This is a genomic window from Paraburkholderia sp. BR10936 (genome assembly GCF_040965735.1).
Taxonomy (GTDB): Bacteria; Pseudomonadota; Gammaproteobacteria; order Burkholderiales; family Burkholderiaceae; genus Paraburkholderia; species Paraburkholderia nodosa_A.
The window spans coordinates 1-113,333 of sequence record NZ_JBFRCM010000002.1 but is presented as its reverse complement, the minus strand read 5'-3'; the positions used below and the strand labels follow the sequence as shown (position 1 = coordinate 113,333).

The following is a 113,333-nucleotide window of genomic DNA, read 5'->3' as shown; positions in this document are numbered from 1 at the left end:
TTCGTGTAGTCGATGTCGCCGGCCTTCGGCACACCGAAGAGGTCCTGCGCCTTGAAGTAGTTCGCGAACGCCTCGATTTCGGCTTGCGTGCGGCCCGTGCCCTTGAAGTAGTCGATCGTCTTTTCGTCGACGGGGAAGAAGCCCATCGTCGCGCCGTATTCCGGCGCCATGTTGCCGATCGTCGCGCGGTCGGGCACGCCGATCGACGCCGTGCCTTCGCCGAAGAACTCGACGAACTTGCCGACGACCTTCTCCTTGCGCAGCATTTCGGTGATGGTCAGCACGAGGTCGGTGGCCGTGCAGCCTTCACGCAGCTTGCCCTTGAGCTCGACGCCCACCACGTCAGGCGTGAGGAAGTACACCGGCTGGCCGAGCATGCCGGCTTCCGCTTCGATGCCGCCCACGCCCCAGCCCACCACGCCGATGCCGTTGATCATCGTGGTGTGGCTGTCGGTGCCGACGAGCGTGTCCGGGTAGTAGACGGTATCGCCGCCCTCGGCCTTCTTGTGCACGCCGCGCGCGAGGTATTCCAGGTTCACCTGGTGGACGATGCCGATGCCCGGCGGCACGACCTTGAACGTGTCGAACGCCTGCATGCCCCACTTCATGAACTGGTAACGCTCGTTGTTGCGCTGGAATTCCAGTTTCATGTTCAGGTCGAGCGCGTCTTTCTGGCGGAAGTAGTCGATCTGGACCGAGTGGTCGACGACGAGATCCACCGGCACGAGCGGCTCGATGACCTTCGGGTCCTTTCCGACCTGCTTGGCCACGCCGCGCATGGCGGCGATGTCGGCGAGCAGCGGCACGCCGGTGAAGTCCTGCAACACGACGCGGGCGACCACGAACGGGATCTCGTCGACGCGCGTGGCGTTCGGCTTCCAGTTCGCGAGTTGCTCGATGTGCTCTTCCGCGATCTTCTTGCCGTCGTAGTTACGCAGCACAGACTCGAGCACCAGACGAATCGAGACCGGCAGACGATTGATCTTCACGCCAAGCTGCTTGCCGAGTTGCGGCAGCGAGTAGAACTTGCCTTTGCCGGAACCGCTGTCGAATTCTTTTAGCGTTTTGTGGAGATTGTGGGCCATAGTGTTTTCCTTCGTTTAATCGCGGAAATAACGCTTACTGCTCGTTTGCTGCTATCACTGATACCTGCCTGATTGCTCAGATCACATACATGTCGACGTACTCGTTGACGGGCAGGGCGCAAAGCCGCGCCTCGTCGAGCGAGACATCGAGAATCGCCTGCTGCTGCTTCGCGGGGAAGCGGCGCGCGAGGTTGATTCGAAACTTCTCGATCAGCAGCGGAATGCCTTCTTCGCGGCGCCGCTTGTGGCCGATCGGGTACTCGACTACGACCTCGTCGAGCGTCGTGCCGTCGATGAGCTCTATGGTGAGCGCATTCGCGATCGAGCGCTTGTCCGGATCGTGATAATCCTTCGTAAATTGCGGGTCTTCCACGCATACCGTCTTCGCGCGCAGTGCGTCGATGCGCGGGTCGCTCGCGACGTCGTCTTCGTAGTCGGAGGCGGTGAGGCGGCCGAAGATCAGCGGCACGGCGACCATGTACTGGATACAGTGGTCGCGATCGGCCGGGTTGGCAAGCGGGCCGCTCTTGTCGATGATGCGGATGGCCGCTTCATGCGTGCGGATGGTGATGCGTTTGATGTCCCCAGCCGTCTTGCCGCGTTGCGCCAGCATGCCGTGCAGCGTCATCGCGGCTTCGGCAGCGGTCTGCGCGTGGAATTCGGCGGGGAACGAAATCTTGAACAGCACGTTTTCCATGACATACGTGCCGTAGGGGCGTTGAAACCTGAACGGCTGTCCCTTGAACGAGACGTCGTAGAAGCCCCACGTTTTTGCCGTGAGCGCCGAGGGATAGCCCATCTCGCCCGTTTTCGCCATGAGCGCTAGGCGCACGGCGCGCGAGGTGGCGTCGCCTGCGGCCCACGACTTGCGCGAGCCCGTATTGGGCGCGTGGCGGTAGGTGCGCAGCGACTGGCCGTCGACCATCGCGAGCGAAACGGCGTTGATCAGCTCGTCGCGCGTGAGCCCGAGCATTTGTCCGACCACGGCGGTGGAGGCGAGCTTCACCAGTAGCACATGGTCGAGCCCGACCTGGTTGAACGAGTTTTCCAGCGCAATGCAGCCCTGGATCTCGTGCGCCTTCACCATGCCTTCGAGCACATGCTGCATGGTGAGCGGCGGCTTGCCCTGGGCGACGGCGGTGCGCGAGAGCCAGTCGGCGGTCGCGAGGATGCCGCCCAGGTTGTCCGACGGATGGCCCCATTCGGCGGCGAGCCAGGTGTCGTTGAAGTCGAGCCAGCGGATCATCGCGCCGATGTTGAACGCGGCCTGAACCGGATCGAGCTGGAATGGCGTGCCCGGCACTTTCGCACCGTGCGGGACGATCGTGCCCGGCACGATCGGTCCCAGCAACTTGGTGCAGGCGGGGTAGGAGAGCGCCTCGAGTCCGCAGCCGAGGGTATCGATCAGGCAATGCCGGGCCGTCGTCAGCGCGAGCGCGCTGTCAACCCCGTCTTTGGCAAACCCGCCCAGCACGTAGTCGACGATATCGACCAGTACCTGGTCCGGCTGCGGCCTGACGTTGGAGATCAGGGCGGACATCGAGGCGATCCTGCGGTCCTTACTGGCCCGCGGCGCCGCTGGCGGCTGCCGGAGCGCGGTTAGCCGGGTTCAGCGCTTGAGCCTGGGTCGGCGCCATTGCGCCTTGCTGCATTGCAACAGTCTTGCACTCGTCGGCCAGACGCGAGCTGTCCTTGTCCGAGAACAGCATGGCCTTCGTCGGGATCACGACGAGATCGAGGCCGGTAGCGGCGTCGTGGAAGCGGTCGGCGCCCGTGGTCGTGACCTGACGCGGCAGGTTGTAGTTCTTGTTCGCCCAGTGAACGGTGACGATCTGGTCACGCGCCATGTCGCCCTTCAGGTCGAATTGTGCGCCTTCAGCGCAGCTCCAGTGCTCCGAGCCTTCCGGGACCGGATCCATCTTCGCTTCCTTGGCCGGGTTGGCCTTGCGCTTGATGATGCGATGCTTCGGAGCCGGCTTCTTGGCGGTCGTGGTCGACGTGCCTTGTGCGGCGGCGTCGGTGGCAGCCAGCATCAGCGTCGAGGACAGCGTGCCGATGACAGCGGCGATCAGCAGTTTCTTCATGAGTGTCAAACCTTTATCTATCTAAAAGCGGTTGATCAGTGCGCGGTTGAACAGGCAACCGCCGTTTGCACTGCGCGCGCCCCGAAAGCGCGCAGCGGACGCTATTTTCACCTATTTATCGCCATGAACTTCAATTTCTCCGGCCCGGTGTTGTTTGCGCCGTGGTTCGCAAGTAACTGCCTGTAACTGTCCGTGACTGCCGTCGCTGCGCCAGGTGGCGCGCGATGCGCCTGTTTGCCTTGGCGCAGTAGGTTGAAAACGTTTTCTGCGCCTTCCCGGCGCGCATTCATGCCGACTCCCGCGTCGGCTCCCCGCTCGCGAACAGCGGCGCCGCTTCGGTCGGCACGGCGCGGCCCGTGGCGCGCGCGCGGCGCAGCACGGACCAGTAATAGCGATAGCTCGCACGGTCGTGCAGCGTGTCGCCGTGGCGTGTCGGACCCCATTGTGCGTGCTGCGCGGCCAGCAGGATTTCGGCGGCCAGCGCGATTTCTTCGTCGCGCGGCGCGAAAGCGGCCACGATTGCGGGAATCTGCGCCGGGTGAATGCTCCACATGCGCGTGTAGCCGAACTCGTTGCGTGCGCGGTGCGCGTCGTTCGCCACCACGTCCATGTCGCGCACTTCCGTACTGACGTTGTGCGAGGGCACGCGGCCGAACGCGTGGCACGCGGCTGCGATTTCGAGCTTCGCGCGGCGCACGAGCGGGTGGTCGAACTGGCCGGGCGAGCGCATCGCCGTGTCGGGAATCGCGCCGTCGTGCGCGGAGACGAAGTCCATCAGCCCGAAGCTCAGCGACTCGACGCCGCGCAGCGCGGCGAGGTCGAACACGCGCGCGAGTGCGCCATGCGTTTCGACGAGCAATTGAACGGGAATGGGCTTGTCGATCCCCATCTCGACGCGCGTGGCCTCGATGAACGCCGTCATTTCGGCGGCGTCGCCCACGGCGCGGATCTTCGGCAGGGTGATGAAGGCCGGCGCGCGCTTCGCGGCGCGCAGGATCATGCGCACGTCGTCGCGCCAGTGCGGGTGATGGAAATCGTGGATGCGCACGCCGATGCGGCCGAAGCGGTCGTGTTCGCCGCCGATGAACGACGCCACGAGTTCGGCGTGTTCGGCTTCACGGCCGACCTGCGCGCCGTCTTCGCAATCGAGCGTGATGTCGAATACCGGGCCCAACTGTTGCTGCAGCGCGAGCGATTTGAGCATCAGCTTCTCACTGCCCGCGTAGTGGTCGCATGCGGGCAGGATGGCGGGCGGCGCTTCGCCGTCAAACAGCACTTCGGCTGGCAGAATGGCGCGCATCTTCGGCGTCGGGAGTCGAGTTTTGTAGGAGATACCGGATCCGCATGCGCCCTGCCGGCAAGGCGCATGCGGATCCGGTAGAGGCGGGCCGCGGAGGCTGCCCCGCGTGCCATAAAGCAGAACGGAACGGGCGTCAAACGCGCGTTCCGTTCGTCCAGCTGGCTTACTTGCCGAGCAGGTGAGCGACGCCTTCGCGCTCTTCGAGCAGCTCAGCCAGCGTGCCGTCCATCTTCTCGCGCGAGAACGCGTCGATTTCGAGGCCTTCCACGCGCTTGTATTCGCCGTTTTCGCAGGTCACCGGTACGCCGTAGATGATGTCTTCGGGGATGCCGTACGAGCCGTCCGACGGGATACCCATCGTGACCCACTTGCCGTTCGTGCCGAGGACCCAGTCACGCACGTGGTCGATTGCAGCGTTGGCGGCCGAAGCTGCCGACGAGAGGCCGCGCGCTTCGATGATCGCCGCGCCGCGCTTGCCGACCGTCGGGATGAACGTGTTGCGGTTCCATTCGTCGTCGTTGATCAGCTTGGTCAGCGACTGGCCTTCCGCCGTTGCGACACGGAAGTCGGGGTACATCGTCGGCGAGTGGTTGCCCCACACGGCGAGCTTCTCGATCGAAGCGACCGGCTTGCCCGACTTGGCGGCCAGTTGCGAGAGCGCGCGGTTGTGGTCCAGACGCAGCATGGCGGTGAAGTTCTTCTTCGGCAGGTCCGGAGCCGACTTCATGGCGATGTAGGCGTTCGTGTTGGCCGGGTTGCCGACGACCAGCACCTTCACGTCGCGGCTGGCGACGTCGTTCAGCGCCTTGCCCTGAACCGTGAAGATTTCGGCGTTGGCCGAGAGCAGGTCCTTACGCTCCATGCCCTTCGAGCGCGGACGTGCGCCAACCAGCAGGGCGACGTCGGCGTCCTTGAACGCGACCTTCGGGTCGTCGGTGATGACCACGCCCGCGAGCAGCGGGAATGCGCAGTCGTCCAGTTCCATCACGACGCCCTTGACGGCGGCTTGCGCTTGCGGCAGGTCGAGCAGTTGCAGGATGACGGGCTGATCCTTGCCGAGCAGGTCGCCATTCGCAATGCGGAACAGCAGGGAGTAAGCGATCTGACCTGCGGCGCCGGTGACGGCAACGCGCTTTGCGGGCTTAGCCATTGAAAATCTCCAGGAAGATGCGTTAGACGCCAGGGTAAAACGCCATTCTATATGCGCGATACACGAAGCGTAGGTGAAACAGGCGGTCTTTACCGCCGGCGTGCGCGCTTCACTGGAACGACCATGACTGACAAGCCGTGAAGCGTGCGCCGCCGGCACGGACCGCCGTGCCGGTAACCTGTGCAACATGGCAAGAGGTGAACGGGGCGCCCTTCGAGGGACACCAGACGCTGGCCGCTTCGCGTGTGCCGACTCCTGCAACAGCTCGCTCGGGCTCTACCACAGACGCGCGGCGCGCAACGACTCACGCGTGCCGGCTGGGCGGATCGAAACCTTTACTGCGTTTACTGCGTGAGGGAACAGCATCGTGCAAGGCGGCTCGCGGCGCATTCGCCACGAGGTGGATGCAGCCGGCGGCGCCTCTTCGTCATGCCGTTTTCATGTCCTGAAATTAGCATGCAGGCCGCCCGCAAACCCTTGCTCGATCGGGAGTGTAGGAGTCGTCAGGGTCAAAGTCAACAGTATCTTATGTCTTATATAAGACATAACTATTGCAGGCAAAATGCTTGATGCGTAGGGGGCTTTATGTTGAAATGCGCGCCATGAGTGCAAACCCGGCCAGCAACGCGAATTCCACCGCTCCCGAGAGCGGGGCTCAAGCGTCTGCGCCCGCGGTTCCGCCGTCCCCGACCTTCAGTCCGCTGTACCAGCAGATCAAGGGGCTCATTACCCAGAGCCTCGAGTCCGGCGAATGGAAGCCCGGCGAAATCATCCCCAGCGAAGTCGAACTGGCCGCCCGTTACAAGGTGAGCCAGGGGACCGTGCGCAAGGCGATCGACGAGCTGGCTGCCGACAATCTGCTGGTGCGCCGCCAGGGCAAGGGCACGTTTGTTGCAACGCACAACGAAGAGCGCGCCCAGTTTCGCTTTCTTAGATTACTCGCCGATGACGGCGCGGAGCACCCGCACGTGAGCAAGCTGCTCGAGTGCCGGCGCCTGCGCGCTTCGGCCGAGATCGCGCGGCAGCTCGACCTCAAGCCCTCGGACCCGGTGGTGCTGATCCGGCGTCTCTTGCAGTTCGACGGCGAGAGCACCGTGCTCGACGAAATCTGGCTGCCCGGCGGGGTGTTCCGCGGGCTCACGAGCGAGCGCCTCGCCGAGTACAAAGGCCCGCTCTACGCCATGTTCGAAGCGGAATTCGGCACGCGCATGATTCGTGCGACCGAGAAGATCCGCGCCGTGGCCGCGGAGCCCTCAGTGGCCGATCTTCTCAAGGTGCCCGCAGGTTTTCCTTTGCTGTCGGTCGAGCGCGTGTCCTATACCTATGGAGACCGGCCGGTCGAGGTCCGCCGCGGATGGTATGTCACAACCGGGTACTACTATCAGAACGATTTGAGTTGACGGGCGACCGCGCAAGAGGCGCGGAGCCTTCCCCAGAGTGCCTTTGCTTGCGCGCACCACCAGCCGTACCCGACGTGGATTTCGCTGCAGCGCGATATGAAAAGGCGCTAAAATTGCGAATTAGTGTTAACACATAGTAGGGGTCTAGCATGGCAGAAGCCGCAAAAAAACCGAGGCCGGAATACCGGAACATCGGGCTTGGGCAGATATTGTTCGCATACCGCCTGCCTCTGGCCGGTCGTGTGTCGATCGGCCACCGCGTCAGCGGTGCGTTGTTGTTCCTGTTCCTGCCTTTCATCTTGTTCCTGTTGGACCAGAGCCTCACTTCGGAGCTTAGCTTCGAGGTATTCAAGGGCTTCCTCTCCAACATCATCGTCAAGCTCATCGTGCTGGTCCTCGGGTGGGCGTTCCTGTTTCACTTCTGCGCTGGCGTGCGTCACCTGTGCATGGACTTCAACCATGGCCTCGTGAGCAAGGAAAAAGGCAAGTCGACCTCCCTCGTCGTCGTGATCATCTCCACGGTCCTCACGATCGCCTTTGCGGCAAAACTCTTCGGAGCGTTCTAAAAAATGTCGGCTAATAACGGTATCGGTCCGAAGCGCCTTGTCGTCGGCGCTCACTACGGCATTCGCGACTGGATCGCGCAACGCGCCACCGCCGTGATCATGGCGATCTACACGATCGTGCTGCTCGTGCTGTTCTTCGGCGCGCACGACTTCTCGTATGACGGCTGGGCCTCGATCTTCGCCGCGCAGTGGATGAAGCTCGCGACGTTCGTCACCCTGATCGCGCTGTTCCTGCACGCGTGGGTCGGTGTGCGTGACATCTGGATGGACTACATCAAGCCGGTCGGCCTGCGCATCACGCTGGACGTCCTCACGATCGCATGGCTGCTGGGCAGCCTCGGCTACGCCGCTCAGATTCTCTGGAGAGTGTAAAAGAATGGCTGCAATCAAGAATTCATTGCCGCGTCGCAAGTTCGACGTGGTCATCGTCGGTGCTGGCGGCTCGGGGATGCGCGCTTCGCTGCAACTCGCGCGCGCTGGCCTGTCGGTTTGTGTGCTCTCGAAGGTATTCCCCACGCGTTCGCACACGGTGGCGGCCCAGGGCGGCATCGGCGCCTCGCTCGGCAACATGAGCGAAGACAACTGGCACTACCACTTCTACGACACGATCAAGGGCTCCGACTGGCTCGGCGATCAGGACGCGATCGAGTTCATGTGCCGTGAAGCGCCGAACGCCGTGTACGAGCTCGAACACATGGGCATGCCGTTCGACCGTAACGCCGACGGCACGATCTACCAGCGCCCGTTCGGCGGCCACACGGCCAACTACGGCGAGAAGCCGGTCCAGCGCGCCTGTGCTGCTGCTGACCGTACCGGCCACGCGCTGCTGCACACGCTGTACCAGCAGAACGTCGCGGCGAAGACCACGTTCTTCGTCGAATGGATGGCGCTCGACCTGATCCGCGACGCCGACGGCGACGTGCTCGGCGTGACCGCGCTCGAAATGGAAACGGGCGACGTCTACATCCTCGAAGGCAAGACCACGCTGTTCGCCACGGGCGGCGCGGGCCGGATCTTCGCGGCATCGACCAACGCGTTCATCAATACCGGTGACGGCCTCGGCATGGCGGCCCGTTCGGGCATCGCGCTGCAGGACATGGAGTTCTGGCAGTTCCACCCGACCGGCGTGGCCGGCGCGGGCGTGTTGATCACGGAAGGCGTGCGCGGCGAAGGCGGCATTCTGCGTAACTCGAACGGCGAGCGCTTCATGGAGCGTTACGCGCCGACCCTGAAGGACCTGGCGCCGCGCGACTTCGTTTCGCGTTCGATGGACCAGGAAATCAAGGAAGGCCGCGGCGTGGGTCCGCACAAGGACCACGTGCTGCTCGACCTTTCGCACATCGGCGCCGAGACGATCATGAAGCGTCTGCCGTCGATCCGCGAAATCGCGCTCAAGTTCGCGAACGTGGACTGTATCAAGGAGCCGATCCCGGTCGTGCCGACCATCCACTACCAGATGGGCGGCATCCCGACGAACATCAACGGCCAGGTCGTTGGCACGCCCAAGGGTCACGAAGAAGTCGTCAACGGCTTCTACGCCGTGGGCGAATGCTCGTGCGTCTCGGTGCACGGCGCAAACCGTCTCGGCACGAACTCGCTGCTCGACCTCGTGGTGTTCGGCCGTGCGGCTGGCAACCACATCGTCAAGCACGTCAAGGAGCTCAAGGACCACAAGCCGCTGCCGGCCGACGCCGCCGACTTCGCGCTCTCGCGCCTTGCCGAGCTCGACAAGTCGACCTCGGGCGAGTACGCGCAAAGCGTCGCGAACGACATCCGCGGCTCGATGCAGAAGCACGCAGGCGTGTTCCGCACGTCGAAGCTGCTGGCAGACGGCGTGAAGGACATCGCGGAGATCGCTGAGCGCGCGAAGCACATTCACCTGAAGGACAAGTCGAAGGTGTTCAACACGGCGCGCGTGGAAGCGCTCGAAGTGGCGAACCTTATCGAAGTTGCACGCGCAACGATGGTTTCGGCTGAAGCCCGTAAGGAAAGCCGTGGTGCACACGCACAGAGCGACTTCGAACACCGCGACGACGAAAACTGGCTGCGCCATACGCTCTGGTTCAGCGAAGGCGACCGACTCGATTACAAGCCGGTCCACATGCAACCGCTGACCGTCGAGTCCGTGCCGCCGAAGGCGCGTACGTTCTAAGGCACACGCCAGTCAAAAGGAATTGGAAATGGCCAAACGCATTTTTGAAGTCTATCGCTACGACCCGGACAAGGACGCGGCGCCGCGCATGCAAACGTACGAGCTGGAACTCACGCACGAGCGCATGCTGCTCGACGCGCTGGTCAAGCTCAAGGAACTGGACGAGACGCTGTCGTTCCGCCGTTCGTGCCGTGAAGGCGTGTGCGGTTCGGACGCCATGAACATCAACGGCAAGAACGGTCTCGCGTGCCTCACGAACCTGAACGACCTGCCGGCGAAGATCGTGCTGCGTCCGCTGCCGGGCCTGCCCGTCGTGCGCGACCTGATCTGCGACTTCACGCAGTTCTTCAACCAGTACCACTCGATCAAGCCGTACCTGATCAACGACACGCCGCCGCCCGAGAAGGAGCGTCTGCAGTCGCCTGAGCAGCGTGACGAACTCGATGGCCTGTACGAGTGTATTCTGTGCGCAAGCTGCTCGACTTCGTGCCCGAGCTTCTGGTGGAACCCGGACAAGTTCGTCGGCCCGGCAGGTCTGCTGCAGGCTTACCGCTTCATCGCGGACAGCCGCGACGAGGCGACCGGCGAGCGCCTCGACAACCTCGAGGACCCGTACCGTCTGTTCCGCTGCCATACGATCATGAACTGCGTCGACGTTTGCCCGAAGGGCCTGAACCCGACGAAGGCGATCGGCAAGATCAAGGAACTGATGTTCCGCCGCGCGGTTTGATGTTGTTGTTCTGAAATGGAATCGCACCAGTCTGACCCCCATCGTCGCGCGCGCCTTCGCTGGCGCGCGCGGCGCGGCCTGCTCGAAAACGATCTGATTTTTGAGCGGTTTTTCGAGCGCTATGAGCATGAACTCAGCGACGCCGACGTGGGCGCTCTCACGCGCCTGCTCGAGCTGAGCGATAACGACCTGATGGACTTGCTGCTCGCGCGCAAGGAACCAGAAGGCGACCTTGCCGACCCGGACGTGAAGCGGGTGCTGGAGCTGCTTCGGAACGTCTGAGCGCGGCGGCAATATGGAGGCGCCGCGCCCGACGTACAAAACTATCGAATCCCGTGTTTATCTTCGATTGAGGATGTGCTATGACCCCGTCTGATGTAAAAGCCACGCTATCGTTCAGCGACAATTCGCCGAGCGTCGAACTGCCGATCTACAAGGGCACGATGGGCCCGGATGTGATCGACATCCGCAAACTGTACGGTCAGACCGGCAAGTTCACGTATGACCCGGGCTTCATGTCGACGGCGTCGTGCAACTCGGCGATCACGTACATCGACGGGGACAAGGGCGAGCTGCTCTACCGCGGCTACCCGATCGACAACCTCGCGCAAAACGCCGACTTCCTCGAAACCTGCTACCTGCTGTACCGCGGCGAACTGCCGAACGCGGCGCAGAAGGAAGAGTTCGTGAGGACCGTCACGCAGCACACGATGGTTCACGAGCAAATGCAGTTCTTCTTCCGCGGCTTCCGTCGCGACGCGCACCCGATGGCGATTCTGGTCGCCGCAGTCGGCGCGCTGTCGGCGTTCTATCACGACTCGCTCGACATCAATAACCCGAAGCATCGTGAAGTTTCGGCGATCCGTATGATCGCGAAGCTGCCGACGCTCGTCGCCATGGCGTACAAGTACTCGATCGGCCAGCCGTTCGTGTATCCGCAGAACAATCTGTCGTACAGCGCGAACTTCATGCGCATGATGTTCTCGAACCCGTGCGAAGAGTACAAGGTCAACGACGTGCTCGTGCGCGCCCTCGACCGTATCCTCATCCTGCACGCCGACCACGAGCAGAACGCTTCGACGTCTACCGTACGTCTGGCCGGTTCGTCGGGTGCGAATCCGTTCGCGTGTATCGCTGCGGGTATCGCCTGTCTGTGGGGCCCGGCGCACGGTGGTGCGAACGAAGCCGCACTGAACATGCTGGAAGAAATCGGCTCGCCGGACAAGATTCCTGAGTTCATCAAGCAGGTGAAGGACAAGAACTCGGGCGTGAAGCTGATGGGCTTCGGCCACCGCGTGTACAAGAACTACGATCCGCGTGCGAAGCTCATGCGCGAAACGTGCTACGAAGTGCTCAACGAACTGGGCCTGCACGACGATCCGCTCTTCAAGCTCGCCATGCAGCTCGAAAAGATCGCGCTGGAAGACGAATACTTCGTGTCGCGCAAGCTGTACCCGAACGTCGACTTCTACTCGGGCATCGTGCAGCGCGCACTGGGCATCCCGACCTCGATGTTCACCTGCATCTTCGCGATGGCACGTACGGTGGGCTGGATTGCGCAGTGGAACGAAATGATCGCCGACCCCGAGCAGAAGATCGGCCGTCCGCGTCAGCTGTTCATCGGCGAAACGCCGCGCGAAGCGAAGCCGATCTCGCAACGCTAAGCAGTTTCGCTTTGCCACGCCGCGCGCTCGATGGCGCGCCGCGTGCGAGCTCTCATGCAAACGCCCCGACGGGTTATCGCCCGTCGGGGCGTTTTCTATTTGAGGCCGCGGCCGCGCTCAAATCCAGCCGTCGATCTTCAGCCCGCTCGCCGCTTCCGCCTCCTCGCGCGTGACCTCGCGCACCGTCTCGCCGAAGCTCCATACGTGGCCTTCGGGGTCGCACGCCACATAGACGCGGTCGCCGTAGAACTGGTCCGCCGGCTCGCGGATGATCTTTGCCCCGGCGGCGCGGGCGCGTTCGCAATGCGCGTCGAGGCCGCTTTTCAGCTGCACGTGGACCGACTGCGTGTTCCTGCCTTCCAGTTCGGCGGGGCTCGTGTAGGGCATGCCGGCCCAGCCGCCGCAAATCATCACGTAGCCGTCGCCAAAGCGCATTTCCGAGTGACCGAGCTTCCCGTCCGGCGACGTGACGACGAACTGGCGCGTAAAGCCGAACGCCTTTTCGAGCCAGTCGAGCGCGGCGAACGGATCGCGATAGTAGATGGCAGACCCGAAGGCCGGACGCGGCGAGATATTGCTCATGCTTGTCTCCCAGGCAGTACGTGTGACGAATCTAGCACCAGCGTGGTGCGATTGCGCGCAGCGCGCCCACGCCCGGCCTTTACCTCCCACGTAATCGTCAGCCCGCACGGCATCGACGACGATGTCGCTCATCGGCACACCCCACCCGCAAGGAGCGACGACCATGGCAACTTTCAACGCCCGCCAACCCGGCTACATCCGCATCGACGACGATACCGCGCTGCACTATCGCGACTGGGGCGATGGCGCACCGCTCGTGTTCCTCTCGGGCTGGACGCTCAACGCCGACATGTGGAACTACCAGTGCGCGCCGCTCGCGGCCGCGGGGTTTCGCTGCGTGGCCTACGACCGCCGCGGGCATGGCCGCTCGAGCGACCCGGGCCGCGGCTACGACTACGACACGCTCGCCGACGATCTCGAAGCCGTCCTTGCCGCCCGAGGTCTGGAACGCGCCACGCTGGTCGGCCATTCGTTCGCGAGCGGCGAGATCGTGCGCTATTTGAGCCGCTACGGCTCGCGCCGCGTGGCAGGCATTGTGCTGCTTTCGCCGGCGTCGACGCCGTGCTTGCTCAAGACTGCTGACAATCCTGGCGGCCTCGATGCGAGCCTTTTCGAAGCGTCCATCGAAGAGATGCTCACGTCGTTTCCCGACTGGATCTCGCGGCGCGCCGAGGCTTACTTCAGCCCCGGTACATCGCACGCGGTCATTCAGTGGACGGCCGACATGATGCTGAACGCGTCGCTGTACGGCGCGGCGCAGCTGTCGCGCGTGCAGATGGTCACCGACTTTCGCCGCGAACTGGCCGCGATCGACGTGCCGGCGCTCGTGCTGCACGGCGACTGCGATGCCTCTGCGCCGCTCGAGATAACCGGACGTCCCACGGCGGCCGCGCTCGAACACGCGACGCTGAAGGTCTATGAGGGCGGCACGCACGGCATGTACTTCAACCACGCCGCCCGTGTGAACGACGATATCCGGGAGTTCGTCAAGCGGTGGCAGGCATGAAACGCGACACGGCCAGTTAGCGGAACCACGCCGCGGATACAAGTCGTAATCAGGGCACGGCCGCTCGCGCCGGGCGCAAAGGAATAGTGCCCCCGCGCCCCTCGTTTTGCAGATGACACGCGGCCGGCACGAGCCCGCTCACGCGCTGCGTGCCAGGCGTACCGATGGAGTCTTCACGGCCAAGGCGCACAGCCCGTGCGCTGCGAGGCCGGTCCGTCGAGAGGGGCGACATCATGCGCAAACTTCTCGTCTTCACGGCGCTGGCCTGTCTGGGCGCCTGCACGACGTCGGCCACGTCGCAGCAGCCCGCGGACGCGTCGTCTTACCCGCCGCCCGACTGCCGCACCGTCACCGGCACTGCCGAGATCGACGGCGCGCCGCAGGTGATCAGCGGTCTCGCCTGCCTGCAGCCCGACGGCACCTGGCAGATCGTGCAGGGTAACGACGGCACGCTGGTCTACCCGGTGGCATGGACCGACGCGACGACCTGGTACGCCGGTCCATGGTACGGCTGGTGGCCGCCGGTGTTCGTGGGCGGCTCGTTCGTGTTCGTCGATCACTTCCATCACTTTCATCACATGGATCACGTCTTTCCGGGCGGGCCGCATATGCATCCGGGGCCAGGCATGCACGGCGGATTTCATGGCGGTTTCCACGGTGGTCACGGCGGCGTCTGGAGCGGGGCGGGTGGCATGCATGGCGGCTCGCATCGCTGAAACATACCGCACGGCCTGATTTGCGCTACGGCGAATCCTTTATGATGGAGCGCGCCTTCCCACCCGAGACGCTCCATGTTTTTTGCCGCGCATTCCCTGCATCGCCGCCTGAGCATTGCGATCGGCACGCTCGCGATCCTCGTCGGCGTGCTGGGTGCGCTCGGCACCTTCCTCGTCGTGCGCAGTCTCGCCGCCGAGTTCAACACGACGCTGCGCGATGCTGCCGCGCACGTGCAGACCGGCGTGCCGCATCGCGCGATCGAGCCGCGCGGCGACAGCGACGCCGCCGACAATTTCGTCGTGCAGATCTGGTCCGCCGACGACGGCGAAGTCCCGAGCCGTACGAGCAACGCGCGTGTCGCGCTGCCGCGCGCGCCAAGCGGCTTCTCGTCGGTCGAATACGACGGCGAGTCATGGGACGTGTTCGCACTCGCCGCCGGCGACGAATACATTCAGGTGGCCGAATCGCGCAGCATGCGCAATCGCAACGCCTTGCGCGTGGCGTTCTGGAGCCTGTTGCCGGTACTCGCGCTGCTGCCACTGCTCGCGCTCACGATCGCGGTGACGGTGCGCGTTTCACTGCGGCCGCTGGAGCGCGTCGGTCGGCGTGCGGCGAAGGTCGATCTGCACGACCTCAAGCCGCTCGAAGTGCGGCAGGCACCCGTCGAGCTGCGACCCTTCGTCGAGTCGATCAATCGTATGATCGAGCGCCTTTCCGTGCTCGTGAATGCCGAGCGCATGTTCATCGCCGATGCCGCGCACGAACTGCGCTCGCCGATCTCCGCCATGCAGTTGCAGATCGACAACCTGCACAACGCGCCGCCCGAACAGTACCCGGAGCGCTTCGAGGAACTGCGCCGCGGCATCGTGCGCACCGGGGCGCTCGTTTCGCAGCTGCTCGGTCTCGCGCGTGCCGAAATCGGCAGCACGCAACGCGTGCTGGCGGAGGTGCCGCTCGCGCAAGTCGTCACTGACGTGCTGGCCGACCTGCTGCCGCTCGCCGACGCGCGCGGCGTCGATCTGGGCGTGACGCGCCTCGACGACGTGACGGTGCGCGCAACCGAAACAGACATGCGCGTGCTCGTGCGCAACCTCGTGGACAACGCGATTCGCTATAGCCACGCAGGCGCGAACGTGGACGTGGCGGTGCGTCGCGAGGACAAAAGTGTCGTCATCGACGTGATCGACAACGGACCCGGCATCGCCGAGGCCGATTTGCCGCGCGTGTTCGACCGGTTTTTTCGCGCGGGTGGTCATCGGGGTGACCCGCGTGGTAAGCACGACTCGCACGGCAGCGGCCTTGGTCTCGCCATCGCGCAGGCGGTAGCGCGCAGCTATCGCGGGTGCGTGACGCTCGCGAACCGGCGCGATGGGCAAAGCGGAATCGTCGCGCGTATCGAATTACCGCGCGAGCTGCCGCGCGCGTGAGCACCGCGTCGATCTAGCGAGCACAGGTCAGGCAAAATCCGGGGAAGCATGCGAAACAAGGGACGGACACGATGCGCATTCTGCTGATCGAAGACGATCTGCTGATCGGCCCAGCGCTGCTGCGCGCGTTGAAGGACGCGTCATACAGCGTCGACTGGGTGCGCACGGGCGAGAGCGGTCGCGACGCCATTCGCGACGGCTCGTATACGGCGGTGCTGCTCGACCTCGGTCTCGGCGATATGAGCGGGCTCGACGTGCTGCGCACGCTGCGCGAGTCGCAGGACGCCACGCCCGTGCTCATCATCACCGCGCGCGACGACGTGGACACGCGCGTGGAAGGCCTCGATCTCGGCGCCGACGACTATCTCGTGAAGCCATTCGAGAGCAAGGAGCTGCTCGCGCGCATCCGCGCCGTGGTGCGACGCAAGTCGGGCTTTGCCTCGCCGACCATGGGCAGCGGCCGCGTCACACTCGACATGAACGCGCGCCGCCTCACGTTCGACGGTCAGTCCGACGATCTCTCCGCGCGCGAATACGCGCTCATGCTCGCGTTGCTCGAGCGGCCGGGCGCGATCCTGTCGCGACAGCAAATCGAGGAGCGGCTCTATGGCTGGGGTGAGGAAGTGGAAAGCAACGCGGTCGACGCCGTAATCTACAGCGTGCGCCGCAAGTTCGGTCACGCGGTGATCCGCAATGTGCGCGGGCTCGGCTGGGCCGTGTGCGTGTGAGCGTCGGCGCAATCGAAGAAAAAAGCGCGCAAAAAGCTGCGCGCTGTAAAAACCGCGGCGGGCGCGGGGCTCGCCGCGTGGCGCGATGCGCGGGGGAAGGTCACGCATCGCGCTCGAACTTACGCCAGCAGGCGCTGCCAGGGTTCCTTCTGCCACGCACGGCTAAGCGAGGCGAGCAGCGCGACTTCGCTTTCGGCCACGTGCCGGTCCGAATACACGGCCACATGGCACAGATTCAGCACTTCGGCACGCAGCGCGGGATCGTCGAGCTCGCGCATCACCTGCTGCATCACGTCGGAGTCGAGCTTGCACGCATCGCTCCAGTTCAGGTGCGAAGTGGTCTGCAAGTCTTCGCAGAGGCCCTTGAGGATGTCGCCGAATTCGCCGGGCGCAAGGCCGAGCCGGTCGGCCAGGCGCGCGCGATGGACGGCTGCAAGCTCCTCGCTGCTCAGGTGGCCGTCTGCGAGCAGCGCGACGGCGACGATGCGGCCCGCGGCTTGCGGGCTGTTGCAGGTATAGGTACGCATGGTCAGGAATCCTCTTCAAACGTGATGTCGATAAAACGGCAGGCGCAGCAGCGGCTCAGTCGAAGATGTCCTGCAGCCACGACTTGCGACGGTGGCTGTTGCCGCGGTAGCTTTCGTGAGCGCGGCGCGGGGCATAGTCGCCGTGTTGCGCGCTGTGCTTCGAGCCGTGCTGGCGGAATGCCTGTGCATCGCCTTCGTTGCGATAGTGCCGGTTGCCGCTGCGTTCGATCAGCTTGTCGAGTTCGCCGCGATCGAGCCAGACGCCGCGACACTGCGGGCAGTAGTCGAGTTCGACGCCCTGACGCTCAGTGAGCGAGAGGGTGACGTCAGGGCAGTTGGGGCATTTCATGATGCGCTCCGTGATGAGTGACAGGTCATCGAGGCCCGTGCCGTCTTGCCTGAAGGGCAACGCGGCCTCGATGGAAACCATCCTGACAGAGCAAAATGAGCGAAGAATGAGGAGCGCGCCGGCCTGACGCCGGTCAGGCGGCCGGCCACACTAGAACTGGTAATTGATCGAGACGTCGCAAACGCCGCCCGTCTTCGACTGGATGATCGGGCTGTGCGAGGCGCTGCCGAGCAGGCGCTTGATGGCGCCGTCCGCGCTCACGAACCAATGTTTGTTGACGAAGTAGACCATCGTGATGCCGAAGCCGGCCGACTTGAGGCCCGCGCTCGCGTCGTACTGACGGTAACCCGACGCGGCCGCCTGCTGCGGCGTCACGCCAAACCAGCTCTGCATGTAGTTCGAGTCGGCGAATGTGACCGAGGGGCCGGCGAACCAGTAGAAGTTCTGGTTGCTGCCGGGCAGCGGCATATAGGCGCCGAGATCCGCGGTCCAGCCGTTCGAACCGCCGAAACTGCGCGTGAAGGCGGTGCGGAACACGAGCGGAAAGTCCTTCGAAATCACGTACTCGCCGGCGATCTTCAATTCGGGCGCCGGGTTGATGTTGCCCATGCCGTGCAGCCGCGTCGGGTCGTCCTGGCCGCGCCGTCCGAGGTCGTAGGCCCCGGCGACGCTCACGCGCCAGTTCGGGCCCTGCAGAACGTTGACGCCGAAGCCTTCGCCCGTCGAACCGAACAGGATGTCCTTGTAGCGCAGATCGATGCTCGGCCCGACCAGCGTGTGATAGCGGTCCGAGCCGTCGTAGCGCGGTTCGAAGGTGGCGCCCACGCCGAGCCGCGCCTCGAAGTCGGGACGGTTCGGCTGAAACATCTTTTCCAGCGGAATGCCCGCGGAATATTGCCATTCGCCGAGCGGCGAGGGGGTCTGCGCCTCGGCACGCGGGGCGAGCGCGGCGAGAGCGCATGCCGCAGCGGCGAGAGACACACGCTGCGTGGCCCGCGAGCGGCGCGGCGCCGATGGTTTTATTCTGTTTTTTCGTTGTTGCGCAGTGCGGATTGCGAGTGGCATGAAGCCTCCGGGTTTGCCTGGTGAGCCGCGGCGTCGTTCGTTGAGTGCGACGCACTCACAATGGAACTCCGCGCGGCCGGGCTCGTCGAGCAAACCTCGTGCCTGGCTTGTCCATGACCGGGCGGCGTCCGCCCCGGCGACTCGCCGCGCCCCCCGGTGGCGATGGCCGTCGAAAGCGTGAAACGAGTCTTGATGATCAGGAAACCTAATTGAATTGCGGAGGCTCCGCGCACCGTTCTGGAGCGCCGCAATCACCCGATTAAACCTTGGCGCCGATTTGCCGTTAGACAGCTATGGACCTCGGCGATGCGGCCCCCCTGTGTCGCGGAACCCGAAGCCCATGTTGCACCGTTCTCACAGCGGTCACCAACTTGCGCCGGTCGTGGTCGGGCCGGCGCATCCCCTTTTTTGTATCCCCGAACCCTTTTGACGCACGGCCGAGCGGCGCCCGCTACGGCGTGGCGCCCCTGCGCGCCGACGACGCGCGCGCCGGGTAACGCTGATACAGGTATCGCGACTACCTCCCAACTCCCTGTTTTTTATCGCTTTTTTCGGAAGGGGTCCTGTGGTGAGCGGGTTTCGCGTGGCATAATCGATTCACACTGTATTGCCCCGCAGTCAAACATTTCCCCGCACATCATGGCAAAGACGCTCTACGACAAATTGTGGGACACCCATGTGGTCCACACGGAAGACGATGGCACGACGATTCTCTACATCGACCGTCATCTGTTGCACGAAGTCACCAGTCCGCAGGCTTTCGAAGGCCTGAAACTGCACGAGCGCCCGGTGTGGCGCATCAGCGCGAATCTGGCCGTTTCCGACCACAACGTGCCGACCACGGACCGCAGCCACGGCATTGCCGATCCGGTCTCGAAGCTGCAGGTGGACACGCTCGATTCGAACTGCGACGCCTTCGGCATCACGCAGTTCAAGATGGCCGACCAGCGTCAGGGCATCGTGCACATCGTCGGTCCGGAACAGGGCGCGACGCTGCCCGGCATGACCATCGTCTGCGGCGACTCGCACACGTCCACGCACGGCGCGTTCGGTGCGCTCGCGCACGGCATTGGCACGTCTGAAGTCGAGCACGTGCTGGCCACGCAAACGCTCCTGCAAAAGAAGAGCAAGAACATGCTCGTGAAGGTCGAGGGCCAGCTGCCGCGCGGTTGCACCGCGAAGGACATCGTGCTCGCCATCATCGGCAAGATCGGCACGGCGGGCGGCACGGGCTACGCCATGGAGTTCGGCGGCTCGATGATCCGCAGCCTCACGATGGAGGGCCGCATGACCGTGTGCAACATGGCGATCGAAGGCGGCGCGCGCGCCGGCATGGTCGCCGTGGACGACACCACGATCGAATACCTCAAGGGCCGTCCGTACTCGCCGCAAGGCGCGGAGTGGGATCAGGCCGTCGAGTACTGGAAGAACTTCCGCACCGACGAAGGCGCGCACTTCGACCGCGTGGTCGAACTGAGCGCGGCCGACATCGTGCCGCAGGTCACGTGGGGCACGTCGCCGGAAATGGTCACGGCAGTCGACAGCCGTGTGCCGGACCCCGAGCGCGAGAAGGACCCGGTCAAGCGCGACGCGATGGAACGCGCGCTGCAGTACATGGCGCTCGAACCGAATACGCCGATCGAGTCGATCAAGCCGGACAAGATTTTCATCGGCTCGTGCACGAACGCACGCATCGAAGACCTGCGCTCCGCCGCTTACGTCGTGAAGAAGCTCGGCCGCCGCGTGGCGCCGAACATCCGCCTCGCGATGGTCGTGCCGGGTTCGGGTCTCGTGAAGGCGCAAGCCGAGCGCGAAGGCCTCGACAAGGTGTTCACCGAAGCCGGTTTCGAATGGCGCGAACCGGGCTGCTCGATGTGTCTCGCGATGAACGCCGACCGGCTGGAGCCGGGCGAGCGCTGCGCGTCCACGTCGAACCGCAACTTCGAAGGCCGTCAGGGCGCGGGCGGTCGCACGCACCTCGTGAGCCCGGCCATGGCAGCCGCTGCGGCAATCGAAGGCCATTTCGTCGACATTCGCAAGCTGGGCTGAGCAGAGGCTATACGGATCATGGAAAAATTCATCGTACACACCGGCGTCGTGGCGCCGCTCGATCGCGAGAATGTCGATACCGACGCGATCATTCCCAAGCAGTTCCTCAAGTCGATCAAGCGCACCGGCTTCGGCCCGAATGCCTTCGACGAATGGCGTTACCTCGATCACGGCGAGCCTGGCCAGGACAACTCGAAGCGCCCGCTCAACCCGGACTTCGTGCTGAACCAGCCGCGTTATCAGGGCGCCTCGGTGCTGCTCACGCGCAAGAACTTCGGCTGCGGCAGCTCGCGCGAACACGCGCCGTGGGCGCTCGACCAGTACGGCTTCCGCGCGATCATCGCGCCGAGCTTCGCGGACATCTTCTATAACAACTGCTTCAAGAACGGCCTGCTGCCGATCGTGCTTTCCGAAGCGGATGTGGATCACCTGTTCAACGAGACGTACGCGTTCAACGGTTTCCAGCTCACGGTCGATCTGGACAAGCAGGTCGTGCGCACGACGGACGGCTCGAAGGAATATCCGTTCGAAGTGGCCGCGTTCCGCCGCTACTGTCTGCTGAACGGCTTCGACGACATCGGCCTCACGCTGCGTCACGCCGACAAGATCCGCCAGTACGAAGCCGAGCGCCTCGCGCGCCAGCCGTGGCTGAACAACCGCGTGCTCTGATAACTGCACATACGCACACTGAACAAACAGCGAGGAATCACAGGATGAAGATTGCAGTGCTGCCGGGCGACGGCATCGGTCCCGAGATCGTCAAGGAAGCCGTCAAGGTGCTCAATGCACTCGGCGAAAAGTTCGAGCTGGAAGAGGCGCCGGTTGGCGGCGCGGGCTACGAGGCTAGCGGCCATCCGCTGCCCGAGGCAACGCTCGCGCTGGCGAAGTCGGCCGACGCGATCCTGTTCGGCGCCGTGGGCGACTGGAAGTACGACAAGCTCGAGCGCGCGCTGCGTCCCGAGCAGGCCATTCTCGGCCTGCGCAAGCATCTGGAACTGTTCGCGAACTTCCGCCCGGCGATCTGCTATCCGCAGCTCACGGGAGCGTCGTCGCTGAAGCCGGAAATCGTTTCGGGCCTCGACATCCTCATCGTGCGCGAACTGAACGGCGACATCTATTTCGGCCAGCCGCGCGGTACGCGCGAAGCGCCGGACGGCAACTTCAAGGGCGCGCGCGAAGGCTTCGACACGATGCGCTATGCAGAGCCCGAAGTGCGCCGCATCGCTCACGTGGCGTTCCAGGCCGCGCAAAAGCGCCAGAAGAAGCTCACTTCTGTCGACAAGGCCAACGTGCTCGAAACGTCGCAGTTCTGGAAGGACATCATGATCGATGTCTCGAAGGAATATCCGGACGTCGAACTGTCGCACATGTACGTCGACAACGCGGCCATGCAGCTCGTGAAGGCGCCGAAGGCGTTCGACGTGGTGGTGACCGGCAACATGTTCGGCGACATTCTCTCGGACGAAGCCGCGATGCTCACGGGCTCGATCGGCATGCTGCCCTCGGCCTCGCTCGACAAGAACAACAAGGGTCTGTACGAGCCGTCGCACGGTTCGGCACCGGATATCGCGGGCAAGGGCATCGCCAACCCGCTCGCCACGATCCTTTCGGCTGCCATGATGCTGCGTTACTCGCTGGGCCGCCCGGAACAGGCGGACCGCATCGAGAGCGCGGTGAAGAAGGTGCTGGAACAAGGCTATCGCACCGCCGACATCGTCACGCCGGACTGTAAGCAGGTCGGCACGGTGGCAATGGGCGATGCGGTGATCGCAGCGCTGTAAAGTCGCACGAAGGGCATGCCGTTTCAGGCGTGCCCTTTTTTGTTTCGCGCGCCTGAACGGGCGTCCAAATAGCGGAAAGCATGGTTTTTCCGCGCAAATTAACTGTTTCGTGTATATTGCTTCGATGGCGAAGATCTCCCAGATCACGACTGTTACGAACATCCACGGCATGAAAGCCCGTGCGATTTCGCTCGCCATCACCACGAAAACGACGATTATCAAAACGATCACCATTCGTTGATCGCTCGTCGTGCCCGCTCATCTTCCCCGCGCGGCCACGCCGGGCGAGCGAAGCGGGGAAGTGTCCATCTCAAGGGTTAGTCATGAACGTAGGTCTCGTAGGTTGGCGCGGCATGGTCGGCAGCGTGCTGATGCAGCGCATGCAGGAAGAACGCGATTTCGACCTGATCGAACCGGTGTTTTTCAGCACCAGCAACGCAGGCGGCGCGGCTCCGTCGTTCGCCAAAAACGAGACGAAGCTCAAGGACGCGAACAGCGTCGACGAGCTCAAGAAGTGCGACATCATCATCACTGCCCAAGGCGGCGACTACACCAACGAGGTGTATCCGAAGCTGCGCGCGGCAGGCTGGAACGGCTACTGGATCGACGCCGCCTCGGCGCTGCGCATGAAGGACGACGCCGTCATCATCCTCGACCCGGTCAACCTCGACGTCATCAAGGATGCGCTGGTCAAGGGTCAGAAGGACTTCGTCGGCGGCAACTGCACGGTCAGCCTCATGCTGATGGCGCTGGGCGGCCTGTTCCGCGAGAACCTCGTCGACTGGATGACGGCCATGACCTACCAGGCCGCTTCGGGCGCGGGCGCGCAGAACATGCGCGAACTGCTCTCGCAGATGGGCGCGCTCAACGCATCGGTTGCGGGCGATCTGGCGAATCCGTCGTCGGCGATCCTCGACATCGACCGCAAGGTGCTGGCCACCATGAACAGCGACGCCATGCCGACCGAACACTTCGGCGTGCCGCTCGCGGGCTCGCTGATTCCGTGGATCGACAAGGATCTCGGCAATGGCATGTCGAAGGAAGAGTGGAAGGGCGGCGCGGAAACCAACAAGATTCTCGGCAAGCCGGCCATGGGCCAGCCGGGCTCGATTCCGGTCGACGGCCTGTGCGTGCGTATCGGCGCGATGCGCTGCCACTCGCAGGCGCTCACGATCAAGCTGAAGAAGGACGTGCCGCTCGACGAGATCGACGGCATCCTCGCTTCGGCCAACGACTGGGTCAAGGTCGTGCCGAATCAGCGCGAGGCGTCGATGCGCGATCTGTCGCCGGCCGTGGTGACGGGCACGCTGTCGGTGCCGGTTGGCCGTCTGCGCAAGCTGGCCATGGGCGGCGAGTATCTGTCGGCCTTCACGGTGGGCGACCAGCTGCTGTGGGGCGCGGCTGAACCGCTGCGCCGCATGCTGCGCATTCTGCTCGACAAGTGAATGAATTAAACTACGCGGCTAATGACGCGTAGACAGGGTGAAAAGCGCCGCGCCAGTCGCGGCGCTTTTTTATTGCATGCTTTTTATTGCATGCATCGATGCAATCGCCCCGAAGCACACACCTATTTGATCGACAGCCGCAAGAGCGGTATGCCAGGGCAACTGATGATCGTTCGATTTGATTCTGTTTCCGCCGCGCCTCGCGCGAAGCGCGCCCAAGGGCGGCGCGCCATCCGCGCCACCGTGGCGGCGGCGAGCTTCCTGTTCTGCGGCCTCGCCGCTGCGCAGGGCGGCGCGAGTGCGGCGCAAGGCGCGGCAGGTGCCAGTGCCCCCAGTGCTGCATCGTCCGCCGCGGCGGCGGTGAGCATCGCGGGGCAATACACCGTTCGTCCCGGCCAGTCGTTGCATGACGTGGCCGTCGACCTCACGCAGTCGCACGACAAGGGCACGCTCGCACGCATGAGCCACGCCCTCTTCGATGCGAACCCCAGTGCGTTCATCAAGCAGGATCCCAGCCGCATGCGCGTGGGTGCGACGCTGAACGTGCCGGCCACGCCGGACGTTTCGAGTGAGGCGCAGGGCATGACGGCGGCATCGGGTGGGGCTGCAGCTTCGGCTGCTAGCGCTGCCGCCACGGCGGCGACCGCACCTGCTGCGCCTGCCAGCACACCGGCCGCTGCTTCGAGCGGCGCTGCCGAGGCGGTAGCGCCTGCATCGTCGGCGGCTGCTGCCGCAATGGGCGGCGCGAGTTCGGCAAGTGCTGCCGCGACGACTGCGGGGGCTGCCTCGGCAGTCGCAGCGAGCGGCCCCGAAGCGCCGGCGCAAGGCGCTTCTGGTGCCGCTGCCGCGGGCGCCAGCGCCGCGGCGCCGGCGTCGGCGGCCAGCGACTCGCACGTATGGAGCGGTGCGGTTCAGCAGGCCCCGGCCAGCGGCGCATCGGCACAAGGCGCGAAGGCGTCCGTGACCGTCTCCAGCCTGCAGCAGCTCCTCGCACTGAAGAACCGCGTGCTGATGGCGTTGCAGCAGCACGGCATCGGCAAGCCGGCGCAAACGGCGGGCGGCGCGTCCGCGGGTGCGCCTGCTACCCAAGGCGGCGCGCCTGAGCAGAACGGTGCGGCGAACGCCGGCCCGGCTGGCGGTCAACCGGAAGTCTCGCCGATCGCCATGGGTGCCGTGGCGGCGATCGTCGTCGCGCTGCTGGCGTTGTTCGTGCGCCTGCTTACGCGCAAACGCAAGAAACCGGCTAAGCAGGCGCCTGCGGTTTCGCCCGAAGCGCACGAGCCGACACCGTCTGGGTCGGCTGCTGCCGCCGTTGCCGCCGCGCCTGTGGCCGACGAGCCGCCGGTGTTGCACGAGCCGATTTCGCGCGCCGGGGATGAGCCGGGCGCGAACGAAGTCGCGCCTCTCGAGGAAGCGGAGTTTGTGCCGCCGGTTGCGCCGGCTGAACCCGCTGCGAACGAAGTCGCGATCACGCCGGTGCCCACCCCAGCCGTGACTGCCGCGCCGCTCGAACACGACGAAGCGCTGCCGCCGACGCTCACCGACACACTGCACCCGGCCCCTGCGCAAGCGCCTTCGGCAGCGCAGGAAGCTCACGCGGCCCCCGAACTGCCGCACGACGTCGAACCGGCGGAGCCGCAGACGCTTGCCGACGCGACCAACGCGGCCAGCCTCGCCGCAGCGGCGGAGTTGGGCGCGGATGCGCTGCCGCCCGAAAGTCTCGGCGCGCCGCGCACAGCCGAAGACGCCGAAGCGCTGGCGCGCACGCTGGAGGAACCGGCGCACGCCCAAAAGCCTGCTACGCCCGATCTCGCGCTCGACTTCGGCGACGGCGCACCGCAAGCCGCGCAACCGCAGCAAGCCGCGCAGGCGCCGCAGGCCGAATCGCCCGTCGCGACACCGCCCATCACCGAAGCCTTCGAGCGCCCGCCGGCGCCGCTTACCGCACCTGAAATCCCGTCAGCACCCGCAGTCACCGCAGAGGACACGAGCTACGCCGAAGTCCCGATCGCGTTCCCGCAAGATGCAGTAGACGCGCTGGGTGGCCTCGACCTGCCCCTGCCGCCGCGTATCGGGGAGCCGGTCATGCCCACGGCGCCGCTCTCGACCGAGCCGGCCGCCACACCCGAGGCGTCGGCGCGTCTTTCTTCGCCGTTTTTCGACCCGCCTCCGCCGCTGGCGGGCCAGGCCATCGAAGCGGGTACGGCGGGCGCAGGCGCGCTCGCGGGCCTCGGCGCGCCGCGCTTTGGCGCGCTCACGCTCGACTTCGACCTGAACCTGCCGCCCGATTCGGCCGAGCCGCTGCCGGTCTTCACACCCGAGCAGCTCGCGCGCATCGCGCGCAACAAGCTCGACCTCGCGCACGAGTACATCGCGCTTGGCGACGTGTCCGGCGCCCGCTCGCTCATCAACGAAGTGATCGAGTCGAACGACCCCGCCACGCGCAGCGACGCGCAGGCGCTGCTGTCGACGCTCGCTCCGCTTTCGTGACGCTGCTGTAAGCCGTATGCGTATCGCGCTAGGAATCCAGTACGACGGCGCCGCGTTCTGCGGCTGGCAGTCGCAGCCGCACGGCAAGACGGTGCAGGACGCGCTCGAACGCGCACTGCGCGAGTTCGCCACCGTGCCGCTGTCCACCATCGTCGCGGGCCGCACCGACACCGGCGTGCACGGCCTCGGCCAGGTGGTGCACTTCGACACCGACCTCGACCGCACCCCGTTCTCGTGGGTGCGCGGCACCAACGCGTTCCTGCCCTCCACGGTGGCGGTGCAGTGGGCCAAGCCGATGCCCGACGCATTCCACGCGCGCTTCGCGGCGTTCGAGCGCACCTACTACTACGTGCTCTACGTGAACCCGGTGCGATCGCCGATGCTGGCGGCCCGCGCGGGCTGGATCCATGCGTCGCTCGACGTCGATGCCATGCGGGAGGCGGCGGCATGCCTCATCGGCGAGCACGATTTTTCGTCGTTCCGCTCGTCGGAATGCCAGGCGAAGACGCCGGTCAAGCATCTGTACCAGATCGACATCCGGCCGCAGGGCGACTTCATCCACTTCCGCTTTCGCGCCAACGCGTTCCTGCACCATATGGTGCGCAACCTCATGGGTTGCCTCGTGGCCGTGGGGCGAGGGCGCTATCCGGCCGCGTGGATGGCCGAGGTGCTGGCGGGCCGCGACCGCACCGCCGCCGCGCCGACCTTCATGCCCGATGGCCTCTATCTCGCCCAGGTAGGCTATCCTGATGAGTTCGCGGTACCCGCGCCGCATACTGCGAGCGTGCCGTGGAGCGCGATCTGGAGCGACGCGCCCGAAGGCCGTGCCTGAAGCGGCCCGCACCGCGAATCGCCCCAGTCAATCACGTTGCGATTGAAGCATCGAGACCAACACCGCATCCAGAACCATGACGTCAGCCGAGCAACTCCCCCCCGCGCACCGCACCCGCATCAAGCTGTGCGGACTTTCGACGCCCGAGGCGGTTGCGCACGCCATCGACCTGGGCGCCGACGCCGTCGGTTTCGTGTTCTATCCGCCCAGCCCGCGTTCGGTGAGCGTGGCGCAGGCGGTCGAGCTCACGCGCGACCTGCCGCCGTTCGTCTCGGTCGTGGGCCTCTTCGTGAACGCCACGCCGCAGTGGATGAGCGAAGTGGCCAGCAATGTCTCGCTCACCATGCTGCAGTTCCACGGCGACGAAACGCCCGAGCAGTGCGAGTCGCTGGCTTCCGTTGCCGGTTTGCCCTGGTTGCGCGCGCTGCGAGTCGCGGCCGATACTCGGCAGGCCGATTTGATAGAATCGGCTAATCGTTATTCATCAGCCAGCGGCCTGTTGTTCGACACCCATGTCGAAGGTTACGGCGGCGGCGGAAAGGTCTTCGATTGGTCACTTATTCCCGCAGGGCTCGCGCGTCGGGCCGTTTTGAGTGGTGGCTTGAACGCGCAAAACGTCAGTGATGCGATACGCCAGGTGCGTCCGTTCGCTGTCGATGTCTCCAGTGGCATCGAAGTGCCGGGCGCAAAGGGCGTGAAGGATCACGCCCGCATGGCGGCGTTCGTACGCGCGGTGCGCGAAGCGGACGCGGGATGAAATCCGGGGCGCATGCCCCTTTGGCCGGGACGGCCCGCGCAACGCGGGTCCTTCCAAGCCCGGCCGAGCGAGTGACTTATGTACAATTTGCCAGATGAACGCGGCCACTTCGGCCCTTATGGTGGCGTATTCGCTGCCGAAACCCTCATGCAGGCGATCGACGAACTGCGCGACGCCTACGCGAAATTCAAGGACGATCCCGGCTTCCGCGCCGAATATGAGCGCGAGTTGAAGCATTTTGTCGGCCGTCCGTCGCCGATTTATCACGCACAGCGGTGGAGCGAACTCCTGGGCGGCGCGCAGATCTATCTCAAGCGCGAAGACCTGAATCACACCGGCGCGCACAAGGTGAACAACGTGATCGGCCAGGCGCTGCTCGCCAGGCGCATGGGCAAGCCGCGCGTGATCGCCGAAACCGGTGCAGGCCAGCACGGCGTGGCAACGGCAACGATCGCGGCGCGCTTCGGCATGGAGTGCGTGGTCTATATGGGCGCCGAGGACGTGCGCCGTCAGGCCGCCAACGTCTATCGCATGAAGCTGCTGGGCGCCACTGTGGTGCCGGTCGAGTCGGGCTCGCGTACGCTCAAGGACGCGCTCAACGAAGCCATGCGCGACTGGGTCACCAACGTCGAAAACACCTTCTACATCATCGGCACCGTGGCGGGCCCGCACCCGTACCCGATGATGGTGCGCGACTTCCAGCGCGTGATCGGGGACGAATGCCGCGTGCAGATGCCCGAAATGACGGGGCGCCAGCCCGACTCCGTGATCGCCTGCGTGGGCGGCGGATCGAACGCGATGGGGATCTTTTACCCGTATATCGACGACACTTCGGTGCAGTTGATCGGCGTCGAGCCTGCCGGCGACGGCATGGACACGGGCCGTCACGCCGCCTCGCTCGCGGCGGGCACCGTGGGCGTGCTGCACGGCAACCGCACGTACCTGCTGCAAGACGAGAACGGGCAGATCATCGAGACGCATTCGGTTTCGGCGGGCCTCGACTACCCGGGCGTCGGTCCCGAGCACGCGTGGCTCAAGGACAGCGGCCGCGCGCGGTACGTCACGATCGACGACGAGGAAGCGCTCAAGGGCTTCCACGACTGCTGCCGCATCGAAGGCATCATTCCCGCGCTCGAATCGAGCCACGCGCTCGCGTACGCGGCGAAGCTCGCACCGACGTTGCCGAAGGAGAAAATCCTGCTGGTGAACCTGTCGGGCCGCGGCGACAAGGACATGCACACGGTCGCTGAGCGATCGGGCATCCAGTTCTGAGCGCCCGGAGCGACACAAGCGATGCGTGACGAGTTCGACGAGCCGCAGATGCCGGCGCCCGTGGGCGAGGTGAACGCCGAAGCGGCTGCTCTGGAGGCCGCAGAGGCGGTCGCCAACGCGGCCGCCGAGTTACCCATACTCGCCACGGTGCCGGAGACCATCCGGCTCCTGAACCGCGATTTTCTGACCGATGCAGCCAACCTGCCCGACGCCTCGATCGATCTGATCGTCGCCGACCCGCCCTATGGGCTTGGCAAGGACTACGGCAACGACTCCGACATGCGCTCGGGCGAGAACTTCCTCGCCTGGACGTATGAATGGCTCGACCTGGCGATTCCGAAGCTCAAGCCCACGGGCTCGCTCTACGTGTTCTGCACGTGGCAGTACGCGCCCGAGATCTTCGTCTATCTCAAGTCGAAACTCACGATGATCAACGAGATCGTCTGGGATCGTCGCGTACCCAGCATGGGTGGCACGACGCGCCGCTTTACCTCGGTGCACGACAACATCGGTTTCTTCGCGGTGTCGAAGAATTACTACTTCGATCTCGATCCTGTCCGCATCCCGTATGATGCCGCCACGAAGAAGGCGCGTTCGCGGAAAATATTCGAAGGTAGCAGGTGGCTGGAGCTCGGCTATAACCCCAAGGACGTCTGGTCCGTCTCGCGGCTGCATCGCCAGCACGCGGAGCGCGTGGATCATCCCACCCAGAAGCCCCTGGAAATCGTCGAGCGCATGGTGCTCGCGAGCTGCCCGCCGGGCGGCCGCGTGCTCGATCCGTTCATGGGCAGCGGCACCACGGCAGTCGCTTGCGCACGTCAGCAGCGCGAATTCGTCGGCTATGAAATTAACGAAAGTTACTGCGCGATCGCGCGCGAACGCGTCAGCGCGGCCGCCGCAAGCGCCGTTGCGGCCGGCGCCTGATGCGCCGCCGCCGGACCCACGCGCAGTAACGCCTAAAAGCTGAGGACCCTGAAATGTCCCGTATCAAGACCACGTTCGAGGCGCTTGCCGCCCATGGCCGCAAAGGCCTGATCCCGTTCATGACGGCCGGCGACCCCGACCCCGCGCGCACCGTCGAGTTCATGCATGCGCTGGCCGCAGGCGGCGCCGACGTCATCGAGCTTGGCGTGCCGTTTTCCGACCCGATGGCCGACGGCCCCGTGATCCAGCAATCTTCCGAGCGCGCGCTCGAGAAGGGCGTGACGCTCAAGAGCGTATTCGCCGACGTAAAGCGCTTCCGCGAAACCGACGACAAGACGCCCGTCGTGCTGATGGGCTACGCGAACCCCATCGAGCGCATGGGCGCCGATGCGTTCGCGCAGGCCGCGAAGGAAGCGGGGGTGGACGGCGTGCTCGTGGTGGACTACCCGCCCGAGGAGTCGGTCGAGTTCGCGGCGAAGATGAAGGCCGCCGACATCGATCCGATCTTCCTGCTCGCGCCGACTTCGACCGATGAGCGCATCGCCGAAGTAGGGCGCGCCGCGAGCGGCTATGTTTACTACGTCTCGCTCAAGGGCGTGACGGGCGCCGCGAATCTGGACGTTTCGAGCATCGCGGGTAAAATCCCGGCGATCAAGAAGCATGTCTCGCTGCCCGTGGGCGTGGGCTTCGGCATTCGCGACGCGCAAACGGCCGCTGCCGTCGCGCAGGTTTCGGACGCCGTGGTGATCGGCAGCCGAATCGTTCAACTGCTCGAACAGGCCGCGCCGGAGACGGCCGCCGATACCCTCACGGAGTTCATCACGGGCATTCGGTCGGCGCTGGACGAAGTCTCCGCCGGGTAGAGCTGGCAGGCTAGCGTAGTTGGCTAGATTCGAGACTGCTGTAAAATCCACTTTTCGCCATGCGCGGTCGGGGTCGGAACCCGGTCGGTTTTACCGATCGGGCGATGAAACGGTCCGCCGCGCCCGCGCATCACGAAGGTCAAGGAAGGAACATCAATGAGCTGGCTCGATAAACTGCTGCCGCCCAAGATCAAGCAAACCGATCCGAAGAGCCGCAAGAGCATTCCGGAAGGGTTGTGGATCAAGTGCCCGTCGTGCGAAGCGGTTCTGTACCGCAACGATGTCGAGGCAAATCTCCACGTTTGCCCGAAATGCGATCACCACATGCGCATCAATGCGCGCGAGCGTCTTGACGGCCTGCTCGATCCGGAAGGCCGCTACGAGATTGGCCAGGAGATCCTGCCGGTCGACGCGCTCAAGTTCAAGGACAGCCGCAAGTACCCGGACCGCCTGAAAGAGGCGATGGACGAAACCGGCGAAACCGACGCCATGGTGGTGATGGGCGGCGCGATCCGCACGCTGCCCGTGGTGGTGGCCTGCTTCGAGTTCTCGTTCATGGGCGGCTCGATGGGTTCGGTGGTGGGCGAGCGCTTCGCGCGCGGCGCGCAAAACGCGCTCGAGCAGCAAGTGCCGTTCATCTGCTTCACGGCTTCGGGCGGCGCGCGCATGCAGGAAAGCCTGCTTTCGCTCATGCAAATGGCCAAGACCACGGCCATGCTGACCAGGCTGGCCGAAGCCAAACTGCCGTTCATCTCCGTGCTGACCGACCCGACGATGGGCGGCGTTTCGGCGAGCTTCGCGTTCCTTGGCGACGTGGTCATCGCCGAGCCGAAGGCGCTGATCGGCTTTGCCGGCCCGCGCGTGATCGAGCAGACCGTGCGAGAAAAGCTGCCGGAAGGCTTCCAGCGCGCGGAATTCCTGCTGCAGAAGGGCGCGATCGACATGATCCTGGACCGCCGCAAGCTGCGCGACGAAATCGCGCAAATGCTGGCGCTGCTGCAGCGTCAGCCTGCCGACGCGGTGGCTTGAACCCGGCTTTGAGCGATCTGCGGCGCTGCGTGCGCCGCAAGCCGCAACGCTTTACCCGACGCGCCGCGAGCGAAAGCAAGCGGCGCGTTGTCATTTCCGCGATAATGCCGTTCTTTCGAAGCGGATCATTCGCGTGAACCCTCCGCCGTTGGCGGCGTCTCACGCGCAGCACCTGGCAATTTCTATCCTGATGAGTACCTTTCCCACCCTCGACGCGTGGCTCACGCACCTCGAAACTGCGCATCCGGTCGGCATCGACATGGGGCTGGACCGCATCCGTCAGGTGAAGGACGCGCTGGACCTCAAGTTCGACTGCCCGATCATCACGGTGGGCGGCACGAACGGGAAAGGCTCGACCTGCGCGATTCTCGAAACGATCCTGCTCAAGGCGGGCTATCACGTGGGCTGCCACACCTCGCCGCATCTGCTCGAGTTCAACGAGCGAGCGCGCGTGGACGGCCAGCAGGCCAGCGACGCCGAGCTGCTGCCGCACTTCGAGGCCGTGGAAGCCGCGCGCAATTCGCTCGCCACGCCCGTTACGCTCACGTACTTCGAGTTCACGACGCTCGCGATCATGCATCTGTTCGCCTCGCGCGGGCTCGATGCCGTGATCTTCGAGGTGGGTCTGGGCGGGCGTCTGGACGCCGTCAACGTGCTCGACACCGACTGCGCGATCATCACGAGCATCGACCTCGATCACACGGAATATCTCGGCGACACGCGCGAGAAGATCGCGTTCGAGAAGGCCGGCATCTTCCGTGCGGGCAAGCCTGCGATCTGCGCCGATCCGATGGCGCCGCAGTCGCTCATCGACCATGCCGAGGCGATCGGTGCCGAACTTTGGCTCTTCGGCCGCGATTTCCGCTACGAAGGGCAGCCCGGCAACGAGCGCCAGCAGTGGAGCTACGTGGGCCCGACGATGCGGCGCTCGGCGCTCGCCTATCCGGCGCTGCGCGGCGCGAACCAGCTGATCAACACCTCGGCCGCGCTCGCGGGCCTCGAGTCGCTGCGCGACCGCCTGCCGGTTTCCGCGCAAGACATCCGCCTCGGCCTCGCCAACGTCGAACTGCCAGGGCGCTTCCAGGTGCTGCCAGGCAAGCCTTCGATCATCCTCGACGTCGGCCACAACCCGCACGCGGCGGCCGTGCTCGCGCAAAACCTCGGCAGCATGGGCTATTTCCCGTACACCTACGCGGTGTTCGGCGCGATGCGCGACAAGGACATTGCAGGCGTGATCGAGCACCTGAAGGGCGAGATCGACCACTGGTGTGTGACCGACCTGCCGCTGCCGCGGGCGGCCACGGCCGAACAGCTCGAAGAAGTGCTGCGCGATGCGGGCGTGACGGACGGCGCCGACAGCAGCGTCACACGCTATGAAAATCCCGCTGCCGCGTTCCAAGATGCGCTAAAACGTGCAACCGAAAATGATAGAATTATTGTTTTCGGAAGTTTTCTGACGGTTGCCGGGGTGATGGCCTGGCGAAAGTCGCAGCAGCACTGACCGCCCGGCACCGTACGCCGCCCACGTAAGACAGGCCAGGTAGGCCAACAGCAAGCCATACATGGGAATTTTCTCGTTCGGCAAGAAAGATGACGCTGACGCGCCCCGCCGGCGCGGCACCGAGTCCGGCTCCAGCCGGCGCAGCAACCAAAGCACGCGCGTGGAGCGGCGCAGCCGCCGGCCGGACCGGTCGGGCGACGCCGAGGCGATGCTGCTCGACCCCACACTCCCTGAAAAGCAACGCGCGCGCCGGCGTCTCGTCGGCGCGATCGCGCTCGTGCTCGCGGCCATCGTGATCCTGCCGATGGTGCTCGATTCGCACCCGAAGCCCGTCACCGACGACATCGCCATCGACATTCCAAGCCGCCCGGTCGACAAGGCCGCCGCGCGCCAGCACGACGCCGAAGACACGCAGGCCGGCGTCGCGCCCGACAATCCCGCAGCCGCTGAAGCGACGCCAGGTGCGTCGGGCCTCGCGGCCGCTTCGGGCGCCGCGGCCACGCAGAGCGCCCAAAGCACGGTCAACACGCCGGCACCGGCTGCCAAAAGGCCCGCACAGGCGGCAGCCGCTCCCGCCCAGTCGACGCAAACCGCCCAAACGCAAAAGCCCGCTGCCAAGCCGGCCGCGTCGGCCAGCGCGACCGTCGCCGCGAACAGCAAGCCGACGACTGCCGCAAACGACGCCGCCGACACCGGCGGCGCAAATGGCGCGAAGGCCGAGTCCAGCGCCCCGGCGACGCCCCCGGGCGCGCGTTTCGCGGTGCAGCTCGGCGCGTTCTCGAACGGCACGACGGCGAACAATTGGGTAACGAAGTTGAAAGCGGCGGGAGTACCCGCATATACCGAACAGCGTAAGGAAGCAGACGGCACGACGCGCACGCTGCTGCGCGCGGGCCCGGTCCCGGACCGCGCCTCGGCCACGGCGGCGATCGCCAAGGTGCGTGGCGCCGGCCTGATGGCGGGCTCGAACGCCAACGCGGAATAAGCCGTCGATGTTCACCGCATTCGACTACGCTGTAATGGCGGTGATGGGCCTGTCGGCGCTGCGCGGCGCATGGCGGGGCTTGATCGGCGAGATTTTTGGATTGATTGGCTGGATCGCGGCGTTGCTCGTGGCCTGCCGCTACGTAGATCACGTAGTGCCCTGGATTCCGGCGAACTGGCCGGGCGGGGCGCTGACCCAGTGGCTGATCGCCTTCGCGCTGATCGTCATTGCCGTGGTGCTCGTGGCCGGCGTGGGCAACGCATTGATCGGCCGTCTGGTGCAGGTGAGCGGATTGTCCGGCGTGGACCGTTCGCTCGGGATGATGTTCGGCCTCGTGCGAGGCGTCGTGCTGGTGCTGATCCTCGTCGTCCTCGGCGGGCTGACCGAGCTGCCCCAGCAGGACTTCTGGCGCCACGCGCTGCTTCGGCCTTATGCCGTGCAGGGCGTGCTCGAACTGAAACCGTTGTTGCCCGAGGCGCTCGCGGCCTACGTTCACGTCTGATCAGAAACTGATCGGACGCGATGCGAGGCGCAGCTTCCCGGCAACACTGCCCATTTGCGGCGCTCGACCGGTGTGAATGAAGCCGGGTGACCCGCGACCGATTTCGCTTTTTTGAAGGACCTGCCATGTGCGGCATCGTAGGCGTAGTTTCCCGCTCTCCCGTCAACCAGCTCCTCTATGACGCGCTGCTGCTGCTGCAGCACCGCGGTCAGGACGCGGCCGGCATTGCCACCGCGAACGGCAGCACGTTCCACATGCACAAGGCCAACGGCATGGTGCGCGACGTGTTCCGCACGCGCAACATGCGCAGCCTCCCCGGCACCAGCGGCATCGGCCAGGTGCGCTACCCGACGGCCGGCTCGGCGTCGAGCGAAGAAGAAGCCCAGCCGTTCTACGTGAACGCGCCGTTCGGCATCGTCCTCGCTCACAACGGCAATCTCACGAACTGGCAACAGTTGAAGGAAGAGATGTTCCGTGTGGATCGCCGCCACATCAACACGCATTCCGACACCGAAGTGCTGCTCAACGTGCTCGCGCACGAAGTGCAGCTCGCGACCTCGGGCCTCGAGCTCGACCCGGCCGCGCTCTTCAAGGCGGTTGCGGGTGTGCACCGCCGCCTGCGTGGCTCGTACGCGATCGTCTCGCTGATCTCCGGCTACGGCCTGCTCGCGTTCCGCGACCCGTTCGGCATTCGCCCGCTGTGCATCGGCAAGATGGAAACGCCGGAAGGCACCGAATGGATGCTCGCATCGGAATCGGTGGCGCTCGAAGGCATCGGTTTCGAGTTCGTGCGCGACGTTCGCCCGGGCGAAGCGGTGTTCATCGACTTCGACGGCAACCTCTACTCGCAGCAATGCGCCACGGCGCCGACGCTCAACCCCTGCATCTTCGAACTCGTGTATCTCGCGCGTCCGGACTCGGTCCTCGACGGCGTGCCCGTGTACAACGCGCGTCTGCGCATGGGCGACTATCTCGCCGAGAAGATCAAGCGCGAGCTGCCCGACGTGAAGATCGACGTGGTGATGCCGATTCCCGATTCGTCGCGCCCTGCGGCCATGCAGGTCGCGAACAAGCTCGGCGTGGAATATCGCGAAGGCTTCTTCAAGAACCGCTACGTGGGCCGCACCTTCATCATGCCGGGCCAGGCCATGCGCAAGAAGTCGGTGCGCCAGAAGCTCAACGCCATGGGCATCGAGTTCAAGGGCAAGAACGTGCTGATCATCGACGACTCGATCGTGCGCGGCACCACCTCTCAGGAAATCGTGCAGATGGCGCGTGACGCCGGCGCGACCAAGGTGATCTTCGCTTCGGCGGCGCCGCCCGTGAAGTACCCGAACGTCTACGGCATCGACATGCCCACGCGCGGCGAGCTCGTAGCGCACGGCCGCACCGATGACGAAGTGGCGCGCATCATCGGCGCCGATTACCTCGTGTATCAGGACGTGGACTCGCTCAAGCAGGCAGTGCGCGACATCAATCCGGAGTTGAAGCAGTTCGAGGCTTCGTGCTTCGACGGCGACTACATCACCGGCGACATCACCAGCACTTACCTCGACAACATCGAGACCGCGCGCCTCGCGCCCCAGGCGCAATCGGACCGCGACGCCGCGAGCGACGCGATGGACGGCGGCTCCCGCTCGCAATTGCACCTGCAGCTCTCGGTGGAGTGATCCCTTCGGCAAACGCGAGCGTGAGGCTCGCGTTTGCGCCGATTCCGAAAGCCCGCTTTCTGCCGACGCAAAAGCGGGCTTTTTTGCGCCTGCGCGTGCAGGATCGAAGCCTGATTGTTCAGCACACGGAGAACACGAACATCGACGACACCTTAGCTCGCGGACGATCTCGCACGCGGGCTCGATGCGGCGCAGTAAGTAGTTTTAAGCAGGGGTTGTATCATCGTGGGTCGGGCGCTGCCCGGCCCATTTCCTTTTTCTTTCCCGTGAGTTCGCCATGCCCATCGTTCGTGCGTTGTTCGTCTATCCCGTGAAGTCATGCGGCGCGATCGCGCTCGACGATGCGCAGCTCGGCCTGAAGGGCATCGAGTGGGACCGCCATTGGATGGTCGCCGACGAGAACGGCCGGTTCGTCACGCAGCGCCAGTACGCCGCCATGGCGCGCATCGTGCCCGCGTTCGTCGAAGACGGCGTGCGCCTCACCATGGAAGGCATGAGCGAAGCGCTCCATCTGCCGTTCGCGCAGCGCGGCGGCGAGGCGCGCGTGCCGGCGACGGTCTGGGACGACGATTTCGAGGCGCTCGACGAAGGCGATCACGCGGCGCAGTGGTTCACGCAGGCGATAGGCGTGCCGGTGCGGCTGCTGCGCTTCGCGCATGACGTGACGCGTCTCGCGAGCAAGAAGTGGACGAACGGCGAAGACGCGCCCACGCAATTTGCCGACGGCTTTCCGATTCTCGTGACGAGCGAGGCGTCGCTCGCGCAACTCAACGAGCGCCTCGCGGCGAAGGGCGCGCCGCCAGTGCCGATGGCGCGCTTTCGTCCGAACATCGTCGTCGGTGACATTGGCGACGCATTCGAGGAAGACTTCATCGACACGCTCACCATCGAATCGGCTACAGGCGGCGAAGAGGTCGTGCTGCGTTTCGTGAAGCCCTGCGCGCGCTGCCCGATCACGACGATCGATCAGCTATCGGGCGAGCGCGACGCGCAATGGCCCACCGAACCGCTCGACACGCTGGCCGTGTTCCGCGCCGATCCGCGCGTGGACGGCGGCCTCACATTCGGCCAGAACGCGATGGTCGTGACGGGCGCGGGCAAGCACGTGACGGTGGGCGCACGCGCCGAGTGGGAATACCGCTTCGACGATTGAGGGGCGCTTGCGCGCTCAGTGTGACGGCAGCGCGCGCCACTGGCCGGGCGCGAGCCCAAAGCGGCGCGTGAATGCGTGCGTGAACGCGCTTTGGTCGCCGAAGCCGACTTCGAGCGCGATGTCGGTGAGCGAGGCGCGCGGGTCGGCGAGCAGCGTGAGCGCCGTGTCGAGCCGCAGCCGCTGTAAATAGCGATGCGGCGTCTCCCCGAACGCTTCGATAAAAAGCTGATGAAAGCGCCGCATGCCGAAGCCGCAATGCGCGGCGAGATCGGCAATACGCAGCGGCTGGGCGAGATGCGCGCGCAGCCACCGGTCGATGCGCGCGAAGTCCAGCCCGGCAGCCGCGCTGAACTGGGCGCTGGCCGCCACGCCGGTTTGTGCAATGAAAGCCGCGCACAGACGCGCCGAGGCGTCCCAGTGAAAGCGGCGCGCGCGCAGGTCGGCACTGTCGCGCGGCGGCGTGGCTGCGGCGGCGCGCTGCGCGATCTGATTCACGAGCTGCGTGAGCGCGGGGTCGAGGCGCACGGCGCGCGCGGTGTCGAACAGCCGTTCGGGCACCGCGAGCGTTGCCGCGGGCAGGTCGAGCACGAGCTGGCGGTTATCGCCAATACCCATGTAGTCATGCCGAGCGCCCGCCGGAATGAGCCACGCGGAACAACTGTCGATGCGCTCGCCCCGGCCGTTCACGGTCATCTCCATTTCGCCGTCGAGACCGAGCACGATCTGGTGAAAATCGTGCAGATCGGTTTCCTCGATCGCGCCGTAGCGGCGCAGTTCGACGCCGGGCGCGGTGACGGGAGCGTGGTGATGCGGATTCATGATGACCGGTTGCGATTGCAAATAAGGCGAGCGCCGTGAAGCGTCAAGCGGGCATCAGACGTCGAGCAGTTCGACTTCGAACACGAGCGTCGCGTTCGGCGGAATCACGCCGCCCGCGCCGCGCACGCCGTAGCCCAGTTGCGGCGGAATCGTCAGCTTGCGCACGCCGCCCACCTTCATGCCCTGCACGCCTTCGTCCCAGCCCTTGATGACCATGCCGCCGCCCAGCACGAACGCGAACGGGTCGTTGCGGTCCTTGCTCGAATCGAACTTCTGGCCGTCCGTCAGCCAGCCGGTGTAGTGCACGCTGACGGTCTGGCCGGCCTTGGCTTCGGCGCCGGTGCCTTCGGTCAGGTCCTCGTACTTGAGGCCGGATTCGGTGGTCACGATAGACATGGAAAAACTCCTGATTCGGATAGGTTGGACCCGTTATTGTAGGCGCTTTGCAGGGCCGGGCGGGCGGCGGCTCGTCGGGCACGCCGGTTGCTCACTACGCGCTGCCTATAATGGGGACCGCTCGCCCGGCTTGTGGCGAAACACGAGGAATCAGATGTCGACTTCGCAAAACCGTACCGAGCGCACGGCGCGCCTGTGCGCCGAAGCAGCGCTGTTCATGCGCGACCACGTGCTCTCGCGCGTCTCGCATGATCTGCGCAGTCCGCTCAATGCAATTCATAGCTGGGCTTACGTGCTCGAACGCAAGATCGACAACGCCGACGCCTCCGCGCAACGTGCGCTCGGCGGCATTCGCACGGGCGTGGAGCAGCAGGTCCGGCTGCTCGAAACGCTCGTCGATACCACGCGCGCGCAGACGCGCAAGCTGCGTATCGAGCGCGCGCCGTTCGCCGTCGCGGCGCTGCTCGGCGAAGCCGTGGATGACGCCCGCGCCGCGCTCGGCGATGCGCGCGGCGTGACATTCGCCGTGCAGGACGCGACAGGCGCGGCGACGCTCGACGGCGACCGGGAGCGCATTGCGCAGGCGCTGTGGCTGATGCTGGTGTTCGCGGCGGAAACGAGTGCTCAGGGAGCCAGCGTGACGCTCGCGGCGAGCGCGAGCGCCACTGCCGCCCAACTCGAAGTGCAATGGCGCGCCACGCGTGCGGCGCTCACCGACGGCGCGCTGGCGCACGTGCTGGAACCGTTCGCGCGCGCTCAGGCGAGCGAGCAGCAGGAAGCGGGTCGCTACGCCTGGGTGCTGGCGCTGTGCCATCGCGTGGCCGAGGCGCATGGCGGACGCTTCGAGGCGCCGGCTCTCGTGGGCGAGGGCGAGGAGATGGTGCTCGTACTGAATGTGCCGCTGAGCGGCGCGTGAGCAGGGTCGAGCCGGATCGCCTCTGACCGACTGCCGCGTGAGCGGCGGGCCGGCTTGAGCCCGCCGCATCTTTCATCCACCTTGCAGCCTTATACTGAGCGCTTCGTCCCTCGGAGCCTTGTGTCTTGAGCCAGCTTCTCGCCCTCATCGGGGCGTTCCTGCTCGTTGCCCTCAACGGTTTCTTCGTCGCGGCCGAGTTCGGCCTCGTCAAGCTGCGCGCCACGCGCGTGCAGGCCCTCGCTCAGCAGCACGGCTTGCGCGGCCGACTGCTCGCCAAGGTCCACGGCCAGCTCGATGCCTATCTTTCCGCGTGCCAGCTCGGCATCACGCTCGCTTCGCTCGGCCTCGGCTGGATCGGCGAGCCGGCGTTCGCGCAGTTGCTCGCGCCGGTGTTCGAACTGCTCGGCGTGCAATCGGCGGAACTCGTGCACGCCATCTCGCTGGTGTTCGCGTTCACGGTCATTTCGTTCCTGCACATCGTGGTGGGCGAGCTTGCGCCGAAATCGCTCGCCATCCGCCAGGCCGAGAAGATTTCGCTGTGGACGGCCATGCCGCTCTACGGCTTCTACTGGACCATGTATCCCGCGATCTGGGTGCTCAATACGAGCGCGAACGCGGTGCTGCGTCTCGCGGGCCTGTCGTCGGAGCACGGCCACGACACGCACTATTCGACCGACGAACTCAAGCTGATCCTGCGCAGCCGCCGCGCCGCCGCCCAGGCCGAGGCCGAGGCGCATGACGCGACGCACGAGCCGCGCGGCGCAAAGAGTGCAAACGGCGCGGTGCCGCTGCTGCCCGCACCCGCCGCGAACGCCTATAGCGCCGACGAATGGAACACGCTTGCCCATTCGCTCGACTTCTCGCGCCTCACCATTTCCGACCTCATGCGGCCGACGCACGAGATGGTGGGCCTGCGCCGCGACCTGTCGCTGCGCGAGAACATGCAGATCGTGGCGCGCCATCGTTTCAGCCGCTACCCGCTGTTCGAAGACGCCGCGGGCGAGCGCGTGGCAGGCCTCATCCACCTGAAGGACCTGCTGCTCGCCCGAGAGGCGGGTAACGCCCTCAGCGATCTCGGCAAGTTCGTGCGCCCCGTGCAATACGTGCGGCCCGAGACGCCCGCACTGGCATTGTTTCGCCGCTTTCGCAAGGGCGCGCCGCATTTCGCGCTGGTGGGGCACAAGAACGCGCGCCCCGTCGGCTTTCTCACGCTCGACAACCTGCTCGGCGCGCTCGTGGGCCAGATTCACGACGAGTTTCACCAGGCCGACACCGACTGGACCCGCATGGACGACGGCACGCTGATGGGCCGCGGCAGCCTGCCGGTGGTGTCGCTGGAGCAGGCGCTCGGCATCGATATCGACGAAGGGCGCGCGGAGTCGGTGGGCGGCCTCGTGATTCATGCGCTCAACGACCTGCCCACCGAAGGGCAGCGCGTCGGGTTCGACCGCTTCGATATCGTCGTGAAGAAAATGAAGGGGCCGCGCATCGTGCTCGTGCGCGTGTATCCGAAAGATCTCGAGGACGAGGGCGGCTAAGCGCGCCTCGCGTGCGGCCTAGCTGCGCGCGAGTGTGGCGAGCACCGCGACGGGCATTGCACCCAGGATGTCGCGCAGTGCGAGCGTCCCGCCTTCGCGCACCGTGTGCGTGGCGTCGCTGAGCCAGTCGTGCAGCGTGGCTGGCGCGCATCCTTTGGGCAACTCGACGGTCGTATCTTCCCAGCGTTCGGGCGCGACGAGCGGGGTGTCGCCATCCAGCAAGCCCGCCGCGAAGCGTGTGCCGATCACGATGGCCCACGCGTCGCCGTGATGGCGCGCGAAAGCGATCACATGCGAGGCCTGCGCGCCGCTCACCGTAAGCGGCAGATAGTCGCCTTCGCGCAGCAGTTCGGGTGCGCGCGCTCGCAGCGCGAGCAGGCGGTGCACGGTGGCCAGCTTCACCTGGGCGTTGCGCCAGTCCTTCAGCTTCGCGGCGGGCGCCTGCTCATCGAGCGCGGCCGCGCGGGCGGCGTAATCGACGGGCCGCCGGTTATCCGGATCGACGAGGCTAAAGTCCCAGAGTTCGGTGCCCTGATAGAGGTCGGGCACGCCCGGCGAGGTGAGCCGCAGCACCGTTTGCAGCAGCGTATTGAGTGCGCCAGCGGGCGCCACACGCGCGACGAATTCGGCCAGCGCCTGCAGAAAGCCGTCGCGCCGTTGCGGTGCGAGGATATCGAAGAGAAATGCCTGGCACTCCGCCTCATAGGTTTCGTCGGGCGAGAGCCAGTTCGTGCGCAGCTTCGCTTCGCGCAACGCCTTGAGCAGCCACGTCGAGACGCGCTCCGCCAGCGCATGCACGCCCGCTTCGTCGCCCGGGTCCAGTTCGGGCGGCCAGCAGCCCACCAGCGTTTGATACAGCATCGCCTCGGCGGCCGGTCCCGGCGACCATGCCGCGCCGGCCGTCCCTTCGTTGCGGCGATGCGTCTGGTTCAGCGTCGACCAGGCGCGCAGCGTGGCACTCCAGTCGAGCGCCATCTCGCTCAATACGGCGAGCCGCGCCCGCACGTCCTCGCCGCGCTTGTGGTCGTGCGTGGCCGTGGCGAGCAGCCCATAAGGACGACGCTGGCGCAGCCGGTTCGTCGCGTGAAAGTCATGCAGCGTGCGCGCGAAATCGTCGGGGTCCGCGCCCACTTCGTTACGCGAGAGCAGGCGGCCGTAGCGATAGAGCGCCGTGTCCTCCGTGGCCTTCGCCGCGAGCGGCGCGGTGAGCTGGGAGAACAGCGCGAGCGCTGTGCGCTGCGCGATGAGCGCGTGGCTGAGCGGCGTATTCCCCTGGTTGCCGCCCGCACCCGCGTTCGCCCCGGCTGGCGCGGCGCGTGGCGTCCTGGCGGCGCTGCCTCCACTGTTGCCGCCGCCGCCGCTGGCGTTGTTCGCGGCAGGTTCGGGGGCGCGACCGCCGAGCCAGCCGTCGACGAGGTCGAGCGCCGCGAGGCTCGCGCGCGGCAGTGCACGGCGCGCGGCGTCGAGCGCAACGTCGAAATAACGGTTGTCGAGCGCGCTGCGCAAACCGTTCGCCGGATAGATCCGGTAGATCGGGAAGTACATGGCCAGATGGGCAGCCACGCGATGCACCGACGCATAGGTGGTGTCGCGCGTGCCCGGGAGTTCGCGCGCGATGCGGTGCAGCGCACGCGTCACGTGGTCGAGTTCCGCGGGCAGATAGGCGGCCAGCATCTCGCGGCGCGCGTCGAGCGCGTAGGCCGCGAACGGCCGGTCGTCGCCGGAGATGGCGGCCCACGCCTCGGCGAGCGGCGCTGCGCCTGCAGGATCGTGCAGCAAGGCGCCCACGTCGTTCATGAAGTCGTAGCCGGTCGTGCCTTGCACGGGCCAGTCGTCGCGCAGCGTTTCGCCTTGCGCGAGGATCTTCTCGACCACGATGTAGGGCGGCGTGGCGCGCAGCGAGGCGAGCCGCTGCCGCAGGCGTTCGCAGTACTCGCGCGGGTCCGCGAGCCCGTCGATATGGTCGATGCGCAGGCCGTCGATCACGCCGTCGGCGTAAAGGCGAAACACGAGCTTGTGCACGGCCTCGAACACGTCGTGACGTTCCACGCGCACGCCGGCGAGCGCGGTGATGTCGAAGAAGCGCCGCCAGTTGATCTCGTCGGTGGCCGTGCGCCACCACGCGAGCCGGAAGTGCTGGCGCTCCAGCAGGCGGTGCAGCCGCTCGCGCGGCACCGGGTCGCCGCTTGCATAGGATTCCAGAACGAAGTCGACGGGGTCCGTGCCGACCCGCTCGACGAACGCGCGCAGCGCGTCGCGACCGGCGCTGGCGCGCGCCTGGTCGTCGGGCTGGGTCGTGAGGCCCTGGAATGGTCCGGCGAGCGTGTTGAGATCGGCGCGGTTCGCGGACTGCAGGAGCGTCGCGTAATCGGTCGGGCAGATCGGGCACACGTGCGGCCCGTACTGCACATAAAAGCGCGCGGCGGCGGGATCGAACTTCAGCTCGATGCGGCCTGCGGCGAGTTCTTCGCCGTACTGGGCGCCGAGAAACGGCATCAGCACCTTGCCGCGCAGGGCGGGGTCGGGCGAGTGCCAGTCCACGTCGAAGTGGCGCGCGTACGCGCTGTGACGTCCCCATTCGAGGATGTCGAGCCACCAGGCGTTGTGGCCGCCGCCCACGCCCATGTGATTCGGCACGAAGTCGGCGATGATGCCCATGCCGCGCTCGTGCACTTTCGCGGCGAAGCGGCGCAGCGCGCCTTCGCCGCCCAGTTCCGCGCTCACCGTGCCGTAGTCGACGGTGTCGTAGCCGTGCATCGAGCCGGGCTGCGCGGTCGTGACGGGGGAAAGGTAGAGATGGCTCACGCCGAGCGCGGCGAAGTAGTCGAGCTGCGCGAGCGCGTCGGCGAACGTGAAGCCGTGATGGAGCTGCAGGCGCAGCGTCGCGCGAGGGTGTGTCATGGCGTCGGCTTCTTTTCGGTCGCACCTGGCGCCGAGCTGGCGGTTGAGTTCGCGGTTGAGTTGGCGTCGCTCGCGCCTGCACCGGCGCTCGGCTCGGCGCGCGTGCGCGCAACGGCCCCGCGTGCGCGTACGACGGCTTCGACGCGCGCGGCGACGGCCGGATCGGCGAACAGCGTCTCGACGGGCAGCGGCAGGCGGCGGCGCCAGTTCGGATGCTCGTCGATCGAGCCGGGCAGATTCGGCTGGTCGGACAACGCGAGCAGGTCTTCGAGCGGGCAGGTGACGAGCGGGCTGTGCGTTGCCGCGACATAGGCGAGCGCGGCATTCACGGGCGGCTCGTCGGCCGGCGGCGGTTCGGTGTCGCGCGGCGCGAGCCCGCTGTGCTGCAACGCATGCCAGAGCGCGACGCGATCCGTCGCGCGCCGCGCGCGGTCGAGCGCGACGGGGTCGCGTCCGTCGGCACGCGGGAGCGTCTGGCCGATGCGGTTGCGCCAGTCGATGTCCGCGCCGCTCCACCAGCCCGCGACGGTCGGCAGATCGTGCGTGGTGGTCGTCGCGACGCCGTGCGGGTCCCAGCGCGCGGGCGCGAGAAAGCCCTTGCCGTCGTGCTCGAACCACAGCACGCGAATGCCATACAGGCCGTGCGCGGCGAGCCGCTCGCGCAGCCCCGGCGGCACGGTGCCGAGGTCTTCGCCGATCACGATCGCGCGATGCCGCCACGATTCGAGCGCGATGAGCCGCACGAGGTCGTCGAACGGATAGCGCAGATACGCGCCGTGGCGCGCGCTTTCGCCTTCGGGCACGAGCCAGAGCCTGCGCAGCCCGAGAATATGGTCGATGCGCACACCGCCCGCATGGGCGAAGGCCGCGCGCAGCATGTCGATGAACGCGCGGAAGCCGTTGTTGTGCATGGCGCGCGGCGAGAACGTCGTGAGCCCCCAGCTTTGCCCGGCCTGGTTGAAGATGTCGGGCGGCGCGCCGACCGAAACGCGTTGCAGCATGTCCTGCGGCAGCGACCACGCGTGCGAGCCCGCGCCGTCGCAGCCCACGGCGAGATCGGCGACGAGGCCGATCGCCATGCCGGCCTCGTGCGCGCTGCGCTGCGCGCCCGAGAGCCCGAGCGCTGTGAGCCATTGCAGGAAGCGGTGAAAGTCGACTTCGCGCCGGTGCTCCTGCGCAAACGTCGCCACGTCGGCGCTGCGCGGGTCGCGCAGCGGCTCGGGCCAGTCGCGCCAGTGGCGCTCGCCGCCGGGACCATGCAGCATGGCTTCCTGCAGCGCCTCGAAACGCGCGTGGTCTTCGAGCGCCTCGCCGCCCTGCGCACAGAACGCGGCGAAGGCGGCGGCACGCGGCGAGCCGCTCGCGCGCTCGTCGGCGTCGAAGCGCTCGAACAGCGCGCGCAGCACCTTGAGCTTGAGCGGCAACGCACGCTGCCAGTCCACGAGCGGCGCGGCTTCGAGTTCGCGCCACGCGTCGAGCGCATTCGCGGCCGCGCTCGCGTCGTGCGCGGCCTTGGCGCCGAATTCCGCAGCGGGGTCGATGTGCGCGACATTGACCCACAGGCGCGACGACGGCGAATAGGGGCTGAAGTGACCCGGCTCGGCGCTGAACATCGCGTGGGTCGGGCTCACCGCGAGCGCCTGCGCGCCGCGCCGCGCGCTTTGCGCGGCGAGCGCGGCGAGCGCGCTGTAGTCGCCGATGCCGCCGTCTCCGTTGCGTCGGAGTCCGTACAATTGCGCGGCGAGGCCCCACAGCGGCGGCACTGTGCCGCTGTCGCCGTGACGTGCGCGCCAGGCGTCGGCGACGGTATGGCAGTGCGGCGGCGCGACCGCGATCGTCAGGCGATGGTCATTGACGGTGAGCGTGTGATAGCCCGGCTCCGCAAGCGGCGCGAGCAACGCGCTCTCGCCGCGCGGCGAGGTGAAGCGGCCCTCGATGTGCTCGCCGCTTTCGAGGTCGATCCGATAGTGGCTGCCCGCGCGTACGGCAGAAGGCGGCAGTTCGATCGCGCTGTCGTATTCGGCGGTGATGAGCGGCGGCAGTCGCCGCGTCGACTGTTCCGCATTGAGTGCGGAGGTGCTCTGGCGGATTTGCGTGGCGTTGGCGCAAGGCAGGCCCGCGCATTCCAGCAGAGCGGAGAGCGTGCTGTCGGGCACGCGCTGCACGGCGCCGTGTGCGTCGGTCCATTCGACCTCGAAGCCCGCGCGTGCGGCGAGTGTCGCGAGCGTGTCGCTGCGGCGCGCCGTGCTCATGCGTTGGGCTCCTCGCGATGCACGATGCGCGCGTCGTGTTCGCTCGAGTACTCGGGCACGTTGCCGGTGAGCCATGCAATGCACGCGCTCTCGGGCAGCACGCCATTGTCGGCAAGGTCGCGCGCACGTGGCGGCGTTTCGAATATCACCATGCCTTCGGGCCGCGGCTCGAGCGGGACGCCGTCGCGGCCCAGGTTCAGCGCGATCGTGAGCGTTTCGCCATCGTCGAGGCGCCAGCGCGCGACGAGCGCGGCGAGACCGTTCGCAGCGTCGTCGGCGAGCACGGTCGCGCCGAGCGCGCGCGCGTGGCGCAAGCGCGGCATGAGCAGGTGCGCCCGCACGCATAGCGCCGACTTATAGAAGTGCATCCATTCGAGCCGTTCGCCGTCGAGCGGCGCGTCGGCCAGCGGCGACGAATTCACGAAGGTCTGCAGATCGTTCGGATCGGGAATGCGCGCCCGGCTCGCTTCGTCGTTGAACGCACCGAATGCCTTGAATTCGCTGCGGCGGCCTTCGCGTACCGCATCGGCGAGCTGGCCGGTGAAGGCGGTGAAAAACTGGAACGGCTGCGTCGAGCCGTATTCCTCCTCCATGAAGAGCAGCGGAATTTGCGGCGAAAGCAGCAGCATTGCCGTGGCCGCGCGCAGGGCGTCGTCGTCGGCCAGCGTGCGCAGCCGGTCGCCCATTGCGCGGTTGCCGATCTGGTCGTGGTTCTGCAGGAACATCACGAACGCGGTGGGCGGCAGGTGCGCGCTCGGTTCGCCGCGCGGCTTGCCCCCGTGCACGGGCGACGGGTCACCCTGGTACACGAAGCCTTCGCCGAGCACGCGCGCGAGTTTGCCGATGGGCGAATCCTCGAAGGCGCGATAGTAGCCTTCCGACTCGCCGGTGAGCAGCACGTGAAAGCAGTGATGCGCGTCGTCGTTCCATTGCGCGCTGAAGTGCGATTCGAGCAGATTGGCTTCGTTGTGCTCGTTTTCGAGCACCAGGTGCACATGGCGGCCGGACTCGACACGCGCCTTCACGTGGTCGGCCAGCTCGCGCAACCAGTCGGTGTTGCCGATCGCATGTGCAGCGTCGATGCGCAGACCGTCGAAGCGATATTCCGTGAGCCAATAGAGCGCGTTGTCGCAGTAGAAGTCGCGCACTTCGAAGCGGTCGAAGTCGAGCGCTTCGCCCCACGGCGTCTTCACGTCCTGGCGGAAAAACGGTTTGGCGTAGAGGCCGAGCCAGTTCCCGTCGGGGCCGAAGTGGTTGTACACGACGTCGATGAACATCTGCAGCCCCAGCCCATGCGCGGCATCGACGAGCGCTTTCAGTTCGTCAGGACTGCCATAGGCCGCGTGCGGCGCGTAAGGCAGCACGACGTCGTAGCCCCAGCCGCGCTCGCCCGGATAGTCGTTGAGCGGCATGAGTTCGACGGCCGTCACGCCGAGCGCCGCCAGCGCGGGCAGACGTTTCATTACACCCTGATAGCCGCCCAGCGCGCCCACGTGCAGCTCGTAGATCACGGTCTCTTCCCAGGGGCGTCCTTGCCAGTGCGCATGCTGCCAGGCGTACGCGCGCGGGTCCAGCACTTCGCTCGGCCCATGCACGCCCTGCGGCTGGAAGCGCGATGCGGGGTCGGGTACGCGTTGCTGGCCGTCGAGGCAGTAGCGGTACAGCGTGCCCGGCCCGCACGACGCCTGCGCTTCGAACCAGCCGTTACCGGTCGGCGTCATGTCGAGCGGCGGCGCGTCTCTCACGTTCTCGAACACGACCTGCACCGTTTGACACGACGGCGCCCAGAAACGAAAGCGCGTATGCGGCTGCGAGTGCGCCGCGCCGATCAGCTGCGCGCCGAACGGCAGGCAATGCATGTACTGGCGGGCGTGCGGATCGTGCGAAAGCGGGGACATGGTGGATTCCTGGTTGCGTCCTGTTCCTATCCAGCGGCGGCTTGGTCCGGGCCCGCGGGGGCGCCCGACCCGGAGGCGCCCGGCGTGCGGCGCGGGTCCGGCGTGGCCGCGTCGCCGCGCGTGCCCGCTGGCCGGTGCGTGTCGGCACGCGCCGGACGGGCGCAGAGCACGGCGAGCGCGCGCGCGGCCAGTTCGTACGTCGTGTCGGGCAGCGCGTAGGGCACTGCGTCGGGCCGCGCGGTATCGAGCAGCACCTCCCATGCCATGCGCGGCGCGGGCGCGACGAACGTCACCGCGCCCTGCGAGGCGTTCAGCATCATTAACAATACTTCCATTTGGCCGTGGAGTCCCGCTCCGGCGCGTCGCATGGTGAACGCGCTCGCTTCCGGGTCGTGCCAGGCCTCGGGCGAGAGCGGCTCGCCGCGTTCGTCGAACCAGTCGATGTCGTGCACGCCGGGCATCAGCTCGCGCTCGCCGAACAGAAAGCGCGTTTCGTGCAGCAGCGGATGTTCGCGGCGCAGCGCGATCACGCGCGCGGTGAAACGCGTCATGGCCTTGCCCTGGGGCGTTTCGGCGAGCGCCCAGTCGAACCACGAAATGTCGTTGTCCTGGCAGTACGCGTTGTTGTTGCCGCGTTGGGTGCGGCAAGCCTCGTCGCCCGCGAGCAGCATGGGTGTGCCGAGCGCGATGAGGAGTGTGGCCATCATCGAGCGGCCCACGCGTGCGCGCGTGGCGAGGATGGCGGGGTCGTCGGTCGGGCCTTCCACACCCCAGTTCGCGCTCCAGTTTTCATTGTGGCCGTCGCGGTTCTCTTCGCCGTTCGCTTCGTTGTGCTTGCGCTCGTACGAAACGAGATCGGCGAGCGTGAAGCCGTCGTGCGAGGTGACGAAATTGATCGACGCCCAGGGCCGGCGCTTGCGTTTGTCGAACAGATCCGCGCTGCCGGTCAGGCGCGCCGCGAGGTCGGCGCGCTGGCCCGGCGCGCCGCGCCAGTAGCGCCGCACGCTGTCGCGAAAGCGATCGTTCCATTCGGAAAAGCCGGGCGGGTGGTTGCCAAGCTGATAGCCGCCCGGGCCCACGTCCCACGGCTCGGAAATCAGCTTGCATTGCGAAAGCACGGGGTCCTGGCGCAGCACGTCGAAAAAGCCGCCGTTCGGGTCGAAGCCCGCGGGCTCGCGCCCGAGCGTGACGCCCAGGTCGAAGCGAAAGCCGTCGATGCCATATGACGTGACCCAGTGGCGCAGCGAATCGGCGACCATCTGCAGCACGCGCGGATGCGAAAAGTCGAGCGTGTTGCCGCAGCCCGTGTCGTTGATGAAGTGGCGCTCGTCGCCAGGCACGCAGCGGTAATAGCTGGCGTTGTCGAGGCCGCGCCACGAGACGGTGGGGCCCATTTCGCCGCCTTCGCAGGTGTGGTTGTAGACCACGTCGAGAATGACTTCGATACCCGCCGCATGAAGCTGGCGCACGGCAATGCGCATTTCGTCGGTGTCATAGCCCACGAGGTAGCTGGGCTCGGGCGCGAAGAACGCGGCCGAATTGTATCCCCAGTAGTTGCGCAATCCGCGGTCGATCAGAAAGCGCTCGGAGAGAAACGCGTGTACCGGCAGGATCTCGATGGCCGTCACGCCGAGGTTGTGCAGATGGTCGATGAAACGCGGCGCGGCCAGCCCGGCAAAGGTGCCCCGCATGTGCGTGCGCAAATCGTAACGCTGCATCGACAGACCGCGCAGATGCGCCTCGTAGATGATGGTGTCGCCCCACGGTGTGTTGGGCCGCCGGTCGCGCGACCAGTCGAAGTTGTCGTTCACGACCACGCACTTGGGCATGGCCGGCGCGGAATCGCGCCGGTCGATCGAGAGGTCCACGCGGTTCGAATGCGCGCGATAGCCATAGAGCGTGTCCGACCAGCGGAACTGCCCGATGAGCTGCTTCGCGTAAGGGTCCAGCAGCAGCTTGTGCGGATTGAAGCGGTGCCCCAGATGCGGCTGATAGGGCCCATGCGCGCGCAGGCCATAGACGGTGCCGGGATGCGCGCCCGGCAGATAGCCGTGCCACACCTCATCGGTGCATTCGGGCAAGGTGTAGCGAATGCGCTCCTTGCGGCCGGTGGGGTCGAAGAGGCACAGCTCGATGCGCCACGCGTGGGCCGAGAACACGGCGAAATTTGTGCCGAGTCCGTCCCACGTCGCCCCGAGCGGCCAGGGGGAGCCGGGCAGCAGGCGCTCAGGCGGACCGTTTGCCATGACGATGCTCCATCTGTTGTTCTTCGTTTTGCATCGGGTTCCTGATCAAATCCCGCCGCTGCGCCGCCTTAGCGGCGCAGGCGCAGGATCAGCGTGCCGAGCGGCGGCAGGACGAGTGCGGCCGACTGCGGCTTGCCGTGGCTCACCACGCTCTCCGTGCTGACGAGGCCCCCGTTGCCCATATTCGAGCCGCCGTACACTTCGGCGTCGGTGTTGAGCGCCTCTTCCCACTGTCCCGGCTGCGGCATGCCGATGCGGTAGCCGTGGCGCGGCACCGGCGTGAAGTTGCAGATCACCACGATCTCGCGGCCCGATCCGTCCACGCGGCGCCACGCGAGCACGCTGTTTTCGCTGTCGTCGGACACCAGCCATTCGAAGCCGCCGGGTTCCGAGTCGAGCGTGTAGAGCGCGGGCTCGCTCGCGTAGAGGTGGTTCAGGTCGCGCACGAGCGTTTGCACGCCGCGGTGCAGCGGGTCGTCGAGCAGGTTCCAGTGCGGCGTGCCGTCGTGATCGAATTCGGCCATCTGCCCGAACTCGCCGCCCATGAACAACAGCTTCTTGCCGGGGTGCGCCCACATGAAGCCGAAATACGCGCGCAGGTTCGCGAACTTCTGCCAGCGGTCGCCCGGCATCTTGCCGAGCAGCGACCCTTTGCCGTGCACCACTTCGTCGTGCGACAGCGGTAGCACGAAGCGTTCGGACCACGCGTAGACCATCGCGAACGTCATCAGGTGATGGTGATAGCGGCGATAGACGGGGTCTTCGTGCATATAGTGCAGCGTGTCGTGCATCCAGCCCATGTTCCACTTGAACTGGAAGCCGAGGCCGCCATCCTCGGGGCGCGCCGTGACGCCCGGCCATGCTGTGGATTCCTCAGCAATGGTGATGACGCCGGGGCGTTGCGGAACATATTGCGTTTCGTGATTGAGGCGCTTGAGAAACGCAATCGATTCGAGATTTTCGCGACCGCCGTAGATGTTGGGTACCCATTCGCCTTGCGCACGCGAATAGTCGCGGTAGAGCATCGAGGCGACCGCGTCCACGCGCAGCGCATCTACGTGATAGCGCATGAGCCACGCAAGGCCCGAAGCGACGAGGAACGCGCTCACCTCGCGGCGTCCCAGGTTGTAGATCATCGTGTTCCAGTCGGGGTGATAGCCCTCGCGCGGGTCGGCATGCTCGTAGAGCGCCGTGCCGTCGAAATCGATTAGACCGTGCGCGTCGTTCGGGAAATGCGCGGGCACCCAGTCGAGAATCACGCCCAGCCCCGCTTCGTGCGCGCGGTCGACGAACGCCGCGAAGTCCACCGGCGCGCCAAGGCGCGCGGTGGGCGCGAACTGCGAGAGCGGCTGATAGCCCCACGAGCCGCCAAACGGGTGTTCCGCCACGGGCAGCAATTCGATGTGCGTGAAGCCCATGCCCTGCGCGTAGGGGATCAGGCGCTCGGCGAGCGCGCCCCAGTCGGGCGCGGGGGCATCGGCGCCTTGCGTGGGCAGCCATGAAGGCGCATGGACCTCGTAGACCGACATGGCCGCGCGTGCGTTCTGCCGTTCGGCGCGCGTTTGCAGCCACTCGTGATCGCGCCACGCGTAGTGGTCGATCGCCTCGACGGGCGCCACGATCGAAGCCGTGCCCGGCGGGCACTCCGTCTGCAGCGCACAGGGATCGGCCTTGAGCGGCAGGACCGCGCCGCGCGCGCCGAGTATCTCGTACTTGTAACGCGCACCGGCCGCCACACGCGGAATGAACAGCTCCCATACGCCGGCTTCGTGGCGCAGCCGCATGGGGTGACGCCGCCCGTCCCACGCGTTGAAGTCGCCCACCACGGAGACGCGCTTCGCATTCGGCGCCCAGACCGCGAAGCGCACGCCGGGGATGCCGTCGCAGGTCAAGGGCCGCGCGCCAAGGCATTCGAGCACCGCGTAGGGGTCCCCGTCTGCGAGACGCACCAGCGCTTCGTGCGATAGCTGCGGGCCGAATGAATAGGTATCCTCGATTTCCTGGCTCACGCCATGCCAGTCGACCACGAGCCGGTAGGGCACCGCTTCCGCGAGTGGTCCCGCATAGAGGCCTGCCGGGTGCACGAGCGAGAGTTCGCCGAGCGTGTGGGCGCGGTCGCGCGCCACCACGCTCGCGCCTGAGGCGTTCGGCAGCCATGCGCGCACGTAAGGGGCGCCGTCCACCCAGTGCAGCCCGAGCACGGAGAAAGGATCGGAGTGGTACGCGCCGGCGAGTGCGTCGGCGTCGTGGAGATTCAGCCCGGCTTGGGCCGCGCGCTCAACCATGGCCACCTCCGCCGGAATGCGATTGCGTGGACTGCGTAGGGGTGAGTCCGAGCACGCGTGCCGCCAGCGCCGCGAGACCGCGTACCGGCAGCGCGAGCCAGGTGGGACGGTTGGCCGCCTCGTAGCGGATCTCGTATGCCGCTTTCTCGATCAGGAACAGGTCGAGCAGCGCCTGCTCGTGCGAAGCGCTGACGAGCGTGAGCGGTCCTTCTGCCACGGCCGCGCGGTACTGGCTCAGGAATGCTTCGGCCGCATAGCCGCGGAAGCGCTCGAACAGGGCGCGCTTGCGATCGACGACTTGCTGCGGCGCGTTTTCGAGCGTCGATTGCGCGGCGGCGCCCGCATACGAGAGCGAGCGCAACAGGCCCGCCACGTCGCGCAGCGGCGAGGTCTTGGCGCGCCGGTAGTCGAGCGCTCGCGCGGGCTCGCCTTCGAAGTCGATCAAATACGCGTCGCCCTGGGAAAGCAGGACCTGGCCCAGGTGGAAATCGCCGTGGATGCGGATGCGCGCGGCCTTGGTGTCGTCGGGCACGAGTTCGTCGATCTTCGCGACGAGCGCCTTGCGGCGATCGATCAGGCTGCGCGCGAGGTCGCGCGCGTCTTCGTCGAGCGTTTGCTCGTCTTCGCCCGTATGCTGCGCGACGATGTCGAGTGCTTCGTTGAGCATGGTCTTGGTGTCGGCAATCCAGTTGCGCACGTCGTCGGGGGTGGCGGCAACGGGCGCGAAGGCTTCGTCGTCGCTGGGTTGGGAGAGCATCGCGTGCAACTCGCCCAGGCGCTTGCCGATGGCGCCGATCACCGCGCAATAGCCGTGCACGGCTTCCTCCTCGTGCGCCTGGTCGACGCTCGTGTCGTCGTCCACGGCGAGCGCGAGTTCGTCGATCGTGCGGCGCAGATAGTCGAGCGCCCAGTCCCACGCATTGCCCTGATTGTCGATGAAACCCTGCACGATGATGAGCGTATGCGGTACGCCCGCGGGATCGACACGCACCACTTCGCCATAGAGCGGCGCCGTGTTCGCGTAGCCGAGCTTCGTGAGGTAGCGGCTCATTTCCGCTTCGGGGTGCACGCCCGCCATCAGCCGGCGCACGATCTTGAGCACGAGGGTTTCCGCGATCACGAGCGAGCTGTTGCTCTGCTCAGCCGCGAGCCAGCGCACCTCCGGCGTCTCGCCAAGGTCGAGTTCGTCGAGTCGCTCGGTCGGCTCGAAGCGGATCGTGCTCTGCTGCACGGTGGGTACCGTGGCGCGCTCGCGCAGCTTGCGCAGCACGCCATAGGCGAACCACGGCAGCGAGAACGCATCCGTGAGATAGCCCACCGTGCGGCCGCGCCGCACGCGCGAGAGCGCGAGCTGAATGTGCAGCGGCGTGGTGATTTCGGTGCCCCAGGTAATGGCGATCGGCAGGACGTAGCGCTCGCTCGTGCCGTCCGCCAGCTCGGCCTCGATTTCTGTGAACGCGAAGCCCGCGCCGTAAATCGTCGTGAGCGCCGCGAGGCGCACGGAGCGCAGCGGCTTGTCCTTGGAGGCGAACCAGCGGCGACGCGAGAGCCACGAAGGCAGCACTTCCGATTCGAGCAGCCGCACGTTTTCGGGCGTCGCACCGGTTTGCCCTTCGCGGATCACCACGGTCACGAACTCGGGCAATTGCTCCGAAGTCGGCTGGCTCCACGAAGGCCGCTGATCGCCGGCGCTCAGGAGGAACCACAGGAAGCCGTAGGGCGGGAAAGTCAGCAGATAAGGCAGTTGCCCGATGGCCGGAAACACGGAGTCGGCCGTCATTTCGACGGGGGACATGCCCGCGAATTCGGAAAGATCGAGTTCCACCGCCTGTGGCGCGCGTGAGAGGTTCGCCACACAGAGGATCGGCGCTTCGCCGGGCATCTCGCGCAGGTACGCGAGAATCTTGCGGTTCGCGGGCCGCAGGAAGCGGATCGTGCCGCGCCCGAACGCCTGCTTTGCGCGGCGCGTGGCGAGCATGCGACGCGTCCAGTTGAGCAGCGAATGCGGATCGCGGCTTTGCGCTTCGACGTTGATGGCGTCGTACCCATAGAGCGAGCCCATGAGCGGCGGCAACACGAGCTGTTCGGGGTCGGCGCGCGAGAAGCCGCCATTGCGGTCCGACGACCACTGCATCGGCGTGCGCACGCCGTCGCGGTCGCCCAGGTGGATGTTGTCGCCCATGCCGAGTTCGTCGCCGTAATAGATCACGGGCGTGCCGGGCATGGAGAGCAGCAGCGAGTTGATGAGTTCGATGCGGCGGCGGTCGCGCTCCATGAGCGGCGCGAGACGCCGGCGAATGCCGAGGTTCAGGCGCGCGCGCCGGTCGCTCGCGTAGGTGTTCCAGAGGTAATCGCGCTCGGAGTCCGTCACCATTTCGAGCGTGAGTTCGTCGTGATTGCGCAGGAAGATCGCCCACTGGCAGCTTGGCAGCAAGTCAGGCGTTTGCTTCATGATGTCGAGAATCGGGAAGCGGTCCTCGCTCGCAATCGCCATGTAGAGGCGCGGCATGAGGGGGAAGTGGAACGCCATGTGGCATTCGTCTTCGTTGCCGAAGTACTCTTGCACATCCTCCGGCCACTGGTTCGCTTCGGCCAGCAGCATGCGGTTCGGGTAGTGCTCGTCGATGGCCGCGCGGATCCGTTTGAGAATGCCGTGCGTTTCGGGCAGGTTCTCGTTGTTCGTGCCTTCGCGCTCCACGAGATAGGGCACGGCGTCCAGACGCAGCCCGTCGATACCCATGTCGAGCCAGAAGCGCATGACCTGCAGCACTTCGCGCAGCACGGCCGGATTGTCGAAGTTCAGGTCGGGCTGGTGCGAATAGAAGCGGTGCCAGTAGTACGCGCCGGCCACGGGGTCGTGCGTCCAGTTGGACGGCTCCGTGTCGATGAAGATGATGCGCGTGCCCAGGTACTTCTGGTCGGTGTCGGACCACACGTAGTAGTTGCGATGATTCGAGCCGGGCTTGGCGCGCCGCGCGCGCTGGAACCACGGGTGCTGGTCCGAGGTATGGTTGATGACCAGTTCGGTGATCACGCGCATGCCGCGCGCATGCGCTTCCTGAATGAAGCGGCGCACGTCGGCGAGCTGGCCGTAGTCGGGGTGCACGTTGCGATAGTCGGCGATGTCGTAGCCGTCGTCGCGGCGCGGCGAGGGGTAGAACGGCAGCAGCCAGATCGCCGTGACGCCGAGGCTGGCAATGTAGTCGAGTTTCGCGAGCAGGCCAGGGAAGTCGCCCACGCCGTCATTGTTCGCATCGAAGAACGATTTCACGTGCACCTGATAGATGATCGCGTCCTTGTACCAGAGCGGGTCGTCGGACAGCATCGACGCCTTGCCGCGCCGTTGCGTGCCGCGTTCCTCATGGTGTGGATCGTGTGCGGTCGAGTCTCGCGTGACGGTCTGCACGTTCGTTGCGACAGGCTCGTGGGTAGCGGGGTCGCGTTTCATGTCGCTCCTCCGGGCGGGAAGTCCGCGTCCAGTTCGGGATGGCCCTCGATGTGCTCATCGGCGTGTTCAGGCAGCGGCTCTTCGCGCGGCAGGCCCGTCGCGGGCTCGATGCGCCAGATCGCGAACGGGCGCGCATGCGGGTCGAGCCGCACGTGCTGCCAGCGCCCACGCCACTCGAAGCGCTCGCCCGTCGTTTCGTCGATCACATTGAGGGGGGCGTGGTCGTCGAGGTGCCAGCGCTGGAACGTCGCCCACGAAAGTTCGAAGTCGGCGCCCTGCTCGTTGAAGGCATCGAGGTTGATGGCCACGACGAGCACGTTGTCGCGCGCGGGCGTGGCCTTCTCGAAGCAGAGCAGCGAGTCGTTGCGCGCGTCGAGGAACGTGATGCCGAGATGCGTGTGCAGCGCCGGGTTGGCGCGCCGGATGCGGTTGAGCGTGGCGATCTCCGCGACGATGTTGCCGGGGCGATGCCAGTCCCATGCGCGCAGCTGATATTTTTCGGAGTCCAGATATTCCTCCGAATTGGGCATGGCGCGCCCTTCGCACAGTTCGAAGCCGCAGTAAACGCCCCACAGCCCGGAAAGCGTCGCAGCCAGCGCGGCGCGGATCAGGAAGCTCGAACGCGCGCCAGTCTGCAGATGGCGCGGATTGATGTCGGGCGTGTTGACGAAGAAGTTAGGCCGATAGAAGTCGCGCACCTCGGTTTGTGTGAGTTCCGTGAGGTACTCGGTGAAATCGCGTTTCGATTCGCGCCACGTGAAGTAGGTGTATGACTGCGAGAAGCCGAGCTTGGCGAGCCGGTACATGAGGCGCGGCCGCGTGAAGGCTTCGGAGAGGAAGATCACGTCGGGGTGACGTGCGCGCACGTCGGCGATCATCCATTCCCAGAACGGCAACGGCTTCGTGTGCGGATTGTCCACGCGGAAAATGCGCACGCCCGTGTCCACCCAGAACAGGATCGCGTCGCGCAGCGCGAGCCACAAATCAGGCTTCGCGTCGTGCGCGTAGAACTCGGGGTTCACGATGTCCTGGTACTTCTTCGGCGGATTTTCGGCGTAGCGCAGCGTGCCGTCGGGCCGCCATGCGAACCAGGTGGGATGCGCCTTCAGCCACGGGTGGTCGGGCGAGCATTGAATCGCGAAGTCGAGCGCGATTTCGAGGCCTTGTTCGCGCGCCGCGGCGAGCATGCGGCAGAAGTCCTCGAGCGTGCCCAGTTGCGGATGCACCGCGGTATGGCCGCCTTCGGCCGCGCCGATCGCGTAGGGGCTGCCCACGTCACCGGGCTGCGCATTGAGCGTGTTGTTGCGCCCCTTGCGGTTGGCGAGGCCGATGGGGTGGATCGGCGGGAAGTACAGCACGTCGAAGCCCATTTCGCGGATGCGCGGCATCTTCGCGATCACGTCGTCGAAGGTGCCGTGGCGCGATTCGTCGTCGCTCATCGAGCGCGGGAAGATCTCGTACCAGCTCGCGAAGCGTGCGGCGCCGCGCTCCGCATCCACGCGATTGACGATTGTGTCGCGCGAGAGAAACGGGCGGTGGCGCGCGGCGCGCACGGCCGCTGCGGTCGCAGGCGCGGCGATGATCGCGCAGCGTGTTTCGGTGTCCGCAGCAATGAAGCGCTTGACGATGGCGTCGAGCGTTTCGTTGTTGCGCTTCTGGTCGTCGTCGCCCGAGCCCGACGTTTCCGCAGTGGCGAGCACGAGCGCGAACAGGCGGCTCGCTTCTTCCAGTTCGAGATCGACGGGCTGGTTCGCCGCGCGCTTCTTGTGCAGATGTTCCGCAAGCGAGGCGAAGTCGTCGCGCCAGGCAATCACGACGTATTCGTAGCGTCCGATGCGATCGAGCGGAATGTGGCCCGCCCACAGGTCGGTGCCCGCGGGCGGCACGGGCGTCATCGGCGACTCGTGCCAGGCGGTTTCGTCGGCGGCGCGCCAGAGCACGGCGGCGTCGATGCGGTCGTGGCCCTCGGCGAAGATGGCCGCGCGCACTTCGCAGCGCTCGCCGACGGTGCGCTTCGCGGCGAAGCGGCCGTGATCGACCGAGGGCTGCGCGCTCTCGATGGCAATACGCGGCGCGGCGATCGCTTCGAGCACGCTCTTGTGTCCACTCGTGTCGGACTTGCCGCGATCTTCGGGCGGCGCGAGCACTACGAGCGGACTCGCGAGCGCGCGGAACATCCAGCATGCACCCGCGGGCAGCGTGAACGCATCGGGAATAGCGCTCGCGTCGCGCGGCGCGGGCAGGCGCGCGCCGCGCAGCGTTTCGGCGTCGAGCGGCGCGAAGCGCGTGAAGCCGCCGGGCACGCCGTCGAGCAGGCGCGCGAGATCCACGCGCACAGGCGCGGCGAGCGCGGGATTGATGAGCGTGAGGATGGCGTCTTGCGCGTCGCGCAGGTCCGCGCGGTCGCCGCGCAAGAGCGCCGCGACGCTGGCGCCAGGGCCACTGAGTGCGCGCAGTTCACCGTTGGTCTGCAGCGCCCACGTTTCGCGTTGCAGCGCGTTGGCGTGCGCGACATCGGCGCTCAGATCGAAGGGCGCGCGGGCTTTCGCTGCTTCCCACGTCTGCGTGCTGTTGCCGCTGTGCGAGGTCGCTTCGTCCACGCCATATTCGAAACCCATCGGCATGAGCCAGCCGGTGCCGAGCGCCGCTGCCGCGCGCAGCATGCGGCGATAGGCGCGCTCGACCGCGCGCGCATCGGCGGCGCCTTCCTGATCGTGCGCGTAGCGCGCACCATAGGGCGCTTCTGGAAACGTTATCGGTGAGCCCACGCGGCGCAATGCGGCGTGCTCCTCGACCATCCAGCTCGACGAGAAGTCCCACCAGCGCAGCGAGGAGAAGGCGGCGTCGAAGCCCGCACCTTCGAGGTGCGTGATCGCTTCGCGCGGCAGGCCTGGTGTCGCGGCGAGCCAGCGCGCTTGCGGAAAGCGTGCGCGTACGGCATCGAAGATCGCGCGTAGCACGTGGGGCGGCGTGCGGTGCGGCGAGTCCACGCGAAAGCCGCCGATGCCCGCTTCGACGAGCGCGATGGCGCGCGCCGTCCACCATGCGATGAGCGGCGCGCTCGCGCGCTCGAAATCGGCATAGGCCACGTTGGCTTCGCTGTGGCCGTGGCGTGGGTCGAGGCGCGCGTCTTCGGGCTCGAAGGGATGGAACCATTCGGGATGCGCAGTGTAGAGCGCGCCGTCAGCGGCGCTGCGGTCGAGCACGAGATCGGCGAGCAGCGTGACGCCGCGCGATTGCGCCGCGAGCGCGAGTTCGCGCACGGCGTCGTCGGCGGAGAGCTGGCTGCCGAAGGCTGCGTTCAGGCGCGCGTGGTCGGCGACAATGCGGTCGTCGCCCGACGCGCCCGAGGCGAACAGCGCGCCGATCAGGACGTGATCGAAGCCAAGCGACGCCGCGCGGGCGATATGCGCCGGCCACGCGTCGAGTGGTCCTGCCAGGACGGAATGGACGAAGTAGATCCGCGGCGCATAGGCGTGGGGGGGTTCCATCGGTCGTATTCCAGGTACGTCAGGCGAAGGGGATGCAAGTCGGGGTTAGCCGAAATGCGATCGCGCCGCCCGGGGGCTGCCGGAGCGTGCCGCGCTGCGCGTGGTGGACAGGCACCTGTTCAGAGTAGTGCAAGAGCAGGCCGGAACCAAACCGCTTGCGCCGCGTGGCGACTTGCGGGGGAGTCGAGCAAGGCACATGCCCATGAGCGACACAGGCGCGCGACGCCGCGTGCAAGGCGCATGTTCGCAAAGCCCGGGCGCAAAGGCGGCCGAATCGAGCGGAGAACCCGGCGGCGATTGCCGGTATCGGTTGCAGCGGAGAAAAACGGATCAGCTACCGACCATGCTCGCGGCGATGTTCACGCACAGGCCTAGCACAGAAACGTTGAAATAGAACGACAAAATCGATTGCGCGAGCACACCGCGCCGCGCGCTGCGCCCGCGCAGGCCGATATCGGCGGTTTGCGACGCGCAGGCGATGGTGAACGAGAAGTACAGAAAGTCCCAGTAATTCGGCGTGAGCTTTTTGTCTGGAAACGCGAGAGCGGGCTCGTTGGGATCGGAACCGTAGTAGAGGCGCGCGTAATGCAGCGTGAAGATAGTGGGAATGAGGAACCACGCCCCGATGAGCGTGAGCCCCGTGAGCAGCGAATGCAGCACTTTCGAGGCCGTGCCGAGATCCTTCGTCGTACCCAGCTCGATGACGATGGCGACGATGCTCGCCACCGTTGCGATGCAGATGAGAAACAGCACGGTCCCCGCGTTTTCGTCTTCGCGGCGGGCGTTCGCGCGCACGCTCTCTTCGTTTGCTAACACCATGTGTAGCCAGATCAGCACGAGGTAGGTCCATACCGTGGCGTCCCAGCCGAGCAGGACGCGCGCGGAAGTATGGATCGAGGCGGGCGAGAGCAAGCCGAGCACGACGCCCACGGCGATGGCGATCATCAAGTGCGGCCGGTTGCGCAGTACCAGCGGTATGAAGTTCATGGCGTGGCCCGGGGTCGCGCGGGTTAGCAATCAATTGCGGCGATTCTACCGTGCGCGGTCCGCCGGAGTGACGCGCTGTTCACTGTTATGCCGGGCATGCAAGCTTTCGGTTTGTCTTATCGGGCCATAAGGGGCTATATTGCTTGCGCAACGCGGAAGTGCGCTCTCGCAGTCAGCGCAACGACGGTGCATATGCATTGATCCGCGTTGAATGACGATAGCAAACGTTTTTCGCATGGCCTGTTTTCAGGCGCCGCCCGCGCCGGCGGCAAGCGTGTTTCGCCCCCCGCCAGGGGAACCTGGCGGGATCGACCTCATCTGGAGTGCCCATGACAGAGGTGACACAACACGGGATGTCTCAGGCGCCGCACGATCTTCCTGCTGTATTTGAGCGCCTCGGCCGTCCTGGCCGCAGGCGTTTCGTCTCGGGAACGTGCGCAGCGGCGCTGCTCGCCTTCGCGGCTGCCGGGCGCTCGCGCGCGCCTTTCGGCGTGGGCCGCGCTTTCGCGGTCACCTCGGCGAGCGCATCCGGTACCGGCTATGACGCCTTCATCGAGCTATCGCAGCGCCTCACTGGCCGCACGAGCTTCGACGCCGTGCTCGGCAAGCGCGTCTATGCCGCGCTCGGCCACGCGAGCAGTCAGTTCGACGCGAATGTCGCGACGCTCAACACCTGGATTCAAGGTCATGGCGGCGTGCCCTCCGATACCGTGACCGCCGCGCTCAAGCCCGATCAGCCGGAGCTCGCATCGATGGTGGGCGACATCATGCGCGCGTGGTATCTCGGTCTCGTGGGCGAGATGCCGAAGGTGCAGGTGGTGGCCTTCGAAAAGGCATTGATGTTCGACCCCGTCAACGACGTGCTCACGATTCCCTCGTATTGCCGCGACGTGCCGTTCCACTGGAAGCACAAACCCGCAGGCGAATAGCGGAGCAACCGGCACATACATCACGGCCGCGCCACGCCCCCACAACGAAAGCCAAAGGATGAGGTCGACAATGGCGACAGGACGTTGCGCCGACGTGGTCGTCGTCGGTTCCGGCGTGGCGGGCAGTCTGGTGGCGCACCAGCTCGCCCGGGCCGGCGCTTGCGTGGTGCTGCTCGAAGCGGGGCCGCGCGTTGCGCGCTGGCAGATCGTGGAGAACTTCCGCAATTCGCCCGCCAAGGCCGATTTCGCCACGCCGTATCCGTCTGTGAGCTACGCGCCGCATCCCGAATACGCGCCGCCCAACGAGTATCTCGTGCAGAAGGGCGATTATCCGTACAACTCACAATATTTGCGTCTCGTGGGCGGAACCACGTGGCACTGGGCCGCCGCCGCGTGGCGCTTGCTGCCGGCGGACTTTCGTTTGAAAACCCAGTACGGCGTGGGTCGCGACTGGCCCTATCCCTACGAGACGCTGGAGCCGTGGTATCAGCTCGCGGAAGAGGCACTGGGCGTGTCCGGTCCGGACGCGACGTACGATCTCGGCTCGCCGCGGGCAAAGCCGTATCCAATGAGCATGCTGCCGCTTTCCTGGATGGATCAGCGCTTCTCACAAGTACTGAATGCGAATGGCTTTCACGTGGTGCCCGAGCCGGTCGCGCGCAATAGCCGCCCGTTCGATGCGCGTCCCACCTGCTGCGGCAACAACAACTGCATGCCGATTTGCCCGATCGGTGCGATGTACAACGGCGTGGTTCACGCGGACAAGGCCGAGCGCGCGGGCGCGAAGCTCGTGCCGCAGGCCGTGGTCTATCGCATCGAGGCCGACAACAAAGGGCTCGTTACCGCCGTCCACTACAAGGATCCAGGCGGCAGAAGCACGCGTGTGACCGGCAAGCTCTTCGTGCTCGCCGCGAACGGCATCGAGACGCCCAAGCTCATGCTGATGTCGAAGAGCGCCGCGTTTGCCCACGGCATTGGCAATAGCTCCGGGCAGGTGGGCCGCAATCTCATGGATCATCCGGGCACGGGCATCACGTTCATGGCCAACGAACCGCTGTGGCCGGGGCGCGGGCCCATGGAAATGACCTCGGTCGTGAACTTCCGCGACGGTGCGTTCCGCTCCGCGTATGCCGCGAAGAAACTGCATCTGTCGAACGGGGTGCCCACCATGGCCGTGACGGCCGCGCTCATCGCGAACGGCTTGACCGGCGCGGAACTGGACCGGGAGATACGCGAGCGCACGTCGCGCACGCTCACCATCAACAGTTTCCACGAGCATTTGCCCGAGTCGCAGAACCGCGTGCTGCCCTCGAGCGAACACAAGGACGGACTCGGCATTCCACAGCCCGAGATCTATTACTCGATCAACGATTACGTCAAGAAGAGCGCGGCGAACACGCATGAACTCTATGCGCAGATCGCGCAGCTTTTCGGCGGCACGGACATCGCATTCGACGATACCTTCGCGCCCAACAATCACATCATGGGCACGACGATCATGGGCGCGAACGCCGCCGATTCGGTCGTCGATGCCGATTGCCGCACGCACGATCATGCGAATCTGTTCGTCGCCAGCAGCGCGGTGATGCCCTCGGCCGCCTCGGTGAACTGCACGCTGACGATTGCCGCGCTGTCGCTGAAGCTGGCCGACAAGCTGCGCCACGAGCTTTGATACGAGCCAGACGATGAAAACAGCGAAGTCCTCCACAGCGGCCACCACGAATCACGAGCGAGAGCGACGCGCGCGTGCCGCTCTCGCGGCCGCGCTTTTCTGTGCCTTCGCGCTCTATATCGCGTGGCACGCCTCGCACGAGTCGAACTCGCGTCCCGTCGACGAACTGCCGATGTCCACGGCGCGCGGCGACGACACGTCGACGCCCATTGCGGACGCCGACAAGCCCGAGCTCATCAAGCGCGGCGCCTATCTAGCGCGCATTGGCGACTGCGTTGCGTGCCATACCGCCGATCCAGGCCGGCCGTTTGCGGGCGGCCTGCCCATTAGCACGCCGTTTGGAAAAATCTATACGCCGAACATCACGCCGGACCCCGATACCGGCATCGGCCAGTGGAGCGATACCGACTTCATACGCGCGTTGCATGAAGGCATCGGCAAGGGCGGCAAGCGGCTGTATCCCGCGTTTCCTTACGTCGAATTCACGCGCATGACCGAGCAGGACATGCTCGCTATTCGCGCCTATCTGAATACGGTCGCGCCGGTGCATTACACGCCGCCCGCGAACGAGTTGCGCTTTCCATTCAACCAGCGCTGGCTGATGATCTTGTGGAATCTCTTCAACTTCAACGAAGGCCGCTTCGTGCCGGACCCGAAGCAAAGCGCCGAATTCAACCGTGGCGCCTATCTCGTCGAAGGCCTCGCGCATTGCGAGGAATGCCACACGCCGCGCAACTTCATGCAGGGTCTCAAGACGACGGAGCGTTTCTCGGGCGCGACGCAAGCAGGCTGGCAGGCCTACAACATCACGCCCGACCGCACGAGCGGCATTGGCAACTGGAGCGACGACGCGCTGATCGCCTATCTCTCCACGGGCATTGCCGCGGGTCATGCGAGCGCAGCCGGTCCGATGGCCGACGTGGTCCAGCACTCGACGCAATATCTGACGCATGAGGACCTGCGCTCGATCGTGGCGTATCTGCGCGCGCTGCCGCCGGTTTCGGGCGGCGTGACGCGGCCGCGCGATGCCTGGGGCAAGCCCGCTGTGAACGACATCACCGCGCTGCGCGGCACGACGATCACGACCGTGAGCGGCTTGCAGCTTTTCGTGGCGAACTGCGCCAGCTGCCACCACTGGACCGGCGAGGGCGTGGGGGGAAGCGCGCCGGGCGCGTATCCATCGCTCATTCATAACAGCGTTGCAGGCGCGCCGAGCCCGGACAACCTCGCGATGGTGATCCTGCACGGTGTGCGGCGCCAGACGAAGGACAGCGACGTGCTGATGCCGGCATTCGGCGATGCATTGAGCAACGAACAGGTGGCAGCCATTTCCAACTACGTGACGACGCAGTTCGGCGATCTGCGGGCCACGCTCACGGCCGGCGAGGTCGCGGCGCTGCGTGCCCAGCCCCAGTAACTCACCGTAACGCCGGGGCTTTGCGCCGCGCTCGCGGCGGCACTGATAACCGCAAACGCGTATGCTGTGAACGCAGGCACGCCGCTTGCGTGTTGTCTGCTTTGTGACGCGCCTGTCGCAATCGCAACCGATACGATATTTGGCGCTCATATGGCCCACTCACACAGCGCTATGATGAAGTGATGACGCATACACCCGACGCTCTCGTGCAGCACCATGCCGCCAATCTTGCAGGTCGCGACTTCGTAGTAGGCGATTTGCATGGTTGTGTGGAGGCGTTGCGCTATCTTTTGCGCGAAGTCGAGTTCGACACCGCGCGTGACCGGCTGTTTTCGGTGGGCGATCTCGTTGACCGCGGCGAGCGCGAGCAGTGCGAACAGGCGCTCGCGCTGCTCGACAAACCGTGGTTCTACGCCGTGCTCGGCAATCACGAAGACGCACTGTGCGCCGTAGCCGAAGGGAAGATGCCGCGCAACCGCTGGTATGGCATCGGCGGAGGCTGGGCGCAGAGCGTGCCCGACGCCGAACTCGTGCACTACGCGCAACGGCTGCGCCAATTGCCGCTCGCGCGCGTGGTGGGTGAGGGCGAAAAGCGATTCAATATCATTCACGCTGAATTTTTCGGCGACGACGCCGCGCTCGACAGCGGCCAGTTCGATTCCGACGTGCGCGAACGCATGCTTTGGGGCCGCGATCTCGTGCTCGGCACGGGCGATCCGGCGCGCCATGCGCTCTCGCTCACGTTCTGCGGGCATACGCCGGTGCGTGAAGTGCGGCAGATCGGCTCGCAGGTGTTCATCGACACCGGAGCGTTCATCACCGAAGGACGCCTCACCATGGTCGAGGCGCTCACATCGCGCATCTTGTCGGTCTCGCAGGTCGAGGCGCTCGCGCACGGCGCGGCCGCGATCGTGCTGCCCTGAGGCCTCGCGCCTGCCGGTCTCCCGTTGGCCGCTCGGCTCATACGATGCGGTTCAACTCGAACACCATGTCGATGGTGTGCCCATTCCAGTTGTATTCCAGATACGCCGCGTGATGGCACGCGCGCAGCAGCGTCGTGCTGAAGGCGGCGAGACATTGGCCGTCCTCGTCGCGAACCGAGGGATACGCAATGCCCGGCGCACGCGCCTCGCGGGCGGCGCGGCCTAGCGCCTGGCCGGCCGTGTAGTCGTCGGGCGAGAGCACGCCCGGGTCGAGCGCGGGGTCATCGCGCAGATCGATCACCTCGCCATGTGCAATCACCGTATAGAGCCGCATTTGCTGGCGGATGGGCGGCTCGTTCGTGGCCGCGAGAAAAAGCCCCGAGTGATAGCGCGTTTCCGCCACGGCGGTCGCGCGCGAGCGCGCGCAGTAGAACACGCCGTAGGTGCCGTCGGAAAAACGGCTGCCCTGCGGATTCAGATGCGTGAAAGCCGCCATGATCGGCCCGTAGCCGGGGCCGAAGCGGCGCTCCTCGCGCGGCACGAGGTCGAGGTCGCCGGTTTCGGTGCGCAGCCGGTCGTTGGTGAGCGCTTCGAGCGCGTAGAGCGCCTCGAAGTCGTCCGCGGAAGCCACGCGGTCGAACAGGTTCACGGCTGGAAACCGGGTGGGAATCACCCTGAACGCGGGTGACCAGGTGAGATGCGCGCTGCGCCAGCGGTCTTGCCAGTTCGTTTGCGTCACGCCCAGCCGCCTCGCATTGCGTCGAGATACTGGCGCACCGCCACGAGGTCGCTGACGTTGCCGGCCAGCATGCGGTCGAGCGCGCGCCGTCCGCCAAAGGGCGGTGCGCTGTTGGGGCGCTTGATCCAGGTGTCGGCGGAGGTGGGTTGGGGCAGGAGAATCTGCAACGCCTTGTAGATGCCGAGCAGCAGCGAAAGGCGTTCGAGTGTGTCGCGGCCCAGCCGGGCGGTGTGCGGGGACTGCTTCCACTTGAAGAACGTGGATCGGCCCGGCGAGCCGAGCAGAATAATCTGCTCTTCGGCGCTCAGGTCCCAGTCGCGCGCAATGTTGAAGAACGCCCTGAGCCCCGCCGCCGACATTTCGGTGAGCGAAGGTTCGGCGCGGGGGCGTCGCGACGGTGTGACGGAAGCAGTGGCGGGTGACATGGTGGTCGAGTCCTGAATTGAACTTTTAGTAGATATTAGTCCATATATGGATTATTGCAAGTTTTGACTCGGTATAATCCTCGCCGGACATTGGGACGGCTTTGGGGAGAGACGAGGTGCGGGCAGGTGTATTGATGGCTCACGCCCGGCGAGGCCCACGCGGCAGCCCGTGTGCATCATCCCGCTTCCGGCGCGGCGCCCGCGTCCAAAAGTGCGATTCCCATGCCGCACGCGCTGCCGCCCATCCTGAGCTGAACGCTATCTAGCCTGTGCCGAGCCCCGACGCGAACAATTGCAGCGTCCCCGCGGTTCGCGGCTCGCGCACCCGCGAGTGAAGCAGGACCTGCGAAACCGGCAGCGCGGGCAAACCGAGCCGAGCGCCGACGTCGATCAGTTCGCGCGGCGCGACCCGGCGCGCCAGCGGCGAAACCGCGAGACCAGCGGCCAGCGCCGCGCCCACCGCGGCGACACCGCCGCCCACGAACACTTCGGTCCACGCCACGCCCGCGGCGTCGAGCGCGCGAATCGCTGCGGCCCGCACCGCGCATGGCGCGGCGAGCAGCGCGAGCGGCAGCGCCGTGCCGGGCTGCCACTGCCATTGTGGCGCGGCGAGCCAGACGAGCGGCTCCGCGAAGAGCCGGCGGGCATCGCCGCGCGGCGCCTCCTCTTCCTCCTGACGGACGATGACGGCATCGAGCCGCCGCTCGTCGAACTGCGCGAGCAGATGCGCCGAGAGCCCCAGATGCAGCTCGATCACGAGTCCCGGATCATGGACGCGAAGCTGGGCGAGCTGGCGGGCGAGGTTGGCGTCCGCAACATGCTCGCTCAGGCCGAGCGCGAGCCGCCGCTCGTCGCCCGCAAGCGCCCCGAGAGCGCGCTCATGCGCGCCCAGCAGGTCGCGCGCGGCGGCGAGGAACGTGAGGCCATCCGCCGAAAGCCGCACGACGCGCGGCGTGCGTTCGAGCAACTGCTTGCCCAGATGCGCCTCGAGGCGCTTGAGCTTGAGGCTCACCGCCGATTGCGTGGTGTCGAGGGCGTCGGCGGCACGCGTGAAGCTGCGCAGCTCGGCGACGAGCACGAAGGCGCGCACGGCGTCGAGATCCAGTGGTTTCATTTCAGATGAAAATGGATGAAATATCTATCTATGCCTGTTTATTATGATAGATCGCACCTAAGCTGATGTCATGTCAAACCCACCGAAGCAGGAGATCGACATGCCGTTCACTCGTATCGCGGTTCGCGCAGGCAAGCCCGCCACGTATCGCAAGGCGCTCACGCAGGGCATTCACCAAGCGCTGATGGAGGTGTTCAAGGCGCCCGAAGACGACATCTTCATGATCATCACCGAGCACGATGCCGATAACTTCGTGTTCGGCCGGCACTATCTCGGGATCGAGCGCAGCGACGATCTGGTGATGATTCAGATCGCCGTGAACAACACGCGCGGGCAGGATCAGAAGAAGGCGCTGTTTGCACAGATTGCCGAAAACCTCGCGCGCGATCCGGGAGTGAGGCGCGAGGACGTGTTCGTGAATCTCGTGGATGTCGCGCGGGAGAACTGGTCGTTCGGCAACGGGGTGGCGCAGTACGCGACCTGAGCGCGGAGCGTGCTGCCTGACGCAGCCGTCAGCCGGCCGCGCGATTGCTCCCGCGCGGCAGCCACGTCACCACTTCTTCTCGTCGAGCAGGCGGTCGAACAGCCGTTCCCGCAGCGCGTCGGGCACGGCCGACAGGCCGAGCAGCGTGCTGAACGCGATGCCGCTCGCGGCGAAGTAGCGTAGCAACGAGAGTTCGAGGTCGCGGGCCTCGACCTGCAGCTGTTCCATCTTGGCCGCGTCCTGGGCCTTCAGGTCTTCGAGCAGCGCCGGGCTTTCGACCAGGGCCGCGAGCACGGCGCGCGCGACGGAGTCCGGCTGGTTGATCGACTCCCTGAAAATCGCGATCTGCGCCGAAAGGACCGGTTCTGCCCGGGCCTGGCCGCCCGCCGCCAGGTGATCTTGCGCGATCTGCTCGAATTGTTCCCGCTGACGATCCAGCAGCGCGCGCAGCACGCCCAGTTTGTTACGGAACTGGTGTAGCAATCCGCCTTTGCTGATGCCGCTTTCGCGCGCGAGCGCATCGAATGTCAGTCCGCCGACCCCGTCGCGGGTCAGGATCGCAAGCGCCGCGTCAATCGCCTTTCTGCGGGAAATCTCGGAACGTGTCTGGTTATCCATGGGCGCGATTGTACCCCTGCATCGTTCCACAAACAAACCGGATAGACGGTTTACATCCTCCGAGACCGATGCTACGCTTCGTCTCGTCGTGAACTCGGCCGGATGCCAGGCGGTATCCGGCAACTTTTAAAAGGATGCCTTCGTGCTCAACAATCGTTTTCTTCACATGTCGTCGGCTTGCGTAGTACTCCTGATGGTGTCGGCGTGTGCGGGCGTGCAGCCCGTGGCCTATAACAGCCTCGCCTCGTCCTCCCAGCTCAAGGAGAACCGGGATCACGACGCCGCCCAGACGCCATTCCGCTATGCGGCGCCGGTGCTCTGGTCGCGCTACTCGCAGGTCATCGTCGATCCGGTCGCGGTGTATCAAGGCGCCGACAATCAGTTCGGCGACCTGTCGGACTCGGACAAGGACGTGCTCGCCGCCTACATGCACAAGACGTTTGCCGACACGCTATCGAAGCGTTTCGACCTGGCGACCCAGCCGTCGCCCGCGACGCTGCGCGTGAAACTCACGTTGACCGGCGCGGAGAAAACGACTGCCCTGATCGGCCAGGCGATGCATTTCGACATCGCGGGCAATCTCTACAACGGCGTTCAGGCGATCCGGGGCGGCAAAGGAGCGTTTAGCGGCTCGGTGTCGTATGCCGTGGAGGTGTACGACAGTGCGTCGGGGCGTCTGCTTCGCGCCTACGTGACAAAGCAATACCCGAACGCGATGAATCTGCCCGCTGCCTTCGGCTCCCTGAGCGCGGCCGAAACCGGCATCGACAAGGGCGCCGATGCGCTCGTCGAGCAGTTGCGCTAACGGCGAAGCCGCCTGAGCGCAAAGGGCGCCGCCGGTCCGAACCCCATCGACTTTCTCGCCAGATCTTCAACGCACCGTGAGTCTCTTCAGCTTCTTTGCATGCGCGGTTGGCCATGCGCTCGCCTTTGCATCCCGATTTGCGAGGCGCGTGTGGCATGTCGTCGTGGGGAAGTTGTGAGTGACCGGCGGTGGTGGCATGCCGCAGTCTGGGCCGCGTGGGTTTTGGCGAACCTGGCTGGCGGCCTGATGCTCGCTCAAGCGCTGTCGCAACGCAGCACCCGTGTAACCGTGAGCTTCGTGTCGGGCGCCGGGCTCGTCGCCGGCAAAACGCCGGTGCGATATCGCGGCGTGGTCGTTGGCCGGCTCGAGCATCTGCGTTTGTCCGCGGATGGTCAGCGCGTGGATGCCGAACTGAGGCTCGATGCGGCCGGACCACACATCGCCATGTGCGGCACGAAATTCTGGGTCGTGCGTCCGCGCATCGACGTGAAGAACATCTCCGGGCTCCTGACCGCCGTATCGGGAACCTGGATCGACGTCGATATCGACATTCATTCGCCCAGGGCGTGCGACACATTCACGGGCTTCGACACGCCGCCGGCCATCACCAGCGACGCAGAGGGCACGCGTTTCGTGATTCGCGCCCCAACGCTCGGCTCGCTGAATGCCGGCTCGCCCGTTTATTTTCGCGGTGTGCAGGTCGGGGAGGTGCTCGGCTATTCGCTGGTGACCAGTGGCGACAACGTCCGTATCGGCGTTTTCGTCAGGAGACCGTTCGATCGTCTGGTCACGTCCGATACGCGCTGGTGGCAATCGAGCGGCGTCGAACTCAAGCTCGATTCCAGCGGCATGCGGCTGGAAACGCCGCCGGCCGCGGCGCTGCTCGCGGGCGGCCTCGCATTCGATACGCCGCGTGGGAGCGTGCGCCCAGTGTCCGCGACGAGCGTCGAGGATTTCCGGCTCGCGGAAAGCCGCACTGACGCGATGCGCGCGAACGAAGGTCCGCCTGCCGTGGTGCGCATGCGCTTCGCGCAGTCGGTGCGAGGGCTGTCCGTTGGCGCGCCAGTCGAATTCCGCGGCGTCGGGTTGGGCACGGTCACGGCGGTCGCTATCGACTTCCAACCCAAGAGCGGACGTTTCGACATGCTGGTCACACTGAGCCTGTATCCCTCCCGGCTCGGCCGCAACTACCGCGACGCGCTCGGCGACGGTGCGGGAACGGCAGGCAAGAGCCTGCTGCACCAGCTCGTCGCTCAGGGACTGCGCGGCCAGCTACGCACGGGAAGTCTATTGACAGGGCAGAAGTACGTCGCACTCGACATCTTCCCGCACGCACCCGCGGCGCGCGTCGACACGGAGCGCTCGCCGGTCGAATTGCCGACGGTGCCCAATTCACTCGAGGAGCTTCAGGACCAGGTGTCGAATATCGTGCGCCGGCTCGACCGCATGCCGCTTCAGGCGATCGGGCGCAACCTGGACGCGTCGTTGCAGCAGTCGAATGTCCTCTTTGCGCGGCTCGATACGGAGCTCGTACCGCGTGCGCGTTCGACGCTCGAATCGGCGCAACGGGCGTTTCGTTCCGCGCAAGCGATGCTCGACCAGGATTCGCCGTTGCAGAGCGACGCTCATCAGGCGTTGGCCGCGTTGCGGCGTACGCTGGCCAGCCTGAACGCCTTATCCGATTATCTCGAACGCCACCCCGAGGCATTGATCTGGGGGAAGCGCGCAGACCCGTGAATCGGCAAGGCCGCCTACGGCGCCCGACTCACCAGCAACGGATCGACCACCCCGATCGCCTCTGCGTCCCGGCTCGCATAAGGCAGCTTGTGCAGCACGAATCGCATGGCATTGAGCCGCGCGCGCTTCTTGCAATCGGAGCGAACGACCGTCCACGGCGCATCGGCGGTGTCCGTCTGCGAGAACATGGCCTCTTTCGCCAAGGTGTACGCCTCCCACTTGTCGAGCGAAGCGAGATCGACGGGACTCAGCTTCCATTGCTTGAGCGGATGCACCTTGCGTTCCTTGAAGCGTCGCCGCTGCTCGGCACGGCTCACCGAAAACCAGAACTTGATCAGATGGATGCCGCTCCGGATCAATTGCCGTTCGAACTCCGGCACCTGCTGCATGAAATCGGCATATTCCTCCGGCGAGCAGAAGCCCATGACATGCTCGACGCCCGCGCGGTTGTACCAGGACCGATCGAACAGCACGATCTCTCCGGCCGAAGGCAGATGCTGCACATAGCGCTGGAAATACCATTGGCCGCGCTCGACTTCGGTGGGCTTTTCAAGCGCGACGACGCGCGCGCCGCGCGGGTTCATATGCTCCATGAAGCGCTTGATCGTCCCGCCCTTGCCGGCCGCGTCGCGGCCCTCGAACAGGATCACGACGCGCTGACCGGTTTCGCGCACCCACGCCTGGAGCTTGAGCAGTTCGACCTGCAGCCGGTACTTCTGGCGCTCGTAGGCGCGGCGCGACATCAGGTTGCGATACGGATAGCCGCCTTCGCGCCAGCCGGAGGCGAGTTCCTCGTCGGGGTGGCGCGAGCGCGAGTTGCGCCAGTCGGCAGGGTTGCCTTCGAGGATCAGACTGCGCAACTGGGCGGCTTCGTCGGGCGACATGCCTTGCATCAATGCTGCGATCGACTCGAGCAGCATGGCGGGCGGATTGTGCCCGGCGCGAGTGCGCGCGACGAGATCATGGACAGCGCCTGCGATCGTCTCGCTCGCGGATTCGACGGCACTGTCGACGGTGCGCAATTCGGCGCTGTGGGGCGTGACGAGCGGCAGTCGTGCGGCGGGGCTGGCGGCGTCGGAAGCGGGGTAGGGAATGGATTTGGGCATGGTGTCGGCGGATGCGGGGATGGGAGTGCATGCGGAGTGACTCGCATTCAACGCGGATGCATCGAAGGCGCGCGCGGCAATGGCACGCAGGGAAGTCGTCGGGGCTTGATTGGCAGGGCGGCGCCGAGGCAAAAGCCTGCGCGCCGCTGGCCAGCGCCGGCCCGCTTGTCCAGCTAACGGCCAGTGCTGGACGCCGGCCGGCTCAGGTGTTTGCCGCCTTTTTGAGGATGAGGTAGAGCGAGTCCTTCAGTTGAAGCTTTTCCTTTTTTAGCTGCTCGACTTCCATGCCGTGCGAAGCCACGACACCCGCTTCCATGTTCTTGATCTGCTGGTCGAGTTCGTTGTGACGATGAAAAATCCGGGCGAAATGGTCGTCCTGGATCTTGAGGCGCGAAATCAAATCTCTGTACTCAGGGAACACTCAACACTCCTTACAGACAGGCAAAATGGGAGAAATTGGCAGGTCGTTATTTTTCCACCGTCTGGTCGTGGCAGTCTTGACCATCATCAGACTCCGATTGCCCGAAGGGTCAGGGACGTTACCTGGGGCATCGGGGCGCGCTCGCGTGTACCATCGATCGCGTCGTCGCAGTTCCTGGTTCTCCATCCGCTTGCACTGTTCCAAGCCGTCGCCCGACAGAACCCTGGAGCGTTCATGGATCGCGTTCTGGAAATCGTGCTGGATGTCGTGATCCCGGCAGCGCCGGATAGAAAAAACGCAAAAGCCGTCGCCGCCACGGGAGCGGCGTCCAGGGCGCACGCCAGCCCGAAACCTTCGGAGCGGGCCGCCAGCCTGGGCGCGGCATTGCCGATGCTCGTGGCGCTGCCCGACGCGCGCGAGCGCGTGACGACGGTCGCCTTCGACCGCGGCGGGGTCCTTCGGGGGCTCGGCTGGCGCGTGGCGGTCGAATCGCGCGGCGACACGCAGCGCGTTGTCGTGTCGAGCCGACGCGTTCATACGCCTGGGGTTACCGTGGTCGCACCGATCTTCGAGGCGGCGCTCGATGCGAACGGCATCGCGCATGCGCTCTTCGACGCCGCGCCCGAGCCGTTTCGCGAGGCGCTGGGCAGCGCGGACGATCTCGCTCCATCGGCCACCCTCGTGGCGATGCGCAGCCGCTGGCAGTGGCCGCGCGATGGCATCGACGTATTGCTTACGCTCGACGAAGACTTGCACGAGCCGTCGGCAGCGCAGCAAGAAATGGTGGCTCGGGACACTCACGGCGCGGATGCGGCGCCCCCGCCCGACTTGTCCGCCTTGCACGAGTTGCGCGTGAGCGCGCCCTGGCCCGAAGGCGAGGACGAGCGGCCTATCGTCGATGCGCTGTTTGCCTGTGCCGGCGACCTGATCGGGGCGCTCCCCGCATTCGTGCGGCTGACCGACGCGCTTGAGCGCGCCAGCGCTGGCAGCGTGACCGGCGACGCCGAAGCCATCAAGGCCGAAGCCGTGGATCTGGCCGGCGCGGCCACCGCCGAGGCCGCGCTCGTGGCGATCGGGCGCAACATCAGCGTGCAGTGGTTCGGCAATGACGCGGGCGTGCGCGACAGCACGAACGGCGAGTTCATCCATCAGATGCGCGTCTCGCAGCGGCGGCTGCGCACCGCCATGCGCATTTTCTCGCGCTGGTGCGACGAGGCGTGGGAGACGCGCATCGAGCCGGAGCTCAAATGGCTCGGCGGCCTGCTCGGCGATGCGCGCGACCGCGATGTCTTCGTCGAATCGACGCTGCCTGCGCTCGCTGCCGCCGACGTCGAGCCGGGGCGCTGGGACGCGATTCGCGACGCGGCCAACGCGCAGCGGCTCGCCGCGCGCGCGCGGCTGCGCGAGGCGCTGGCCTCGCAGCGCTATGCGCTCGCGGCGCTGGCGTGGCTCCAGTGGCTCGACTTGCGCGCGCGACGCGCGCACGACGCCGGCAGCGCCGGGTTTTCGCTGCATCGCCACGCGAAGAAGCGCGTGCGGCGCTACTACGAGCAGCTCGCGAGCACGCAAAAGCTCACGGCCATCGACGAGGCGAGCCGTCATCGCGCGCGCATCAATGCGAAGTATTTGCGCTACACGATCGAATTCTTCGCCACGCTCACGTCGCGCCGCACGCGCATGGAGGTGGCGCGCGCGCTAGCACGGCTGCAGAGCGTGCTCGGCGACGGCAACGACGCCGCGGTGGCCCTGCGCTATCTCGAGCGCATGGACGCCGAGCCGTATCAGCTTGGGTTCGCACGCGGCTGGTGCGAGGCCGTCAAGCGCTATACCGCGAAGGAGGGCGAACGCCTGTTACGCGAACTGGGCGCGCCGAGGGTGGTGCGCGGCGCCTGACGTGCGTCTCTATAATCGCTGGCGCGGATTCGCGGTTTGGCGAGCCGCGCCGAACCATCGTTCGTTCGTCTCGTTTTGGCTTGTGTTGCGCATGATGAATCCCACTGAACTGAACTCCCCATCCGCCGGAGCCGGCCAAGCCGACGCCGGCTCCACTGATACATCGACACCCACCGAGGCGCCGGAACTGGGTCTGGGCGGCTCGGTCTGGTTTCAGTCCGGCCAGCAGATGCTTGGCGGCGCGGCGCGCATTGCGCTGCTGGAAGCCATCCATGCAACCGGTTCGATCACAGGCGCCGCGAAAGCGGTCGGCATGAGCTACAAGGGCGCCTGGGACGCCGTCGACGTCATGAACAATCTCGCGGGCGAGGCGCTCGTGGTGCGCGCGACGGGCGGCAAGGGCGGCGGCGGGACGACGCTCACGCCGCGGGCGCTGCGGCTCGTCGAGACGTTTCGCGCTATCGAGAGGGAGCACCAGCGCTTTATCGAGCGTGCGGCGCACGCGCTTGGGGCCGTTTCGGGCGAAGGCGGCGATGCGTACGCTGGCGGGTTCGCGCGCGACCTCGCCGTGCTCGGCCGCTTCGCCATGCGCACGAGCGCGCGCAATCAGCTCTTTGGCACCGTCTCGGGGATCGTGCGTGGTGCGGTGAACGACGAGGTGTCGATCGCGCTGCCCGGCGGCGAGGGCATCGTGGCCACGATCACACACGAGAGCGCCGAAGCGCTCGGCCTTGCCGCAGGCGCGCCCGTGGTGGCGCTCGTGAAGGCGACGTCGGTCGTGCTGGTCGCGAGCGCGGCAGACGCGGAGCAGCTTTCGGCGCGCAACCGGCTCAGCGGGACGATCGAGGTTGTGCAACGTGGCGCCGTGAACGCCGAAGTGACGCTCGCCCTGCCGGGCGGCACCGTGATCGCCGCGATCGTGACCGAAGCGAGCGTGGACGCGCTGGGATTCGTCGCAGGGCAAGCGGCGACGGCCGTGTTCAAGGCTTCGAGCGTGCTGCTAGGCGTGGCCGGTTGAGCGGCGTCGAACGGGGCGCCGCCCATCAGGCGGCTTCAGGCGTGGCGCTGGGCGGGCGGCGTGAGGCCGTTGCGGGTTTGCGAGACGGGAGCGACCGGCGCGCGGTTGGTGCGGTTGGCCTTCCATTTGGCACGCACGTAGGGCCGGTCGTGACCCGAAACCGTGAGCGCGATGTGCGTGACCCAGCGATGCGTGGGCACATGCACGTTGTGCAAGGCGACAGTCAGCGCCGCGAGGCTCAGCGCGACGGCCGCCGCTGAAATTCGCCGGGCTTGCGCCTGCCACCAGTAGCGCGCGAACACGAGCGCGGTGAGCGCCCCGACCACGCAGCCCGTGACAGCCTCGGAAGGCGAGTGAGCGTCGAGCACGACGCGCGAGAGCGCGACTGCGAGTCCCACCGCGAGGCCTATGGTCACGCCCGTGGCGCGCACGAAGGACGGCGCGCCTTGCAGCATCAGGAAAAACGCGACGGGATAGACGGCCGTGGACAACATGGCATGGCCGCTGATCCCCGTGAAATCCAGTTCTCTTACCCCCACGCCCCAGCCGAGAAACGCGATCTTGGTGAGCGTCACCAGGCCGATTGCCAGACCGAGCACAAACACCCAGCTCGCCGCCATGCGCCACGAGTAGCCGACTATCAGCCACAGCGCGATAGCCAACGCCAGCGGCAGGGTGAGGCCGGCGCCGCCGAGGTTGGTAATCGAGTACCAAAGGTGAAGGGGCAAATCTGGCATGGTCCGCGCTGCCGGCTGTCTGAAGAGGATCCTGGGGTTGCAGGTGCTTAACCGCTACTTCATAGCGACTTAACGCGCGAGCCGCCTGGCTGGCCGACACGCGCGTGAGACACGCATCCAGTATAGCTGCCTCGCATAGACGAAGGCGTGCCTCGACGAACGAACGCGCGGACAGAACCCAGCCTGTTCGATCTGCAGCGTCATCCAAATGGTGTTATTGTGCGTTGCACAACGACGGATCGCGGCAAAACGCCACGATGTGTCGGACCCTTTTACGAGGCCATAGATGACGAAAAATCTGACGAAGCTATGGGCAGGTGGCATGCGACGTCTGCTCGCCATCCAGACCCGGGCGACCCGCGACGCCCTGAAAGGCGCGGGGATCGATGCACCCAAGCCACAGGCAATCTGGCGCGCCGCTCAGGCCGCAGCCGAGCAGGCGGCCAGGCGCGTCACGCCGGGGCAGGCGCGCAGCGCGCCGGTGCGCGAGTCGCGCGTGGGTCCGCGTGCGGCCGCCTGGGCCGCGGGCGAATGGCGCCGCGCGGATCACCTTGTACCGGCGAACGACCTGCATGCCGGACGTTCCCTGCCTTACGGGCTGTACCTGCCGACGGCGCGCAAGACGCGGGGCATGCCGCTCGTCGTGATGCTGCACGGCTGCAAGCAGTCGATGGATTCCTTCGCCGAAGGCACCCGCATGAATCTGCTCGCCGACCGTCATGGCTTCGCGGTGGTGTATCCCGAGCAGTCGGAACGCGCGCATCCGCATCAATGCTGGCATTGGTACGACTCGCGCGACGCGGCGGGCGGCGGCGAGGCGGCATCCGTCGTTTCGCTGGTCGATGCGCTCGTCGAGGAGCATGGCTTCGACCGCTCGCGCGTCTATCTGGCCGGTTTGTCAGCGGGAGCAGGGCTCGCGATGCTGCTCGCGGTGCGCTCACCCAGCCGTTTCGCCGCCATCGCGCTGCATTCCGGCCCCGCTTTCGGTGAGGCGCGCTCGGGCGTGACGGCGCTCGATGTGATGCGGCGCGGCGTGCACCACGATCCAGTGGCGCTCGTCGATACCCAATTGGGCGAGCGCATCCATCCGGGCATGCCCGCGATCGTCGTGCAGGGCGAGGCGGACGCCGTCGTCGCGCCCGTCAACGCGGAACAGGTCGCGCTGCAACTGCTGCGTCTGAACGGTCTTGCGGATACGCGCGGCGTGCGTCAGGGCGTCGTGTCGCGCGAGACCTTCAAGGACGGTTATCGCGAGCAGGATTACGAGCTAGACGGCGCGAGTGTCGTGCGACTGTGCCGCGTGGCGGACCTCGACCACGCCTGGAGCGGCGGCGACGACACCGTACCGTTCCACTCCTCGACGGGACCGGACGCGAGCACGTTGATCTGGGACTTTTTCGAGGCTCAACGCCGGGAGGCCTTCGACGAGGCCTACGACGCCGAATTGACACAGGACGTTGGTTAAAAGCCACTACGGGTAATTTAGGTGTTTACCCTTAACAGGGTTTACCCTATAATGGCTTCATTCGATTCGCGGGCACGTGCCCGTCAAAGAAGGGCCAAATCATGTACCTGCTCAGCCGTCTTTTCCTTTTCCTCTCCGAAACTGCAGAAGCTCGCCGCCAGCAGCGCGAGGAAGCGTACCTCGCGCAGTCCGTCGATATCTACGATCTCGAGTTCCGCATGCGCAAGATGGATCGCGAGAAGGCCACGCGCCACCCGTCGTGGATGAACCATTACGGCTAAGCAGGAATGCAGCCCCCGCTAACGGGGCAAAATGAAAACGGCGCCAAAAGGCGCCGTTTTTGCGTTTTGACTTTGAAGGACTACCGCGCCGCCGGTCAGCGTCCCGAGTCCGGCATTTCCGCGGCCTGCTTTTCCTGCACGCCAAAGCAGCCGCGATAGGTCGCGTAGAACGAGCAGTAAACAAGCGCGAAAAGTACCTTTCGAATCAACGGTTTAAGCCAAAGTTTCTCCCAAAAATCTCGGGTTGTGCACATTTTGTGTACATCGAGGTGAAACATGGCGACGTTCGTACGTAGAGGCGACAAGTGGTTGGTCCGTATCGTCAGAAAGGGCTTTCCCAACAAGAGCAAGAGCTTTGACACCAAGGAAGAAGGCAAGCGTTGGGCGCTAGAAGTTGAAGCGTCGATGCAATCTGGTGGGTTTGAAGACAACCAAGCAGATCTGGCAGTCACAATTGGCGAACTCATAGAGCGCTACCTAGACTCTGACCCCAAGTTACACGTCCTGCCCAATGGACCGCTCGTAACGAAGAACACGATGTACCTGAAATACAGGCTGCTCAATATGAAAGAGCGGCTGGGTGCGTACAGCGTAGAAAACCTCACATCCAAAGTGCTTGCGAAATATCGGGACGAACGACTCAAGGTTGTTTGTGCCGGTACGCTGCTGCGCGAGATTGCAGTTTTAGAGGGCTTGTTCAAGAAGGCCCGAAAAGACTGGGGCATGAGCCTGCCCAACCCGTTTGCAGACTTTATAAGGCCTGAGTATCACGGCAAGCGGGACCGGATACTCACACAAGCAGAGTTGGAACGACTCTGGGTCGAACTGAAAAGCCGTGATGAACTGTGGGAACCGCGCAAAGCGAAGAACAACATAAACCCGCATCTATTGCCGCTTGCAAGACTGGCTCTCGAAACGGCAATGCGACGCGGTGAGATGCTGGAGCTAACTTGGGATCGCGTTGATACCGAACGCAGGGTTGTCTACCTGCTTAAAACTAAAAACGGCAAACCCAGAACAGTCCCGCTCAGCAGTGCAGCAATCGCCGTCTTCCACGAGATACAAGCAGCGCGCGAGAAGATGCCGTTGGAAGGCATTGAAGCTGAATCCAACCGTGTGTTTCCCATCTCGTATCGCGTTGTCGATCAAGCATGGAGCAGGGCGGTCAAGAGAGCGAAGATCAAGGACTTCCGCTTTCACGATCTGCGGCACCAAGCTATCACCAACATGGCAAAGAAGATACCCAACGTCATCGAGCTTGCTGCGATATCCGGACACAGCAACCTCAAGATGCTGGAGATCTACTACAACACCAGGCCTGAGGAACTGGCTCTAAAGCTCGGGTGAAAGTAGCCGAAGGCAGCAGCTTTGCTCCCTTCGTTGTTTGAGCTGCTGTGCTCCGCCCACGTATCTGGACAACATTACGTCAAGAATCTGCAGAGATATCATCACACCAAGTCGGTAAAACCAGCGGTGAAGATCGGACCATAAAAGGGGATAGGCGATGCCAATGCTGTTTTGTAATGTAGGTTGGGCTGAACATTATGACGGTCTGCCGGGGGACGAACCGCGGCGGGGTGGATCTTTCAACGACGCCAACGTTGGAAGCGAAACTTGCAACTTCACGTCCTTTCGAGGAAAAGTCTACGGTTTCGTCCAGGTAACAGATCAAAGGCAGATTAAGATCGAAAGACTTGGCGCTGCCAAGACAGACGAGTCTATTGATGGCGTGACCGTGGTATGGACAGCAGGTCCGGACGAGGGCGGAACAGCCGTAGTTGGTTGGTACACGAACGCAACTGTCTATCGAAACACTCAGCAGTTTGGTTTCCACTCCAAGAAGCACGAGCAAAACAATGTCCCCTTCTATCGCATTGTTGCTGACGCGAAAGATGCGGTGTTGCTGCCTGTTGACGATCGTTACGATCTCATGATTCCGCGCGGAAAGGGTGGCATAGGTCAGAGTGCTGTCTGGTATGCGGACAAACCGGAGAACAAAGACACGGCTGAAATGGTCGCGACGTACATCAAGCATGGCATTCCGCCAATGGTCGATGTTGACGAGCAGGATGGCGCGACCGAGGGGAACAGCAAGCTAGCAACGCATCTGCGGAGAGAACGCAATCGTAAGATCGTCGAGCAGAAGAAGCGGGAGGTACTGAAGCAGACTGGTCGTCTGTGCTGCGAAGCTTGCGGCTTCAATTTCAAGGCATTCTACGGGAAGCTTGGTGAAAGGTTCTGCGAAGTGCATCATCGCGTGCCGTTGCACAAAGCCGATGGGCTTGTGAAAACGACTACGGCCGATCTTGCAGTCATGTGCTCCAACTGTCATCGCATCATTCACAGAACGGAACTGTCAGTCGAGCAGTTCGCAAAACACATCAAGCGAGGTATTTGAAATGCGTTCACCATCGACGCTTCTTAATGCTATCTTCATGTTTGAGAGGCGAACAATCCGTACACGCCGACCCACCAGCGAACAATTCACTGCACCATATGCAAAGGTCATACCCCTACAAAGGTTTCGAAGTAACCATCGACCTTGAACCCTTGTGGGAACCCACAGGCAGCGCCGTGCCGTCGCTTCCGAGCGGCTTTGTCGCAATCGTGTCTATTGGAATGAAGGGGTTGCCAACCCCGCTGGTGTCTCCTATCCGCCTGATGAACGAAAATCAGAAGCCGTTCGGAACGGAAGCGGCTGCACTTATGGCGGGGTTCAGCGCGGGTCAGCGAGTGATAGACAATACGCTCATGCCGGGATGAGCGTGTCCGCAAAACGCGCGAAATGAAGGGGAGCAACTTGCTCCCCTTGTTGTTTGCAATTGCCGCTTATACATTTTCGAACATCGCAGCAGTAGGCCACGGCCATGCAGGTTGCTCCCGAACTTCCTCACCTTTGGTCTGTTCCGCGCGAACATCGCTGCGCACATCTACCTTGCCAGCTTCAAGCGAAGCTTTGTACTTCTCGAACAGTGGTTGCGGCCAGTCTTCGCCGAGCAGTTGCTTCTGCGCTGCTTCGTCCAGATCCTCGTGTTTCAGCTTCTTTGCGTCCGTGCCTGCAAGCTTGTGCTCGTACAACTTGAGTGCACCTTCGAGCAACGCAATGGGTTCCTGCTGAAAACGGATAGCGCCGTTGCGACGACCGAAGAACTTAATCAGGACGTCGCCGTGCTGCATGATCCCCCAGATGCTGTCCTTCTTCGGCTTGTCGTTCTTGCCTTTTCCCTTGATGAACGCGTGACCGACCCTCAGGATTTTCGGTTGCGCAGGCGTCAGTTCAACTACTGCATCACGTACAACAACTGCAAGCGTTTCTGGGGCGTTCTGGCTAGCTTCCGGGGCATCCACAACGACAGCAACGATCTTGTTCTTTGCGCGCTTCTCGCGCTTCTGAAATGCGCTAGCAGTCATCGAAAGTTCCTTTGCCATTTCCGTTCTCCTTTGCTGTGTCAGTAAGTTGCCTACCATGTACAAATGGTAAATTCACGTGGCAACCAATCAAGCAAAGAATTCCTATTGAACCTTATCGATTCAATTAGGAAAACCAACTGAACTGGCTGTTGATCCAACCATGGTGGAACGTAGACTCAGAACGTGGTTAAACAACACGTTACGGAGAAAACGCAATGAGCTACGAACTGCCCCGCGCTGCAAAGCTGCTGATCAACGTCGATAGCAAGTACATCGGTCTGGATGCAGGGCGCACACACAAGGCAGGCAAGAAATGCAAAGTTCAAAGATCACCTGCTGATCCCGGTCTCTTCATCATCTGGTTTGGTAAGACCGAGATTGCGAAGGTGCCCGCGTTGCGGCTTACGCAAACCATCGAGTACACCGACGGACGCACGCAGCTTTGAACCTCGCTGCAACGTGCTATAACATACAGGGAGCTAACAGCCGTGAGAGATCAAATGGACCTGGCGAAGTTTGAGGCGGACCTTGAACTGATGCGCGCGACGACCTCCAAGTTGATTGCCGAACAGGCCAAGATGGTGGACGAGCGCATCAAGATTCAACGGGAAAGCGTTTGGATGCCTTTTGTCTGGGGCGCTACTACCGCATCACTGACCATCGGCGCAATCGTCAGCATCGCGCTGCTGCTTGCAAAGATGATGCACTGACACCCAATTAAGCGTCAGCATACAAAACCCTGAGCGTTGCGCTTGGGGCTTTTTTATAGTTCTTCGTGGATTTCGAAGGATTGCGAACAGGCTGTCACTTTCTCCTAGGTTTCAAGAGAATCCAGCCGCCTACCGCCATGGAGGCTAGTAAGACCAGTGCGTATAGCCACTGCCAATGGTTGTCACCGCCGCTGCCTCCACCGCCGCCGAGATTACCCATCTTGTTCTCGACTTTCAGACCATTAACTTCGGCCTGCAGCGCGGTCGCATTGAGTTGAACGCCGGGACCGCCGACTTGGGTGTCGACTTTCACTCCATTTGCTTCGGCTGAAATTACTTTTGCGGTTGTGTCGGTTTCCCCAACAGCCTTGGCGGCGTTGGCTGCTGCGGCCGCGTCCTCGGCGGCCTTGGCGGCGTTAGCTGCAGCTTCCGCGTCCTCGGCGGCCTTAGCTGCTTTGGCTACGATTTCCGCGTCCTTGATAAGCCCTGCATTCGCAGCCGGCACTCCGGTTACGAGTACAAAGGCAACGGCGAATTGTGCAAGTCGTGCCATTCCGCCCTCCCATCGAACTAGAAGGTGTAGCCCCTACGGTCTGCGCGGTTTAGCGACTTGTCTGTGGGTAACCGCACACATGCGCACCGAATCGACGTTAAAGAATCTGATAGGCACGGAGCATTGCGCTTGGGACCTTTTATTGCTGTTTAAGTTGACAACTGTGCTACAGGTTTATACGTTAATTAGGGTGTGAGATAGCTATGGCATGTGTTTGGTCCACGAAGGCGCATGACATGCTGTTGCGTCCGCGGTACGGCATGCTCGGTAGTACGTGACACGTTTGCTAGCGACTTGTTTCAGCGATTCGTCTGAACTAAGAAATTTCGATAAAAGAACTATTTGAGGCGAGCCATGGACGCAAAAGTAAAACCAAACGTCGCGCATAAATATCAGCCCCCTGCGCCACCCCGCCTTTATCGTCGCGACACACTACGCTATGCGTTCTTTTTGAATGTTATTATCGTAGTCGGGTTGTTTGCATTTTTCATAAACAAATTGTATTACAACGCGAATCTCTACCTTCCCATTAGAAATGGAATAATAATTTCGTCTTTCGCGGCTGCATTTACATTGATTACGTTTGCTATGCTTCGCTATCTCAATTCACCGCCGGACAAATTGGAAGAGAGTGCGATTCTTAGACCTCAAGCAATTGAATATATCGAGAAATCGGCTGCTGAAGCAGCTAAACAGGCTAGTGCAAGTGCTGTGGCGCGGGTGCAGGAAAGCCTTCTCGACGATAGTTCCAGGGAACAGCTAATCGGCGAAATCACACGCCAACTCCAGGCAAGCGCCGCCGGGGCAACGTATGATCAATTAATGCTCCAGCTGACGAGCTCTGTGGAAGACAACGAACGTGAACGCAAGCTTCGTGCAGAGCTCGACGAAACGACAGCACGGCTCAAAGCCGCGATAGACGAACTAAACCAGCGAGCCAACCTGAATCTTGTGTTCGGTATTGCAATTAGTGTCGGAGGTGTTGTAGCGCTATTGGTCTTGACGTTTAGTGCGCCACCCGAAAACACGTGGCTGGATTTTGTGAAAATCTATGTTCCCCGTTTGACGGTTGCAATATTAATAGAACTATTTGCCTATTTCTTCCTGAAGCTCTACAAAGACAATCTTGCAGAAACACGCTATTTTCACAACGAAATTACGAACATCGCCGCTCGTCGCACCGCTCTTATTACCAGCCTGGCAACTGTCGATCAGAGCGCAGTCAAACAAGCCATTACCGAGCTTCTAAAGACCGAGCGTAACGGCACCCTGACCAAGTCACAAACGACAGTCGAGCTGGCGAAGGCGAGGCTGGAGGCGGAGAATTCCAAAGACCTTGCAAGCGTGCTTTCGAAGATCGCTGAAGCGTTTGCGAAGGCAAAGCCGAATCCCGATCACAGTGCGTCTTGAACTCGAAGACAAGGTGATGCACGCTCTTCAATTTCCGCTTCCGCAGTGCTTTGTCGTGTTCAGGCGGTCAAATAGGCACTACCCGTCTGGACCTGGATCAGCTTGTTAGCGCACGCCCGTAAACAGTCACACCACTATCGCGAGTCCAGAACTCGAAGAAGTTTGAACCAGAGGCGTTCCAAGTGATGCCAAGGGTCGCGAAGTCCGTAGTCAGGGTGCCGTCCGACTTCACCCAATGCAAGTTGTTATACGGACCCCATGTAGTCACGTATGCGCCGCCATTGACGATCTCCCAGCGGAAGCGCTGCATCTTGTTGGTCAAGCTTGCCCATCCAGCCATGTTCAGCTGCGTGTTCACCGTGATAGTGCTGACGAATTCGCCGCTGTTGACCGCGTTTGCGTAGATGGTGCCGCTGCCTTCACCACCGGGCGTTTGAACCTTCTGATATGTCGCCGCTTGAATTGCCCATGATGACCATGTTCCGCTGTTGTTTGATCTCGTGTATAGGATGCTGGCGTCCGTATTCCAGTACATCTGAACGGCAAACGCTGTGCCATTTCGTAGCGTGAAGCCGTAGCCGTTCGGGTCACTGTCCGGCACGTTGGCTGCGCCCTGTGCATAGAAGAACGCCATGTTTGGAACGGTATTCAGATCTACAGCGATCACCATCTGGCCGAAAAGACACAACCAGTTTGTCGCGTCCTGGTCTGGTGTCGTGCTGCTCATGTATACCTGCGTTGCGATCATCAGGTAGACCTTGTTGTTGTAAGAAACAAGATCATTTGGCGCGTAGTCGTAGGTCGCGTTCCATGCGCCACGGAAGTTCACTGCACCGTTGGCATTGCTCGCAGTGGATGCAATCACTTGCTGGACGTAGCTCTGAATGAGCGTAATCGGTACTTGTTGGTTGCCGTAGGTGCCACGTCCAAGAAGCATGCTTGGTAGTTCAGTTGCAACAGCAAAATCAAAAGTTGTTCTTGTCATAAAGCTCCTTAGCTTTGTGAAGAGTTAATGGTGTAGAGCGCTTGCGTGCCCATAGGTGAAGAAACTAAAAGAGAGGCCCAAGTCGTGCGCGCTTCGACCTCTTGTGGCAAAGTGGCCCAATCGAAAATGCCATCGTTGGCGTGAGTGATGGTCAGCCTGTCGTTGTAGTCTTGAGATACGTCGATACGCAGAAAGCCTTGCGCGTTGTTTGGCAATGCAGACCCGTACTGCTGCGCAACGTAGGCGAGTGCAGCGGCGTCGTTGCCGTAGCTCTCGGTGGTCATCGCAATGGCGCCGTTCTTGTCGGTGAAGACGGCGACTGTTCCTGCGCCATCCTGAGCGGCGCAGTACCCAACGTTTGTATAAGCGCCGAGTTGCTGGGTCTGCGTGCCTGCTATGGATAGTGTTCCAACGTTGTCGTAGCTGTAGCGGTATGTCGCCGCTACGGAACAGACAGCGCGATCGCTTTCGATAGACCATGTTCCAGGGCAGTTGTAGATGCCGTACGGGATCGTGAAACGTGGATCAGACTTGCTGTAGCTTTGCGTTCCTGCTGCAATCGACACCGTGTAGGGTGCAGCCTGCCGTGCGGAATTCATCGTGAAGCTGGTAGGGTAGCTGCCCTGCAGGAAGCCAGCGTTATTGCCAAAGGCCAGAGTTGAGTTGCGCGGTTGTCCGTAGTGCGTCATACCAAGTGACGGATCAACGCTCGGACCAACTGCACGGTCAAAGTCAACGGAGTAGGAAACTGGGAATCCGCCGTAGTTGTTGAACTGGCCTGTGAGGTCGTAGAAATCGCCTGTGCTGCCTGCGTATGCGTTTGACTGCGTAAGCCAAAGACCAAACTGGTCGAGGTGCGTTTGTATCGCCCTGAACGAGTCTTCGTTGAGCGGATAAAAGAGCGCATTCCAACCATTTACCAGTGCTGGTTCTGGCGCGGAATCCTGATGCGATACGAGCGTGAAAGTGTATGTAGTGGTCATTGCTTACCTCAAACGTCCTGTGAACCAACAATGAAGCGGCGGACCATATCCTCTTGAGCAGGCCAAAGCGTGTTGGAACCGCCCATTCCATCCAACTGCTTGATGAGACCAACTACAGACTGGTCAGCACCTGTCGAAGCGTTGCCGGGCACCATTGCCCAATGGAACCAGTTCACCTTGCCGCCCATGTTGTTGTACATGTAGTCCATGAGCTTGTTCGCCCAGTTGACTTGCGCAGGAATGTTGCCGCTAAAGTTGCCGCCCCATTCGGTGATCACGATTGGGGCAATGTCCATATTTACGATCCACCCCCAAAGCGTGTCCCACACTTCAGTCATGGTGTCGGGGAATGAGTAGTCTTGCGTCCAGTTGTACGAAGGGCCGTAGTATTCGTGTGGCGCGTAGCAGAGCTTGTCTTGTCGAACTGCAAGCTTCACTCGGCGAAAGTGGACGCCCCACAGGTTTTGCCCCCAAGCAGGCCATGTTCCGTACTTGCTTGGGTAATTTGGAAGTTGATCTTGAGTAATCTGGTTGCCCTCGCAGATGATCAACACGTCAGGATTCACCGCTTGAATGGCGTTGCCGATGCGCTCGTAAGCAGCAGGTAAGCCCGTCATAGGATCGTCGTCCCAAGTTGTGTCCCACGGTTCATTGACGAGATCGAAGCCGCACACTGCCGGCTCGTATCTGTAGCGCTCGGCCAACGTGACCCACGCATCGATCAAGCTTTGTTCGTTGCGCGGATCTTTCGCCAACCCTTGCGTTGTTCCTGCTGGACCTTGAGGACCTGTGCTTGTGTACCAACGACCACTGAAGCCAATGCTGTTGTCGGTGTTCGGCGCTGCGCAGTGCATGTCCAAAACGACACGCAATCCGATGGACTTCGCATAAGCAACAATCTTGTCCAGAATCTCTAGCGGGGAAAGTAGCGCGAAGCCGTTGGCGGTTACGGCGCCAGCGGGCAGGTACTGGTAGTTGATCAAATCTGGGTTAAGCTCGACTGATACACCATCGAAGGCTTGGCATACAGCGCCGCCCCATGTCATGTCTTCGCAGATTGGGAAGCGGACTGCGTTGAAGCCAACTGCTGCGATCTGATCAAGAATGCCTTGCTGCACAACGCCGTTGATCGTGATGGACTTGTACGCACGAACCGACAACAGGCCTGGAAACATGCGGCTCTCGAAGCCGCTCCAGTTCACACCACGCAGGCGGAATTCAGTGCCGTCTTGCTGTGTCAAGCTCGCACCAACAGCTTGCAACCATTGCGTTACAGGCGGCTTGCTATAAGGTGGATCGTCGGTAAGCTGCGTTCCGTCGTCATCGACAAGCGCAGTCCCGTCGTCATCTGCTGCATACAGAATCTGACGGTAGTCGGCAACATCATCTGCAAGCGGCTGGTTGCTATCATCGACAATGACCGTTCCATCGTCATCCACGAGAATGATCGGAAGACCAGCAAGCGAGGTGCTGAACGGATTTACAGAGGTAATTGGCATTAGGCACCTACCGTCGCGAACCAATTAGCTCCATCCGTCCATAGCTCTGCGCTCTGTCCATGAACCAATGCGATAGTGCCGTTGAGCACACCGTTCAGTGACGCACCTGACTGCACAGCAAGTGTGAGAACACTTGGGCTAATGTTGAGAAAGCCTGTTCGCCAACCATTTGGGAATCCACCACCTGTTCCTGTTCCAGCAGGAAGCGTGTTCACTGTACCGTCGCCAGCGTTCATGACGATCAAACCGTTACGATCCAATGTCATGGGTGTGTATGCTGCTTGCTTCTCAACCACATATCCCGCAGCAACTGAGACGTTGCACGACAAGCCGAGCGATGGGCCTGCAAACGTGGCATCAATTGATGGAGGCGCAAGAACTTCAATCACGTCTCCGGGCAACGTGGTAACGTCGCTTGCAAAGGTGAAAGTTCCAGTTGTGTAGCCCGCAGCAAAGTTCACCGAGCCGATTTGTGTTGTCACGCCCGCTGTAGATCGGTTGATTGGGCAGCTAACAGCAGTCGTAGGTGCTGTGTCGCAATACGCGAAGGAGCCAGTCAGCCCTTGCGGTAGCGTGACCGATTGTGGCGTTACTGCCTTGAGGATAGGTTGTGACGGAACGATAACGCCGAGAAAGTATCCAACCAAATCTAGCGTTGAAGTTGCGGGCGAGAGTGCGGCTGTTACCGCTGTCTGTACGGCTTCTTCCGTATCTGCAATGACGTTTAACATGTCTTGCAGTGTGCCGCTCAGCTGCAATGGCAGGAACGGGCCGAAGTTCGCAACTAGCTGGTTTTGATCTCCCTGCAATGTGAAGATCAGTTGTGTGTTTCCGTTGCTGCTCATTGCTGGCCCCCTTGTGCGATAGGGGACGCCTTGATGCGGAACCAGATGGGATCGCTAATTAGCTTGGAGCCGTCCTGCATGATGATCTGCAGGATGAACTGCGCTTTGCCGGGTGGCCATGTTGCGGTGGTAGCTGCGTTCGCGTTTAGCGTGAACAAACCGTTTGTCTCTGGGTTTGAAAGCATTGCGAGGTTCAGGACGGTGATCGCACTAAGCAGTGTCTCGCCGGTTTGGTCGTACATGCCCGCCGTTACCGTGACCTGGCTGAAGTCAGGTTGATTGCCGTTGACGCCGGAAGTGCCAGCGACTGTCGGGCCGACGAGTTGGAGCGAGCCGGTGAAATTGAATGTGCTGCCCGCGTAGAAGTCATATGCCATTAGGCCACCTCTGTTGTAGTTGTTCTTGGTGTGGCGAATGCGCCGTAGTGCTGTAGGCGCGCTGCTTGGGCTGCCTGTCCCGCTTCTTCCGCTGTGTCGAACACGCCTAGCCAGATGCGATTCTTGTTGACCGTGATCAGGGCACTGTATCGGCTTCCGCAGCGAGCGACGCATCTGTACCCACTCGTGTTGTCTTTGCGGAGCGGCTGATTGATCGCGTTTTGTGAGCGCGTTGCTTCGCGCAGGTTGCACCACCGGTTATCGTGTTTGACGCCGTTGATGTGGTCTGCCACTTCATGTGGGTAACAGCCTGTCATGTACAGGAACGCGAGTCGATGCGCATAGTAGGGCTTCGCATTGATGTAGATGACCCGATAGCTAAGGTTGTTGATCGCGCCTGCTACGTCGCCAGCCTTGCGATTCTTCGTGTCTGTGAGATGACTAAAAACGCCTGTCTCTGGGGCGTAGTGCAGGAAGCTTCGAAGCTTCTCTTGTGTCATTGTGTCCATCTTGGTTTCCGCTGCATGCCGCTCTCCAATTCGAGCGTGTTGTTGTTCTTCGTATTTATGCAGGTGAAGCGGAAACGCTGCGAAAATGAAAAGGCCGCTGTGTAGCGGCCTTTGTGCTTACTGCTGTGCTGCTGTTTCGGGTGGGAGAGACGGCAGCACGCCTGTCATCAGTCTCTTGATGTCTGCAACAAGAAGCTGGTTGGTCAACGCAGGCAACAACTGCGTGTTGATCTGCGTGTCGGTGAAGCTCTTGAGTTGCTGCGCAAGGTGCAGCAGGTCTGGGATGCTTGGGTATGTCCTCAAGCTGTTCAGGTGCGCGATCAGTGCATCCATCACTTCACCTCCTTGCGCCACCTGGTTTCGAGCTTGCTGAAGTCGAAACGCGGTGCGATGTCGTCCCACCAGTCTTGGTTGCTGCCGAATGTAATAGCTGTGCAACCGATGTTCTTCGCTACATCGTTCAGCTCCTCGTTGAACACACGCATGATTGAACCTGCGTTGCTCTTATTGGTGGTGTCGTTGCTGACTGCGATCCAGATGTGCAATGCAGCGTGCTTGTAGTCGTTCGTCTTCTGCAAAACAACGAAGCCGGAACTGTCTGCAATCGCTGCTTCACGTGTTGCGTACTTCAGGCCTTTTGCCCGCTCACGCATGATCGATGTGAAGAAAAGTGTTGCGCTGCTTGACTTCAGTGCCATGTAAATGTCTTCAGGCAACCATCCATCTGGGTTTCTCCCTTCAGACACCATGTATTCGAGGCCTGGGCGTACCAAGTGCCAGTACGTGTGAAGCTCGCTCGCTTCAAGTTGGATGAGGTTGTTTGGTTTGTCTGGGTTGAACATGCTGTATCCCTCCGTGTGATCTGTTCGGAACTATTTATTGGGAGGTGGTGGAGCGAATCAGCTTGTCTCCCGCTAAATATCAGGACGGTTACAAGGAGACAGCTAAATGCGAGAGATGCACTACTTTCAGTACGTAGACCCACGTGCTCATCAGTTCCTTGGGTATACGCAGGAGATGATTGCGGATGCGAAGGCGCTAAAGGAAGAAGTCGATGATTGGATACAGCAATGGGAAATCTGCGGCTGCCTAGAGACGCCGCTGGTGGAACATCGGGGCGAGCATGGTATTTGGGGCGTCGTTGCCCCAGCGTATGCCTTCTACGAACTAACTGACGCCGTTGCGTTCAAGCTGGTGTTCGGGGACAAGTTCGAATACAGCGTGTATGACTCGGACGACCTCCAATAAATAGACTGGCAGATGTTGTCATGAGCATTTGCCATTGTCTCTCCTAAAGCAGGATGGCCCGGGAAACCGGGCCTTTCCTCATTTTCAGTCGAAAGCCAGCTATCTTGTCTACGTGCACGGGTTACAATCTGGAGCGGTTCGCGTCTATGGGGCGACAGGCTATGAAGAAAAGACAGCGTGAGGAGCATACCGTCGAGCACTTGGGCGAGATCGGCGCTATAGAAGGCGCAGAAGCATTGACCATTGGTGAGTTTTTGGAGACTATGCCGCCTAACGAAGGACGCATAGTGAGCGACCTTGTGGTCAACCAGTATCTAGAGTCGCAACAAGGGTTCGCAAACGTGTTCAATCGCGCGGAGATCGAGTTGCATTGTCCAGGTGACGACTGCAATGGTATTCGTGTCTTTCGCTGCGACGACGATCCGGTCGGCCTTAGCAGTGAGCGCGAGAGGTTCTTCTTCGCCAGGTATCGGTGCTCAAACTGTCGTAAGCATGCGAAAGTGTTTTCGATTCTCGCGAGGTTGAATCAGGGTTCCACTGAGGGTCGTGCACTCAAGGTTGGCGAGGAGCCTCCCTTTGGACCACCAACGCCACCGCGGCTACTGAAATTGGTCGGTCCAGATTGCGAGCTTTTTCTTAAGGGGCGGCGCTGCGAGAATCAAGGTTTGGGTGTCGGCGCGTTTGTTTACTACAGACGCGTGATTGAAGATCAGAAAAGCCGGATTCTGAAGGAAATCGTTAAGGTCGCGGAACGTCTTGGCGTCAAGAAGGAGCAGGTAGATCTGCTACGGCGGGCGGCAGAGGAATATCGCTTCAGTGAAGCGATGGCAATGGCGAAAAGTGCACTTCCAGAGCGCTTGATGATCGATGGGCACAATCCACTGTCATTGCTTCATTCAGCACTTAGCAAAGGAGTGCACGAACTGACAGACGAGCAATGCCTAGAGATTGCTGCTAGCGTTCGGGTCGTGCTTGCTGAGCTATCCGAGCGTATAGCACAGGCACTCAAGGACGAGGCAGAGCTGAAAACCGCGTTGTCTCATCTCATGCACTTGGGGAAGGGGGCTGCCAGTTAGCCGGAGCCATGCAGCGGCGTCTGAGGTCATAGGTATAGCAACTAAGGTTGTTCTCGAACCTTGCTGTTACGTGTGAGAGTTACTTAGCGCGTCGATGCTTCTTCGCTGTTGCTCATCTGCATCGACGTGCTCTGTGACACACCATCTGACCTGACAAGCAGGTCATCTTTTTGTGTCTACATCGCGTCTTCTTGTTTATTTGTTATCTGCGAAATGCGGTAGTGAGAAAAGACATCTGGTCTTGCTTGCAAGCCAGGTGTCGATCGAGCTAACGCCGCACTGCTGCAGAACGACGTGAAGCAGCAGGGCTGCGTTATCTTGTTATAAAAAGCAGTGCATCAGAAAATTTTAAGTAAGGAATTCCAAATCCCTCTCCGGTGTAAACGGATGCTAGATTTAATTTGTTGTTCTTCGTGAAAAACAACTGCCCTAGGACCCCTCTCCTCTCGTTCTCAACAGGAATTGAACCTGTATCTGTACCGTCTACATTAGTCCCCGTTGTAACGTACCGCTTGCCTACCTTGCGTTGTTACCAGTTCTCGTCCTGTCGCTTTGATCTGGTTACGTAGAACACCAGAGCGCTTTATAGCTTTCGCTAATGGCGATAATATTTTGGGATACTGTGGCCCGAATCTTTCGCCTTTGGCTACCTAGCGACTACTGGGGAGCTACGCTCACTTGCATCATCGCCGTGTATTGTTGCTGTTTGTAGTTGGGAGTGTATGAGGAAACGCGCTAGCAGCGTCGGGTCAGCGAGCACTGTAGCGCGTGTCGGAGTTGCCAAAGTTGTATGTGTCTAACTTTGTTATCTGTGTGTGGAAACGACCTGACCGTTGTTTCCCCCTTGTCAATTCTATTTAGCTTCCTAGTGTAGATTCGCTGCACAAAAGCATCAATATTTGCGTTTCTGTCTGTGAAAAATCTCTGCACATAAATACCTGTGCGGCAATGTCGCCGCACAAGGACAAACCAAATGACAGACACAGTATCCCAAGCAATCACGTCAGCTGAGAACGCGGTCGCTGCCGTTGCACCGGTCGCTGAGGCAGTTGCTAGCGTTGTCGCAGCAGCAGATCCAAACGCTGCCGCAGGCATTGCATCAGCAGCGGCATCAGTTGAAGCAGTGAAGCCAGTTGCAGACGCCGTTCAGGCGGCTGAGCCAACGTTCGAAAGCTTCTGGCAACACATTCTTGCCTTCTTCAACGCCGTTTAACCCTGACCCGGACCAATGGCTAGGAGGTGGCCATTGGTCCGGCCCAATGTTGGGAGCATATCGAGTGACTCACTCTATCTGATAGTTAAAAATCGTGGGCTTTTGGTATCCAGGTGGAATGTCAAATTCGTAAGCGTGGGACTGCAATACGTCGCTGTCAGATTCCAGAATAAGAAATCGGAGACGGTCTCGATGTTCGTTTTCGATGAGCGACATGCGGTTCGAGATAAGAATGTTATTCAGTTTTACGATCCGCTTGGCGATCGCAATGAGTTCGTTGATATCTATGTCGTAGAGGAACTGGATGTGAAGCAGATCAAGGTCTTTGTGTAGTCTTCCAATATTATTTCTTACCGGTGCAAACCTAATATCAGGTATAAACATCGCGCTTCCAGAACCAAGCTGATCAACCGGCTTGTTCTCAAAAGAGAATAGGGGGGCGGACAATTCCTTCTTTCTTCTCTCGACTTCTTCGGGTGGAATCGACCCGTGCAAACCATAAAGAGCCAACTTCAGTCCGTGCTTATACTGCACGTGGAAGTCCTTGTGCTTTTGGTAAAAGTCAACCGCGATACGGTGAGACCTCTGCAGAAAGCCAATCTGCTCTCGCAGCATTTCGACACTAGCATTGGCGGTTGCCAAATCCGCGTTCGCGAAAATGGCCGTTGTGATATCACTGGTAGGAATGAAGAAGAGTTTGTGCAATGACTCGTCAGTTGGATCGGAAAGCGACTTGGGAAGGGTCGTTATCCTTCCGGCACTGTATGAGATCGTCTTCTTGACGAAAAAGAACGGCTCGCGTGTGAAACGAAGCAAACCAAAGTAGTCCTCGCAGAGCATCGCAAGTTCGGAAGTGGCATCAGCGAGGATTCCGTTGGTCAGATTCCCATAAACATATTGTTCGTCGACAGCCCCGTTTCCTTCGTATGCGAGACGGATTGATGCGCCTACTTCATCGCGATTTAGAAGTAGATGGCGAAGCGAAATAAGCTTGTGCAGTCTCCAAAATCGGTCGTACTTCTGGAAGTATATCTTTAGCTGGTGGTCGTTCGCTTGGCGCTGTTCTTTTTGGACTTCGCTCAAACCCCGTTCTGTATGACTCTTACCTTTATGGCTCATTTTGTTTGATTGTGGTTTCAAATGAATCGGTGAAGAAGTGTAATCACGTGTCCTCGATTCCGTCGTAGCAGCCGGTCAGCGCGAAAACAGCGGTGAACCAATGGCCGCACGCTTCGCAAACGTATTCTTGATGGACAGTGATCGCCCCAACGCCACAAGCGCCCATAGTGGGGTTAGGCGCACCGCAAGCACGGCAGATCACCACGCCTTCACGCACGACTTCCTTGTACCAATCTTCCGAACTGAGCATATCAACCTCGCGTGTAGATAACCGTTGAGCGCTCGTCGCACCAGTGCAGGGTGCAGTTCGTGAACGCCTTGAAATACTGCAAGTCGGGCTCCTTGAGCTTGTGCTGCTGGCAGTATAAGCGTGTCAGCACCATCGCATAGTAGCGGGCATCAACCGGGTCTATCCCGCCGTCGAACTGCATGATCGCAATCCGCTCCTCAAAGAACTCAGTAGCGTTGTCCATGTGGCTAACCTGTATATCCATACAGTATAGCTGGGCACCGCATCCTTTTCTTCCCTGGCTCAGGGTGGGGAAATGTCGCAACTAACCGTCATAAACTAGCAGTCCTTGGAACCAAGGAAGCCGGGGTCCTACAAGTTTGTAATCTATGCCAGAATTTGTCTGCAGAATACGTCTGCCCTAGAGACCAACAAACCAACTGATAAAAATGAAAAAACAAATCACACTCCTGCTTTGTTCACTAGTACTTGCTGGCTGCGCGGATCAGGCTGCTCCCAATCTAATCGGCGGTCACTACTACATGGCCGGGGATGCGCAGTGCAAACGAGCCCGTGTAGACGTGCTGTCCAATAACGATCGGGTGCTCTGCTACGACGCGGACATGAAATACACCGGGTATCGGAGTGCAATGGATGCCAACGACATGGCGGTGTACCAGACCCAACAGCAAGCGCAAGCCCAGCAGATCCAGGCACTGAATACCCAGCTCGCAATCACGAATGCGCAGATGGCTGCGCAGAACGCCCAGAACATGCAGATCATCAATTCGACGCGGTATTCAGCACCTGCAGCCGCACCCGTCCCGCAGCAGGACAACACCGTGATCCGCTGCGTCAACACCGGCAATTACACGAACTGCCGCTATTGATCCAGAACTGTCTTTGAGGTCCACCTGAAGTCATGCTCACCTGCCAATAAATACGGCTGTGGACTGAGTTGGGAGGTAAGCATGAGCGAGGACACAGCACAAGAGCTACAGGATCACATCTTGGAATGCTCACAGAACTACGGTGACTTGAAGAACGAGGTATCGCTGCAAAACCAGAAGATCGACACGCTAGCAGAAAAGGTCAATGACATTTACCACTTCCTGACCGGAATGGTCGTCTACAGCGTGGCGGGACTGTTTGGTGTCTGCACATATCTACTTGAGCACTACGTTTTGAAGTAAGACGAGAGGCCCGATTGTGGGCCTCTTTTTATGTGTCTTGTGCCAACCTACGGCGGTGTTATCTTCGCGATCCGACAAATAATTTCGGATTGCGAAATGAAAATTGAAGCTACCGCTGTTCCTCTTGTTGAGCGTTTGGCGTTCTTGCCAAAGTTGTTCGGCCCCAACGTCATGATGTACGCGGAGTCCATGCTGTACAACTGCGCGAAACGCCTCGCACCAGACGAATACCGCAATGGCTCGTGGGAGTTTTATGAACTGAGCAACGGAGGCGGATACGCAGCACCGATGGAACCCCAGCAGTTCAACTTGATGATAGGCAGTAACGGGTTCGAAGGCGGCATGAGCAACGACGCAGCCGGCATTGTGTTCACGCTGTTCGTCATCAACTCGCTTTGCTTTCGCTACGCTGAGACGGACCCAAAGACCGCAGAGAAGTTCGTAGACCACTACCATCAACTGCTCGACTTCGCAAAGCAGCACAAGGAAGCACGCAGCATCTTCCGCGCTATCGACTGAGGGGAAACATGATCATCTCAGCAGCGCAATACGAGGCCCGACGACAGTTCGCGCTTGCGTTCAGGCGCACACCAAGACCTGACCTAGTTTCTGTACTCGGCCCTCGCTGGAGTGTAGGCTTGGAAGTACGCAGGCTCACAGACGACGATTACTTCAAGCTCGCAGTAAGGCAGTTCAACAAGAGCATGGGGGTGAGGAACTTCGCCCCAGAGGAAAAACAACTACTTTACAACCAGACTGGAGTTTGAAATGAACCTAAAGCAGATGCTCAAGCCAGCACCGTACGGGGTCGAGCAGAAGGGCAACATGGGAGCAGCGGTCCTCATTGTGTTCGTAGCGCTGTTCGGCTATGCGTTCTACGACATGCAACCTGACCAAAGAGTGACGCTGCTTGTTGCTGTTGCGTTGCTTGCGGTCCTGCTGTGCTTCTACTTCTTCATCGCGCTGATACCTGCAATGCTGCGCGCAACTGTGCGTCTGCTACCTGCAATCATCACACTGCTGTTCGTGGGTTTCTTTGCGGGCATAGGATTCATCCTCGCAACACACGTCATCTAGATCACACAGTCATGCAGCGCACACCATAGGCTCCTTCGGGAGCCTTTTTCATCTGGGTAATCTGCAAAGCTAAATACATCCGTAACCGCTAGTCCTACCCGTAAGGGCGGCCATAACGAGAATTACGGATGAGTAACAAGAAAACTCCAACAAACGCATTTGGTCCGGGTAATCAACCCGCAAACAACGGCAACACACGCACCAAGTCGGCAAAAGTCCGATCCATCAAAGCGCTCAAGAAGGTGATGGGATTCGATGAGGACGATCTACATGAATACATCGTAGACAAAGCCTTCAACCATCAAGACAAAGACATGATGGCGCTGTTTCTAAGAACGGCGATTCCAACGCCACGCAGCAAACTCCCAAACACGCAGTTCCAGTACAACCGCAACCTGCCTTATCACGAAAAGTGCGAGCTGATTATCGAAGCAGTCTCGAAGGGTGATTTATCACCCGACGAGGGTAGCGAGATCATCAACCAGATCAAGAGCACGGCAAGCGTCTACGAGCAATCTGAGCTTGTCAAGCGCATCGAGCAGCTGGAGGCAGACGTAGCGGAACGCAAAGCAAAGCCTGCGAGTGGCAATGAGTAAGGCGTTATTGAAGCGCCTTGAAGTCATTGAGCAGACCAACAAAGACTTAGACGCAGTACACAAGCCCCGCCAGTTCCGTATTGGAGTATTCGAGGCGTCGCGTAAAGGAAAGTTGCTGTACGTGATTGATGCCTTCGGCAACAAGATGCAGGGTCTTGAACACGACGACGGTATCACGATCACAGAAAACTTCTTGCCACTGTTTGATAAGAGGTTCCGCTTTGTTTCAATGCGTGGTGGACGTGCTGGCATGAAGACGGACACAACGGGCCTCGTTTTGCTGCTGATGTCCTACTACAAGCCGCTTCGCATTTTGTGCTTCCGCGAGGTGCAAAACAGCATCAAGCAGTCCGTCTACGCAACTCTGAAAAAGATGATCGAGAAGCTTGGACTCGAAAGCTTCTTTGAAGATTCAACCGAGAACGAGATACGCGGCAAGAACGGCTCGATCTTCATGTTCAAGGGCTTGCGCGATCAGACGGTAGAAAACGTCAAGTCCTTCTCAGACGTTGATATCTGTTGGGGCGAAGAAGCAAGAGCACTAACAGAGCGCTCGTTGCAAGTGCTGATCCCCACAGTGGTTCGTAATGAGGGAGCGCGCTTCTTCTTTACATGGAACCCTCAACAAGACAGCGACGCAGTATACCAACGCTACGTGCTGACAAAGAGCGATCGAGTATGCGACATACGGGTGAATTTCACACACAATCCGTGGTTCATCGACGCAATCGACGAGGAACGTCAAGAAGACAAAGCCCGCCTGCCAGTCGAGCAGTATGAATGGATTTGGGAAGGCAAGGTGCTGCCAGCCTTGGTTGGCTCTGTGTACTTCAATGAGGTATCAGCAGCGGTAGAGCAAAACCGCATCACACGCGTTGCAGTTGATCCACTCAAGGCCGTTTGGCAAGTCTGGGACTTGGGTATGAACGACAGTACGGCAATCATTCTAGTGCAAACGCACTTGAGCGAAGTCCGCATTGTTGGCTATATCGAGAACCGCGGAAAGAACCTCGGTTGGTACAACGAGCAGATCAGAGAGTGGGGGCAGCAAAACGGCGTGACCAATTGGGGAGCCGTTTATCTGCCACACGATGGCGCGCACCGTGACTATACGGGCAACACACCAGAATATTACATGAAGGCATTCGGCTGGAAAGTATCCATCATGCCTCCAAACAACGCGGACGTTGGCATTCGCGCAGCACGCATGATGTTCCCCAACGTGTGGATTGATCGAGACTGTGTGAAGCTGATCGAGTGCTTGAAGCGATACCGCTACAAAGAGAACTCAGACGGCAGCTTGGGTGAAGTCGTCCACGATATCTTCTCACATGGGGCAGACGCATTCCGCTATCTAGCCATGGAGCGAGAAAAACTGACCGAAACATTGCGAAAGCAGTACAACGGTCAAATCCTGAAGCGTAATCACACGCTATTCAGATGAACACAATGCCTAAAAAGGATAATAAATAAAAATGGCAACAGAAAATCAATCACCTACCAATGAGCCACTTGTTGAGAGCGCATCCCAACAAAGCCAAGGCGGTGACGTTGGCGGTGCCCTTAGCGAGAATGACTTTATCCGCTATTTCAATGACAAGCACAGCGCACCGAAAGAGGCGCCTGCACAGAAGCAAGCTGAAACAGAAGCTGGCTCCGAAGACGATGTTGTTGACCTTAGTGAACTTGAAGACGACTCAGCAGCGCACGAAGCAACCGAGCAAAGCAGCGATTCTAACGATACCAACGCGAGCGAAGAAGCAGAGAGCGAAGCAGAGCCAGTATTCAGGATTCAGGTAGATGGAAAGACTATCGAAGTTAAGCAATCTGAGCTGATCGCTGATGCACAGAAGCATCGTGCGGCTACAACCAAGTTCGATGAAGCTTCAAAAATGCGCAAAGAAGCGGATGAGGATATCTCCTTTTACCGAAATGAGAGAGATAGCCTAAAGAGCGTGTTGGCACAGTATCGGAATTTTATGAATGAGCAGGTGACTGCTCGTACACCTGATTGGGAGTCGTTGCTGCGTGATGATCCTCTTGAGTACATTCGTCAAGAGAAATATCACCAAGCGATGCAGCAGCAGTTGGCACAAGCACAGGCGTATCAAGAGAACATCAAGAAACAAGAGGAACTTGAACGCCAAGTTGCAGCTGAGAAGCACACGAAGGAGCAGTTGTCTCGCGCCTATGAGATGTTTCCACACTGGAAGAACCCAGAGGTGCGACAACGAGACGCGAAGCTGATGCAAGCATACTTGACCGAAGCTGGCTTTACAGCCGCGGAGCAAGATGGCTTGAACGATGCTCGTATGCTCGACGTGGTGCTGAAAGCTGCGAAATACGATCAGGCAGTAAAAGCTAAAGACCAGAAGAAGGCTAAGCCATCAACTGGAAAAACTTTGACATCGAACGTTTCACAGTCTGCTGATCCTGGCTTCCAAAAGCGTCAGGCACAGACAGCGAACGCGAGAGAGGCGAAGGCTTTGCAAGACAGGTTCAAACAGAACGGCGACTTTGATTCATTCAAGGCCATGTTCACGAACCAGATGCGAACCAAGCGCTGATTCACTTTCTAGCCTAACAAAAAGGATAATAAAATGGCTAACAACATCGTAACACCATACGAGGTTAAAACTAACCGCGAAGATTTGGGCGACAAGATTTGGAACATTGCACCAGACAAGACCCCGGTTTTGGACGCAATCGGCAAGACAACTGCTACTAACTCCCTGCACGAGTGGGTACACGACACACTGCCAATCGCGAGCACAACCAACGCCGTTACTGACGGTATCGACGCTGTTACGCAAGCTCAGACAGCAGCCGCGCGTATCGGTAACTACACGCAGAACCTGCAAAAGGTATTCGCCGTTTCAGACAACCAGAAGACTTCAGACGAAGCAGGCATGACCGAACTGGCTCGCTTGACTTACAACAACATGAAGTCAATCAAGCTGGACATGGAAGCGACTATTCTGGAACGTACAGCAGGTACAGTCGGTGATGACACAGGCTCAAACCCACGCACTATGCTGGGCGTAGCTGGTTTCCTGACTACAAACGCATTGTGCGGTGCAGGCGGTTCCGTTACAGCTGGCGCACGTACAGCTTCAAGCTTCGCAAACCCAACAATCGTTGCAGGTACTGCGCGTCCTCTGACAGAAGACCTGCTGATCGCAGCGATGCAGGACGCGTACACAAAGGGCGGTACACCATCCACATTCTTTGTCTCACCAAAGGGCAAGGTAACTGTATCAAGCTTCAACGAGCGCGTCACAAAGATGCAGAACGTTGCGGACGACAGCAAGACTTACCACACAGCTATCGACGCATACGCTACAGACTTCGGTGTTATCACGATCGTTCCAAACATTGTGCTGGCACAAGTTGGCTCAACCAACGCATACCTGATCGACACAAAGCAATTTGCTCTGGCCGAGAAGAAGTCAGTTGGTCTCGAACAGCTGGCGCGTACTGGTACATACGACAAGTACATGATCAACTGGGAGGCAACTCTGGAAGTACGCGCAGAGGAAGGCTCAGCAATCATCCGCGACTTGTCCGGTTACTAATCACACAGTCCTATCGATTGTGAACAAGGGAGCTTCGGCTCCCTTTCTTCATTTGGATAGCGAAATAAATAACGGGTAATCCTTTAGAGGGAACCCGTTACATGGCTAGTAAAACGACAAAAAGCCCTACAGACATTCCACAGGCTGCTGATCAAGACGATGTTCAGGAGCAACTGAAGCAGCAACTACAGCAACTGCTTCCCGGCGTAATCCCGCAAGACTCCGGTCCTCTCATGCACGTATCTGCTGACGATCAACCACCAGCAAGCAAGCGCAAGTCAATCGAAGAAGTCGAAGCTATCGTCAAGCAGCTGGAAGAGCGTGCGAAAGATTACGTGCGCAATCGCATCATGCATCGCGCTACACGATGCCAAGCGTACTTCTTTGCAGAGCCGGTCGGCGAGTTCACGCCAACAGGTGAAGGACGTTCGGACTACGTTGACACAGCAGTAGCCGACACAATCCGTTGGCTCGAATGCCCGCTTGTTGAAGCCTTCTGCGGCACACAGAAGATCGTTGACTTCATCGCGCGTAACAGTGCACAGGAGCAGTCGGCTGAAGCAGTAAACGCGATGGTCAATCGCGTATGGCAAGACAACAAAGGCTACGAGGTAATGCGTACATGGATCAACGACGCATTGCTTACCCCCGGCGGCGTCATCAAGATTTACTGGGAGCCAGATAGCAAGCTGAAGACAGAGCGCTTCAAGGGCTTATCAGATGACGAATTTGGCATTATCGCAGTCGCTGCCCACGCTGGCGAGCTTGAAGTCATCGAGCACACAATTTATCAAAATCAACAGCTTGGGTCGTTGACGGTACTGCAGCATGGTATGGCAATGGCCGGTGCCAACTCCACTGGCACGATGGCTCCACCAGTTGCGCAACAAATTCAACAAGGCGTGCAGCAGGGGGCAAACCCGCAGCAGATTGCTCAGAACGTCCAAGTCGATCCCAATCTTCCACCGATTAGTCAAACGCTGCACGATGTAAAGGTCGTGTATCGACCAGACGGCAAGAAGGGCAAGGTAAAGATCGTCAACGTTCCGCTGGAAGAGTTCTATGTTGACCCATCGGCACGTTGCATCGAAGACGCTCGTTATGCGGCACACGCTTGCTTCAAGACAATCTCAGAGCTTCGCGCAATGGGCTTTGACGAGGAACTGCTAGAGACACTGGAAGATCGCGAAGACGATCCACGTTTGACCGAGCTTTACCTTGCGCGTAATCGTCTTGACCAAGCAAACACATGGGCATTTGACCACGTACAGGAAGACGATGCGCTACGTGAAGTCCTTGTTGTAGAAGCTTACTTGCTGATGGATTACGACGGAGACGGTATTGCTGAGTGGCGCAAGATCACGAAGGCAGGCAACACGATGCTGATGAACGAGCCGGTAGACGGCAACCCGTTCTGCGTGATGAGCAGCATGCCAATATCGCACACGCTGTTTGGCATGAGCGTTGCGGAACTTGCGCTAGGCATCCAGAAGCACAACACGCACCTAGTACGCTCGATGGAAGACAACGTCAGCTATGGCGCGAACGCTGCTATCTGGATCGATGCAAACGCGGTTGATGCGGAACATGTTCTGGAGATTGGTCCCGGTACTGTCATTCCAGTAAACGGAGACGGTAACGCAGCAATTGGTGTCGTGCCTAACAGCAGCGGCGACATTGCAGCAGTTACAGAGATGTTGGAGTTGCTGGATACCATCAAGCAGGAGCGTACAGGCGTACAGAAGCTGACGCGCGGTAGCGATGCCGACATTGTCAACGAGACAGCGTCAGGCTACGCAATGATGTCCGAGTACGCGGAGAGCCGTACAAAGCTGATCGCACGCCACTTTGCAGAGACAGGTGTAAAGCCTGCTGCATTGCGTATTCAGGCTTTGCTTGCGCAGCACCAAGACGAATACATGCAAGTACGCCTCAACGGTCAAACAGTCCAAGCTGACCCGCTCGACGCACATCAACAATATGACCTCGATATCCAAGTCGGACTGGGTACCGGCGATAAGGGCCGCACGCTCGGCGCACTGATGCAAATCCTGCAATTGCAGCAACAGGCGATGGCCCAAAGCACAGGCATGGTCGACCTGAACCTCGTCTACAACACGGTCGAGCGCGTTGTCGCGGCGCTGGGTATTGCGAACGTAGGTGAGTTCGTGCGCAAGCCGCCATCACCTATGCCAACTCCACCACAACCTCAGGTATCGCCTGAAGATCAAGTCAAGCTGCAAATCGCGCAGCAGAGCGCCCAGGCCGAACAGCAACGTCAGGAACGACAAGCGCAGTTGGACGCAATGCGTATCCAAGCGCAAGCCAAGGCCGACAACGCGCAAATGCAGATGGACTTCAACTACAAGATGCAGTTGCTTGAGAAGCAGAAGGAAATTGAGCAGTTGAAAGCGATCCTTTCGACAGCGCAGCAACGTGAAGCAGCAGCACTGCAAGCCGGTGTTTCACCACAGGCTGAGGCCGCGATGTTCAACGAGACGTTCCGGTCTACGGAGAACAAGTTTTCAGACGCACTTACTGGCGTCAACATGCAAATGAGCGGCGAGTACGACAAGTTCCTCAACGCGGTGATAAACGCACCCGAACCAAATACGCCTGATCAAACAGGCCAACAACAAGGATAAGAAATGACAGACGGTCAACTTGATACAGCAATTTTCGACGGTGAAGCCGCTCGCGCGTTGCTGTCAAACGAAGTGTTGATGAAGGCGCTTGCTGAATGTGAGCGCACAGCAACAGAAAAGATGATCACGGCACTGGACGTGGCGGTGCGTGAAGAAAACTGGTACTTGACTCGCGCAGTACGCGAACTGAAAGCACAGCTTCTCAAGTTCGCGAATTCAGGTACAGCAGCAAAGGAAACAAAGGCGAAGCGAGCGCGAAATGGACAAAAGTAAGGTTGATATTCAAGTTACAAAGGACGTTAGAGGCTACACACTGTTCGTCCAGAAGACGGATGACGTAACAAAGGAGTTGGAAGAAGCGAAGGCGATTCGCAACGAGATTGGCGGTCTAGCGACGTATGGCAAGAACATGCGTCATCTCGCACACTTCCCAGCAGCAGCGATCACGGCCTATCTGCACGCATACGATGTAACAGCAGCAGAGTTCGATGCGGACAAGACGAAACACGTCCAACGCATGATGGCTGATCCTAACCTGCAAGCGTTCGTGATCAACCCATACCTCACGAAGCGATAGGCAGCACAGGCAGTAACGCCACAAAACTATAACAACAAGGCGAATATGTCAGGTTTCGACTCATACGACGATTTCCAGGAGTACGTTGCGCTAGCTCTGCAACGTTCCAACCTTGGTGATCTGATCCCACTGTTCATTCAGCAAGCAGAGATTCGCTTGCGTGATCTGTTCAACGACTTCCCGCAGCAGAAGGCAGAGCCCTACATCCTGTACCCAGCAGCGGGTACAAACGTGATTGCGCTCCCATCAGACTTCTCAACGATAAGCAAAGTCCTGTACGGCAATCATGTGCTGCGTTTCATTCCCATGTCGGCGGTTGATCATAGCAACACGCTATACCACGGCCACATGTTCAGCGAGGACGGTAACAACCTCTACTTGCAGACACAGGTAGGCGGACAAACGCAGCTGACCATCTACTACTTCAAGGAACTGGACCAGCTATCAGATTCCAATCAAAGCAACTGGTTACTTGAGGAATACCCAAACGTCTATCTGTACGCAACGCTCGTTGAAGCGGCGATGCACATCATGGATGACGAGCGCATCCCACTGTTCGAACAGAAGCTGCAACAAGCGCTCCAGATTGCGAACCAAAACAAGCGCGAACGTCTAGTGCCTAAGAACACCAGACTGATTCGAAAGGTTCGATAAGAGGGAAGTATGGCTACAAGACTCGAAATCGAACCACAAAAGCTAGTCGGCTTTGCTCCTGACCTTGACCCGAGTACACCGGGCATATTCCAGACGTGCAACAACGTCGTGCCAACGCTTATCGGCTTCAAGAGCGCAGCAAGTCCCGTAACTGCTGGATTGCCTGCTCTCACACAACCAGCGCAGGGCAGCGCACTAATCTCGCGCCTCGATGGCACTGACCGACAATACGCAGGCACGCAAAACCACCTGTTTGAGAACACAGGCGGTGTCTGGGTCGATCAAAGTCGAAGCGGTGGCTACAGCATTGGTGGTGGCAATCAGTGGCGCTTTGCTGCGTTCGGCAATGAATCGCTAGCGGTCAACGGCGTTGACGTATTGCAGGCCAGCTTGGACGGAGCGTTTAGCAATGTCCCGGTTGCGTTGCAGACGATCACAGTCCCGGAAGGCGGTACAGGCTACACAAGCCCAACAGTAACGATCTCAGCACCTGACTTGCTTACGGGCATACAAGCAACTGCTACGGCAACTGTAAGCGGTGGTGTCGTCACAGACATCACGATCACAAACGCAGGTACGGGCTACTACAACACACCAACGGTAACAATCAGCGACGCTGCCGGCACAGGTGCGAAGGCAACAGCGCAACTAGTAGCGGCGCCGGTTGGTAAGACCATCTTCGTTGCGAATGGTCAAGTGTTCGTGTGCAACTGCTCGTCGCCGCCAGAAGTCGCGGGCGGCAACTTCTGGTTCGCATCTGGTATCTACGACCAAACGCAATGGGACTACACGAACGAGCAAACGCTTTGCGCATACGGCCAGTTGATCGACACGCCGGGACCAATCACAGCTGGTACGAGCTTAGGCCCGAACGCGATCCTGTTCAAATCCAATTCGATGTTCATTGGCACGCAGACGGGCTATCCAGTCGGCTGGGACTTCCAAGCTGTCAGCAAGAACATCGGTACATTCTGTCAGGAGTCGGTAGTCAACACAGGCACGACGCTGTTCTTCATCGGGCCGGATGACTTCTACGCATATCAGGGCAACGGCTTACCTGTTCCTATTGGTCAGAACGTGCGCCGCTGGTTCTTCGATACGCTTAGTCCTAACTACAAGACGTCAATTAGTTCCTTCTACGATCAGGAGCAGCGCGTCATCTACTGGGCGTTCGTGTCGAACGCATCTTCGGACGGCACATTAGACACCTGCATTACCTACAACTGGTCAACCGGTACCTGGGGCCGCATGGATACCAACATGCAGGGGTTCGTGCAGGTCATCAGCGGGCAGATCACGTACAACGAACTTGGTGTGCTGTATCAGGAATGGGAAGACTTGCCGACTGTCTCATGGGATTCATCGTTCTGGATCAACTTCCGTGTGACGCCCGGCTATTTTGACAGCACAAACACTCTGCGAGCGTTAGCAGGCGCATCAAGCGGAGCAACAATCACAACAAACGCGTTCGGCGACGACTTGTTTTATTCGTCAATGCAGCAGTTCAAGATGCGCTTCTTTAAGGAGCCTGCCGCTGGTTCTGCACTGTGGCTAGGCTCCACTGCGTTGGGGGAAGCTTCGGCTTCTCCTACGGTAATCAACACAGGTCCGTTCATAGCGGGCGACGCGCGTATTGACGTCGACCAGAACGCACGCTGGCACACGCTTCAGCTTACTTTCACAGGAGATTTCGAGATCCTCCAGTGGTATCCAATGATGGTTCAAAGAGGTAAAAACTAATGGCACGTATAGGAAATATCGTGCTGCCAACAACAACGACCACGATCAACGGGCAGCAGGTCACATACTCGAATACAACGCAAGAACAGCAGATTCTCAACAAGATGGCCGCGCAGATCGACGCGATCTCATCAGGACAGATTTCGGCGGTTTGGAATGCAGCTAGCGCACCTCCTACGGAAGTTGGCAAGCCGCTGACAACAAACCCCACTGGCAAAGTGCTTGGCGTCACGTATGGGGTCGGCGACTTCCTGACCAACAACGCACCTGAAGTTACCACGGTTAACGGACACGGCTGGATTTTGCGAGGATGGTTGTGCGTCAAGGCAGGCAATACCGGTACGGCCAACCCGCCTGTGTTTGAGCCTATGTACAGTGTGACGACGCCGTTCTAAGCAGGCCATCTGAATAAATAAAAACTATAAGAAAAGGATTCAACATGGCATCTCTTCTCTCACTTCTGGGTCTCAACAACTCTAGTGGGTTGCCGTTCACACTGACGGACGACGAGCAGCAACAGCTAGCGCAACAGGCGCAGAGCGCACCAACAAACGGCGAGTCTGCGTTGATGGGAGTTGCGGGACCAGACTCAACATCACAGCAAGCGCAGCCAGTTCAGGCGGCAACACAGCAGAGCTTGCTTTCTCAGGTTGCGCAGGACGATAGCAGCAAGGATAACGTTGGTTCAGACGCAAATCCCAGCTACGACTCCGCAGCAGCTACCAACGTCAGCGCTGGCACTGACGACAACAACAGCGACAGCACAGCCACATCCGAAAGCGGAACAACAGACGCTGCTCCCGCTCCGTCTAACAGCGATGCGAGCGCGCAATCACCCGGTTTTATGTCGAAGCTGATGGGCGAACTGCGTTCGAACCCAACTTTGGGCGAGGCATTGATGAACGCCGGTTTCGGCATGATGGCAAATAGCCGCTACGGGACACCGGGTCTTGCTGCTGTTGGTATGGGCGCGCAGACGGGCTTGCAGACATACAACGCGTTGAAGCAGCAGCAAATTCAGAACCAGATTGCGCAACTAAACGCCCAGCGCGAACTACAGACAGCGAGCGTCAACAACCAGCAGACTATTGCGAACACCCAGCAGACACAGCTAGCAAACGCAAGTAAGCGCTCACTAATGGCGTACGCAGCGCAAGCGGGCACTAACTTCACAATTCCGGGTGCGATTGCAGCCGGCGCACTGCCACAAGACGCAATCAACGCGTTCCAAGGTCTGCATCCGAACCTGAACGTTCAGACGGACGACGCAGGCAACGTGTACGGCATCAACCCGCAGACAGGGCAACGAATCAATCTGGGCAGCGCAACGAAGATCGTCAACACGCCAGCCGGGAACACGACTATGGCGTACAACGGTACGGCCTCAAACGGCTCCGTCACACCACAAGTCGTGCAACAAGGCGGTCTTGCACCCGAGCAGGTCAACCAGAACGTTCAGAAGTACAACACGGCGCAGCAAGCAGCGGTCACGAAGTCACAGCAAGCGGGGCAGTTCCTGAACCAGTTGCAGACAGCCGAAGCTATGAACGGTTCGGGTGCGGGCGTTATCGGCTCAGGTATGCGAACAGTCGAAAGTAAGTTGGGTATGAACGACCCGAATTCGATTCTGCGTCAACAGTTCGCCCAAACCAACATTCAGCAAATCCTGAGTGGTCTTCCAAACGGCTCACGTATGGATCAGAACTTCCTCAAGCTTGCCGAAAACACAGTCGCAAACCCAGACACAGCGACGCCCGAGAATATGTTGCGCACTACAGCGCTTCTGAAGTCCAAGGCGGACTACGACAGCATTGATAGCGAAGCACGCTCCGCATACGTCTCAGCTAACGGTGGTATGGAAACACCGCTGAAGAAGGCGACAACGCTAACTGTCGGCGGTCAGACCATGAACGTCCCAGCAGGTACGACAATCCAGCAAGTCTCCGATGCAGCGACAAACAAGTTGGTTAATTGGGATCCACCTTTGGTTAATCCAAAGTGGGCCGATGGCAAGTCACAAGCGCAGATCAATCAGGCGCTGGCATTCGCGCAAGACAAGAACAAGCTGGCAAAGCTCCGTGCGCAGGGGATTTTGTTGCCATCCAATTTGCGTAACGGGGGCTAAACATGGCCGATACAGGCATCACATGGGGTGCTCCTGCTGACGACACAAGCACTGACTCGGGTATCAGTTGGGGCGGAAGCTCAAACCAAGCCCCACAAACTGACTTCAGCCCAAACGGCTTCGCTTCTTACTATCAAGACGCTATCCAGAACGCCGCTACAAAGCTAGGGGTTCCGGCGTCAGCAATTGCAGGCCAATGGGGCTTGGAAACAGGGTGGGGCAAGAGCGTTATCCCTGGCACAAACAACCTGGGCAACGTCAAGTCCACTGCGAACAGCGGGCAGGGCGTGCGAGCGACCGACAACACGACGGGCGGCACAGATTCATATCAGCAGTTCGTCAATCCGCTCGACTTCTCTAACGCATACGTCAACCTGATTAAATCGAGCTATCCGAAGGCAGTAGGGGCACAGAACCCGACAGCATTCGCAACTGCGCTGAAGCAAGGCGGATACGCACAAGATCCGAAGTACGTTGGTAAGGTGTCGGCAGCGGCCAACTTGGCGAACACTGCGCTGACTGCGCTAACCGGCTCCACAAACGCAAACGCGAGCGAAGCACCACCGCAATCTGGGGACGATTTCAACCAATGGTTACAAAGCAACAGCAAGGGCGCGAGTCCCGCAACTGCTTCCGTATCCAGTGGTGGAAACGACTTCGATAGCTGGATGAAGAACAACGGCCAGATGGGAACAGGCAGCATCGCTGAAAACATCTGGAACGGTATCAAGAACATTCCAAGCAATGTGGCGAACGGCGTTAGCCAATCGTTCCAGCACCCACTAGACTTTGCGAAGGGCGCTGCTTCGTCCGTGTGGAACCCACTCATCAACGCATTCGCGGGTCAAACTGTTGCCGAAGCTTCACAAGCGCCCAACAGCACTGTGAACGTTACACCTCAGACAATCGCAGCACAAAAGGCAGTATCGCAGCAACACAACATCACACCGGGCACGAACACGAACCAGTCTGCGTACAACGCGGGTCACTTCGTTGGCGATACCGCTGTATCCGCGGGAGCAGGTGTACTTGCCCCTGAGTTCGCTGGTGCTAGCTTGCTCGGCCGTGTCGGCGCAGCGGTTGGCAACGGCGCATTGCAGGGCGCAATCCAAGGTGGGGTGCCGTCCACGCTCGACGGCGACTCGTTAGCGCAGATCGCACAGAACACAGCATTGGGCGCTGCTGGTGGTGCCGCACTTGGTCCTGTCGCACACGCAGTGGGAGCCGTTGCAAAGCCCGTCATTAGCAAAGTTCTTGGTACGAAGGCAGCTATCGACGCCGTTGATGCTACTGCTTCAAACGCAGGCACGGCAACAGGTGGCGCGTTCAGTCCAGCGGAAAAGGACATGGCGGGAAAGATCGCGCAGGCGGTCGATGCCGACTCGTCTCCGCAGACAGCGCAAGACGTTGCGACACAACTAAGCAGCAGCGCGAACAGTGCAGTGCCGGGCTATCAACGCACCGCAGCGGAAGCAACTGACAACCCGACTATCCAAGCGATTCAGCAGGGTCTGGACAAGAGCGATAACAACGCAGGCTTGGCCGCGCGTGCGAATACAAATGCCGACGCGAACACGTCCTTCCTGCGTCAAGGCGCTACGAGCGATGCCGACTTGCAAGCACAACGTGATGCATTCCAGCAATCGCAAGACGCGTTGGCCGCACAGGGCAATGCACAGATGCCAGCAGTGAGCGCAACCGACAATAACGGGCTGTTCAATACGCCTGCGATGCAGCGCACTTTGGGACGTGCAAACGTCCTTGCCCAGAACGAAGGCGATCCAATCATTCAGCGTGCGTTCGATGCGCCCAACGACAACTTGGTAAATCGATGGAACAATATTGCCGGTAGCCCGCAGAAAACAGCGAACCTGGAGCTTGAGCGTCAGTTCAGAACGTCCCCGATGTATCAGGACGTGCTGGATGCAGCGGCACCGATTGCTGTTGACGATCATCTCGCCGGGCTGCTGAACACGCCAGCAATGCAGAGAGCGTTGCGCGCAGTCGAGACGTTCAAGAACAATGCGCAAGACGAAACGCCATTCATTCAGGACGTTGCAGCGCTCGGGTCCGATGGACGCACATACGCGCAGTCGATCAATCCGCAGGACTTGAACCTTGCGAAGATGCATCTTGACGACTACATGCAACGCATGGGCAACCCGTCCGACATTGCTTCCGCGGACAAGTTTGAACTGACGAACTACGCGCGCATTCGCGCACAGGTGAACAATCTGCTTGAGGGGCAAGTTCCCGGCTTCGCGGACGTGAACAAGCAATATGCGAAGCTTTCCGATCAGATGGCGGAATCCAAGTTCCTGACAAGCCCGAACATGGTAGATGCGTTCGGCAAGCTCAATGTCCGTCAACTGGATTCTTTGGTCAAGTCGCTTGAAGCAGGCAAGGCAAACAACAACGAATTCGACCCTGCGAAAGCAGTCTCGAACGCTAAGCTTGCGCAACTTACAAAGATGCGTGACGACGCCGTAGCAATGATGGGCCGTAACAACGCTCGTGGACTGCGAGGCGATGCATACAGCTACATGCGACAAGCTGCTGAGAAAGACCCTGTTGCCGCACAAGCGTTGCAACAGCACTTGGAAGCTAATGCGCCTGCGTATAAGCAGTTCTACGCAGATCAGCAAGCAGGGCAGGATGCGATTGCGCGCCAGGAGAACTACAACGAGTTGGTGAAGAAGTTCGACACACGCACGGACGGAAATGTCTCGTGGCATGACGTGAAGAACCTCGGCAACAGCGCAGACGAGTTCGACCCAATCAATGTCGCTCGCTTGAATGCTGTGCGTGACAACCTGCAACGCTATGCGACACGTACCGAGCGTGTCGCAGGCTCAGACACAGCAAGCAACTTTGGGAAGCGTGAAGGTTTCGAGAATCTGGTTGCTGGCGAGCGCGGAAACGGCATCGGCAATGCGTTGATGAGCGAAGCAGGCGAACGTGCTGTGCGTACAGGTCTGGGTTCCGTTGCTACTGGTTTGGGCTTCTCGCACTTTGGCCCACTCGGCGGTATTGCTGCCGACTACTTGATGGACAAGGCAGGGACCAAGGCCGCAACAGCGCTAGGTAAGGCGTTCGGTGGAGACACTGCGGACGCGATTGCGGCAAAGACGGCAGCTAACCGCGATGCAGTCGAAAATCTGCTGCTCAATCCAAAGCGCTTGTCAGACGCGATCAGTGCAGTGGACACGGCAAACAAGGCCAAAGCCAAGCTGGCAGAGAATCTGATAAGTAAGGTGAAAGGAGTTCAGAACGCAGGCGGATTGTTGGGAGCGGTAGCGGCCGGTCAGGTTGCCGCAAGCAGCAACAAGAAGCAGGGCAAGTAGGAAGTACCAATCCCAAAGAAAAATAATAACAAGGGAAGAAGATGTCGATCTTTGTATTCAAACGTAAGGCCCAGTGGGGTCATTCGATCCCAATGGGAAGCAGCGGTAGCAGCGGTGGTAGTTCAACGACCACTACTGAACTGCCTGGCTATGCACAGGGCACAGCGCAGGACATTCTGAGCAAGGGTACAGCGCTCAGCAACTCGCCGATTCCGCAGTACACCGGGCAAACATATGCGGGAATGAATAGCACGCAGAACAACGCTATTCAGGGTATGTCGAACCTCGCGAACAGCGGTGGCGTAACCGGTCAAGTGAGTGGCGCAGTTAGCCAGATGGCAAACAACGGTGGCAACAACTACGGCAACGTTACCGCGCCAACGGCTACTGCGTCACAAAACCCCTATGCGAGCATGAGCAATCCGTATCTCGCACAGGAAGTGAACGCAGCTAACCAGCAGACCACGCAGGCGTTCAACCAGAACGCAATGAACCTGAACTCCCAGTTTGCGGGGACAGGTGCGTTCGGCGGCAGCGCGTATCAGAACGCGGTTAACAATAACAACAAGACGTTGGGGACTGCTCTCGCGAACAACTCCGCGAACATCTACGGCAACGCGTACAACACAGCGGCACAAGCAGCTAGCGTCAACGCGTCACTGGGTACAGAGGCAAGCTTGGCTAACCAGTCTTCTGCGTTGCAAGCTGCAAACCTCAACAGCAACAACTACAACACCGCGCAATCACGTGCTTTGTCTGCTGCGGGTCCAGCCTGTGTGAAAACGTGTTAGTCGCCTAAACTGAATCAACGCACTGAGATCTGGGTGACTCATGAAGCGATTCGTTGAAGGCGATGACCGCAAACAGGTCGCACTACTTCCCGAATGTGTCGAT

The 113,333-nt window shown here is 62.0% G+C and carries 104 protein-coding genes (1 of these 104 running past the window's edge); 65 read left to right on the top strand and 39 right to left on the bottom strand.

Annotated elements, in window-relative coordinates; all coding sequences use genetic code 11:
* The 5 genes from acnA to AB4Y36_RS03935 form a co-directional block, all read right to left on the bottom strand.
* Positions 1–1,085 carry the 5' portion of an aconitate hydratase AcnA gene (gene acnA, locus AB4Y36_RS03955; RefSeq protein WP_069261401.1) on the bottom strand. The gene continues 1,633 nt to the left of window position 1, outside the view, so 1,085 of the gene's 2,718 nt are visible here — the first part of the coding sequence; the start codon lies at positions 1,083–1,085; its stop codon lies off the left edge, out of view.
* A 76-nt stretch (positions 1,086–1,161) separates the two neighbouring features.
* The gene (locus AB4Y36_RS03950) at positions 1,162–2,625 is read right to left on the bottom strand and encodes a bifunctional 2-methylcitrate dehydratase/aconitate hydratase (RefSeq protein ID WP_368682355.1); all 1,464 of its coding nucleotides are present in this window, start codon (positions 2,623–2,625) and stop codon (positions 1,162–1,164) included.
* 19 nt (positions 2,626–2,644) lie between these two features.
* Positions 2,645–3,169, bottom strand: coding sequence for a hypothetical protein (locus AB4Y36_RS03945; protein WP_069261399.1), 525 nt, complete (start codon positions 3,167–3,169; stop codon positions 2,645–2,647).
* 286 nt (positions 3,170–3,455) lie between these two features.
* The gene (locus AB4Y36_RS03940) at positions 3,456–4,469 is read right to left on the bottom strand and encodes a CoA ester lyase (protein WP_368682354.1); all 1,014 of its coding nucleotides are present in this window, start codon (positions 4,467–4,469) and stop codon (positions 3,456–3,458) included.
* Between the two features lie 163 nt (positions 4,470–4,632).
* Complete coding sequence (locus AB4Y36_RS03935; protein WP_069261397.1) at positions 4,633–5,619, bottom strand: malate dehydrogenase; 987 nt, start codon at positions 5,617–5,619, stop codon at positions 4,633–4,635.
* 602 nt (positions 5,620–6,221) lie between these two features.
* On the opposite strand from AB4Y36_RS03935, the gene AB4Y36_RS03930 reads away from it, so the two are divergent.
* The 7 genes from AB4Y36_RS03930 (at position 6,222) to gltA (ending at position 12,131) form a co-directional block, all read left to right on the top strand.
* On the top strand, positions 6,222–7,019 hold the full coding sequence (locus tag AB4Y36_RS03930; RefSeq protein WP_342946963.1) for a GntR family transcriptional regulator: 798 nt from the start codon (positions 6,222–6,224) through the stop codon (positions 7,017–7,019).
* A gap of 149 nt (positions 7,020–7,168) precedes the next feature.
* Positions 7,169–7,585, top strand: coding sequence for a succinate dehydrogenase, cytochrome b556 subunit (sdhC, locus tag AB4Y36_RS03925; RefSeq protein WP_069261396.1), 417 nt, complete (start codon positions 7,169–7,171; stop codon positions 7,583–7,585).
* A gap of 3 nt (positions 7,586–7,588) precedes the next feature.
* Entirely contained in the window at positions 7,589–7,957 is a 369-nt protein-coding gene (gene sdhD, locus AB4Y36_RS03920; protein WP_042273220.1) for a succinate dehydrogenase, hydrophobic membrane anchor protein, read from the top strand.
* A 4-nt stretch (positions 7,958–7,961) separates the two neighbouring features.
* On the top strand, positions 7,962–9,737 hold the full coding sequence (gene sdhA / locus AB4Y36_RS03915) for a succinate dehydrogenase flavoprotein subunit (RefSeq protein WP_069261395.1): 1,776 nt from the start codon (positions 7,962–7,964) through the stop codon (positions 9,735–9,737).
* A gap of 28 nt (positions 9,738–9,765) precedes the next feature.
* Positions 9,766–10,467 carry a succinate dehydrogenase iron-sulfur subunit gene (locus AB4Y36_RS03910; RefSeq protein WP_069261394.1) on the top strand — a complete coding sequence of 234 codons (702 nt, stop codon included), beginning with the start codon at positions 9,766–9,768 and terminating at the stop codon, positions 10,465–10,467.
* Between the two features lie 15 nt (positions 10,468–10,482).
* A complete protein-coding gene (locus AB4Y36_RS03905) occupies positions 10,483–10,749 on the top strand; it encodes a succinate dehydrogenase assembly factor 2 (protein WP_028202905.1) in 267 nt (88 codons plus the stop codon).
* A gap of 80 nt (positions 10,750–10,829) precedes the next feature.
* Positions 10,830–12,131: a citrate synthase gene (gene gltA / locus AB4Y36_RS03900; protein ID WP_069261393.1), complete on the top strand. Its 1,302-nt coding sequence runs from the start codon at positions 10,830–10,832 to the stop codon at positions 12,129–12,131.
* 117 nt (positions 12,132–12,248) lie between these two features.
* Here gltA and AB4Y36_RS03895 read toward each other — a convergent pair whose 3' ends face one another.
* Complete coding sequence (locus tag AB4Y36_RS03895; RefSeq protein WP_368682353.1) at positions 12,249–12,713, bottom strand: VOC family protein; 465 nt, start codon at positions 12,711–12,713, stop codon at positions 12,249–12,251.
* A gap of 163 nt (positions 12,714–12,876) precedes the next feature.
* Between AB4Y36_RS03895 and AB4Y36_RS03890 the strand changes: the two genes are divergently transcribed.
* From AB4Y36_RS03890 to AB4Y36_RS03875, 4 genes are all read left to right on the top strand, one after another.
* Entirely contained in the window at positions 12,877–13,719 is an 843-nt protein-coding gene (locus tag AB4Y36_RS03890; protein WP_368682352.1) for an alpha/beta fold hydrolase, read from the top strand.
* Between the two features lie 233 nt (positions 13,720–13,952).
* Positions 13,953–14,435, top strand: coding sequence for a hypothetical protein (locus AB4Y36_RS03885; protein ID WP_342946966.1), 483 nt, complete (start codon positions 13,953–13,955; stop codon positions 14,433–14,435).
* 75 nt (positions 14,436–14,510) lie between these two features.
* Entirely contained in the window at positions 14,511–15,863 is a 1,353-nt protein-coding gene (locus AB4Y36_RS03880) for a sensor histidine kinase (protein WP_368682351.1), read from the top strand.
* A gap of 71 nt (positions 15,864–15,934) precedes the next feature.
* A complete protein-coding gene (locus AB4Y36_RS03875) occupies positions 15,935–16,591 on the top strand; it encodes a response regulator transcription factor (protein WP_321930572.1) in 657 nt (218 codons plus the stop codon).
* A gap of 119 nt (positions 16,592–16,710) precedes the next feature.
* Here AB4Y36_RS03875 and AB4Y36_RS03870 read toward each other — a convergent pair whose 3' ends face one another.
* The 3 genes from AB4Y36_RS03870 to AB4Y36_RS03860 all read right to left on the bottom strand — a co-directional run bounded on the left by AB4Y36_RS03870 (position 16,711) and on the right by AB4Y36_RS03860 (position 18,448).
* Entirely contained in the window at positions 16,711–17,118 is a 408-nt protein-coding gene (locus tag AB4Y36_RS03870) for a TerB family tellurite resistance protein (RefSeq protein ID WP_035512506.1), read from the bottom strand.
* A gap of 55 nt (positions 17,119–17,173) precedes the next feature.
* Entirely contained in the window at positions 17,174–17,467 is a 294-nt protein-coding gene (locus AB4Y36_RS03865) for a zf-TFIIB domain-containing protein (protein ID WP_069261840.1), read from the bottom strand.
* 150 nt (positions 17,468–17,617) lie between these two features.
* On the bottom strand, positions 17,618–18,448 hold the full coding sequence (locus tag AB4Y36_RS03860; protein ID WP_256094443.1) for a MipA/OmpV family protein: 831 nt from the start codon (positions 18,446–18,448) through the stop codon (positions 17,618–17,620).
* Positions 18,449–19,171: 723 nt separating this feature from the next.
* Between AB4Y36_RS03860 and leuC the strand changes: the two genes are divergently transcribed.
* The 16 genes from leuC (at position 19,172) to AB4Y36_RS03780 (ending at position 37,785) form a co-directional block, all read left to right on the top strand.
* The gene (gene leuC, locus AB4Y36_RS03855) at positions 19,172–20,581 is read left to right on the top strand and encodes a 3-isopropylmalate dehydratase large subunit (protein ID WP_069261386.1); all 1,410 of its coding nucleotides are present in this window, start codon (positions 19,172–19,174) and stop codon (positions 20,579–20,581) included.
* Between the two features lie 18 nt (positions 20,582–20,599).
* Positions 20,600–21,250, top strand: a complete 651-nt coding sequence (leuD, locus tag AB4Y36_RS03850) for a 3-isopropylmalate dehydratase small subunit (protein ID WP_069261385.1) — start codon at positions 20,600–20,602, stop codon at positions 21,248–21,250.
* Positions 21,251–21,294: 44 nt separating this feature from the next.
* Complete coding sequence (gene leuB / locus AB4Y36_RS03845) at positions 21,295–22,362, top strand: 3-isopropylmalate dehydrogenase (protein ID WP_069261384.1); 1,068 nt, start codon at positions 21,295–21,297, stop codon at positions 22,360–22,362.
* Positions 22,363–22,685: 323 nt separating this feature from the next.
* Complete coding sequence (asd, locus tag AB4Y36_RS03840; RefSeq protein WP_069261383.1) at positions 22,686–23,807, top strand: aspartate-semialdehyde dehydrogenase; 1,122 nt, start codon at positions 22,686–22,688, stop codon at positions 23,805–23,807.
* A gap of 165 nt (positions 23,808–23,972) precedes the next feature.
* Positions 23,973–26,297 (top strand): FimV/HubP family polar landmark protein, encoded by a 2,325-nt coding sequence (locus tag AB4Y36_RS03835; RefSeq protein WP_368682350.1) that lies wholly within the window; start codon positions 23,973–23,975, stop codon positions 26,295–26,297.
* 16 nt (positions 26,298–26,313) lie between these two features.
* Positions 26,314–27,129, top strand: a complete 816-nt coding sequence (truA, locus tag AB4Y36_RS03830; protein ID WP_368616467.1) for a tRNA pseudouridine(38-40) synthase TruA — start codon at positions 26,314–26,316, stop codon at positions 27,127–27,129.
* A 76-nt stretch (positions 27,130–27,205) separates the two neighbouring features.
* Entirely contained in the window at positions 27,206–27,886 is a 681-nt protein-coding gene (locus AB4Y36_RS03825) for a phosphoribosylanthranilate isomerase (RefSeq protein ID WP_368682349.1), read from the top strand.
* A gap of 78 nt (positions 27,887–27,964) precedes the next feature.
* Complete coding sequence (gene trpB, locus AB4Y36_RS03820) at positions 27,965–29,158, top strand: tryptophan synthase subunit beta (protein ID WP_368682348.1); 1,194 nt, start codon at positions 27,965–27,967, stop codon at positions 29,156–29,158.
* A 21-nt stretch (positions 29,159–29,179) separates the two neighbouring features.
* Positions 29,180–30,082, top strand: coding sequence for a site-specific DNA-methyltransferase (locus AB4Y36_RS03815; RefSeq protein ID WP_069261379.1), 903 nt, complete (start codon positions 29,180–29,182; stop codon positions 30,080–30,082).
* 53 nt (positions 30,083–30,135) lie between these two features.
* Positions 30,136–30,945: a tryptophan synthase subunit alpha gene (trpA, locus tag AB4Y36_RS03810; protein WP_342946973.1), complete on the top strand. Its 810-nt coding sequence runs from the start codon at positions 30,136–30,138 to the stop codon at positions 30,943–30,945.
* A 156-nt stretch (positions 30,946–31,101) separates the two neighbouring features.
* Positions 31,102–31,974 carry an acetyl-CoA carboxylase, carboxyltransferase subunit beta gene (gene accD / locus AB4Y36_RS03805; protein ID WP_069261377.1) on the top strand — a complete coding sequence of 291 codons (873 nt, stop codon included), beginning with the start codon at positions 31,102–31,104 and terminating at the stop codon, positions 31,972–31,974.
* Between the two features lie 190 nt (positions 31,975–32,164).
* Positions 32,165–33,475 carry a bifunctional tetrahydrofolate synthase/dihydrofolate synthase gene (gene folC / locus AB4Y36_RS03800; RefSeq protein WP_342946974.1) on the top strand — a complete coding sequence of 437 codons (1,311 nt, stop codon included), beginning with the start codon at positions 32,165–32,167 and terminating at the stop codon, positions 33,473–33,475.
* Between the two features lie 61 nt (positions 33,476–33,536).
* Positions 33,537–34,460, top strand: a complete 924-nt coding sequence (locus AB4Y36_RS03795) for an SPOR domain-containing protein (protein ID WP_368682347.1) — start codon at positions 33,537–33,539, stop codon at positions 34,458–34,460.
* Between the two features lie 7 nt (positions 34,461–34,467).
* Entirely contained in the window at positions 34,468–34,962 is a 495-nt protein-coding gene (locus AB4Y36_RS03790; RefSeq protein ID WP_069261374.1) for a CvpA family protein, read from the top strand.
* Positions 34,963–35,087: 125 nt separating this feature from the next.
* Complete coding sequence (gene purF / locus AB4Y36_RS03785; RefSeq protein WP_069261373.1) at positions 35,088–36,632, top strand: amidophosphoribosyltransferase; 1,545 nt, start codon at positions 35,088–35,090, stop codon at positions 36,630–36,632.
* A gap of 277 nt (positions 36,633–36,909) precedes the next feature.
* The gene (locus AB4Y36_RS03780; RefSeq protein ID WP_069261372.1) at positions 36,910–37,785 is read left to right on the top strand and encodes an MOSC domain-containing protein; all 876 of its coding nucleotides are present in this window, start codon (positions 36,910–36,912) and stop codon (positions 37,783–37,785) included.
* Between the two features lie 15 nt (positions 37,786–37,800).
* On the opposite strand, the gene AB4Y36_RS03775 is transcribed toward AB4Y36_RS03780, so the two are convergent.
* Both AB4Y36_RS03775 and AB4Y36_RS03770 read right to left on the bottom strand, forming a co-directional pair.
* On the bottom strand, positions 37,801–38,604 hold the full coding sequence (locus AB4Y36_RS03775) for an AraC family transcriptional regulator (protein ID WP_069261371.1): 804 nt from the start codon (positions 38,602–38,604) through the stop codon (positions 37,801–37,803).
* A 54-nt stretch (positions 38,605–38,658) separates the two neighbouring features.
* Positions 38,659–39,000 (bottom strand): FKBP-type peptidyl-prolyl cis-trans isomerase, encoded by a 342-nt coding sequence (locus AB4Y36_RS03770; protein ID WP_028202932.1) that lies wholly within the window; start codon positions 38,998–39,000, stop codon positions 38,659–38,661.
* A 154-nt stretch (positions 39,001–39,154) separates the two neighbouring features.
* On the opposite strand from AB4Y36_RS03770, the gene AB4Y36_RS03765 reads away from it, so the two are divergent.
* Together AB4Y36_RS03765 and AB4Y36_RS03760 are read left to right on the top strand one after the other, a co-directional pair.
* Entirely contained in the window at positions 39,155–39,916 is a 762-nt protein-coding gene (locus AB4Y36_RS03765) for a sensor histidine kinase (RefSeq protein WP_368682346.1), read from the top strand.
* Between the two features lie 125 nt (positions 39,917–40,041).
* A complete protein-coding gene (locus AB4Y36_RS03760; protein ID WP_368682345.1) occupies positions 40,042–41,454 on the top strand; it encodes a hemolysin family protein in 1,413 nt (470 codons plus the stop codon).
* 18 nt (positions 41,455–41,472) lie between these two features.
* Here the strand turns inward: AB4Y36_RS03760 and treY are convergent, their stop codons facing one another.
* The 8 genes from treY to AB4Y36_RS03720 form a co-directional block, all read right to left on the bottom strand.
* Positions 41,473–44,355, bottom strand: coding sequence for a malto-oligosyltrehalose synthase (gene treY / locus AB4Y36_RS03755; RefSeq protein ID WP_368682344.1), 2,883 nt, complete (start codon positions 44,353–44,355; stop codon positions 41,473–41,475).
* The gene (gene malQ, locus AB4Y36_RS03750; RefSeq protein WP_368682343.1) at positions 44,352–46,607 is read right to left on the bottom strand and encodes a 4-alpha-glucanotransferase; all 2,256 of its coding nucleotides are present in this window, start codon (positions 46,605–46,607) and stop codon (positions 44,352–44,354) included. Before malQ ends, treY begins: the two co-directional genes overlap by 4 nt.
* Entirely contained in the window at positions 46,604–48,505 is a 1,902-nt protein-coding gene (gene treZ / locus AB4Y36_RS03745) for a malto-oligosyltrehalose trehalohydrolase (protein WP_368682342.1), read from the bottom strand. The genes malQ and treZ overlap by 4 nt, the downstream gene beginning before the upstream one ends.
* Positions 48,506–48,531: 26 nt before the next feature.
* Positions 48,532–50,751, bottom strand: a complete 2,220-nt coding sequence (gene glgX / locus AB4Y36_RS03740) for a glycogen debranching protein GlgX (RefSeq protein WP_342946982.1) — start codon at positions 50,749–50,751, stop codon at positions 48,532–48,534.
* Positions 50,752–50,819: 68 nt separating this feature from the next.
* Positions 50,820–53,036, bottom strand: coding sequence for a 1,4-alpha-glucan branching protein GlgB (glgB, locus tag AB4Y36_RS03735; protein ID WP_368605180.1), 2,217 nt, complete (start codon positions 53,034–53,036; stop codon positions 50,820–50,822).
* Positions 53,029–56,361 (bottom strand): maltose alpha-D-glucosyltransferase, encoded by a 3,333-nt coding sequence (treS, locus tag AB4Y36_RS03730; protein ID WP_256094466.1) that lies wholly within the window; start codon positions 56,359–56,361, stop codon positions 53,029–53,031. The genes glgB and treS overlap by 8 nt, the downstream gene beginning before the upstream one ends.
* 119 nt (positions 56,362–56,480) lie before the next feature.
* Positions 56,481–59,975, bottom strand: coding sequence for a maltotransferase domain-containing protein (locus AB4Y36_RS03725; RefSeq protein WP_368682341.1), 3,495 nt, complete (start codon positions 59,973–59,975; stop codon positions 56,481–56,483).
* 330 nt (positions 59,976–60,305) lie between these two features.
* Entirely contained in the window at positions 60,306–60,962 is a 657-nt protein-coding gene (locus AB4Y36_RS03720; protein WP_069261362.1) for a DUF1345 domain-containing protein, read from the bottom strand.
* 353 nt (positions 60,963–61,315) lie between these two features.
* Here AB4Y36_RS03720 and AB4Y36_RS03715 point away from each other — a divergent pair, with 353 nt between their 5' ends.
* The 4 genes from AB4Y36_RS03715 to AB4Y36_RS03700 all read left to right on the top strand — a co-directional run bounded on the left by AB4Y36_RS03715 (position 61,316) and on the right by AB4Y36_RS03700 (position 65,903).
* Positions 61,316–61,891: a sugar dehydrogenase complex small subunit gene (locus AB4Y36_RS03715; RefSeq protein WP_368682584.1), complete on the top strand. Its 576-nt coding sequence runs from the start codon at positions 61,316–61,318 to the stop codon at positions 61,889–61,891.
* A gap of 70 nt (positions 61,892–61,961) precedes the next feature.
* Entirely contained in the window at positions 61,962–63,563 is a 1,602-nt protein-coding gene (locus tag AB4Y36_RS03710) for a GMC family oxidoreductase (RefSeq protein ID WP_368682340.1), read from the top strand.
* A 13-nt stretch (positions 63,564–63,576) separates the two neighbouring features.
* Positions 63,577–64,980 carry a c-type cytochrome gene (locus tag AB4Y36_RS03705; RefSeq protein WP_368682339.1) on the top strand — a complete coding sequence of 468 codons (1,404 nt, stop codon included), beginning with the start codon at positions 63,577–63,579 and terminating at the stop codon, positions 64,978–64,980.
* 182 nt (positions 64,981–65,162) lie between these two features.
* A complete protein-coding gene (locus tag AB4Y36_RS03700) occupies positions 65,163–65,903 on the top strand; it encodes a metallophosphoesterase (RefSeq protein ID WP_069261358.1) in 741 nt (246 codons plus the stop codon).
* Between the two features lie 37 nt (positions 65,904–65,940).
* Here the strand turns inward: AB4Y36_RS03700 and AB4Y36_RS03695 are convergent, their stop codons facing one another.
* The 3 genes from AB4Y36_RS03695 to AB4Y36_RS03685 form a co-directional block, all read right to left on the bottom strand.
* Positions 65,941–66,642, bottom strand: a complete 702-nt coding sequence (locus tag AB4Y36_RS03695) for an RES family NAD+ phosphorylase (protein WP_069261357.1) — start codon at positions 66,640–66,642, stop codon at positions 65,941–65,943.
* Complete coding sequence (locus tag AB4Y36_RS03690; protein ID WP_069261356.1) at positions 66,639–67,067, bottom strand: MbcA/ParS/Xre antitoxin family protein; 429 nt, start codon at positions 67,065–67,067, stop codon at positions 66,639–66,641. The genes AB4Y36_RS03695 and AB4Y36_RS03690 overlap by 4 nt, the downstream gene beginning before the upstream one ends.
* Positions 67,068–67,329: 262 nt before the next feature.
* Entirely contained in the window at positions 67,330–68,181 is an 852-nt protein-coding gene (locus tag AB4Y36_RS03685; protein ID WP_368682338.1) for a LysR family transcriptional regulator, read from the bottom strand.
* Positions 68,182–68,281: 100 nt separating this feature from the next.
* On the opposite strand from AB4Y36_RS03685, the gene AB4Y36_RS03680 reads away from it, so the two are divergent.
* The gene (locus AB4Y36_RS03680; protein WP_069261354.1) at positions 68,282–68,665 is read left to right on the top strand and encodes a tautomerase family protein; all 384 of its coding nucleotides are present in this window, start codon (positions 68,282–68,284) and stop codon (positions 68,663–68,665) included.
* Between the two features lie 66 nt (positions 68,666–68,731).
* Here AB4Y36_RS03680 and AB4Y36_RS03675 read toward each other — a convergent pair whose 3' ends face one another.
* The gene (locus AB4Y36_RS03675; protein WP_069261353.1) at positions 68,732–69,283 is read right to left on the bottom strand and encodes a TetR/AcrR family transcriptional regulator; all 552 of its coding nucleotides are present in this window, start codon (positions 69,281–69,283) and stop codon (positions 68,732–68,734) included.
* Positions 69,284–69,476: 193 nt separating this feature from the next.
* Between AB4Y36_RS03675 and AB4Y36_RS03670 the strand changes: the two genes are divergently transcribed.
* Together AB4Y36_RS03670 and AB4Y36_RS03665 are read left to right on the top strand one after the other, a co-directional pair.
* Positions 69,477–70,088: a DUF3313 domain-containing protein gene (locus AB4Y36_RS03670; protein ID WP_368682583.1), complete on the top strand. Its 612-nt coding sequence runs from the start codon at positions 69,477–69,479 to the stop codon at positions 70,086–70,088.
* A gap of 222 nt (positions 70,089–70,310) precedes the next feature.
* The gene (locus tag AB4Y36_RS03665) at positions 70,311–71,825 is read left to right on the top strand and encodes an intermembrane transport protein PqiB (protein WP_368682337.1); all 1,515 of its coding nucleotides are present in this window, start codon (positions 70,311–70,313) and stop codon (positions 71,823–71,825) included.
* A gap of 14 nt (positions 71,826–71,839) precedes the next feature.
* Here the strand turns inward: AB4Y36_RS03665 and ppk2 are convergent, their stop codons facing one another.
* Positions 71,840–72,877, bottom strand: coding sequence for a polyphosphate kinase 2 (gene ppk2, locus AB4Y36_RS03660; protein WP_342947176.1), 1,038 nt, complete (start codon positions 72,875–72,877; stop codon positions 71,840–71,842).
* 256 nt (positions 72,878–73,133) lie between these two features.
* Positions 73,134–73,352: a YdcH family protein gene (locus AB4Y36_RS03655; protein ID WP_368682336.1), complete on the bottom strand. Its 219-nt coding sequence runs from the start codon at positions 73,350–73,352 to the stop codon at positions 73,134–73,136.
* Between the two features lie 234 nt (positions 73,353–73,586).
* On the opposite strand from AB4Y36_RS03655, the gene AB4Y36_RS03650 reads away from it, so the two are divergent.
* Positions 73,587–75,245 (top strand): CHAD domain-containing protein, encoded by a 1,659-nt coding sequence (locus AB4Y36_RS03650; RefSeq protein ID WP_368682335.1) that lies wholly within the window; start codon positions 73,587–73,589, stop codon positions 75,243–75,245.
* A 91-nt stretch (positions 75,246–75,336) separates the two neighbouring features.
* On the top strand, positions 75,337–76,263 hold the full coding sequence (locus tag AB4Y36_RS03645) for a TOBE domain-containing protein (RefSeq protein WP_368682334.1): 927 nt from the start codon (positions 75,337–75,339) through the stop codon (positions 76,261–76,263).
* A 35-nt stretch (positions 76,264–76,298) separates the two neighbouring features.
* Here AB4Y36_RS03645 and AB4Y36_RS03640 read toward each other — a convergent pair whose 3' ends face one another.
* Complete coding sequence (locus tag AB4Y36_RS03640) at positions 76,299–77,000, bottom strand: phosphatase PAP2 family protein (RefSeq protein ID WP_368682333.1); 702 nt, start codon at positions 76,998–77,000, stop codon at positions 76,299–76,301.
* Between the two features lie 286 nt (positions 77,001–77,286).
* Between AB4Y36_RS03640 and AB4Y36_RS03635 the strand changes: the two genes are divergently transcribed.
* The 4 genes from AB4Y36_RS03635 (at position 77,287) to AB4Y36_RS03620 (ending at position 81,144) form a co-directional block, all read left to right on the top strand.
* Positions 77,287–78,465 carry a PHB depolymerase family esterase gene (locus AB4Y36_RS03635; RefSeq protein ID WP_368682332.1) on the top strand — a complete coding sequence of 393 codons (1,179 nt, stop codon included), beginning with the start codon at positions 77,287–77,289 and terminating at the stop codon, positions 78,463–78,465.
* A 101-nt stretch (positions 78,466–78,566) separates the two neighbouring features.
* Positions 78,567–78,746, top strand: coding sequence for a DUF3563 family protein (locus AB4Y36_RS03630; RefSeq protein ID WP_042269847.1), 180 nt, complete (start codon positions 78,567–78,569; stop codon positions 78,744–78,746).
* Between the two features lie 276 nt (positions 78,747–79,022).
* Entirely contained in the window at positions 79,023–80,093 is a 1,071-nt protein-coding gene (locus AB4Y36_RS03625; RefSeq protein ID WP_368682331.1) for a site-specific integrase, read from the top strand.
* 157 nt (positions 80,094–80,250) lie between these two features.
* Positions 80,251–81,144, top strand: a complete 894-nt coding sequence (locus AB4Y36_RS03620; protein ID WP_368682330.1) for an HNH endonuclease — start codon at positions 80,251–80,253, stop codon at positions 81,142–81,144.
* 431 nt (positions 81,145–81,575) lie between these two features.
* Here the strand turns inward: AB4Y36_RS03620 and AB4Y36_RS03615 are convergent, their stop codons facing one another.
* Positions 81,576–82,175 (bottom strand): hypothetical protein, encoded by a 600-nt coding sequence (locus tag AB4Y36_RS03615; protein WP_368682329.1) that lies wholly within the window; start codon positions 82,173–82,175, stop codon positions 81,576–81,578.
* 197 nt (positions 82,176–82,372) lie between these two features.
* Here AB4Y36_RS03615 and AB4Y36_RS03610 point away from each other — a divergent pair, with 197 nt between their 5' ends.
* Together AB4Y36_RS03610 and AB4Y36_RS03605 are read left to right on the top strand one after the other, a co-directional pair.
* The gene (locus AB4Y36_RS03610) at positions 82,373–82,603 is read left to right on the top strand and encodes a hypothetical protein (protein WP_368682328.1); all 231 of its coding nucleotides are present in this window, start codon (positions 82,373–82,375) and stop codon (positions 82,601–82,603) included.
* Positions 82,604–82,657: 54 nt separating this feature from the next.
* The gene (locus AB4Y36_RS03605) at positions 82,658–82,867 is read left to right on the top strand and encodes a hypothetical protein (protein WP_368682327.1); all 210 of its coding nucleotides are present in this window, start codon (positions 82,658–82,660) and stop codon (positions 82,865–82,867) included.
* A 94-nt stretch (positions 82,868–82,961) separates the two neighbouring features.
* Here the strand turns inward: AB4Y36_RS03605 and AB4Y36_RS03600 are convergent, their stop codons facing one another.
* Positions 82,962–83,420 carry a hypothetical protein gene (locus tag AB4Y36_RS03600; RefSeq protein WP_368682326.1) on the bottom strand — a complete coding sequence of 153 codons (459 nt, stop codon included), beginning with the start codon at positions 83,418–83,420 and terminating at the stop codon, positions 82,962–82,964.
* Between the two features lie 354 nt (positions 83,421–83,774).
* On the opposite strand from AB4Y36_RS03600, the gene AB4Y36_RS03595 reads away from it, so the two are divergent.
* Positions 83,775–84,830: a hypothetical protein gene (locus tag AB4Y36_RS03595; RefSeq protein ID WP_368682325.1), complete on the top strand. Its 1,056-nt coding sequence runs from the start codon at positions 83,775–83,777 to the stop codon at positions 84,828–84,830.
* A 97-nt stretch (positions 84,831–84,927) separates the two neighbouring features.
* On the opposite strand, the gene AB4Y36_RS03590 is transcribed toward AB4Y36_RS03595, so the two are convergent.
* From AB4Y36_RS03590 to AB4Y36_RS03555, 8 genes are all read right to left on the bottom strand, one after another.
* Positions 84,928–85,815 carry a pyocin knob domain-containing protein gene (locus tag AB4Y36_RS03590; RefSeq protein ID WP_368682324.1) on the bottom strand — a complete coding sequence of 296 codons (888 nt, stop codon included), beginning with the start codon at positions 85,813–85,815 and terminating at the stop codon, positions 84,928–84,930.
* 8 nt (positions 85,816–85,823) lie between these two features.
* A complete protein-coding gene (locus AB4Y36_RS03585; RefSeq protein WP_368682323.1) occupies positions 85,824–86,798 on the bottom strand; it encodes a hypothetical protein in 975 nt (324 codons plus the stop codon).
* 8 nt (positions 86,799–86,806) lie between these two features.
* Positions 86,807–88,297, bottom strand: a complete 1,491-nt coding sequence (locus AB4Y36_RS03580) for a glycoside hydrolase family 5 protein (RefSeq protein WP_368682322.1) — start codon at positions 88,295–88,297, stop codon at positions 86,807–86,809.
* On the bottom strand, positions 88,297–89,142 hold the full coding sequence (locus AB4Y36_RS03575; RefSeq protein WP_368682321.1) for a hypothetical protein: 846 nt from the start codon (positions 89,140–89,142) through the stop codon (positions 88,297–88,299). Before AB4Y36_RS03575 ends, AB4Y36_RS03580 begins: the two co-directional genes overlap by 1 nt.
* A complete protein-coding gene (locus AB4Y36_RS03570) occupies positions 89,139–89,519 on the bottom strand; it encodes a hypothetical protein (protein WP_368682320.1) in 381 nt (126 codons plus the stop codon). Before AB4Y36_RS03570 ends, AB4Y36_RS03575 begins: the two co-directional genes overlap by 4 nt.
* A complete protein-coding gene (locus AB4Y36_RS03565) occupies positions 89,519–90,028 on the bottom strand; it encodes an HNH endonuclease (protein WP_368682319.1) in 510 nt (169 codons plus the stop codon). Before AB4Y36_RS03565 ends, AB4Y36_RS03570 begins: the two co-directional genes overlap by 1 nt.
* Positions 90,029–90,145: 117 nt before the next feature.
* Complete coding sequence (locus AB4Y36_RS03560; protein WP_368682318.1) at positions 90,146–90,361, bottom strand: hypothetical protein; 216 nt, start codon at positions 90,359–90,361, stop codon at positions 90,146–90,148.
* Positions 90,361–90,870 (bottom strand): hypothetical protein, encoded by a 510-nt coding sequence (locus AB4Y36_RS03555; protein ID WP_368682317.1) that lies wholly within the window; start codon positions 90,868–90,870, stop codon positions 90,361–90,363. Before AB4Y36_RS03555 ends, AB4Y36_RS03560 begins: the two co-directional genes overlap by 1 nt.
* A gap of 106 nt (positions 90,871–90,976) precedes the next feature.
* Between AB4Y36_RS03555 and AB4Y36_RS03550 the strand changes: the two genes are divergently transcribed.
* From AB4Y36_RS03550 to AB4Y36_RS03540, 3 genes are all read left to right on the top strand, one after another.
* Positions 90,977–91,276 (top strand): hypothetical protein, encoded by a 300-nt coding sequence (locus AB4Y36_RS03550; protein ID WP_368682316.1) that lies wholly within the window; start codon positions 90,977–90,979, stop codon positions 91,274–91,276.
* A gap of 161 nt (positions 91,277–91,437) precedes the next feature.
* Positions 91,438–92,352 carry a hypothetical protein gene (locus AB4Y36_RS03545; RefSeq protein ID WP_368682315.1) on the top strand — a complete coding sequence of 305 codons (915 nt, stop codon included), beginning with the start codon at positions 91,438–91,440 and terminating at the stop codon, positions 92,350–92,352.
* Positions 92,353–93,325: 973 nt separating this feature from the next.
* Positions 93,326–93,565, top strand: a complete 240-nt coding sequence (locus AB4Y36_RS03540) for a hypothetical protein (RefSeq protein ID WP_368682314.1) — start codon at positions 93,326–93,328, stop codon at positions 93,563–93,565.
* A gap of 69 nt (positions 93,566–93,634) precedes the next feature.
* Here AB4Y36_RS03540 and AB4Y36_RS03535 read toward each other — a convergent pair whose 3' ends face one another.
* From AB4Y36_RS03535 to AB4Y36_RS03525, 3 genes are read right to left on the bottom strand one after another with little or no spacing between them, the layout of a single operon-like run.
* Entirely contained in the window at positions 93,635–94,684 is a 1,050-nt protein-coding gene (locus tag AB4Y36_RS03535) for a hypothetical protein (RefSeq protein ID WP_368682313.1), read from the bottom strand.
* A 43-nt stretch (positions 94,685–94,727) separates the two neighbouring features.
* Positions 94,728–94,934 carry a hypothetical protein gene (locus tag AB4Y36_RS03530; RefSeq protein ID WP_368682312.1) on the bottom strand — a complete coding sequence of 69 codons (207 nt, stop codon included), beginning with the start codon at positions 94,932–94,934 and terminating at the stop codon, positions 94,728–94,730.
* 1 nt (position 94,935) lies between these two features.
* Entirely contained in the window at positions 94,936–95,157 is a 222-nt protein-coding gene (locus AB4Y36_RS03525; protein ID WP_368682311.1) for a hypothetical protein, read from the bottom strand.
* Positions 95,158–95,362: 205 nt separating this feature from the next.
* Here AB4Y36_RS03525 and AB4Y36_RS03520 point away from each other — a divergent pair, with 205 nt between their 5' ends.
* The 17 genes from AB4Y36_RS03520 to AB4Y36_RS03440 all read left to right on the top strand — a co-directional run bounded on the left by AB4Y36_RS03520 (position 95,363) and on the right by AB4Y36_RS03440 (position 113,230).
* Entirely contained in the window at positions 95,363–95,803 is a 441-nt protein-coding gene (locus AB4Y36_RS03520; protein WP_368682310.1) for a hypothetical protein, read from the top strand.
* An 81-nt stretch (positions 95,804–95,884) separates the two neighbouring features.
* Positions 95,885–96,106, top strand: a complete 222-nt coding sequence (locus tag AB4Y36_RS03515) for a hypothetical protein (protein WP_368682309.1) — start codon at positions 95,885–95,887, stop codon at positions 96,104–96,106.
* Positions 96,107–96,202: 96 nt separating this feature from the next.
* A complete protein-coding gene (locus AB4Y36_RS03510; RefSeq protein WP_368682308.1) occupies positions 96,203–96,625 on the top strand; it encodes an antirestriction protein in 423 nt (140 codons plus the stop codon).
* 249 nt (positions 96,626–96,874) lie between these two features.
* On the top strand, positions 96,875–97,183 hold the full coding sequence (locus tag AB4Y36_RS03505) for a hypothetical protein (protein WP_368682307.1): 309 nt from the start codon (positions 96,875–96,877) through the stop codon (positions 97,181–97,183).
* A 128-nt stretch (positions 97,184–97,311) separates the two neighbouring features.
* Positions 97,312–97,779, top strand: a complete 468-nt coding sequence (locus tag AB4Y36_RS03500; RefSeq protein ID WP_368682306.1) for a hypothetical protein — start codon at positions 97,312–97,314, stop codon at positions 97,777–97,779.
* The gene (locus AB4Y36_RS03495) at positions 97,772–99,223 is read left to right on the top strand and encodes a PBSX family phage terminase large subunit (RefSeq protein WP_368682305.1); all 1,452 of its coding nucleotides are present in this window, start codon (positions 97,772–97,774) and stop codon (positions 99,221–99,223) included. The genes AB4Y36_RS03500 and AB4Y36_RS03495 overlap by 8 nt, the downstream gene beginning before the upstream one ends.
* Before the next feature lie 31 nt (positions 99,224–99,254).
* Positions 99,255–100,346: a hypothetical protein gene (locus AB4Y36_RS03490; protein ID WP_368682304.1), complete on the top strand. Its 1,092-nt coding sequence runs from the start codon at positions 99,255–99,257 to the stop codon at positions 100,344–100,346.
* Between the two features lie 33 nt (positions 100,347–100,379).
* Entirely contained in the window at positions 100,380–101,354 is a 975-nt protein-coding gene (locus AB4Y36_RS03485; protein ID WP_368682303.1) for a DUF5309 family protein, read from the top strand.
* Between the two features lie 101 nt (positions 101,355–101,455).
* Positions 101,456–103,999, top strand: coding sequence for a hypothetical protein (locus AB4Y36_RS03480; protein WP_368682302.1), 2,544 nt, complete (start codon positions 101,456–101,458; stop codon positions 103,997–103,999).
* A gap of 3 nt (positions 104,000–104,002) precedes the next feature.
* Positions 104,003–104,272, top strand: a complete 270-nt coding sequence (locus AB4Y36_RS03475) for a hypothetical protein (RefSeq protein WP_368682301.1) — start codon at positions 104,003–104,005, stop codon at positions 104,270–104,272.
* Positions 104,259–104,576, top strand: coding sequence for a hypothetical protein (locus AB4Y36_RS03470; RefSeq protein ID WP_368682300.1), 318 nt, complete (start codon positions 104,259–104,261; stop codon positions 104,574–104,576). Before AB4Y36_RS03475 ends, AB4Y36_RS03470 begins: the two co-directional genes overlap by 14 nt.
* A gap of 45 nt (positions 104,577–104,621) precedes the next feature.
* Entirely contained in the window at positions 104,622–105,230 is a 609-nt protein-coding gene (locus tag AB4Y36_RS03465) for a hypothetical protein (RefSeq protein WP_368682299.1), read from the top strand.
* Positions 105,231–105,239: 9 nt separating this feature from the next.
* A complete protein-coding gene (locus AB4Y36_RS03460) occupies positions 105,240–106,970 on the top strand; it encodes a hypothetical protein (RefSeq protein WP_368682298.1) in 1,731 nt (576 codons plus the stop codon).
* 20 nt (positions 106,971–106,990) lie between these two features.
* Positions 106,991–107,365 carry a hypothetical protein gene (locus AB4Y36_RS03455; RefSeq protein ID WP_368682297.1) on the top strand — a complete coding sequence of 125 codons (375 nt, stop codon included), beginning with the start codon at positions 106,991–106,993 and terminating at the stop codon, positions 107,363–107,365.
* Between the two features lie 44 nt (positions 107,366–107,409).
* Positions 107,410–109,095 carry a hypothetical protein gene (locus AB4Y36_RS03450; protein ID WP_368682296.1) on the top strand — a complete coding sequence of 562 codons (1,686 nt, stop codon included), beginning with the start codon at positions 107,410–107,412 and terminating at the stop codon, positions 109,093–109,095.
* Between the two features lie 2 nt (positions 109,096–109,097).
* Positions 109,098–112,439, top strand: a complete 3,342-nt coding sequence (locus AB4Y36_RS03445; RefSeq protein ID WP_368682295.1) for a glucosaminidase domain-containing protein — start codon at positions 109,098–109,100, stop codon at positions 112,437–112,439.
* A gap of 41 nt (positions 112,440–112,480) precedes the next feature.
* Positions 112,481–113,230: a hypothetical protein gene (locus AB4Y36_RS03440; RefSeq protein ID WP_368682294.1), complete on the top strand. Its 750-nt coding sequence runs from the start codon at positions 112,481–112,483 to the stop codon at positions 113,228–113,230.
* Positions 113,231–113,333: the final 103 nt, after the last annotated feature.

What these genes read in the sequence shown, in the direction of transcription:
- AB4Y36_RS03895 (WP_368682353.1), bottom strand. Translation starts at nt 12,713, where the DNA reads ATGAGCAATATCTCGCCGCGTCCGGCCTTCGGGTCTGCCATCTACTAT.
- AB4Y36_RS03540 (WP_368682314.1), top strand. Translation starts at nt 93,326, where the DNA reads ATGACAGACACAGTATCCCAAGCAATCACGTCAGCTGAGAACGCGGTC.
- glgB (WP_368605180.1), bottom strand. Translation starts at nt 53,036, where the DNA reads ATGGTTGAGCGCGCGGCCCAAGCCGGGCTGAATCTCCACGACGCCGAC.
- AB4Y36_RS03670 (WP_368682583.1), top strand. Translation starts at nt 69,477, where the DNA reads ATGGTGTCGGCGTGTGCGGGCGTGCAGCCCGTGGCCTATAACAGCCTC.
- trpA (WP_342946973.1), top strand. Translation starts at nt 30,136, where the DNA reads ATGTCCCGTATCAAGACCACGTTCGAGGCGCTTGCCGCCCATGGCCGC.
- AB4Y36_RS03710 (WP_368682340.1), top strand. Translation starts at nt 61,962, where the DNA reads ATGGCGACAGGACGTTGCGCCGACGTGGTCGTCGTCGGTTCCGGCGTG.
- AB4Y36_RS03590 (WP_368682324.1), bottom strand. Translation starts at nt 85,815, where the DNA reads ATGACAAGAACAACTTTTGATTTTGCTGTTGCAACTGAACTACCAAGC.
- AB4Y36_RS03680 (WP_069261354.1), top strand. Translation starts at nt 68,282, where the DNA reads ATGCCGTTCACTCGTATCGCGGTTCGCGCAGGCAAGCCCGCCACGTAT.
- AB4Y36_RS03460 (WP_368682298.1), top strand. Translation starts at nt 105,240, where the DNA reads ATGGCTACAAGACTCGAAATCGAACCACAAAAGCTAGTCGGCTTTGCT.
- AB4Y36_RS03515 (WP_368682309.1), top strand. Translation starts at nt 95,885, where the DNA reads ATGAGCGAGGACACAGCACAAGAGCTACAGGATCACATCTTGGAATGC.
- AB4Y36_RS03640 (WP_368682333.1), bottom strand. Translation starts at nt 77,000, where the DNA reads ATGCCAGATTTGCCCCTTCACCTTTGGTACTCGATTACCAACCTCGGC.
- AB4Y36_RS03475 (WP_368682301.1), top strand. Translation starts at nt 104,003, where the DNA reads ATGACAGACGGTCAACTTGATACAGCAATTTTCGACGGTGAAGCCGCT.
- AB4Y36_RS03875 (WP_321930572.1), top strand. Translation starts at nt 15,935, where the DNA reads ATGCGCATTCTGCTGATCGAAGACGATCTGCTGATCGGCCCAGCGCTG.
- treY (WP_368682344.1), bottom strand. Translation starts at nt 44,355, where the DNA reads ATGACACACCCTCGCGCGACGCTGCGCCTGCAGCTCCATCACGGCTTC.
- AB4Y36_RS03585 (WP_368682323.1), bottom strand. Translation starts at nt 86,798, where the DNA reads ATGACCACTACATACACTTTCACGCTCGTATCGCATCAGGATTCCGCG.
- truA (WP_368616467.1), top strand. Translation starts at nt 26,314, where the DNA reads ATGCGTATCGCGCTAGGAATCCAGTACGACGGCGCCGCGTTCTGCGGC.
- AB4Y36_RS03910 (WP_069261394.1), top strand. Translation starts at nt 9,766, where the DNA reads ATGGCCAAACGCATTTTTGAAGTCTATCGCTACGACCCGGACAAGGAC.
- AB4Y36_RS03645 (WP_368682334.1), top strand. Translation starts at nt 75,337, where the DNA reads ATGATGAATCCCACTGAACTGAACTCCCCATCCGCCGGAGCCGGCCAA.
- AB4Y36_RS03525 (WP_368682311.1), bottom strand. Translation starts at nt 95,157, where the DNA reads ATGGACAACGCTACTGAGTTCTTTGAGGAGCGGATTGCGATCATGCAG.
- sdhD (WP_042273220.1), top strand. Translation starts at nt 7,589, where the DNA reads ATGTCGGCTAATAACGGTATCGGTCCGAAGCGCCTTGTCGTCGGCGCT.
- glgX (WP_342946982.1), bottom strand. Translation starts at nt 50,751, where the DNA reads ATGGCAAACGGTCCGCCTGAGCGCCTGCTGCCCGGCTCCCCCTGGCCG.
- leuC (WP_069261386.1), top strand. Translation starts at nt 19,172, where the DNA reads ATGGCAAAGACGCTCTACGACAAATTGTGGGACACCCATGTGGTCCAC.
- AB4Y36_RS03715 (WP_368682584.1), top strand. Translation starts at nt 61,316, where the DNA reads ATGTCTCAGGCGCCGCACGATCTTCCTGCTGTATTTGAGCGCCTCGGC.
- AB4Y36_RS03445 (WP_368682295.1), top strand. Translation starts at nt 109,098, where the DNA reads ATGGCCGATACAGGCATCACATGGGGTGCTCCTGCTGACGACACAAGC.
- AB4Y36_RS03560 (WP_368682318.1), bottom strand. Translation starts at nt 90,361, where the DNA reads ATGGATGCACTGATCGCGCACCTGAACAGCTTGAGGACATACCCAAGC.
- AB4Y36_RS03795 (WP_368682347.1), top strand. Translation starts at nt 33,537, where the DNA reads ATGGGAATTTTCTCGTTCGGCAAGAAAGATGACGCTGACGCGCCCCGC.
- AB4Y36_RS03700 (WP_069261358.1), top strand. Translation starts at nt 65,163, where the DNA reads ATGACGCATACACCCGACGCTCTCGTGCAGCACCATGCCGCCAATCTT.
- purF (WP_069261373.1), top strand. Translation starts at nt 35,088, where the DNA reads ATGTGCGGCATCGTAGGCGTAGTTTCCCGCTCTCCCGTCAACCAGCTC.
- malQ (WP_368682343.1), bottom strand. Translation starts at nt 46,607, where the DNA reads ATGAGCACGGCGCGCCGCAGCGACACGCTCGCGACACTCGCCGCACGC.
- AB4Y36_RS03945 (WP_069261399.1), bottom strand. Translation starts at nt 3,169, where the DNA reads ATGAAGAAACTGCTGATCGCCGCTGTCATCGGCACGCTGTCCTCGACG.
- AB4Y36_RS03570 (WP_368682320.1), bottom strand. Translation starts at nt 89,519, where the DNA reads ATGGCATATGACTTCTACGCGGGCAGCACATTCAATTTCACCGGCTCG.
- gltA (WP_069261393.1), top strand. Translation starts at nt 10,830, where the DNA reads ATGACCCCGTCTGATGTAAAAGCCACGCTATCGTTCAGCGACAATTCG.
- AB4Y36_RS03595 (WP_368682325.1), top strand. Translation starts at nt 83,775, where the DNA reads ATGGACGCAAAAGTAAAACCAAACGTCGCGCATAAATATCAGCCCCCT.
- AB4Y36_RS03815 (WP_069261379.1), top strand. Translation starts at nt 29,180, where the DNA reads ATGCGTGACGAGTTCGACGAGCCGCAGATGCCGGCGCCCGTGGGCGAG.
- AB4Y36_RS03770 (WP_028202932.1), bottom strand. Translation starts at nt 39,000, where the DNA reads ATGTCTATCGTGACCACCGAATCCGGCCTCAAGTACGAGGACCTGACC.
- AB4Y36_RS03495 (WP_368682305.1), top strand. Translation starts at nt 97,772, where the DNA reads ATGAGTAAGGCGTTATTGAAGCGCCTTGAAGTCATTGAGCAGACCAAC.
- AB4Y36_RS03880 (WP_368682351.1), top strand. Translation starts at nt 14,511, where the DNA reads ATGTTTTTTGCCGCGCATTCCCTGCATCGCCGCCTGAGCATTGCGATC.
- treZ (WP_368682342.1), bottom strand. Translation starts at nt 48,505, where the DNA reads ATGTCCCCGCTTTCGCACGATCCGCACGCCCGCCAGTACATGCATTGC.
- AB4Y36_RS03535 (WP_368682313.1), bottom strand. Translation starts at nt 94,684, where the DNA reads ATGAGCCATAAAGGTAAGAGTCATACAGAACGGGGTTTGAGCGAAGTC.
- AB4Y36_RS03545 (WP_368682315.1), top strand. Translation starts at nt 91,438, where the DNA reads ATGAAGAAAAGACAGCGTGAGGAGCATACCGTCGAGCACTTGGGCGAG.
- AB4Y36_RS03620 (WP_368682330.1), top strand. Translation starts at nt 80,251, where the DNA reads ATGCCAATGCTGTTTTGTAATGTAGGTTGGGCTGAACATTATGACGGT.
- AB4Y36_RS03890 (WP_368682352.1), top strand. Translation starts at nt 12,877, where the DNA reads ATGGCAACTTTCAACGCCCGCCAACCCGGCTACATCCGCATCGACGAC.
- AB4Y36_RS03520 (WP_368682310.1), top strand. Translation starts at nt 95,363, where the DNA reads ATGAAAAAACAAATCACACTCCTGCTTTGTTCACTAGTACTTGCTGGC.
- AB4Y36_RS03510 (WP_368682308.1), top strand. Translation starts at nt 96,203, where the DNA reads ATGAAAATTGAAGCTACCGCTGTTCCTCTTGTTGAGCGTTTGGCGTTC.
- AB4Y36_RS03675 (WP_069261353.1), bottom strand. Translation starts at nt 69,283, where the DNA reads ATGGATAACCAGACACGTTCCGAGATTTCCCGCAGAAAGGCGATTGAC.
- AB4Y36_RS03500 (WP_368682306.1), top strand. Translation starts at nt 97,312, where the DNA reads ATGAGTAACAAGAAAACTCCAACAAACGCATTTGGTCCGGGTAATCAA.
- AB4Y36_RS03865 (WP_069261840.1), bottom strand. Translation starts at nt 17,467, where the DNA reads ATGAAATGCCCCAACTGCCCTGACGTCACCCTCTCGCTCACTGAGCGT.
- treS (WP_256094466.1), bottom strand. Translation starts at nt 56,361, where the DNA reads ATGCTGTCCGACGACCCGCTCTGGTACAAGGACGCGATCATCTATCAG.
- AB4Y36_RS03725 (WP_368682341.1), bottom strand. Translation starts at nt 59,975, where the DNA reads ATGGAACCCCCCCACGCCTATGCGCCGCGGATCTACTTCGTCCATTCC.
- AB4Y36_RS03600 (WP_368682326.1), bottom strand. Translation starts at nt 83,420, where the DNA reads ATGGCACGACTTGCACAATTCGCCGTTGCCTTTGTACTCGTAACCGGA.
- AB4Y36_RS03825 (WP_368682349.1), top strand. Translation starts at nt 27,206, where the DNA reads ATGACGTCAGCCGAGCAACTCCCCCCCGCGCACCGCACCCGCATCAAG.
- AB4Y36_RS03605 (WP_368682327.1), top strand. Translation starts at nt 82,658, where the DNA reads ATGGACCTGGCGAAGTTTGAGGCGGACCTTGAACTGATGCGCGCGACG.
- AB4Y36_RS03635 (WP_368682332.1), top strand. Translation starts at nt 77,287, where the DNA reads ATGACGAAAAATCTGACGAAGCTATGGGCAGGTGGCATGCGACGTCTG.
- AB4Y36_RS03555 (WP_368682317.1), bottom strand. Translation starts at nt 90,870, where the DNA reads ATGTTCAACCCAGACAAACCAAACAACCTCATCCAACTTGAAGCGAGC.
- AB4Y36_RS03935 (WP_069261397.1), bottom strand. Translation starts at nt 5,619, where the DNA reads ATGGCTAAGCCCGCAAAGCGCGTTGCCGTCACCGGCGCCGCAGGTCAG.
- AB4Y36_RS03615 (WP_368682329.1), bottom strand. Translation starts at nt 82,175, where the DNA reads ATGGCAAAGGAACTTTCGATGACTGCTAGCGCATTTCAGAAGCGCGAG.
- leuD (WP_069261385.1), top strand. Translation starts at nt 20,600, where the DNA reads ATGGAAAAATTCATCGTACACACCGGCGTCGTGGCGCCGCTCGATCGC.
- sdhC (WP_069261396.1), top strand. Translation starts at nt 7,169, where the DNA reads ATGGCAGAAGCCGCAAAAAAACCGAGGCCGGAATACCGGAACATCGGG.
- AB4Y36_RS03775 (WP_069261371.1), bottom strand. Translation starts at nt 38,604, where the DNA reads ATGAATCCGCATCACCACGCTCCCGTCACCGCGCCCGGCGTCGAACTG.
- AB4Y36_RS03485 (WP_368682303.1), top strand. Translation starts at nt 100,380, where the DNA reads ATGGCTAACAACATCGTAACACCATACGAGGTTAAAACTAACCGCGAA.
- AB4Y36_RS03625 (WP_368682331.1), top strand. Translation starts at nt 79,023, where the DNA reads ATGGCGACGTTCGTACGTAGAGGCGACAAGTGGTTGGTCCGTATCGTC.
- AB4Y36_RS03490 (WP_368682304.1), top strand. Translation starts at nt 99,255, where the DNA reads ATGGCAACAGAAAATCAATCACCTACCAATGAGCCACTTGTTGAGAGC.
- AB4Y36_RS03550 (WP_368682316.1), top strand. Translation starts at nt 90,977, where the DNA reads ATGCGAGAGATGCACTACTTTCAGTACGTAGACCCACGTGCTCATCAG.
- AB4Y36_RS03885 (WP_342946966.1), top strand. Translation starts at nt 13,953, where the DNA reads ATGCGCAAACTTCTCGTCTTCACGGCGCTGGCCTGTCTGGGCGCCTGC.
- AB4Y36_RS03835 (WP_368682350.1), top strand. Translation starts at nt 23,973, where the DNA reads ATGATCGTTCGATTTGATTCTGTTTCCGCCGCGCCTCGCGCGAAGCGC.
- accD (WP_069261377.1), top strand. Translation starts at nt 31,102, where the DNA reads ATGAGCTGGCTCGATAAACTGCTGCCGCCCAAGATCAAGCAAACCGAT.
- AB4Y36_RS03685 (WP_368682338.1), bottom strand. Translation starts at nt 68,181, where the DNA reads ATGAAACCACTGGATCTCGACGCCGTGCGCGCCTTCGTGCTCGTCGCC.
- AB4Y36_RS03580 (WP_368682322.1), bottom strand. Translation starts at nt 88,297, where the DNA reads ATGCCAATTACCTCTGTAAATCCGTTCAGCACCTCGCTTGCTGGTCTT.
- AB4Y36_RS03690 (WP_069261356.1), bottom strand. Translation starts at nt 67,067, where the DNA reads ATGTCACCCGCCACTGCTTCCGTCACACCGTCGCGACGCCCCCGCGCC.
- AB4Y36_RS03720 (WP_069261362.1), bottom strand. Translation starts at nt 60,962, where the DNA reads ATGAACTTCATACCGCTGGTACTGCGCAACCGGCCGCACTTGATGATC.
- AB4Y36_RS03650 (WP_368682335.1), top strand. Translation starts at nt 73,587, where the DNA reads ATGGATCGCGTTCTGGAAATCGTGCTGGATGTCGTGATCCCGGCAGCG.
- AB4Y36_RS03705 (WP_368682339.1), top strand. Translation starts at nt 63,577, where the DNA reads ATGAAAACAGCGAAGTCCTCCACAGCGGCCACCACGAATCACGAGCGA.
- AB4Y36_RS03470 (WP_368682300.1), top strand. Translation starts at nt 104,259, where the DNA reads ATGGACAAAAGTAAGGTTGATATTCAAGTTACAAAGGACGTTAGAGGC.
- AB4Y36_RS03765 (WP_368682346.1), top strand. Translation starts at nt 39,155, where the DNA reads ATGTCGACTTCGCAAAACCGTACCGAGCGCACGGCGCGCCTGTGCGCC.
- AB4Y36_RS03790 (WP_069261374.1), top strand. Translation starts at nt 34,468, where the DNA reads ATGTTCACCGCATTCGACTACGCTGTAATGGCGGTGATGGGCCTGTCG.
- AB4Y36_RS03565 (WP_368682319.1), bottom strand. Translation starts at nt 90,028, where the DNA reads ATGGACACAATGACACAAGAGAAGCTTCGAAGCTTCCTGCACTACGCC.
- AB4Y36_RS03465 (WP_368682299.1), top strand. Translation starts at nt 104,622, where the DNA reads ATGTCAGGTTTCGACTCATACGACGATTTCCAGGAGTACGTTGCGCTA.
- AB4Y36_RS03870 (WP_035512506.1), bottom strand. Translation starts at nt 17,118, where the DNA reads ATGCGTACCTATACCTGCAACAGCCCGCAAGCCGCGGGCCGCATCGTC.
- AB4Y36_RS03630 (WP_042269847.1), top strand. Translation starts at nt 78,567, where the DNA reads ATGTACCTGCTCAGCCGTCTTTTCCTTTTCCTCTCCGAAACTGCAGAA.
- sdhA (WP_069261395.1), top strand. Translation starts at nt 7,962, where the DNA reads ATGGCTGCAATCAAGAATTCATTGCCGCGTCGCAAGTTCGACGTGGTC.
- AB4Y36_RS03930 (WP_342946963.1), top strand. Translation starts at nt 6,222, where the DNA reads ATGAGTGCAAACCCGGCCAGCAACGCGAATTCCACCGCTCCCGAGAGC.
- AB4Y36_RS03450 (WP_368682296.1), top strand. Translation starts at nt 107,410, where the DNA reads ATGGCATCTCTTCTCTCACTTCTGGGTCTCAACAACTCTAGTGGGTTG.
- AB4Y36_RS03575 (WP_368682321.1), bottom strand. Translation starts at nt 89,142, where the DNA reads ATGAGCAGCAACGGAAACACACAACTGATCTTCACATTGCAGGGAGAT.
- AB4Y36_RS03950 (WP_368682355.1), bottom strand. Translation starts at nt 2,625, where the DNA reads ATGTCCGCCCTGATCTCCAACGTCAGGCCGCAGCCGGACCAGGTACTG.
- AB4Y36_RS03780 (WP_069261372.1), top strand. Translation starts at nt 36,910, where the DNA reads ATGCCCATCGTTCGTGCGTTGTTCGTCTATCCCGTGAAGTCATGCGGC.
- AB4Y36_RS03610 (WP_368682328.1), top strand. Translation starts at nt 82,373, where the DNA reads ATGAGCTACGAACTGCCCCGCGCTGCAAAGCTGCTGATCAACGTCGAT.
- AB4Y36_RS03505 (WP_368682307.1), top strand. Translation starts at nt 96,875, where the DNA reads ATGAACCTAAAGCAGATGCTCAAGCCAGCACCGTACGGGGTCGAGCAG.
- AB4Y36_RS03530 (WP_368682312.1), bottom strand. Translation starts at nt 94,934, where the DNA reads ATGCTCAGTTCGGAAGATTGGTACAAGGAAGTCGTGCGTGAAGGCGTG.
- leuB (WP_069261384.1), top strand. Translation starts at nt 21,295, where the DNA reads ATGAAGATTGCAGTGCTGCCGGGCGACGGCATCGGTCCCGAGATCGTC.
- AB4Y36_RS03905 (WP_028202905.1), top strand. Translation starts at nt 10,483, where the DNA reads ATGGAATCGCACCAGTCTGACCCCCATCGTCGCGCGCGCCTTCGCTGG.
- AB4Y36_RS03440 (WP_368682294.1), top strand. Translation starts at nt 112,481, where the DNA reads ATGTCGATCTTTGTATTCAAACGTAAGGCCCAGTGGGGTCATTCGATC.
- AB4Y36_RS03480 (WP_368682302.1), top strand. Translation starts at nt 101,456, where the DNA reads ATGGCTAGTAAAACGACAAAAAGCCCTACAGACATTCCACAGGCTGCT.
- trpB (WP_368682348.1), top strand. Translation starts at nt 27,965, where the DNA reads ATGTACAATTTGCCAGATGAACGCGGCCACTTCGGCCCTTATGGTGGC.
- asd (WP_069261383.1), top strand. Translation starts at nt 22,686, where the DNA reads ATGAACGTAGGTCTCGTAGGTTGGCGCGGCATGGTCGGCAGCGTGCTG.
- folC (WP_342946974.1), top strand. Translation starts at nt 32,165, where the DNA reads ATGAGTACCTTTCCCACCCTCGACGCGTGGCTCACGCACCTCGAAACT.
- AB4Y36_RS03940 (WP_368682354.1), bottom strand. Translation starts at nt 4,469, where the DNA reads ATGCGCGCCATTCTGCCAGCCGAAGTGCTGTTTGACGGCGAAGCGCCG.